This window comes from Salinarimonas rosea DSM 21201 (assembly GCF_000429045.1).
GTDB classification, from domain to species: domain Bacteria; phylum Pseudomonadota; class Alphaproteobacteria; order Rhizobiales; family Beijerinckiaceae; genus Salinarimonas; species Salinarimonas rosea.
Genome location: NZ_AUBC01000012.1, coordinates 1 through 113,882, shown reverse-complemented (window position 1 = coordinate 113,882; position 113,882 = coordinate 1). Strand labels below are relative to the sequence as shown.

Below are 113,882 nucleotides of genomic sequence, written 5' to 3'. Positions count from 1 at the left end.
GCGACAGCGGCTCGGCCGCCTCCAACGCGGCGGCGGACGCCGTGGCCTCGAACGAGGCGTTCACCCAGACCATCACGATGGGCGCGAACGTCCAGTTCAACTCCGCCTCCTTCAGCGTGGCGGGCGACGACATCGACGACGTGATGATGTGATCGCGTCTCCCACGGGTCCGCGCGCTCCGCGCGCGGACCTCCGGCGAGCCCGGGGATGCGCGCGGCGACCGGCCGCGCGCATCGCCCCCTCCGGAACGCGGCGTGCGCTCCCGCGCGCGCCCGGACGAGGACGATCGCCATGTCGACCGGTGTCACCGAGACCATCTGGCATTTCGCGGGCTACCTGCACCTGATCGACGAGGTCGCCAGGAGCTGGACGCTCTACGACGACGAGCCGCCGATGCTGCCGGCGGAGGAGCTGGCGCACCCGCCGCAGGCGCTTCCCGGCGTCGCTGAACTGGAGGAGATCGCCAGCCGCCCGTCGCCCTTCTGGGCGGCGCCGGGCGAGGCGATCGTTCCCGAGCCGATGCTGCTCCTGCGCGGCAGCCCGTACGTGGCCGTGGACCGCACCGCCTTCGGCCCCTTCGACGTCCCCGAGCCGATGCTCTGGGCTATCGGCGGCGGTGGCGGCGGAGCTTCGATCACGATCCGCTACACCTTCGGCTATCGCGCCCCCACCGAGCGTGAGGATGCGTTCGGCGAGACGGTCGCCGAGATCCGCCAGATCAATATTCTCGACGATTCCGATGTCTTCGTTTGGGGCGAGGACCTCGCGAGCGGCCTGCTTCCCGTCGATCCCGCGGAAGCGCTGGTCTCCCTGCTGGAGGCGGTGCGCGAGGCGACGCCCGACGCGCTCGCCGCGCCGGTGGGCCAGGCCGAGATCGGCGCGGTGCTCGTGGCCCGCCACGAGGCGCTCGTCGCGGGCGAGGAAGACGCGGCGCTGGCCGGCTTCGAGACGCGGCCCGGTCGCTATGTCAACGGCGAGCAGGTCTCTGCGGATTGGCAGCTCGCGCCCTTCGAGGGCGCGCCGGAGATGCCCGAAGGCGCGAACGGCCACGAGGCTTACGGCGCGCACGCGCATCTCGGCGGCAACGAGGCGATCAACATCGCCGTGGTCCAGGATCTCAACGAGCTCTCGCTCCAGACGATCGTCTTCGGCGACTGGTATTCGCTCGACGCCATCGTGCAGATCAACGCGATCATGGACATCGACTCCGTCGCCACGTTCGGCGCGAAGATGGCCAGCATGGGGGCGGCGCTCGCCACGGGCGGGGACCTCGGCGCGGGCTGGGGTGGCGGCAACCGGCTGACCAATATCGCGGAATTTCTCACCGAGGACGTCGATCTCGGCGCGCTCGAGCTGCCCGGGCGGGGCGGCCTGCACTGGACGGTCGACGTGCTCGACGGCGACTTCTGGGACGTGAAGGCGTTCTACCAGACCAACTGGATCGTCGACGACGACCTCTACTCGCAGACGACATACGACTTCTTCAGCCAGGTCCGCTTGGGCGAGAACCTGGTCGTCAATCTGGCGGAGTTCCTCCAGGCGGCCGGCGACTACGACCTGATCGTGATCGGCGGCAACTACTACGCCGCCAACTGGATCGTGCAGGCCAACGTGCTCGTCGACTCCGACGGCGGGCTCGTCGGTCATCTCGGCGGCGCCGGGGTTCAGGACGGGGCGACGGGGCAGAACCAGCTGACCAACGATGCGCTGATCGCGCATTACGGCGGTGGCGGCTTCCAGGCGCTCGACGGCGAGCTCGCCGCCTTCGTGCAGCGGCTGATGAGCGACGACACGCTCGATCCCACCGAATGGTGGTCGCTCAACGGCATCGGGTCGGGCGCGATGCGCGTCCTCTACGTCACCGGCGACTACTACGACGTCAACCTGGTCAGCCAGCTCAACGTCGTCTCCGATGCCGACGCGTTCGCCCAGATCCTGCCGGCGGACGCGACCTTCCACGAGGACGGCGCCGAGCAATGGGTGGCGAGCGGCGGCAACGAGCTGACCAACCAGGCGATCATCGTCGACACCGGCGCCGTGGCCGCGACGCATGTCGGCGGCGAGGTCTACGAGGAGGACTTCCTCGTCCAGGCCGAGATCGTGATCGACGACGACGACTACGACGACGACGCGCTGGCGACCGAGATCGTCGCCTTCACCGGCGACGACACGGGACAGGACGACGACGGCGTCGCCGGCGGCGCCCCACTCGCCGGCGAGGGCGACGCGATGGGCTCGGTGATGACGTGACGCGGACGAACCGCTGAGGGACCGATCGATGGATCGCATCGACGACGACTTTCGCTTTCGAGACGACGCCTGGAGCACGGGCGAGACCTCCGACGAGGATCTCGGCGACGCGCTCGCCGCCGCCGCGCCGGCTCCGGCCTTGCGCCAGGCCCGCCCGTCCGGGCGGGACGTCGCGTCCGAGCCCGGAGCCGGGCCGTCGCTCGCCGGGGGCCTGCGCGCGCTCGAGGCGCGCTATGCGGCCGAGGCCGGCGCGCGCTACATCGGTCCGGGCGCCGCGCTCGGCACGCCGGCCGCGCCGACGCCAGCCGCGGCGCCGCCGGTCTCGCTCGCCGAGGCGCCGACCGCGCGCGTGCTGCGTCCCGAGCCGCTGCCGCCTGCGCCCGAGGCGCGTGCCGCGCCCGAGCCGGAGAACCCTCCCGCGCCCGATCCCTCGCCCGATCCCTCACGCGCGCCCGACCTCTCGCCGGCACCCGCGCCCAATCCCGCCCCGCAGGTGAAGCGCGAGGCGCGCGGCGAACTGCCCCAGCCGGCGCCGGTGGTCGCGCCGGATGCCCGGGAGGAGGCGGCGCGCCCGCCCACGCCCGCCGAGCGCCGCCCGGCCGCCGGCGGCGGCAAGCCCCCCGCTCCGCCCTCCGATCGCGGCGGCGGCGGATCGGGCGGCGGCCCGCCGATCCAGAATCGCTCGCGGGACATGGACTTCCGCAGCGTCCTTTCCGCGGGCCTCGCGACCGCCCGGCGCAACCTCGTCGTCGTCGCCCTGTTCTCGCTCGCGGTCAACATCCTCGTGCTCGCGATCCCGCTCTACCTGTTCCAGGTCTCCGATCGTGTGCTGACGAGCCGCAGCCTCGACACGCTGTTCATGCTCACGCTCATCGTCATCGGTGCGGTGGCGGCGCACGTCCTCCTCGACATGATGCGCCGCGTGATCCTGGTGCGCATCGCCACCGAGACGGAGAGCAAGCTCGGCGCGCCGGTGCTCTCGGCGGCGGCGAAGGCGGCGCAGAACGGCTCCTCGCGCGAGTTCCAGGTGCTCGGCGACCTGCAGCAGCTGCGCAGCTTCATCACCGGGCCGGTGCTGCTCACCATGCTCGACAGCCCCACCGTGCCTCTCTACATGCTCGTCGTCTTCATGATCCACCCGCAGCTCGGCTTCCTCGTGCTCACGGCCGGCGGCGTGCTGTTCGTGCTGGCGGGGCTCAACCAGCGCGTCACGGCGCTCTCCTTCGCGAAGGCGAACGCCTATGCGAGCCGCGCGAACCTGCAGGCGGACGCCATGGCGCGCAACGCGCAGGTGATCAACGCCATGGGCATGACGCCCGAAGGCGTCGCCATGTGGGGGCGCGAGACGGCGGAGAGCCTCACCTCGCAGGTGCTGGCGCAGGACCGCAACATCCTGCTCGGCAGCATCTCCAAATTCGTACGCCTCTCGACCCAGGTCGCTATCCTCGGGTTCGGCGCCTACCTCGCGCTCGGCGGCGAGCTGACCGGCGGCATGATCATCGCCGCCTCGATCGTCGCGAGCCGCGCGCTGCAGCCGCTCGAGGGCACGATCGAGGGCTGGAAGAACTTCGTCGCCGCCCGCGCCGCCTACGCCCGCATCCGCGCGCTGCTGCAATCCTCGCCGCTCAACCTCGAGCGCCTGCGGCTGCCGCGGCCGACCGGCCGGCTCGAGGTGGAGCGCATCCTCTACGTGCCGCCGCCGAACAAGAAGGTCATCCTCAACGGCGTCTCCTTCGCGCTCGAGCCGGGCGAGAGCCTCGCCATCGTCGGCAACTCGGGCACCGGCAAGTCGACGCTGGCGCGGATGCTGGTCGGGTCGGTCGTGCCGACGGCGGGCAACGTGCGCCTCGACCACATGGAGCTGCGCAACTGGGACCCGCGCCAGTTCGGCGAGAGCGTCGGCTACCTGCCGCAGGACGTGCAGCTGTTTCCCGGCACCATCAAGCAGAACATCTCCCGCATGCGCGAGGACGCCAGCGACGCGCAGGTGTTCGAGGCGGCCGAGCTCGCGGACGTGCACGAGATGATCTCGCACTTCGCGCAGGGCTACGAGACGCCTATCGCCATGGACGGCAGTCCGCTCTCCGGCGGCCAGAAGCAGCGGGTCGGTCTCGCGCGCGCCTTCTTCGGCGATCCGCGCTTCGTCGTGCTCGACGAGCCGAACTCGAACCTCGACACCAACGGCGAGCGGGCGCTGGCCAAGGCGCTGGTGCGGGCGAAGCAGCGCGGCATCACCGTCGTCGCCATCACCCAGCGGCCCTCGCTCCTGAAGAGCGTCGACAAGATCATGATCCTGCACGAGGGCAACGTGAAGGCGCTGGGGCCGCGCGAGCAGATGCTGCCCGTGCTGTTCGGCAAGAAGGCGGACGGGCCGCGCGCCATCGGCGGCGACGGCACCCCGCTCATCGAGGAATGAGGTCGGCCATGAGCGCCAGAGCGATGCAAGCACTCCAGGCCCGGGACTGGTACGCCAACGTGCCGCGCAGCGCACGCACGCCGACGCTCGCCGGGCTCGTCGTCCTGATCGGGACGTTCCTCGCCTTCGGCGTGTGGGCGAACGCCGCGCCGATCGCCGGCGCCGTGGTGGCGACGGGCGTGTTCGTCACCACCGGCTCGAACAAGACGGTGCAGCATCTCGAAGGCGGCGTGATCAGCGAGATCCTGGTGCGCGAGGGCGACCACGTGCGCACGGGCGATACGCTCGTGCTGCTCGACGAGACCGGCCCCCGCGCCGAGCTTCGGCGCCTGCAGCTGCGCTTCGCGCGCACGCTCGCCATGGAGGCCCGCCTCGTGGCCGAGATCGAGGGCCGGGCCGCCATCGCGTTTCCAGACGTGCTCCTGGAGAAGGCCGAAGATCCCGACGTCGCCGAGATGATCGAGCGGCAACGCCTCACCTTCTCGGCACGCAAGCGCCACCTCGACAGCGAGATCGTCACGCTCGAGCGCGGCATCGACGCCCTGCGCGAGCACGTCACCGGCAGCGAGGTGCAGATCCGCGCCGTGGAGGAGCAGATCGCCTTCTTCGAGGAGGAGCTCGTCGACAAGGAGACGCTGCTGCGCCAGGGGCTGGTGCGCCGCCCCGAGGTCCTCGCGCTGCATCGCGCGCGCGCCAACATGCGCGGCGAGATCGGCCGGCTGATCGGCGACATGGGCGATGCCAAGGAGCGCATCGCCCGCGGCGAGGAGCAGATCAACGGCCTGCGGCACGCCGCGGTGAAGGCCGCCGTCGAGGAGCTGCAGCAGGTCCACGCCGAGATGAGCGACCTGCGCGAGCGCATCCGCTCCGCGGAGAACATCCTCGAGCGCATCCGCATCACGGCCCCGGTCGAGGGCATCGTCGTCAAGCTGCGCTACCACACGGCCGGCGGCGTGGTGGAGGCGGGCAAGAACGTCATGGAGATCGTGCCGATCGACGAGCCGCTCGTGATCGAGGCGACGGTCCGTCCGCGCGACGTCGACAGCGTGCGGCGCGGCCAGCGCGCCTCGGTGCGCCTCACCGCGCTCAACCAGCGCACGACGCCGATGGTCACCGGCGAGGTCATCTATCTCTCCGCGGACGCGCTCCCGGAGGAGCGCCCGCGCCCGGACTCGGAGGGGGACGTCTACGTCGTGCGCATCGCCCTCGACGAGGCGTCCGTCGCTCGCATACCGGAATTCGAGCCGACCGCGGGCATGCCGGCGGAAGTCTACATCGAGACCGCCGAGAGGACGTTCTTCCAGTACTTGATCAGGCCGTTGCAGGACAGCATGGCACGGGCGTTCCGAGAGTCGTGACGCCGCCCGCTGCTCACACGAACCGTTGGGATCGATGGCGACGAAACGTAATACAAGTAAATCGATATAATCATACGGCAAGACTTCCCAATGACGCGTGGATCCTTTCGGTAAAAGCGATTTCGTGCTATGTTTCCGAGGTCCTGCCAATCGTGAAGAAAGTAAGTCAAGTCAAGGACGGCAAGCAGAGCGCGAAGCGCCGGGGGAAGCGACATCGAGCATGGGAGTATGGCATGGATCAATGGAGCGAAGCCGCATTCACGACCGAGGAGGCCGCGTACCGGTTCGTCGAGGCACGCGTCTGGCCGGAGGGCCCCGTCTGCCCGCATTGCGGCAGAGGCGATCGCATCGGGCGCCTGGCGGGAAAGGACTCGAAGCCGGGATCCTACAAGTGCTACGCCTGCCGCAAGCCCTTCAACGTCAAGCTCGGAACCATGCTGGAGTCGATGCACGTACCGCTGCATCTCTGGCTCCAGGCGCTGTTCCTGCTGCACGCCTGCGATCCGCCGGTCTCCGTCAACCGTCTCCATCGCATTCTCGGCGTGTCGAGCCGCACGAGCTGGCTCATGTCCCAGCGCTTCCGCGAGCGACTGCTGGCCGAGGGCACCGACGACGGGGAGCCGGAGCGCGCCGACGGAGCCGAGCGTAACGCCGCGGCCGACCGCTCGCGCGAGGCCGGCCGAAGTCGCCGCGACGCGGCATGCGGCTGGGGCTCCGCTGCGGACTTCGGCTTCGCTGTCGGAGGAGGTTCGGCATGAACGCGCGTCCCGGACGAAAATGGGCCGAGATCCAGGTCGATCTGTTTCGCGACGCCGTGCGCCGTCACGCGACCTCCGGCGCGTGCGCACGTTTCGAGGCTCTGTTCGCGTGCCTCGTGCCCCCGGTCAGGCCGGCGACCGGTCCACGGGACGCCGATCGACGAGATGAGCCTCGAGCCGCGGCAGGAAAGACCAGAGATCCCGATTGAGCGCGCCGTGCTCGCGGATAGCCTCGGCAAGCTCGGCACGACGTGCCGCATCCATCCCCCGGACGCGCCCGAAGGAGAGACGTCCCCCGCGCTCCTCGAGCTTCATCAGCTGGGTGTGCGTGATCACCCCCTCGGCATCCACAGTGTACATGCAGTGGTTGAGATCGTTGCGCAGCTTCGTCTGTCGCGAGAAGCGCGCGACGAGGTCGTCGAGCTCCCCTGCGACGGCGCGATCCGCCACCTTCGCCTTGGCGAGGCGCTGCACGAGGTCGAGCCGTGCGCGCGTGGTGTTGAGGGTCGCGAAGACGATGGCCGCCGAGACCTCGTCGGTGTCGAGGAGCAGCATCAGCACGTAGATAAACAGGCTCTCGTTGTTCGACCAGGAGAAGACCAGATGCCCGATGAGCGCCAGCACCTCGGTCCGGCGATCGGCGGAAGCCGGGGCAGCGGCTGCCAGCGCTTCGAAGTCCGGCGGCCGCGGCAGGCGGGAGGGGGGCCGCGCGCTCACGGCCGCCCGCGCGCGCACCCGCCGCGCACGATCCCCTGACAGGAGGCCCGCGCCATGCCGTTCGGTCTCCTCGATCTGTGGAGGGCGCGCGCGGGGCGGCGGGCCGCGGTGGCCGCGCTCGCTCCCTTCGTCGATCGCTCGCGGGAGCGGCTCGCGGAACGCCGGGCGGATGCCGGCATCGCACCCGACGACGGGCTCGTGCCGGAGGGGCTCGCGGCGCTCGGCCGGTTGGGCGGCCTCGATCGCCTGGCTGGGCTCGGAGACGTCGAGGACACCTCGGACTCCGTCTGGCTCGATCCCTATCTCGTAGGGTTCCTGGCGACGCTAATCACGCTCCTCGCCAAGCGCAAGGTGGGGCCGCTGAAGGAAGAAGCGCTCGCGCTGGTTCAGGAGAGCGCGTTCTCGGCGCTCACGGGGCTCGACGGAACGCTGCTGGGCGTCGAGCTCGTGCTCGCGGGCCGCGCGCCCTCGCGCGCCTTCGCGCAGGGCTGCGGCGACGCCGGTCGCTTCTACACGCTCCTCACGGGCGAGCCCATGCCTCCCGGCGACGCGCAGACGCCGGACTGGGCGGCGGGATTCTTCCACCAGCCGGCCCCCGAGCCCGCGATCGCGCCCGCTCCGCCCCCGCTCTACCCGTTCGCCGCGTGGGACGCCTACGTCGAGCCTCGGCTCGGCGGCTGACGGCTCAGACCGTCTCGAGCAGCCGCGCCATCAGCATCGCCCGGGGGCCGAGCGAGGAGGCGAGGCCGTACTCCTCGAGCGTGTGCGCGCCGTCGCCGTCGATGCCGAGCCCGTCCAGGGTGGGGACGCCGAGCCCGGCGGTGAAGTTGCCGTCCGAGCCGCCGCCGGTGCGCACGGTCTCCTCGAGCGCGAAGCCGATCTCGGCGGCGAGCCCGACCGCCGTCTCGTAGAGGGCGGCGACCTGGGGGGTGCGCTCGAAGGTCGGGCGGTTCATGCCGCCGGTGACGGTGACCGTGAAGTCCGGCCGCTGCGGGGACAGGCCGAGGATCGCGCGCGCGAGCGCCTCGCCGTCGGCGGCGGTCTCGACGCGCAGGTCCACCGCGAAGCGGCAATGCTGCGGGATCGTGTTCATCGCGGTCCCGCCCTTGATGAGGCCCACCGTCGTGGTGATGCCGCGGTCGTAGTCCGTCATCGCCTCGATCGCGGCGATCTGGCGGGCCGCCTCGTGGATGGCGTTGCGGCCCTCCGCGTGGCGCGAGCCGGAATGGGCGGGGCGGCCCTCGACGTGGACCTCGAAGCGGCCGACGCCCTTGCGGCAGGTGACGATCTTGCCGCCGTCGCGCGCGGGCTCGGTGACGAGGACGGCGGCCGCGTCGCGCCCGAGATGCTCGATCAGCGCCCGGGTCGTCGGCGAGCCGATCTCCTCGTCGGGCGTGAACAGGAAGACCATCGGGCGCTTGGCGGTGCCCTTGCGGGCGACCTCGAGGAAGCCCTGGAGCGCGAGATAGGCGCCGCCCTTCATGTCGTAGACACCCGGCCCGTAGATCCGGTCGCCCTCGACGCGCACGGGCAGCCCGTCCTCGAGCGTGCCGATCGGGTGCACGGTGTCGAGGTGGGAGAGGACGAGGGCGTGCTCGACCTTCGTCGTCGGGCCGGCGCGCACGATCACCGAGCCGCCGAGGCCGTCGCGGCCGGGCAGCCGCTCGATGCTCACGGGCTCGCCCTCGAGCCCCGCGACCAGGCGGTCCATCATGCCGTCGACGGCGGCGGCATCGCCCGTCGGGCTCTCGTGACGCGCCCAGGCGCAGACGTCCTCGACCATGCGGGCGATCCGGGCATCGGCGGAGAAGGCGGCGGCGGCGGAGGTGGACGGCACGGGCATCGGCGGGGATCGCTCTTCTGTCGTCGGTGTGGGGGCGCGCAGATAAGCACGGGCGGCGGCGCACGCGAAGAGGTGACGAGCATATCTGCGAGTGCGGCCGTGCGCACGAGCGGCCGACGCGTGCGACCGACGGGGCGCCCCTTGCCAGTGCGTCCGGGACCGTGCCTCAATCCGGCGATGCGGCGCCGCGCGGAGGGAATCGACACGAGGGGGAGGGCCGCGCACCGCATGCCGAGGCGCGGCCCTTCGGCGCTGCGGCGCGCGGGCTCTCCGCGCGCCGGCGTCCTCCTCGCCGGGCTGCTTCTGCTCGCCCTCGCCGGCTGCATGCCCGCGGTCGATCCGGGCCAGGCGCTCGTGTGCCGCACGGTCCTCGTCGCCCTCCATCCGGAGGGCACGCACATCGAGGTCCTGCGCGAGATCGGGGACGCGGACGCCCGCGGCGTCGCTATCGTCTACCGCGTCGCCGAGCCGGGTGCGCCGCCGCGGCGCGCGAGCACCGCCTGCCGCTTCGGGGCCGAGCGGACCCTCCCCGGCGGGCGCGATCTCGTCTCGGTGACGCACGACGGCGTGGCGCTCTCGCCGGTGCGGCTGTTCCTGCTCGAGCGCTACTGGACCGGCAAGGGCGCGGACGCCGCCGCCACGGCGCCGCCGCGGCCCTCTGCGCTCGCCGGCGAGGGGCTCCCGCTCGGGCGGGGTGGTGTCCAGGCGCTGCAGGTCGGGCTCGCCGCGCTGACGACCGGCTCGCTCTACGGTCTCCTCGCGGTGGCCTACAGCCTCGTCTACGGGCTCGTCGGCCGGATCTTCCTCGCCTTCGGCGAGATCGCCATCGTCGGGGGCTACGCGGTGGCGATCGCGGTGGGCGTCGCGCTGGCTACGTCCGGCCTCGCCGGAGAGGCGGCGGTGTACGCGGGGCTCGCGCTCGGCCTCGTCCTCGCGCCGCTGGCGACGGCCTCGCTGGCGCGGCTCCTCGCCGAGGGCGTGGTGGCGCCGCTCGCGCACCGTCCGGGATACGCCATGCTCGTCGCCTCCTTCGGGCTCGTGATCGCGCTCTCCGAGGGCCTGCGCCTCGTCCAAGGCGGCTCGGAGATCTGGATCGCGCCCGGGCGCGTGCGCGGCGTCGTGCTCGCGACGACCCCGGACGGTGCGCTCGCGACCATCACGCTCACCCAGGGCGCGGCGATCGCGCTCGCGCTCGCCGGCGCGCTCGCGGCGATCGTCCTCGTGGCGCGCAGCCGCTTCGGCCGCGCCTGGCGGGCGGTGTCGGACGATCCCGACGCCGCCGCGCTGATGGGAGTCGACGCCCGCGCGACCCTCGTCGGCGCCGTGACGCTCGCCGGCGTCCTCGCGGCGCTCGCCGGCTGGTTCGTCGTGGCGCACTACGGCAACATCTCCTTCGCCGGGGGGCTGATGCTCGGGCTCAAGGCTCTCGTCGCCGCGATCCTCGGAGGTATCGGCTCGCTGCCGGGCGCGCTCCTGGGCGGGCTGCTGCTCGGCCTCGGCGAGAGCCTGTGGTCGGCCTTCCTGCCCGGCGCCTATCGCGACGTCGCGGTCTTCGGTGCGCTGGCGCTGCTCCTGGCGCTGCGCCCCGGCGGGCTCCTGGGCGACGCGCATCCGGGAGTCCAGCGCGTCTGACGCGCCGCGACGACGGGTCCGGGGCACTCGCGTCGCACCCGCCTTGCCGCACGAAATATTTTAAGCTTAAATCATTTCGCCGACACCAGCGGAGGGCGCGCCATGAAGATCGCCGTCATCGGGGGAGGGCCCGCGGGCCTCTATTTCGCGATCCTGATGAAGAAGCAGGACCCCGCGCACGAGATCACCGTCTACGAGCGGAACCGCCCCGACGACACGTTCGGCTTCGGCGTCGTGTTCTCGGACGCCACGCTCGACGGGTTCGAGCGCTACGACGAGCCGAGCTACCGGCGCATCACCCAGGAATTCGCCTACTGGGACGACATCGCCATCCATTTCATGGACGAGGTCCACCGCATCGGCGGCAACGGCTTCTGCGGCTGCTCGCGGCGCACCCTGCTCTTGATCCTGCAGGAGCGCGCCCGCGAGCTCGGCGTGGCGCTCGAGTTCGAGGTCGAGATCGGCGACGAGAGCCGCTTCGCCGACGCCGACCTGATCGTCGCCTGCGACGGCATCAACTCGCGCATCCGCGAGAAGCACGCGGACCACTTCGCGCCTCAGGTGGATCTGCGGCCCAACAAGTTCGCCTGGATGGGCTCGACCAAGCCGCTCGACGCCTTCACCTTCGTCTTCCGCGACACCGAGTGGGGCCCCTTCATCGCCCACGCCTACCAGTACGAGAAGGGCCGCTCGACCTGGGTGTTCGAGACCGACCCGCAGACCTTCGAGCGCGCCGGCATCGGCTCGATGACGGAGGAGGAGAGCGCCGACCTGATGGTGCGGATCTTCCCCGACTTCCTCGCCGAGCACGGCGTCATCACCAACCGCTCGCTGTGGCGCAACTTTCCCATGATCCGCAACACGCGCTGGGTGAAGGACAACATCGTGCTGCTCGGCGACGCCAAGTCGACGGCGCACTTCTCCATCGGCTCCGGCACCAAGCTCGCCATGGAGGACGCGATCGCGCTCTACGAGAGCTTCCGCCGCGAGCCGCGGGACGTATCCGCCGCGCTCTCGGCCTTCGAGACCGGGCGGCGCGAGGAGACGGAGAAGACCCAGCACGCCGCCGACGTCTCCCTCGTCTGGTTCGAGCACGTGGCGCGGTTCTGGGACTTCGACCCGGTGAAGTTCTCCTTCGGCCTGATGACGCGGGCGAAGGCGATCACCTACGACAACCTGCGGCTTCGCGCGCCGGACTTCGTGGCCGAGGTCGACCGGCTGTTCGCCCGCGAGGTGCGGCAGGCCGGCTTCGACGTCGACGTCGAGCATCCCGTCGCGCCGATGTTCCAGCCCTTCCGCCTGCGCGACATGGTCGTGTCGAACCGCGCCGTGATGTCGCCGATGTGCCTGTACTCGGCCGTGGACGGCATGCCGACGGACTTCCACCTCGTGCACTACGGGGCGCGCGCCATCGGCGGGCCGGGCCTGATGTTCACCGAGATGGTCGTCGTCTCGCCGGAGGCCCGGATCACGCCCGGCTGCGCCGGGATCTGGACGGACGAGCAGGAAGCCGCCTGGACGCGAATCGTCGACTTCGTCCACGCCAACGCGCAGACGAGAATCGCGCTCCAGCTCGGTCACGCGGGCCGCAAGGGCGCGACCCGGCTCATGTGGGAGGGCATGGACCGGCCGCTCGCGGAGGGCGGCTGGGAGGTCTGCTCGGCCTCTCCCCTGCCCTACTTCCCCGACAGCGCCATGCCGCGCGAGATCGACCGGGCGGGCATGGACGAGGTGAAGCGGGACTTCGTCGCCGCGGTGGAGCGGGCGGAGCGCGCCGGCTTCGACATGATCGAGCTGCACTGCGCCCACGGCTACCTGCTGGCGAGCTTCCTCTCGCCTCTGACCAACCGGCGCACGGACGGCTACGGCGGCTCGCTCGAGAACCGCCTGCGCTTCCCGCTCGAGGTGTTCGAGGCGATGCGCGCCGCTTGGCCGGCGCACAAGCCGATGTCGGTGCGCATCTCGGCGACCGACTGGGCCGAAGGCGGGCTGACGCCGGCGGATTCGGTCGCCATCTCCCGCGCCTTCGCGGACGCGGGCGTCGACCTGATCGACGTCTCCACAGGCCAGACCGTGCAGGAATCGCGGCCGATCTACGGGCGCATGTTCCAGACGCCCTTCGCCGACCGCATCCGCAACGAGGCGCGGGTCGCCACCATGTGCGTCGGCAACATCACCACCGCCGACCAGGTCAACACCATCCTCGCCGCCGGCCGCGCCGACCTCGTCGCGCTCGGCCGCCCGCACCTCGTCGACCCCGCCTTCACGATGAAGGCCGCGGCCTGGTACGGCGTGAAGCAGCACTGCCCGCCGCAATACCTGCCGGGCCAGGACCAGATCCTGCGCAACGCCGTGCGCGACCGGGCGGACCTCGAGGACCTCAAGATCCGCGGCAAGCCGAAGACCCGCGCGGAGCTGAAGGCGGAAGCGGCGGCGGGGGTGCGGCAGGCGGCAGAGTGACGAACGGGAGCGGCTGGGCAGGTTCCTCGTCGGGAACACCCTGCAGCGCCCGGCGGGCCCCCTCGCCTTTCGGGCGCGAATGGGGGAGGGTTGCTTTTCGAGCCGCTCGCGCGTTGTCGGGCGCCGCGCCACGCGGGCCTCGGAGACGCCGTTCGTGACCACCCCTCAGATCCTCGTTCTCGCCATCCTCGCCGCCGCCATCGTGCTGTTCGTCTCCGGGCGCTGGCGCCACGACATGGTGGCGGTGGGCGCCCTCGTCGCCTGCGTCGCCGCGGGGCTCGTGCCGGCGGACGCCGCCTTCGCCGGCTTCGGGCATCCGGCGGTGGTGACGGTGGCGTCCGTGCTGATCCTCTCGCGCACGCTCCAGACATCCGGCGCGGTCGAGCTCCTCACCCAGCGCGCGCTGCCCGCGGACGTCGGCGGCGCGCGGGCGGTGGCGACGCTCACCGCCCTCGGTGCCTTCCTCTCCGCCTTCATGAACAACGTGGGCGCGCTCGCGCTGCTGATGCCGGTGGCTCTCCAGGTCGCGACCAAGCGCGACCTGCCGCCGTCGCGGGTGCTGATGCCACTCTCCTTCGGCTCGATCCTCGGCGGGATGACGACGTTGATCGGCACGCCGCCGAACCTCATCGTCGCAGGCTTCCGGGCGCAGGCGACCGGCGACGGGTTCGGCATGTTCGCCTTCACGCCGGTGGGGCTCGCGGTGGCGGTGGCGGGCGTCGCCTTCGTCGTCGCGCTCGCGCCGCGGCTCGTCCCGGCCCGTAAGCGCGCCGGCGCCGACAGCTTCCAGACCGAGGCCTACATGACCGAGGCGCGCATCCCCGAGGATGCGGAGGCCGTCGGAAAGACGCTGCGCGAGATCGAGACCGCGCTCGAGGCGGACGCCCAGGTGATCGGCCTGGTGCGGCGCGAGGTGCGTCTCGCCGCGCCCAACCCCTGGCGGCGGGTGCGCGCGGGCGACATCCTCGTGATCGAGGCGGAGCCGTCGGCGCTGGCGGGCGCGCTCTCGCGGCTCGGGCTCGTGCTGGAGGCGGACGCACGCGCCCGCGAGGCGAAGGAGCAGGAGAAGGAGGAGAAGGAAGAGAAGGAGGAGGTGGCCGCGCAGACGGCGAAGGCGGCGGCCGGCGAGACGTCCGATGCCGAAGGCGCCGGGGACGAGGCGCACCACGCCGACGCCGACGCCGACGCCCCCACCCCCGCCGCGCCCGCGGAGGACGAGGGCGTCGCCCTCGCCGAGCTCGTCGTCCTGCCCGGCTCGAGCCTCTCCGGCCGCTCGGCGCGCGACCTCAAGCTGCGCACGCGCCACGGGCTGAACCTGCTCGCCGTCTCGCGCCAGGGCGAGCGCTCGCGCGCGCGCCTGCGCACGATGATGCTGCGCGCCGGCGACGTCCTCCTGATGCAGGGGGCGCCCGAGCGCCTCGCGGAGTTCGCCGCCGCCGTGGGCGCCGCACCCCTCGCCGAGCGCCCGCTGACGATCCCCAATCGGCGCGAGATCCTCCTCTCGATCGCCATCATGGCGGCGGCGATCGCGGCCGCGGCCTTCGGCATCGTGCCCGCGGCGATCGCCTTCGCGGCGGGCGTGCTGGCCGCCATGGCGACACGCGTCGTCGCCCCGCGCACGGTCTACACCGCCGTCGACTGGCCGGTGATCGTGCTGCTCGGCGCGCTGATCCCCGTCGCCGGCGCGATGGAGAGCACCGGCGCCGCCGACCTCCTCGCCCGCGGCTTGCTCGACGTGGTCGCGCAGGGCAACGCGGTGATCGCGCTCGTCCTCGTGCTGGTCGTGACGATGACGCTCTCGGACTTCATGAACAACGCCGCCACCGCCGCCGTCATGGCCCCCGTCGCCATCGGCGCCGCCCACGGCCTCGACGCGAGCCCCGACCCGTTCCTGATGGCGGTGGCGGTGGGCGCGTCCTGCGCCTTCCTCACCCCGATCGGGCACCAGAACAACACGCTGATCCTCGGCCCGGCGGGGCTGCGGTTCGGCGACTACTGGCGTCTGGGCCTGCCGCTGGAAGCGCTGGTGATGGCGGTGTCGGTGCCGGTGATCCTGGTCGTGTGGCCGTTGTGAGCGAGGATACGCGAGAACCGTCCCCGGCGGCGCGGCGTTCGGATGGGATCATGGCGCACGCGCATCGTCACCCTCACGACGGCGGCCCATCGCACCGGGACGAACCCGCGGCCGCGAAGCGCCGCGGCCGTCGGCTGCTGATCGCGCTGTCGCTCAACCTCGGCATCGTCGTCGCGGAGGTGGCGGGCGGGGTCGTCTCCGGCTCCCTCGCGCTCCTCGCCGACGCCGCGCACAATCTCGCCGACGCCGGCGCGATCCTCGTCGCCTATCTCGCCTGGCGGATCTCGCGGCGTGCGGCCGACACGCGGCGCACCTTCGGCTATGCCCGCGCGGAGACCGTGGGGGCCGTGATCAACCTCACCGTCCTCCTCGTGATCGGCGTCTTCCTGGGCTACGAGGCGATCACCCGGCTGTTCGACCCGCCCGCCATCCAGGGCGAGATCATGCTGATCGTCGGCGTCGTCGCCATGCTGGAGGACATCGCCGCCGCGTGGGTGCTGCGCAAGGAGACTGGCGCCAACGTCCGCTCCGCCTTCCTGCACATGATCGCGGACGCGCTGGCCACGCTCGGGGTGATCCTCGGCGCGCTCGCGGTGATGATCTGGGGCGTGCGCTGGGTCGATCCGGCGATCACGGCGGCGATCGCGCTCTACATCTTCGTCCATGCCGGCTCGGAGATGCGCGAGACCGTCGCGGTGCTGATGGATTCGGCGCCGGAGGGCTTCGACTACGATGGCCTGCGGCGCCTGCTCGAGGACCAGGACGGCGTCGCGGGCGTGCACCACCTCCACCTCTGGCGGATGGACGAGACGCGCGTCGCCCTCGAGGTCCACCTGGCGCTCGACCACGCCGACCTCGCCGCCGCCACGCGGATGAAGGAGGCGCTGAAGGCGCGCCTCGCCGAGCGGTTCGGCGTGGCGCACGCCACGATCGAGGTTGAGTGCGCGCGAGGCGTCGACCACGACCCGGCGCTGTTCCGGACCGAGTGAGTCCGGCGCGCCCCCGCGCGCGGCGTCACGCCGGCGGGAGCGGGACCATGCCGGGCGGCCATGCCGCGCGCTCGCCCCGCCGCGACCGCCGCGCGCACCGGCGCGACGGTCGCGAGGATCACCGCGGCGTGGTCGGTCGCCGCGCCGTCGGCCTCACTCCTCTTCGACAGCCTCGCACAGGAGGGCCCAGCCGCTCGAGGCCGCGGGGTCGGCGGGCTCGTCGATGCCTTCGCAATGGTCGCGCACCATCGTGCGCTGCTCCTCGGTCATCGCGGCGAAGGCGGCCTCGCGCTGCTCGTCGGGGACGAGTTCGGTGCGGCTCTCGTCGGTGAAGAAGTCCTGCGTCATCGCGTCGAGCTCTTCCATCGACGCCACGTTGTCCGTGCTGCTCGACGTCTGCGCCAGGCCGGGCCCGGCGAGGAGGGCGGCGCCGGCGAGGGCGGCGGCGAAGGTTGCCTGTCGGATCATCGCGTTCTCTCCCGTTCGTTGCGGATCGCGCGGGGCATCGCCCACGGCGATGCCGATCATGCGCGGGAGCGCCGCGAGGTTCCGTAGGAGGCCGGGTCCGAGCCGGCGGCGCGGCGTTGACGGGGGCGCCGCGAACCCATATGTCTTGCGCCCGTGGAGCCGTGGCCGAGAGGCTGAAGGCGGCGGTTTGCTAAACCGTTATACGGGCTTAAACCCGTATCGAGGGTTCGAATCCCTCCGGCTCCGCCACGCACGCCCGATCCGATCCGCCGATGCCGGCGTCCGACCGGCGGGTGGCGCGAACCGCACGCCCCCGCGGCATCCCGGGACCCTCGGGAGGCCTATGCACCGCCGGGCGTGGTGCCGGATGCCGAGCGGCTGCCGGTCCGGCCTTCCGCTTCGGCCGCCGCGCGGCGCGCCGCGCGCTCCTCGAGCGCACGGGCGATGACGGCGCGCGAGTCCGGGACGTCGACGACCTTGTCCGTCAGGGCGTAGCGCTTGCCGTCGCGGGTGCGCGACAGGTAGCCGTAGTCGACGAGCCGGCGGCGGATGTTGACGTGATCGATCTCGACGTGGAGCCCGACGTCCTCGAGCCAGCGCAGGATCGCGGCGTTGACCCACCGCTCCGACAGGACCGGCTCGCGCGGGATCTCGGACGCGACGGATTGCAGGAACACGTCGAGGTCGTCGAGGCCCTGCGGAAAGCCGCGCATCCGCGCGCCGATGCACAGTTGCGGCAATCGCTCGACGAAGCGCTCGGGATCCATGGCCTGCCGTTCCATGATCTCGATCTAGGAGCCGGCGGGCGCCCGATCAAGAGGCAACCGCCGGGCGGCCCGGGATGCCGCCTCGAGCCGGTGCGAGAGCCCTTACGTCCAAGCGCAAGTAGTGCTAGGCTCCGGTCTGCCCGGCGAAACCCGGGACCGGTGCCCTCGGCCCGGCGGCGCGCGCGCCGCCGCAGCGACGGAGGAGATGATGGAGCCGACGATCGTCTCGCTCATCCGCCAGCAGATGCCGCATCTCGACGCGGTCTCGCCGAGGAACGCCCTGCCCGATCTCGGCTTCGATTCCTTCAGCTTCGTCCAGCTCGTCCTCGCGATCGAGAATGCCGTCGGGATCGAGTTCGCGGACGAATACCTCAGCTACATGCGCTTCGACGACGTCGGCGAGCTCGTCGCCTATGTCGAGCGCTGCGCCAGCGCGCGAAGCCGCGGCGCGGCGTGACGGCCATGCCGTACGCGCTCCAGCAGTCGAAGTCGTACAATGATCGCTTGAAGAAGGTGGTGCCCGGCGGCGTGCACTACAGCTTTCGCATTCCCTGGGAGTCGAAGCAGATCCACTTCGCGCGCGCCAGGGGCGCCCGCGCCTGGGACCTCGACGGGAACGAGTATCTCGACCTGTTCGGCAAGTTCGGCGCCAACATCCTCGGGCACGGTCATCCCGGCTACGTCGCCGCGCTGACCGATGCGCTCGGCGCCGTCACCGCGACGACTCTCGGGTCGTCGGAGGCGCAGGCGGCCGAGCGGATCTGCGCGCTCGTGCCGTGCGCCGAGATGGTCAGGTTCGGGCTGAGCGGCACCGACGCGGTCGAGAACGCGATCCGGCTCGCCCGCGCCCACACCGGCAAGCAGCGTTTCGTGCGCTTCGCCCGGCATTATCACGGCAACGCGGACAACCTGCTCGGCGGCGGTGTCGGCGAGCCGTCCTTTCCCGTGCCGATCGAGACGGCGGGCGATCTCTACGACACCGAGGGCAAGGCGCGGGACATCGCCCAGCAGCAATCCTTCCTCATGCCCTGGAACGACCTTCCGGCGCTCGACGCCGTGATCCGCGCCCACGGCCACGAGATCGCGGCGCTGATCATGGAGCCGTTCTGCGTCAACGGCGGCGGGACGACGCCGGTGCCCGGCTACCTCGAAGGCGCGCGGCGCCTGTGCGACGCTCACGGGATCGTCCTCGTCTTCGACGAGGTGATCACCGGGTTCCGCACGAGCCTCGCGGGGGCGCAAGGGGTCCTGCGCGTCACGCCGGACCTGTGCACCCTCGGCAAGGCGCTCGGCGGCGGGGCCTTGCCCGTCTCGGCGGTGGCCGGGCAGCGCGAGATCATGAGGCTCTACGCCGACCGCCGCGTCGTTCACGGCGGCACCTTCAACGGCTATCCGCTCGGCATGGCCGCCGTCCTCGCCACGCTCGAGATCCTGAGCGCGGAGGCCGGCGCGCCGCTCGAGCGGATGCATCGCACGATGCGCGTGCTCGAGCGGCGGTTCCTGGCCGCCGCCGAGCGGCATGGGCTCGACTTCCGGACCTCGGACATCGACGGCCTGACGATCGTCCATCCCCGCATCGCGGACGACGGCGGGGACGACCCGGGCGCGCGCCGGCGCGCCGACCTCGTCACGAAGCTCACCGGCGAGGCGCTCGCGGAGAACGGAATCCTCGTCTCCAACATGAACCGCATGTACGGGTCGATCGCGCTCGAGGACCGCGACGTGGCCTTCTTCGAGGAGCGGGTGGACGCCGCGCTCGGCGCGGTCGCGGCGTTCGTGTCGCGGCTGCGGCGATGACGACGCGGACCGGCGAGGACCCGGCCGACACGCCCGCACGGACGCGCGCGGTGTCGCCCGTGCAGGCGGGCCTGCTCTACGAGCACGCGCTCGGCGGAGACGCGCGCTACGTCGACCAGGCGATCCACACGATCAACGGCCCGCTCGACCACGGCGCCTTCCGGGAGGCGATGCGCCGGCTGATCGACGCCTGCGATGCGCTGCGGATGCGGTTTCCCGCGGGTCCCGGCGGCGTCCGGCGCCTCGCCTTCGGCCCGGTGCCCGAGGCGTTTCCCATCCTCGACGCGCGCGGGCGGGCCCGCGCGGCTCGGATCGCCGACCGGCTCGCCCGGCGGGAGACGCGCCGACCGTTCGATCTCGCACGGTCGGGGACGCGCGCCGTTCTCGTGCGCATCGCCGACGAGCGGCACGTGCTGATCTGGACCTACCACCATGCCATCGCGGATTCGTGGGCGATCCGCCTCCTGCAGCGCCGCCTGTGCCGGATCTACGCGTCGCTCGTCGAGGGGCGCTCCGACGAGGACGAGGCGCGCGTCCCCTACGAATGCTACCTCGACTGGATCGACCGCCAGGACGAGGAGCGGTCCCTCGCGTTCTGGAGAGACTACCTCGGCGCACCGACCGAGCCGGCTGTCCCGCTCGACGTCGACCTGCGCGCACCGCAGCGGGTGATCCGCGCCCGCCTCGGCGCCGAGGCGCTGGCGCGGGTCCACGCGCTGCGCAAGGCGCTCCGGACGACGGCCAATGCGGTCGTGCTCTCCGCGTGGGGGCTCTACATCCTCCACCGCGCGCAGCGGACCCGGTGCGTCCTCGGCTGCGTCGTCTCGGGGCGCGCGATCCGCCTCCGGGAGGTGCACGAGATCGTCGGCACCCTCTCCAACACCGTCCCGGTGCTGATCGACGCGCGCCTGAGCGTCCGCGACCTGGTCGGTGGGATCGGGCGCCATCTGCTCGGCGCCGATCCGCACGCCCATCTGTCGCTCGGCGCGATCATGGCCGCCGGCGGCCGGCGCTACGAGGATCTCGCCAGCGTCGTCAACTTCACCATCGACGAGACGCGCCTCTCCGATCCGCATCTCGCGCGGCACGCGCTCGACGTGCCGAGCATCCGCTACGACGATCGCGCGAACTTCGGAGCCTACCTGGACATCGCCGTCGGCGACGACGCCGTGGTGCTCGACATCGCCTACACGCCGCCGGCGTGGCGCTTCTCGCAGGGGGAGATCGAGGCGGCGTGCGGTCGCCTTCTCGATGCGATGGCGCACGCCCCCGACGCACCGGCCGTGCGGGCGGTGGACGCGCTGCTGTGGCGCGCAGACGAGGCTCTGCGGGCCGACCTCGCCTTCGATCGCTAGCAAGGGACGCCACCCGCGGTCGGGCGAAACGCGACTCTGCGTGGGCAGTCGTCTTTACCACTGATTGATTTCGTGTAGACTGCGCCATGACCCCCGATGGCCCGACGCGCAGGGGAGGCCGAGCCGTGTCGCCGAGCGAGCCGCAGATCGACTGCCTCCTCATCGGCCACAACCAGATGGCTTTCGAGGAGTATGCGGCCTACCTGCGGGCCACCGGCGAGCGGTCCGGCGCGCATCGCGACGTGCGCCTGAGCTATTGGGAGCGCGACGGCCGCGCCGTCACCTTCCGCGACTACTGCAACGACCTGATGGAGCGCCGCGGCGAGCCGGGGGACCTGAGCTACGACGACATGCTCGGGGCGACGTCGACCTATCTCGGCTCGTTCCTGCATCGGCGCGGCCACTCGTTCGACTTCATCAACTCGTTTCGCGAGGGCCGCGACCGGCTGCGCGCGCTGCTGGCGCAGGGGCGGGTGCGCTGCGTGGCGGTCACCACGACCTACTACGTCTCCGCACTCCAGCTCGTGGAGGTGATCGAGTTCGTGCGCGCCGTCGACCCACGGGTACCGATCGTCGTCGGCGGCCCCTTCGTCCACACGCAGCACAGGCTCCACGACACCGCGTCCTTCCACTTCCTGCTCAAGCAGATCGGTGCGGACGTCTACGTCGTCGGCAACGAGGGCGAGGCGACGCTCGCGCGGCTGCTCGGCGCGATGAAGGCGAACGGCGACCGGACGAACGGCAATCGGCCGAACGGGATCGACGACGTCCCCAACCTCGTCCGGCGCGTCGGCGCGACCATGGTCGCGACGCCGATCGTGCCGGAGGCGAACGCGCTCGAGGACAACATGATCGACTGGCGCCTCTTCGCCGGTCGGGGTCCGGGGCGCGCCCGTCGGATGCTGATGGTGCGCACGGCGAAGTCCTGCCCGTTCTCCTGCTCCTTCTGCAGCTTCCCGGAGCACGCCGGCGCCTACACCTACCTGAGCCCCGAGCGCGTGCTCGAGGATCTCGACGCGATCGACGCGCTCGGCTGGGTCGAGAGCGTGACCTTCGTGGACGACACGTTCAACATCCCCCACGGCCGCTTCCGCACGCTCCTGCGGGGCATGGCGCAGCGCCGCTACGCGTTCCGCTGGAACTGCAACTTCCGCTGCCAGTACGCGACCGAGGAGGTCGTCGCGCTGATGAAGGAGGCCGGCTGCGAAGGGGTGTTCCTCGGCATCGAATCGGGCAGCGACGCCATCCTCGCCACCATGAACAAGCGGGCCCGCGCCGCGGAGTACCGACGGGGGCTGGCCCTGCTCCGGAGCGCGGGGATCCCGACCTACGCGTCGTTCGTCGTCGGCTTTCCCGGGGAGACGTCGGAGACGGTGGAGGAGACCATCGACTTCATCGAGGACGCCGCGCCGGACTTCTACCGGGCGCAGCTCTGGTACTACGACCTCCTGACGCCGATCCACCGGGAGGCCGGGAAATACGGGCTCCGGAACTCCCAGTTCGAGTGGTCGCATGCGACGATGACCGCCGAGATCGCCGCCGATTGGGTCGACCGGATGCACGCGACCATCCGCGCGTCGGTCTGGCTGCCGCAGAACGACTTCGATTTTCCGGGCCTCTTCTGCCTGCTCGGCCGCGGCTGGTCGGTGGCTCAGATCAAGGACGCGGCCCGCGCCTTCAACGCACGGGTACGCGACGGAATCGCTCGGCGCGACGCCGAGGCGTACACCACACGAGCGTTGCTGCATGCGTGAGCCGTAGGCGCCCGGCGGGCGCGCGAGGAGGTGTCGGCGATGCTGGAGACGGTTCGCGAGGAGCACGACAGCCGGCTCGAGTATTGGCACGCCCGCGGCCTTCGCCCGGTCCGGGCGGCCGCGATCCTCTCCGAGCTCGCCCGTGCCGCCGACGATCCGGCGCCGTATCGCCCGGAGGTCGAGCGCCGGCGCATGCCCGAGGAGGCGACGCGCCTCCTGGACGAGCTGTGCGGGGGCGCCGAGCTCTCCACCTTCGTCGTGCTCGCGGCGTTCCTGAAGGGCTTGCTCCATCGCTATCGCCCCGACGATCGCTCGTCGCTGATCGCGCCGCTGCCGGTGCCGGCGGCCGACGGGCTCGTGCTCCTGCAGGACGAGGTCCGCGGGACGGACACGGTGCGGCAGCTGATCGAGGAGACGCGGCGCACGGTGCTCGGCGCCTTCGCGAACGGCGGCCTCACGCTCTCCGGCCTCCTCGGGGAGGCGCAGGCCCAGGAGACCCTCGCCAACGCGCCGGTGTGCCTGCTCGCCGGCCTCCACGGCGACGCGGCGCTCCCGCCGCGCGCACCGATTGTCTTCCGCTTCTCGCGGGAGGAGGAGGCGATCGTCTGCGAGACGATCTACGATGCGAACCGGCTGCGCCCGGATCTGGTCGTGGCGCTGGCGCGCAACGTCGAGACCTTCGTGCTCGAGGCGTGCCGAGACCTGGAGCGTCCCCTCGACGCCGTCCCGCTCGGCGGCCCCGCGCCGCACGCCGCCGCCGGGCCGAGCACGCCGATCCCGGCGTGCGGGCTCGAGGCGCTGGTTCGCGAGCAGGCGTCGCGGACGCCGTCCGCGACGGCGCTCGTCCTCGACGACGGTGCCCTGACCTACGACGCGCTCGACCGGCTGACGGCGCGCACCGCCGCCGGCCTGCGCGCGCGCGGGGTCCGCCCCGGCGACCGGGTCGCGGTCGTGCTGGAGCCCGGCCCGACGACGGCGGTCGTCCTGCTCGCCGTGGCGCGGGCCGGCGCGAGCTTCGTCCCGATCGGCGCCGGCGAGCCGCCGGCCCGGCTCGCGCGCCTGATCGAGCGCGTCGGGCCGGCCGTCGTGGTCGCAGAGGAGGGAACACCGCTCGAGCGCATCCCGGTCGCGCGCGTTTCGCCCGCCGAGCTGACGAAAGCCGAGACGGTCGACGCGCCGCCGACGGGCCGGGTCGTCGGCGACGATGCGGAGGCGTGCGTCCTGTTCACCTCGGGGTCCAGCGGCGAGCCGAAGGGCGTCGTCGTGAGGCATCGCGGGCTGGTCAACGCCGTGGACTGGAAGCGGCGTCGCTACGGCTTCGCGCCGGGGCACGTCGTGCTGTCGCTGTTCGACCACGTCTTCGACGGATACGTCCTCAACCTCCTCGCTCCGCTGGCGGGCGGCGCGGCGGTGGTGGCGCCGACACGCGAGATGCTCCATCGCCCGGAGGCGGCCGCGGCCGCGATCGCGCGCCATCGGGTGACGCACCTGACCGCCGCGCCGTTCCTCGTCGGCGCGCTCCTCGAGACGGCCGAGCGCGACGCGCTCGGCGCGCTCGCGCGCGTCACCGTCGCGGGAGAAGCCGCGAGCCGCGGCATGCTCGAGCGGCTGCGCGCAGCCCGCCCCGGTATCGAGGTCTGCAACGAGTACGGCACGACGGAGGCCTCGGTCGTCTCGACCTTCAACCCGGACCTGCGGGCAGAGGCACCCGACGTCGTCGGCCGCCCGATCGACAACACCGTCGTGGCGATCCACGACGCCGGAGGCCGACCGGCCCCGACCGGCGTCACGGGCGAGATCCTGATCGGCGGCGCGGGCTGTGCGCACGATCGCCTCGACTCTCCCGATGCGGACGAGGTGGCGACGATGCCGGACGGCGAGCGGATGTACCGCACACGCGATCTCGGCCGCCGGCTGCCGAGCGGCGAGATCGAGTTCCGCGGACGCGCCGCGCGGTACGTCAAGCTGCGCGGCCGCCGCATCGACCTGGAGGAGATCCGGCGCTGCCTGCTCGCCCGGCCCGGGATCGACGAGGCGATCGCCTTCGTCGCCGGGGGAGCCGACGACGGATTCGTCGCGGCCTGCGTCGCGACGCGCGCGCGGACGACGGCGCACGAGGTCGCGAGCGCGCTGCGAGACGCGCTGCCGGAGCCGCTCGTTCCGCAGCACGTCGAGGTGCTGGACGCATTTCCGCGCACGCCCGGCGGCAAGCTCGACGCGCAGCGACTGCGCGCGCGCGTCGAGGCGAACGCCGCGGGCGGCCTGGACGACCCGCCGGCGACCGAGACCGAGCGCCGGCTCGCCGCTCTCTGGAGCCGGATCCTCGCGGTTCCGGGCGTCGGCGCGAACCGGAACTTCTTCGCGCTGGGCGGCCACTCGCTCAAGGCCGTCAAGCTCCTGTCGGACGTCTACGAGACGTTCGGCGTCGATGTCCCCTTGAGGGCCTTCTTCAAGGCGAACACCGTGCGGGCGCTGGGCGCGCTCGTCGACCGCGAGGCGCACCCGGCCGGCCGGGCCGGCGAGGCGCCCCCTCCCCCGACGATCCACCCCGTGTCCGGCGCCCAGAACCGCATCCTCGCGCTCCTGCACGACCCGGGCGCCGCGGCCGCCTACACGATCCCGGTCGTCTACGAGCTGGAGGGGCGGCTCGACCCCGAGCGTCTGGAAGCGGCGCTCCGCGTGCTCGTCGCCCGGCACCCGGTTCTGCGGACGTGCTTTCGCCTCGTCGACGGGCGGTGGACGCAGCAGGTCGAGGCGGCGTGCCCCGTGCGGGTCGAGACGCGAACGGTCGCGACGGATGCCGATCTCGACGCGCAGCTGCACGCCGCCGTCGCACCCTTCGACCCCTCCACGGCACCCCTGCTGCGGGCGACGCTGCTCGAGACGGGCTCGGGAGGCGGGCTTCTCGTGCTGGCCTGCCACCACCTCCTCGTCGACGAGGCTTCGCTCGCCCTACTCCTCGGCGAGCTGGCGGACCTCTACGACGGCAGGGCGCTGCCCCCGCCGCCGTCGCGGGGCCCTGCGGACCTCGCCCGCGAGGAGGTAGAGGAGCGTGCGTCCGACGCGTATCGCGCCGCCATGGACGCATGGGCGCGCAAGCTCGCCTTCGTCCGCGAGGAGGAGCCGCTGGCGCTGCCCTACGATCGGCATCGGCCGCGACGCCGGAGCTGGGCCGGCGACGTCGTGCGCAGCCGCCTGGCGGTCGAGACCGGGCGTGCGATCGACGCGCTCTGCCGACGCGCGGGCACGAGCCGCTTCGCCTTCCATCTCGCGGCGTTCGGCCTCCTCCTGGGCCGCTACGCGCAGCGCTCGCGCGTCGTCGTCGGCGCGCCGGTCTCGATGCGCGACACCCATGCGCTGCGCGGCGTCCCCGGGCTGTTCCTGAACACGCTGCCGTTCGCCACCGAGATCGACGACGAGGCGTCCTTCCTCGACCATCTGCGGCGGGTCGGCGCGAGCGTGGCGGAGGACCTGGCGAACGGCCTCGTTCATCTCGACGACATCGTCTCGGCGGTCCGGCCCCCGCGTGTCCACGGCCAGTCGCCGCTGTTCGAGGTCGTGCTGTCCCTCGCCGACACCGGCGCCGCCGGGCTCGAACTCGACGGGGTCCGCGCCCGGCAGCGGCCGATCCACACCGGCACGGCCAAGTTCGAGCTCGTGCTCGAGGTCGACGTGGCAGCGCCGGAAACGGCGCTCACCCTCGAGTTCTCGACAGAGCGCTTCGAGCGGAGCACCGCACGCAGGCTGCTCGCGAACTACGAGACCCTGCTCGCGAGCATCCTGGCCGCTCCGGAGGCGCCGCTGCGGGCGCTGTCGTTCGTCTCTCCCGAGGAAACGCGGCTCCTGCTCGCCTTCGGGCGCGTCGACGAGGAGCGCGTGTTTCCGAGGGGCACGATCGCCGCTCGCTTCACGGAGGTCGCGCGCACCCACCCCGGCGCCACGGCCCTCGTCTGGGGCGAGCGGTCGATGACCTACGGCGCCCTCGAGGCGCGGGCACGCCGGCTCGCGCGCCGCCTTCGCGACCTCGACGACCTCGGCGAGGTCGTCTGCGTCCTGTGCGCGCGCGGGTTCGACGCGATCGTCGCGATCCTGGCGATCCAGATGGCCGGCGCGGCGCACCTGCCGCTCGATCCCGCCTACCCGCCCGGCCAGACGCAGCGCATGCTCGACGCCAGCGGCGCGCGGACGCTGCTCACCGACCAGGACGATCTCTCGAAGCTCGTCTTCGCCGGGCGCGTCGTCCGCGTCGCGGACGACGACCTCCCCGAGAGCCCGGCCGACGCGCCGCTCGCGAGCGGGCAGACCGACGAGAGCCTCGCCTACGTGCTCTTCACCTCGGGCACGACCGGCGATCCGAACGGCGCGCTCGTCGAGCAGCGCAACCTGCTCGGCATGGTCGACCGCGTCGCGGCCCGCTTCGGGATCGGGCCGGGCTCCGTGATCACGCAGTTCCACAGCATGTGCTTCGACGTCTCCGTCTGGGAGATGTTCGGCGCGCTCCTCAACGGCGCGACCCTGGTGATCGTGCCGCGCGACGCCGTCGCCGACCCGCCGCGCCTGCTGCGGCTGATCCGCGACAACGGCGTGACCATGCTCTGCCAGCCGCCGTCGGGCTTCTACCTGCTCGCCGAGGAGATGCTGCGCACGGGCGCCGAGACGTCCCTGCGCCACGTCGTCCTGGGCGGCGAGGCGATCAAGATCGAGAACCTGCGAGAGTGGAGCATGCGCTATGCCGACGCTCGTTAACGGGTACGGGATCAGCGAGGTCACGGTCTACTCCACCTTCAAGGAGATCGGCGCCGCGGAGCTGCGCGCGCCGACGGGGAGCATCGGCCGTCCGCTGGAGGGGACCTACGTCTACATCCTCGACCCCGGCGGCCGGCTGTGCCCCGTCGGCGTCGTCGGCGAGATCCATCTCGGGGGGCTCGGCGTCGGCCGCGGCTATCTCGGCCGGCCGGACCTCACCGCCCGCCGCTGGGTGCCCGATCCCTTCGATCCCGGCCGTACATTGTACCGCTCGGGCGATCTCGGCCGCTGGCTCGAGACCGGCGAGATCGAGTATCTCGGCCGCGCGGACACGCAGGTGAAGGTGCGCGGCCATCGCATCGAGATCGCGGGCCTCGAGTCGATCCTGGCGGGGCACCCGTCCGTGGGCGAGGCGGTGATCCTGCCGACCGAGCATGCGGGATCGGGCACGCGGCTCGTCGCGTTCTTCACCGCCCGCGGGACCGCCGACGTCGGGGCGCTGCGCCGCTACATGGAGGAGCAGGTCGCGGGCTACATGGTCCCCGCCCGGTTCGTCGGGGTCGACCGGATCCCGGTCACGCCCAACGGCAAGGTCGATCGTCGTGCGCTGATGGCACGCGAGCGTCCCGCCGCGCAGGACGATGCGGATCGGGCGCTCGCGCCGATCGAGGGCCTCGTCCGACGGACCTGGGCGGAGGTGCTGGGACTGAGCACCGGCGAGATCGGCGCCGAACGTTGCTTCTTCGAGCTCGGCGGCGACTCGATCGGCGCCAACATCGTCGTGCGCGCCCTCGCGGGGCACGGCCTTCCGGTGGACATCGCCGACGTGTTCGAGGCGAGCACGGTCCGGGACCTCTCCCGCGCCATCCTGGCCAAGGCGCCGGCCCTTCCCCCGGAGCTCGCGCCGGACGCGACCGGGCCCGGCGGCACGGGCATCGACGGCGGCGGACCCGACAGGAGCCGACGGGCGTCCTTCGATCTGCCGCCCGGGGCGCTGGCTTCCACGGCGGCGCGAGTCGAGGTTCTGGCGCGCCTCCTCGCCGCTCTCGGGACGGCGCTGCGGATGGCCACCGGTGCATCGGTGTTGCGCGTCGATCTCGTCGGCCATCCCGATCTCGAGGTGGGGACGCGACGGCACACCGCGGCCCCCGTCGCGCGGCTGGCGCTGGAGGTCGGGAGCCTCGGACGGCTCGCGGAGACCGTCGGCGCGGCGCATCGCGCGCTCCGCCAGGCGGCGACGAACGTCTTCGCGAGCGACATCGCGATCGCACGATCCGCCGGCCGTGCGGGGAAGACCGCGGCCGTCGCGCTGACCTTCGCCGATGCCGACAGCGGCGGCGCGGGCACGGTCGAGGCGGCGCGGCGGGAGCACCCGGCCGCGGCCACGCCCGGCGTCCGGGTCGTCGCCTCGACGACCGCGGGGGCGATCGAGATCGCCGTCGAGGGCGCCGACGAGGCCGCCGGCGATGTGGCGCCGGAGCTCCTGCTCGAGAACTTCGGCTTCGCGTGGGAGCAGGCCCTCGGCGTCGCGCCGCTCCCCGCTCCCGCGGCACAGCCCGCGACCGGCCGCCCGCCGTCCGTCGAGCCGTACAACGACGTCTACTACAAGGACTGCACGTCTCACGCGCTCCTCACCGCCTTCCGGCATTTCGGCGGGGACCCGAACGCCGTCCTGGCCGGCTGCACCTCCGCCTGCGAGGTGTCCGAGAGCGCCTCCGAAGCCCTGCGCGTGCGCGTGCGCTACCTCCGAGCCCGCCCGGACGAGGACGTCATGCGCGAGGCCGGGGTGGCGGTCGACCGGGTCGCGCCGCGCGGGCGGCTCGTCGAGGCGCTGATCGCTCTGCTCGACGCCGGCGACCTCGGGGTCGTGAAGCTCGACTGCTACCACGTCGAGCGCAAGGAGGAGCTCTTCGGCCTCAAGCACGGCGAGCACACGATGCTCGTCGACGGCTACGATCGCGCCGCGCGGCGGTTCCACGGGGTGGACAGCGACGCCTCGGACTCGGCGCACTACCGGCCCGTCACGATCGGCTTCGAGGAGATCGAGCGCGCCTGCGCGGGCTACGAGGCGTTCTTCGACCCGCGCGGCACGCAGGCGAGCCTGCTGCGCGTCTCCCGCGCGGCCGGCTCCGCCGTGGCGGCGGGCCGGAGCGGCGACCTCGCCCGCGTCGCCCACGAGACCTACGCGCGCTTCCTGCCCGAGCGCAGGGCCGCCCGCGCGGCCTGGCTGCGGCTCGGCCCCGCGCTCGCCTCCCTCGAGGACGGCGCCGACGCGGGTGCGCTCGTCGCCTGGAAGTACACGATCGGCAACCTCGTCGCGGCGAAGCGGCTCGAGGCCCACACGCTGGGCGAGATCCTCCGCGACGAGCCGGCGGCCGCCTCGGCTCGGCGGATGGTGGAGGCACTCGCCCTGGTGCACGCCGTCCTCACCAAGCTGCAGATGACGCGCAGCCGCGACCCGCACCGGACGCGGGCGCTCGCCGCACGCCTCGACGAGATCGCGCGCCTCGAGGCGGCGCACGTCGAGGCTCTCGAGACCCGGGTGGGCGGCCGATGATCGAGATCAAGCTCGTCGACATGCCCTTCGCGGGCATGCACATGCCGTCCCTGGGCCTGACGCAGCTGAGGTCGGTGCTCCTGCGCGAGCACGGCGCGCGCGTCCGCGTGACGATCCACTACCTGAACCAGGACTTCGCCCGCTACTTCGGTCGCGATCTCTACCGCTTCCTGAGCGACGACGGCATCACGACCGTCACCGGCCTCACCGACTGGCTGTTTCGCCACGTCGCCTTCCCCGACGCGCCGGACAACACCGACGAGTTCCTCAGGCGCTACCGCAGATCGCTCGCGCTCCCGGATGCGGCGATCGACGACCTGCTCGGCAAGCGGCGCGGGATCGCCCGCGTGCTCGACGACCTGATCGCGCGCGACCGGCTCGACGAGGCCTCGATCGTCGGCTTCACCTCCATGTTCGACCAGACGACCGCGTCGATCGCCATGGCGCGCCGCTTGAAGGACCGGTCGCCCGGCATCGTCACGGTGCTCGGCGGGGCGGCGTGCGAGCCGGCCGCGAGCGCCGTTCTCGCCCGGCGCGCGGAGCCCCTCGACTTCGTCTTCGCGGGCCCCGCGCTCGCGTCGTTCCCCGCCTTCGTCGCGCACCGGCTCTCGGGACGCGAAGCTCTCTGCCACGAGATCCCCGGCGTCTACTCGCGCGCGAACTGCGACGCGAAGCGCGGCGAGGTCGGCGTCGAGACCGGCATCGACGATGTCCTCCCCCTCGACTACGACGACTTCCTCGCCTCGCTCTCGGAGAAGCTCCCGAACGTCGAGCCGGAGCTGTTCGTCGAGACCTCGCGCGGCTGCTGGTGGGGGGAGCGGCTGCACTGCACGTTCTGCGGCCTCAACGGCACGTCGATGACGTATCGCTCGATGAGGCCCGAGAAGGCGCTGGCGCAGTTCCAGGACCTGTTCCGGCGCTATCCCGGCGTGAAGCGCTTCTTCGCCGTCGACAACATCCTCGACCCCGCCTATTTCGAGGGCGTCTTCGATCGCCTCGACGCGCCCGACCACGTCAGCATCTTCTACGAGACGCGGGTGATCGACGAGGACGCGCACCTGCGCTCGCTCGCGCGCGCCCGGGTCACGCGCATCCAGCCGGGGCTCGAGGCGCTGTCGAGCGCGCAGCTGAAGCTGATGGGCAAGGGCTCGACCTCCTTCCGCAACGTCCGCTTCCTCAAGGCCGTGCTCGCGCACGAGATCCACCCCGAATGGAACCTCCTGCTCGGCTTCCCGAACGAGGACCCGGACGTCTACGCGCACTACCTGGAATGCATCCCGTCGCTGGTGCATCTGCCGCCGCCGGCGGCGAGCTTCCCGGTGCGCTTCGATCGCTACAGCCCCTATCACAGCCGCCCGGCCACCTTCGGGCTCGACCTGCAGCCGATGGACTTCTACCGGCTCGTCTACCCGTTCCCGGACGACGAGCTCGCCGATCTCGCCTATTTCTTCAGCGACCGGAACCACGACAACGCATACTTGCGAAACCTCTCGCGGTGGCGCCGGCACGTCGACGCCGCCGTTCGGGCGTGGATCGGCCGCTGGTCGCGGGGCGGGCCGCGGGAGAGGCCCGTGCTCGCGCTGGCCGCGAGCGGCGAGGAGGTCGTCGACACGCGCTTCGACGTCGAGACGCGCCACCCGCTCGAGGCGCACGACCGGCTCGTCCTCGGGCTGCTCGAGCGGCCGCTGACCGAGCGCCACGTCGTGGAGAGGACGGGGCTGGCGCAGGGCGTCGCCCGGCGCGTGCTCGACCGCCTGAGCGCGGCGCGGCTCCTGTTCCGGGACGGCGATCGCATGCTGAGCCTGGTGACGCCATGAGCAAGGCGATCGCAGACCGCTCCGCCGACGCGGCGAGCATCCGCTACCACCCCCCGATCGCCCGCGGCGCCTGGGGCGACGAGGGGCGCCGCGTCGGGACGGGACCGCTCGCGCTCTACCTGCACATCCCGTTCTGCGAGAAGCGCTGCCACTTCTGCGAGTTCGCCATCGTCACCGGGCGGAGCGTGACGCGGGCGCTGATGGACGCCTATGTCGTGGCGATCAAGGCCGAGATGACGGCGTTCCGGGCCCGCATGCCCGATCCGCGCGCACCCATCGAGACGATCCAGCTCGGCGGCGGGACACCGACCTCCCTCGACGCGGACGCGCTCGAGGACCTGCTCGCTTTCGTGTTCGAGACGTTCGCGTGCGATGCGCTGCGCGACGTGATCGTGGAGGGCTTCCCGACATCGCTCACCGCGGATCGGCTCGCTGTCCTGCGCCGCGTCCCCGGGCTGAAGCTCAACATCGGCGTCCAGTCGTTCGACCCGAAGCGGCGCGGCGACGTGGGACGCGATCACGACGGCGATCCCGCCCGCGCGATCGCGCGCGCCCGCGACGCCGGCATCGAGTCCGTGGGCATCGACCTCATCTTCGGGCTGCCCGGCAGCACGTCGGACACGGTCCGCCGGGATCTGGAGACGGCACGCGATCTCGCCGTGGAGCACCTCGCCTGCTACCCGCTGTGGGTCTACGACCGCACGGCGCTCGGCGTGCGCGTCCGCACGGGCAGCGTCTCGCTCCCCGACGACCGCCGGAGCCAGTTCCTGCTCGCCGCCGACCTCGCCGCGCGGCTCGGCTTCGAGCGATACACCGCCTTCCATTACGCGACGACGCCGGCCGCCAGGCACGTCTACGGCCTCTGGCAGATGGAGGCCCGCGACTGGGTCGGCTTCGGCATGTCGTCGATGAGCCATCTCGACGGCGTGATCTCCTTCAACGACCGATCGATCAAGGAGTATGTCGGGCGCGTCATGGAGGGACGCACGGAGCCGGCCGCGCCGCAGCGCCTCGCCGTCGACGACCGGATGCGCTTCTCCCTGCTCTACGGCCTGCGCCTGCGCCGCTTCCCCCGTGCGGCCTTCGCGGAGCGCTTCGGCATCGAGGTGGAGGAGGCGTTCGGGCCGCAGCTCGACGTCCTGTCGCGCCGCGGGCTGATCGCGCGAGAGGCGGGATCGTTCGGCCTCACCCTCGACGGCGTCCTCGAGCTCGGAGCGATCGAGGAGATGCTCGGCGGCGCCGGCCTCGCCGCGTGCGCTCCCGAAAGCGACGCGCCATGACGCACGACGACCCGAGGACGACGCGCCGAGCCGCCGCCGATCTCGCGCTGGGGCTCTTCGTCGTCCCGCTGCACTTTCCCGAGCGGCCGCTGGCCGACTGCTGGGACGACGACCTCGAGATGCTCGTCGAGGCCGACCGGCTCGGGTTCTCGGAGGCCTGGATCGGCGAGCACTACTGCATCCGCTGGGAGAACATGCCGGCACCGGAGCTGCTGATCGCCAAGGCGCTGGCGCTGACCTCGCGGATCCGGCTCGGGTCGGGCGTGCACGTGGTCGGCTATCATCATCCGGCGATCCTCGCGCACAAGATCGCGGCGCTCGATCATCTCTCCCGCGGTCGCTTCATGTTCGGGATCGGGCCGGGCGGCACCCCGTCCGACTTCGAGATGATGGGGCTCGAGATGAAAGGCGCCGAGTCGCGCGAGCGCATGGTCGAGGCGATCGACATGATCACCGCGCTGTGGGACGCCACGGAGCCGTCGACCCGGGAGGGACGCTTCTGGACGCTCACGGTGCCGGCTCCCAACCCGAAGATGTCGTGGCAATACCACATCCGCCCCTACCAGGCGCCGCACCCGCCGATCGCCGTGGCGGGGACGTCCCCGCGCTCGCAGACGCTGCGCTGGGGCGCCGCCCGGGGCTACCTGCCGCTGAGCTTCTTCGATCTCAACGTCGAGATCCTCCGCTCGCATCGGGACGTGATCGCCGAAGGCGCGCGGGAGGGCGGCTCGGCCGTCGCATACCGGGACTGGCGCATCGCGCGCGTCGTCTACGTGGCGGAAACGGACGACGAGGCCCGGCGGCACGTGCTCGAGAGCTCCATGCCGCGTGCCTTCCGCGAATACTTCCGGCGCGTGTTCTTCCTCGTCGGGGGGCTGGGCGCCGTGAAGCACGACCCCGAGGTGCCCGATGCGGCCGTGGACGTCGGCTACATGCTCGACAACGCCTGGATCGTCGGCGGCCCGGAGACGGTCGCCCGCCGGCTCGAGGCGCTCTATCGCGAGGTCGGCGGCTTCGGTACGCTCCTCGTCGCGCATTTCGACACGCATCCGCACCCGGAGCGGTTTCTTCGCTCCCTGGCCCTGCTGAGGGAGGAGGTGCTGCCCCGGTTGCGGCTCGAGGGCGCCGCGCCGCCCCACGCGGAGGCGGCGGCGCCGACGCAGCCGGCTGGAGGCACGCGAGCATGACAGAGAGACACGCCGGATCGTGCCTGTGCGGCGCGGTGAGGATCGAGGTCGAGGGTCCCCTCCCCGGCCCGGACGCGTGCCATTGCACGATGTGCCGCAAGATCTCGGGGCACTTCCTGGCATCCACCGACGTGCAGAAGGAGGCCGTGCGCGTCCTCGGCGAGGAGCACGTCGGCTGGTTCCAGTCATCGGAGAAGGTCCGCCGCGGCTTCTGCACGCGCTGCGGCTCGACGCTGTTCTGGGACCCGATCCACAAGGACACGATCGCGGTCGCCATGGGAGTGTTCGATCCGCCCACCGGCACGCGGCTGCATCGGCACATCTTCGTCGCCGACAAGGGAGACTACTACGACATCACCGACGAGCTTCCGCAATCTCCGGACTGATTGGTGGCGCTCCGCGTGCCGGACCTCCGGTGCGTTGCGATCGGAGCCGATCGGTCGAGTTTCAACGGGACAACTCAGGAGAATTAGGTCATCCTCCGTTGTGGTGGTGCAATCGCGTCCGTGGCCCGGGTCGGGGTCGAAGGGTCCAGCCGTCGAAGGACCCGAGGGGTCGAAGGGTAGGAGGCAGAGATGGAAAAGAGGAGTGCGTTCGATACGAGCACGTCGCCTTTCGTCGAGACGCTCGCGGAGAGCCGTGTCGCCAAGGTGGAGCGCGTGGTCGCCCGCGGCCAGCGGTCCAAGGAGAACTTCTACTGCCCGCAGGAGGCCAGCGACTTCCTCGTGCTGCTCAAGGGCGAGCTCGAGCTCGAGTACGAGGGCGAGAAGGAGCCCGTGCTGCTCGGGCCGGGCGACTTCATCGTCACGCAGCCCGGCCAGAACAACCGCGTCTCGCGCACGAGCGAGGAGAGCGAGACCGTCTGGCTGAAGGTCTCCTTCATGGGCAAGATGCGCCCCGGCATCTTCCCGAGCCCGGACGCGCGCAAGGAGCAGCCCCGCGGCCGCAACATCTTCGCGGAGACCGCGGTCATCGAATCGCTGATCGAGACCGAGGAGGTGCGCCTCGAGCGCGTGATCTCCCATGGCCAGCGCTCCGCGGCCGCCGCGTGCACGCAGGGCGTCCACGAATGGCTCGTCGTGCTCAAGGGCGGGACCGTGCTCGAGCTCGACGGCGAGAAGCGCCGCCTGGGACCGGGCGACCACGTCTTCATCCCCGCCGAGATGAAGAACCGCGTGGCCGAGACCGCGACGTTCGACGAGACGATCTGGCTCGCCGCCTACTGGAAGTCCGACCCCGATCGCAAGACGGCCATGCAGGCCCGCTTCCCGGTCTCGACCGGCTATTGAGAGGTGCGCCGGCCCCGACGGTCGCGCGCGACCGTCGGGGCCGGTCCGCCCCTCGGCGCTACGTCTTCTCCGCCACGAGGAAGAAGCCGCGCCGGTCGGCGTACTCCGTGTCGAGCTCGACGACGCGGAACCCGCACAGCTCCAGCAGGAGCTCGATCTCGGATGCGGTCAGGTAGCGGAAGGGAACCTCCACCACGACCTCGCGCACGGTCTCGCCGCCCGCGAGCTCGGCGTAGGTCGCCGTCCAGTGCTGGACCTGCGTGTAGCGGTCGTTGCGCAGCCGCATCGTCATCAGGTAGGCGCGTCCGTCCGGCGTGCGGAACCGGGTGAACTCGGTGAGCTCGTCGCGGTGCACGAGGTCGAAGCGCGGCTGGAAGAAGTCGGTCATCAGGCGCCCGCCGGGCGCGAGGTTGCGGTGGCAGCTCTCCAGGAGCGCGCGCTGGAGCGCCCTGTCCGGCAGGGCGATGAGGATGCCCTCGGGCATCACGATCGTCTCGGCCGGCTCGGGCGCCCTGTACGTGAGCGCATCGGCCAGGACCTGCTCGACGCGCCCTGCGACCTGCGGCTCGACGTCCCGGAGCTTGGCGCCGAGCACGTCGTGCATGTCGGGCGAGTTGTCCACGCTCGTCACGCCGTAGCCCCGCGTCGCGAGCGGGATCGTCAGCATGCCCGTCCCGGAGCCGAACTCGAGCACGGACTTGGAGCGCCCCTCGAGGTGGCGGAAGTAGGGTGCGTTGAAGCGGTCGAGCTCGCGCGTGCGGCCCTGGCAGAAATAGGGCGAGTGATCGTAGATATCCGCGAGGAAGGCGTCGTAGGCGGTCATGGTGCACCCCCCTGCCGCGCCGCCGGGCCGGGCTCAGCGCCGGCCTCCATCAGGCCGGCCAGCTTCTCGACCGTGAGATCGTCGAAGACGTCCCAGAGCGACAGCTCGTATCCGTAGTCCTCGTCGAGCCGGGCGATCAGCAGCATGATGGCGAGCGAATCCCCGCCGGCATCGACGAAGCAATCCGCCGGGCCGACGCTCTCGTTGCGCAGGATCTCTCGCCAGAGGCCGAGCAGGCGCGACCTCGGGTCGGAACCGGCGGCATCCGGCTCGGCCGGGCCGGCGGGCGGCGGCTCCAGCGCGGAAGCGGGCGCAGGGGCGTCCACCGGCCGCGCGTCGCGCGCTCGGGCGAGGCGTGCGCGGTCGACCTTGCCGTTGAGGTTCACGGGAAGGGCTTCGTGGCGCACCCAGACGTCCGGCACCATCGCGCGCGGCAGCCGCGCGAGGAGCTCGCGACGCAGCGCGGCCTCGTCGACGGGCGCGTCGGCGACGTAGTGCAGGACGAGGATCTCGGGGCCCGCGCCCTCGTGCGCGACGTCGGCGGCGCAGTCGCGCAGGCCGGCGTGGCGGACGACGGCGGCGTCGACCTCCCGCAGGTCGACGCTCACGCCGCGCAGCTTCACCCGGTCGTCGCGGCGGCCCACGAACGTGATCGTGCCGTCCGCGGCACGCCGGACCAGATCGCCGGTCCTGTAGCCGACGGGTCTGCCGCCGGCCCGCGTCGGCGGGGGATCGAAGGCGGCATTCGCCGCCTCGTCGCCGAGGTAGCCGAGCGTCGCGAACGCGGTCTCGATCCACAGCTCGCCGACCTCGTCCGCCGCGCAGGCGCGCGACGCGTCCGCCATCACGCGCACCGAGGCGCCGTCCATCGGGTGCCCGATGGGAACGCTGTCGCGGTGAACGTCTGCCGGCGTGATCCGGTGGGCGAGCTTGGCCAGCGTCGTCTCCGTGGGTCCGTAGAGGTTCACGAGCGCGATGCGCTCGCCGAAGGCCTCGTACCAGGGCGCGAGATCGGCGCCGCGCAGGACCTCGCCCGCGATCAGGACGTGCTCCAGGGCCGCGAAGCGCCGCCCGGCGATCCCGCCGTGGCACAGGTGCCGGAAGAGCGTCGGCGTGCAGTGGATCGTCGTGATCCCCGCCTCCTCGATCCACGAGCCGAGCGCCGCCGGCGAGAGGATCGTCGCCGGATCCGGGGGGATGCAGATCGCACCGCCCGCGACGAGAGGCGTGAAGACGTCGCGCAGGAAGGGGTCGTGCCCGGGCGAGGTCAGCTGCGCGACCCGCGCCCCGGCGTCGAGGCGCAGCGCCTCGATCTCCCAGCGCACGAAGTGGAGGAGCGAATCCGCCCGCCCGAGGATCGCCTTCGGCCGCCCCGAGGTGCCGGAGGTGAAGTAGACATAGGCCGGCCTCGCCCCCGCGGCCTCGAGCAGCGCGGCGACGTCGAGCGGCGCATCGCCGCCGGCGACCTCCGGCGCGAAGAGACCGTCGGTGCAGGGCAGCGCGCGGACGCGCTCCCCCAGCACCTCCCCTAAGCCGCCGGCGAGCCCGTGCTCGACGAGGACGAAATCGAGCCGCGCCGTTTCGGCCAGCGTCGCCAGCCAGGGCAGCGGGTGCGCGGTCTCGAGCGGCACGAAGACGTCGCCCCGCTGCAGGACGGCGAGCGCGGCGGCGATCAGCACGGCGCGGTCGCGCGCGTAGACGCCGACGTGGGCCCCGCGCGCGGCACCGGACCCGACGCCGGCGGCGATCCTACGCGCGGCCGCGGCGAGCCCCGCCCGCCCGACGGTCCGGCCGCGCGCCAGGATCGCGGGCGCGTCCTCCGGCGCCGCGCCCACCGGCGCGATCCGGGTCTCAGGCCACGGCGTGGCGTGCCGGTCGTCCATGGCGAACCTCCTCGATGACGAGCCGCCGGGAGAGCGCCCGGAGGATGTCGTGGCCGTCCCAGACGAGCGAGAACACCATCGTGCGCCCGAGCGGCACGATGCGGTGCCCACCGCGGGTCCCGCTCTCGCGGATCATGGCGGCGATCGCGTCCGGCGCGACGCCGAGATGGGAGATCGTCTGGCAGCGCCGCCGCAGCAGGGGGGCGACGTCGCGCAGGTCCCGCACGGCGCCCTCCACGAAGACGCCGCCGCCGGGATGATCGTCGAGCAGATCGGGGGTGAGCGCGTCGCACCACACGCGCGTGACCGGCTCCCGCTCGCCGAGGACGGCGGCGGCGCGCCCGCTCGCGAGCAGCGCATAGGCGAACTCGAGCCTCCGGACCGCATGGAGCGCCGGGCCGTCGTAGCGTGCGGCCACGACCTCCGAGACGCAGCGCCAGAAGCTCGCGCGCGCCTCCTCCACCCCCTTCCCGAGCCAGATCACCGCCCGCGGCGCGGCGCAGGAGGCCTGGTCGCTGGCGTAGACGTCGGCGTAGAAGGCGTCGGCGAGCGCCGGCTTGCGGGCGCTCGCGTTCCAGGCGTCGGCGTCGACGAGCACGATCGACTGGCGGTCGGGGAAGGCCAGCTCCGACGCGTCCGGGCGCAGCGGCGCCCGGCGGATGTCGGCGATCGTCGCATCGCCGCCCCAGAGGACGCGCACGTCGCAGGCCGCGCTCAGCGCGCGCGTGACGTCGACGGCCTCGCGCGGGTAGCGCACGCAGGCGACGTAGCCGCGCATGGCGCGGTGAGCGGGAGCCTCCAGCAGCCGCGAGAGCCCGTCGCACAGATGGGCGACCTCGGGAAACGGCCGGGACGGCAGCCGCACGACATTGGCGTTGCCGGCGAGGAGGCCCGCCGCGAGGCTGTAGGCGAACATCGTCGGCACGTTCGCGGGGGCGATGTGGAAGGCGAGCCCGCGGCCGACCCGCATCGCGGCATCGGGGTAGTCGTCCCGCGCCCGGGTCGCGCGGCGGACCCACGACGCGAACGCGACCACGTCCGGGACGGCGCGCGTGGCCCGATCGTCGAGGATGAGCCGCGCGAGGTCGTCGAGGAACCCGGTGACGGCCTCGGCGAACACGGGGAGCGGGCGTGCCTCGTCGCCCATCGCCGTGCCGAGGTCCCCCACCTCCACCGTCGGGGCGTCAGGCGCGAGCGTCGTCATTGCCGCATCCCTTCGGCGCCGCGGCCGCGAGCCGCCCCAGCACGCTGAAGCGCTTTCCCCGGCGGCCGCAGCCGCAATCGTCCTCCCCGTGCACGACCCCCTCGTCCTCGGTCAGGAGGCTGTGGCCGGGATACGACTGCGGGAGCACGGACAGGACCTGGACGATGCCCGGCTCGCCCACGGGGGCCTCCGCGAGATCGCACGGACGCCGCACGACGACATCGGAGAAGCTGCTGCAATGGAGCATGCCGCGCTCGCACTGCACGAAGATCGACCCCGCCTGCTCGACCATGCCGTAGTAGTTGTGAACCCGCGTCAGGTTGGCCCGAGCCGCCGCGAGCGCACGGAACGCCTCGTCCGTCACCGGGTCGCCGTCGCCGCTCTTGCGGCCGCCGCCGTGGACGAGAATGCCGCCGCCCATGTCCCAGGTGCGGTCGTTGGCCTCCATCCACCCGAGGAGCCGGCGCCAGACGATGCCCGTGAAGCCGAAGACGAGGAAGCGCCGTCCGGCGACACGCCTCAGGAAGCTCTCGATCGCCTCCGGATCGGGGCGCATGTCGGGCCCGAGCGCGAACGCGACCTCGCTCGCGAACAGGCGAAAGCCCTGCAGGGCGACCGCGCGGCCCGCGACCTCGCCACCGGCGGGGACCTCGTCCGCAGCATCGACCACGAGGAGCGGCAGGCGGTCGCGGCCGACGAGATCCGAGACGATGGCGCCGAGCGCCCGCATCTGCAGGAGCGCCGTAGCGCGATCGAGGTGGATGCGCGCACGCGCTCCGCCGGACGTCCCGGACGAGTACAGCGTCCGGACGATCTCGCGCGGCTCCACGCTGACGAGATCGAGCCGCTTGAAGAGGCCGGCCGGGACGAACGGCACGTCGGCCAGGCCCGTCTGCGGCGACGTTCGGGCGGCGGTGCCGTCGAGCATGCGCGCATAGCCCGGGCACCGCGCGGCGTGGTGCCGCGTCAGGTCGAGGAGAAGGTCGCGAAAGACGGTGCGTCGCCACCCGCCGCCCCGGGAATAGGGAGGTTGCCGGAACAGTGCATCCCGTTCGTGAGGCTCCTGCATCGTCACCTGCCCGGACGATCGGCCTTCGGCTGATACAACGACGAGGCTACACGTGAACGCCGTCGGCAGCAACGCCCACGCGGTTTCGCTCCGAGACGGACGTCGCCGGATAGGACCGACGGGCAACCCTCGGCCCGGGCGGCGCGTTGTCGCGCAGCATGCCCGACACGATCCGCCCCTCCCGCCTCGCCTCCCGGCGCGTCCGCCCGCGCGGCCTCGCGCTCGCCGCCGCTGCGCTCGCGCTCTCCGCGTGCTCCGGCGAGCAGGCGGTCAACGCGCCCGCGAGCGCGGACGCCGAACGGGTGGCGAACCTGTGGACGGGCTTCCTCGCCTTCTCCTCCTTCGTCTTCGCGCTCGTGATCGGCCTCGTGGTCGCCGCGATGCGCACGACCTATACCGAGCCCGCGAGGCCCCTCTCGGTGCAACGCGGCTGGACGCTCGTGCTCGCCGGCGGCGTCGTGCTGCCGCTCGTCGCCGTGGTCGGCCTCGTCGGGTCGGGCCTGTGGATCGGCGGCGTCGTCGCCCGCAACGAGCCCCCACCCGACCTCACGGTCGAGATAGCGGGCAAGCGCTGGTGGTGGGAGGTGATCTACCGCGGCGAGGACGGCGCGGAGATCGCGCGCACCGCCAACGAGATCGTGCTGCCGGTGGGGCGCGCGGCGCGCGTCCTGCTCACCTCCGACAACGTCATCCATTCCTTCTGGGTGCCCACCCTGCAGGGCAAAACCGACATGATCCCCGGGCGGGTCAACGAGAGCCGGCTGACGCCCCGCGAGACGGGGCTCTATCGCGGGCAATGCGCCGAGTTCTGCGGCGTGCAGCACGCGTACATGGCCTTCGTCGTGGAGGTGATCGAGGCGGAGGCCTTCGACGCCTGGCTCGCCGACCAGGGCCGAGCGCGGGCGATCCCGGACGACCCGCTCCTCCGCCGCGGCCTCGCGGTCTTCCTGGAGGCCGATTGCGGTACCTGCCACGCCATCCGCGGCACGCCCGCGGACGGCGGGATGGGCCCGGACCTGACGCATCTCGCCGCCCGCGAGACGCTCGCGGCGGGCACGATCCCCAACACGAAGGGCCACCTCGCCGGCTGGATCGGCGACCCGCAGCAGGTCAAGCCCGGGGTGCTGATGCCCGCGACCGCGCTGCGGCCGGACGACCAGGAGGCGCTCCTCGCCTACCTGGGCTCGCTGGAGTGAGCGCGATGGAGGAGCGACGCGAGGCGCCGACCCGGGAACGGAGGTCGGAGGAGCATCAGGAGCCGCTGCACCCGGCGATCGAGGACGACGCCGAGGAGACGCGGCGCCTGACGGAGACCTGGGCGGCGCCGACGGGCTTCGTCGGCTGGTTCATGCCGGTGAACCAGCGCATCATCGGGCGCCGCTTCATCGTCACCGCCTTCGTCTACTTCGTGCTCGCGGGGCTGCTCGGCATCGCCATGCGGCTCCAGCTCGCCGCGCCCGAGAACGACCTGCTCGCGCCGGAGATCTACAACCAGTTCTTCACCGTGCACGGCACGGCGATGATGTTCCTCTTCGCCATCCCCGTGCTGGAGGGCTTCGCGCTGTTCGTCGTGCCGATGATGATCGGCACGCGCGACATGGCCTTCCCGCGGCTCAACGCCTTCGGCTACTACGTCTACCTGATCGGCTCGGGCGTCTTCTTCCTGATGCTGCTCGTCGGCATGGCCCCGAAGGCGGGCTGGTTCAACTACGTGCCGCTGTCGGGCAAGCTCTACGAGCCGGGGCTCGGCGTCGACATCTGGACGACGATGATCACCTTCATCGAGGTCTCGGCGCTCACCGCCGCCGTCGAGCTCATCGTCACGATCCTGAAGCTGCGCGCGCCGGGCATGACCTTGAACCGCATGCCGGTCTTCGTCTGGGCGTCGCTGGTGATGGCCTTCATGATCGTCTTCGCCATGCCGGCGATCATCGTGGCGTCGAGCCTGCTCATCCTCGATCGGCTGGTGGGAACGGGCTTCTTCGTGCCGGAGATGGGGGGCGACCCGCTCTTGTGGCAGCACCTGTTCTGGTTCTTCGGCCACCCGGAAGTGTACATCATCCTGGTGCCGGCGCTCGGCATGGTCTCGACGATCATCACCACGTTCTGCCAGCGCGCGCTGTTCGGCTACACGGCGATCGTCATGTCGATCGTGGCGACGGGCTTCGTCTCCTTCGGGCTGTGGGTGCACCACATGTTCGCGACGGGGCTGCCGCATCTGGGCATGTCGTTCTTCATGGCCGCGTCCGCGCTGATCGCGATCCCCAACGGCATCCAGGTGTTCTGCTGGATCGCGACGATGTGGGGCTCGCGCATGAGGCTCGCCACGCCGATGCTCTACGTGCTCGGCTTCTTCTGGGTGTTCGTCATGGGCGGGCTCACGGGCGTGATGGTCGCCTCGATCCCGTTCGACCTGCAGGTGCACGACACCTACTTCCTCGTGGCCCACTTCCACTACGTGCTCATCGGCGGCTCGGTGATGCCGGTGATCGGGGCGCTCTACTACTGGTATCCGCAGATGACCGGGCGGATGATGAGCGAGACCGCCGGGAAGATCTCCTTCGGCCTCGTCTTCGTGGGCTTCAACGTCACCTTCTTCCCGATGCATCAGCTCGGGCTCGAGGGCATGCCGCGGCGCGTCTACACCTATCTCGAGGAGACCGGCTGGGGCGAGCTCAACCTCGTCGCCACGATCGGCTCCGTCGTGCTGGCCGCCGGCTTCGCCACGACCATGGTCAACGCGCTCGCGAGCCTGCGCTGGGGCGAGACGGCGCGCCGCAATCCGTGGGGCGCGGAGACGCTCGAATGGGCGACGGAGAGCCCGCCGCCGCCCTACAACCAGCGTCACATTCCCGTGGTGAAGAGCCGCGAGCCGGTCTGGGACTGGCGCGAGGAGGACGAGCGGCCCGTCGTCGTCGGCCTGCGCTCGGACCGGCGCGAGGTCGTCGTCACCTCGATGCTCGACGCCGAGCCGCAGGCCGTGCAGGTGCTGCCGGGGCCGACGATCTGGCCGTTCCTGTCGGCGCTCGCGGCGACGGTGGGCTTCATCGGCATCCTCTTCCACCCGGTCTTCTTCGTGGTGAGCTTCTTCCTCGCCTTCTTCTCCTTCGTCGGCTGGTTCTGGCCGCGCCGGCCCTGGCAGGAGGATTGAGCCATGCGGCAGTTCGCCGGCACCGACGTTTCGGGCCTCACCCGCTTCGCCAAGCAGACGCACCCGCTCTACGCGGGCATCATCGGCCTCATCGCCATCGAGCTGACCGTCGTGGCGATGCTCGTCGTCAGCTACTCGTACCTGATGCTCACGGCGCCCGAATGGCCGCCCGCCGGGCTCGCGCCGGCGCCGCTGCTGTGGCCGTCGGTCAATCTCGGGCTCCTGCTGACGTCGATGGTGACGATGCGCTGGGCGGGCAACCGGATTACGGCGGGGGACCGGCGCGGGCTGATCCTCGGGCTGCTGGCGAGCGTGTCGCTGCACGCGCTCGTGCTCGTCTTCCGTGCGCTCGAGATGGCGGCCTACGAGTTCCGCTGGGACGACCACGCCTACGGCTCGCTGATGTGGACGATCTCGGGCTTCCACTTCACCCACGTCGCCTCGGCGATCGTCGGCACGCTCGTCGTCGCCATCCTCGCGGTGAAGGGCTACTTCACGCCCGAGCGCCAGCTCGGCGTCGTCGTCGACACGCTCTACTGGAACTTCGTCAGCGCGGCCTGGATCCCCTTCTACCTGGCCCTCTACTGGGGCCCGCGGCTGATCTGAGGAGGCTCGATGGACGACGACGATGACCGCACGCGCCGCTACCGCACGCCCACGGGGATCATGCAGCTCTGGGCCGGCTGGGCGCTCGGGCCAATCGCCTGGGCGATCCACCAGAACGCGGCGTTCTGGATCATCCCGGCGCTGTGCGAAAGCGGCAGCCGCTGGCCGCTGTGGCTGATCACCGCCGTCACCCTCGCCGTCGCCGTGGCCGGCGGCGCGATCTCCCATCGCGCCTTTCGCGCCTTGGGAAGCCGCTGGCCCGGCGACGAGGCCGGCACCGTTCCCGCCCGCTCGCGCTTCCTCGCGGCGGCGGGCGTCGGCATCGCGGGGCTCTCGTCGCTCGGGATCGTCGTGGAGAGCGTGGGGATCGCGGTGCTCGACCTGTGCGCGGGCGTGCCGTGAGAAGGGCGCTCCCGAGGCTCGCGCGCCGCCCTCAGGGGCGCCTGTCCACCTACCCGGCCACCCGCCCGATCACCGCCTTGCGCATTGCACCGTCGATGCGCGCATGCGCGCTCACGCGCTCGGCGCCGACCAGCCCGGCGAGGCGGTGGAGCGCCGCGCGCAGGGCCTCGCGTTCCGTCGAGGGCACGGCCTCGAGCCGCTCCACCATCAGCCGGCGGCCCTCGACGAGGCGCAGGTCGACGATGCCGGCGAAGCGCGCCCGGTGGATCAGCGGCATGGCGAAGTAGAAGCTGCGCTCGCGCCTGGGCTTGTACGCCTCGAACAGGAAGCGCCGGCCGAACAGGCGCTCGAAGCGCGGGCGATCGAAGAGGAGGTTGTCGAGCGGCGGCACGATCCGCATCGGCTCGTCCGCGGCCGGCGCGTCGCCCTCGGCGGCCGCGCGCAGGGCCTCGAGATCCTCCGCGAGCACGAGGTGCGGGACGGGCTCCCCGGCGATCACGACCTCCACCGGCACGGCGCCGATCCGGTCGAGCGAGGCGCGGGTGAGCGTGCGCAGGCGCTCCTTGCGCGCATCGCCTCGCCATGGTCCGGCGTGATGCTGCACCCGCTCGACGAGCGCGTCGGGCGTCGCGAGGCGCAGCACCTCGAGCGCGTAGCGGGCGAGGTCCGCGATCGCCGCCTCGTCGAGCGGCCCGGGCACCACGGGCTCGCAGGCGTCGGGATGCAGGCGCTCCGTGAGGTCGAACAGCCGCTCGAACGCCTGGGAGCGCCCGGCGATCTGGAGCCGGCCGGCGAGGTGGAGCCGCTCCAGCGCGATCGTCGTCGCCTTGAGCGTATCGAAGCCGCCGCGCACGCGCATGCTGTCGAAGTCGCGCGCCTTGGCCGGGCCGTTCTCGCGGATCCGGTCGAGGACGCGCTCCTCCACGGCCGCGACCTCGGCGTCGCTCATGCCGGCGATCCGGTAGCGCCCGGCGCGGTGGGCCATGCCCTCCATGAAGCGCCGACGCCAGGCGCTGCGCACGAGGTGGACCGGATAGTGCTGCTCGACGAAGCCGCCGGCTCCGTAGACCCGCGCGTCGAAGCCGCGGGTCGGCACGTCGGCGCGCGCGGCGAGGACGAGCTCGTGATTGCGCCCGCCGGCAATGCGGATCGTGTCGATCTGCACCATGCCGAGCCGCGACAGCGGCGTCGCATCCGCCCAATGCGCGCCCGCGAGCCCCAGCCGCTCGCACAGGAACCGCCGCGCCGCCTCGGCCTCGATCCGCATGCCCACTCCTCGCTCTCCCGATCCGCAACCCGGCCGCCGATTCGCGCGACGCTCGTCCCGGTTCGAGCCTAGCCCAGCGCCGCCGGAGCGGCAGCCCGGTTCCGCTGAAGTGCGGATGCCGGCGGGGCTTGCCAACGGCCGTCGTCCGGCAGACCATGGACGGGCGAAGTAAAGCGCCCGCGAGAAGGCGCGTCCCCACGAGGGGCGAAACGCGGGAGGTCATCCATGCCGGACACGGAGATCAGCGGCGGCGCGGCACGGTGCGTCGCCATCGTCGGCCCATTCCAGAGCGGTAAGACGACGCTCATGGAGAGCCTGCTCGAGCGCGCGGGCGCCGTCGCGCGCGCCGGCTCGGTGGCGGCGGGAACCAGCGTGGGAGACTCGAGCCGCGAGGCGCGCGCCCATGCCATGAGCACCGAGCCGAACCTCGCCAGCGCCGACTTCCTCGGCGAGACCTTCCATTTCGTCGACTGCCCCGGCTCCGTCGAGCTCGCCCAGGACATGCGCGCGGTCCTGCCCGCCTGCGACGCCGCGATCGTCGTGTGCGAGGCCGACGAGCGCAAGATCCCGGCGCTCGAGCCGATCCTGCGGGAGCTCGAGGAGGCGGACGTGCCGCGCTTCCTCTTCCTCAACAAGATCGACGTCGCCGCCCAGCGCGTGCGCGACACGCTCGCGCTGCTCCAGCGCGCGTCGCGCACGCCGCTGCTGCTGCGCCAGATCCCGATCTGGAAGGACGGCATCGCGGTGGGCTTCGTCGACCTCGCCCTCGAGCGGGCCTTCATCTACCGCGAGCACGCGCCGAGCCGGGTCGTCGAGGGCTCGGACACCGCGCCGCCGGACGCGCGCGATGCGCGCTTCCAGATGCTGGAGCGCCTGGCCGACTACGACGACGCGCTGATGGAGGAGCTCCTCTCCGACATCGAGCCGCCGCGCGACCGCGTCTTCGACGACCTCGCCCGCGAGCTGCGCGAGCGCCACGTGGTGCCCGTCCTGTTCGGCTCGGCCGAGCACGGGAACGGCGTGACGCGCCTGCTGAAGGCGCTGCGTCACGAGGCGCCGCGGCTGACCGAGACCCGCGCGCGCCTCGGCGTCTCGCCCGAGGGGCCGCCGCTCGCCCAGGTGATCGCCACGCGCCACACGAGCCACGGCGGCAAGCTCTCGATCGCCCGGGTGCTGCGCGGCCGCATCGCCGAGGGGGACGGTGTCGTCGGCTCGCGCGGCGCGTCCGGCCGCGTCGCCGGCGTCGCCGCCCTTTGCGGCGAGGCGAGCCGGCGCATCGGCGAGGCGGGCGAGGGCGCCCTCGTCGGCCTCGCCAAGCTCGACACGATCGTCACCGGCGAGAGCCTTCAGGTGGGCCGCGAGCGGCCGGATGCCGTCGCCACCGTGGTCGCGCCGGACCCCGTCCACACCCGCATCGTGCGCGCCCCCGACCGCAAGGACGAGGCGAAGCTCGCCGCCTGCCTCGCCAAGCTCTGCGAGGAGGATCCCGCCCTCGTCGTGCGCCAGGACGCCGACACCGGCGCCCTGCTGATGATGGGGCAGGGCGAGATCCACCTGCGCCTCGCGGTCGAGCGGCTCGCCGGCCGCTGGGGGCTCGCGGTCGAGACCGCTGCGCCGGCGGTCGCCTATCGTGAGACGATCCGCCGCCCCGCCAGCGCGCGGGCGCGCCACAAGAAGCAGACCGGCGGGCACGGCCAGTTCGCCGACGTCGCCGTCTCGGTCGCGCCGCTGCCCCGCGGCGAAGGCTTCGCCTTCGGCGACACGATCACCGGCGGGGTCGTGCCCAAGCAGTGGATCCCCTCCGTGAAGGCGGGTGCCGAGGCCGCGCTCGCGAGCGGGCCGCAGGGCCATCCCGTGGTCGACGTCGCGGTGACGCTCACCGACGGCGGCTGGCACGCGGTCGACAGCTCGGACGCCGCCTTCCAGGCCGCCGGGAGAGCGGCCGTGGCGCAGGCGCTCGCGGAGGCGGGGACGATCGTGCTCGAGCCCATCCTCGCGGTGGAGATCGTCGCGCCCTCCGACGCGATCTCGAAGGCGACGCAGCTCGTCTGCGCCCGGCGCGGCCAGATCCAGGCCTACGTGCCGCGCCCGGGCTGGGAGGGCTGGGACGTGCTGACCGCGCTCGTGCCGGAGCCGGAGATGGACGGCTTCATCGTCGACCTGCGCTCGCTCACGGCGGGTGTCGGCACCTTCCGCGCCCGGCCCGACCACATGGCGGAGGTGGTGGGCAAGCCGGCGGGGGCCGCGAGCGGACGAGCCGGGTAAGGCCCGCCGTCCCGCCCGGCCGGCCGGGCGGAGCACGAATGCGTGGCGGGCATGAGGCTTTGCGCCCCTCGCGCCCGGTGGACAGTGACCGCGCGGGAACTAACGTCGTCGGCCGCGCCGATCCGGCGCGTTCCTGCGGAAAGTCCTGCCGTGATCCCCACCTTCCTGCGCACCGCGCGCGCCCTCGGCGCCTGCGCGCTGCTCCTCGGCCTCGTCCCGAGCGCCGCCCTCGCCCAGAACCGGGTCGTCGAGATCGTCAACCGCACAGGCGTGACGATGATGGAGTTCTACGCATCCAACGTCGATCGCTCGACCTGGGAGGAGGACATCCTCGGCGCGGACGTCCTCGGCAGCGGCTCTTCCGTCGACGTCGACATCGACGACGGCTCCGGCCAGTGCCTGTTCGACTTCCGCGCCGTGTTCGCGGACGGCGACGAGGTCGTCGACGAGGCGGTGAACGTCTGCGAGATCTCCACCTTCACCTACGAGTGAGCCGCGCACCTGCGAGTGAGCCCCGGCCTCACGCCGCCCGCTGCGCCAGCCGCACGCGGGCGGCGTCCGCCGTGCCCGGGCGGCCGATCAGCCAGCCCTGCGCCTCCGCGCAGCCCTCCGCCCGGACGCAGGCGAGCTGTGCGTCGGTCTCGATGCCCTCCGCCGTGATGGCGATGCCGAGCCGCGCCCCGAGCTGGACGATGGCGCGCACGATCGCCGCCGTGTCCGGGTCCTCCATGTCGCGGATGAACGACCGGTCGATCTTGATGCGGTCGAAGGCGAACCGGCGCAGGTAGGACAGGGACGAGTAGCCCGTCCCGAAATCGTCGAGCGCGATGCGCACGCCGAGATCGCGCAGCGCCCGGAGCTGGCGCATGACCGCCGCGTCGTCGCCGATCAGGACCGTCTCCGTGATCTCGAGCTCGAGCCGCGACGCCGGCAGTCCCGAGCGGGCGAGCGCGTCCTCCACCGTGGCGACGAGGCCGTCGCTCTCGAACTGGGCCGGTGAGACGTTGACGGCGACCCGCGTCGGTGCCGGCCACGTCGCCGCGACCGCGCAGGCGCGCCGCAGCACGAACTCGCCCAGCTGCGCGATGAGCTTCGCCTGCTCGGCGAGCGGCACGAACCGGTCCGGCGGGATCGGCCCGCGGGAGGGGTGCGTCCAGCGCGCCAGGGCCTCGAAGCCGGCGACGCTGCCGGTCTCGAGATCGAGCGCCGGCTGGAAGTGGAGGTCGAGCTCCTGGCGGGCGATCGCCTCGCGCAGGTCGATCTCGAGCTCCTGGCGCTCGCGCTCGCTCGCGTCCATCTCCGGCTCGAAGAAGCGCACCGTGGAGCGCCCCTCGCCCTTGGCGCGGTAGAGCGCGAGGTCGGCGCTCTTGAAGAGCTGGTCCGCGTCGACGCCGTCGTGCGGCGCGATGGCGACGCCGATGCTCAACCCCACCGGGAGATCGCGGCCGGCGAGCGCGACCGGCGTCGCGAAGGCCTGCGAGATGCGCTGCGCCAGGGAGCGCGCGGCCTCGGGCTGCTGCGCGCCGATCTGGAGGACGGCGAACTCGTCGCCGCCGAGCCGGGCGACGACGTCGCTCGCGCGCACCTGCCCCACCAGCCGGCCCGCCACCGCCTTCAGCAGCGCGTCGCCGACCGGGTGGCCGAGCGTGTCGTTGACCGCCTTGAAGCGGTCGAGGTCGATGCACACGAGGGCCACGCTCTCGTCCGTCTTCGCCGCCGCCTCCAAGGCCTCGTCGAGGCGCTCGCGGAAGTGCGCGCGGTTGGGCAGGTCGGTCAGCACGTCGTGGCGGGCCATGCGCTCGGCGCGGTGCTCCGCCTCCTTGCGGTCGGTGATGTCGGTGTGGGTGCCGACCATGCGCATCGCCCGGCCCGCACCGTCGCGCGAGACGACCTTGCCGCGATCGAGGATCCAGCGCCAGGAGCCGTCCTCGTGGCGGACCCGGTGCTCGCTCGCGTAGAGTGCCGTGACGCCCTCGAGGTGCTCCGACAGGCGCGCCTCGACGGCGTCCCGATCCTCCGGATGGATCAGCGAACGCCAGCTCGAGACGTGGGTGCTCACCTCGTCGCGGCGATAGCCCAGCATCTGCGCCCAGCGCTCGCTGTGCCAGCCCTCGCCGGTGCGCACGTCCCAGTCCCAGATGCCCTCGTTCGTCGCCTCGAGCGCATAGGCGAGCCGCTCCTCGCTGGCGCGCAGCCGCGCCTCCGAGCGGCGCATGGCATCCTCGACGAGCTTGCGCTCGGTGATGTCGATGTTGAGCCCGAGCACGCGCTCGAGACCGGTTTCCGGATCGCGGCTGGGGCGTCCCACGGCCATGATCCAGCGCGTGCGGCCGCTCGGCAGGCGCACGCGGAACTCGGTGGCGTAGGAGCGCCCCGTGGCGAGGGCGGCGGTTCGGGCCCGCAGCACGCGTTCGTGGTCGTCGGGGTGCATCAGCGCCTGGAAGGCCTCGCCGGCCAGCATGTCCGGCGCATCGTCCGGCAGGCCGAGCAGGCGCTTGCTCTCGCGCGAGAGTCGGGACGCGCCCGAGGCGACGTCGCGCTCGAACCAGCCGGCGCCGCCGGCTTCGAGCGCGAGCTCGAGCAGCTCCGTCGTCCGCGCGAGGCGCTCGCGGTCGCGCAGGATGTCGTCGATGTCGAGCGAGGCGGCGAGCCACTCGACGACGCCGCCGTCCTCGTCGCGGCGTATCGGGCTCAGGGTCAGGTGCTGCCAGCGGTAGGCACCGTCGTGGCGGCGCAGGCGTCCCTCCGTCTCCACGCACGAGCCGGACTCGATCGCGGCAGCGCGCATCGCCGAGAGGCGCGCGTGGTCGTCGGGATGGCGCAGCGCGATCCGCGCGGCGAGCGAGTCGAGGTCTCCGCCGTGGTACTCGCGCAGCCGCGCGTTCTCGAAGACCGTCCGGCCGGCCGCGTCGGTGATCCAGACCTTGTGCGGCAGCGCCTCGGCGAGCGCCCGGTAGCGCGCCTCGGCCGCGGCGACGCGGGCGTCGCTCCCCGCCTCCTCCTCCCGCCGCCGGGCGCGCAGCGCCTCCACCACCATCGCGGCGCAGTCCTTCAGCGCCGCGACCGCCTCGGCGCCGATGCTCCGTGCGCGCGTGTCGATGACGCAGACGGTGCCGACGCGGATGCCCGGATCGAGGACGAGCGGCACGGCGGCGTAGAAGCGCACGCCCGGCTCCCCGGTGACGAGCGGGTTGTCGCGAAAACGCGGGTCGGCGGTCGTGTCCTCCACGACGAGCGGCTCGTCGGACAGGATCGTATGGGTGCAGAAGGAGATCTCCCGCGGGGTCTCGCGCAGGCCGATGCCGTGACGCGCCTTGAACCATTGCCGGTGCTCGTCCACGACGGTGACGAGCGCGATCGGCGTCCCGACGAGCCGCGCGGCCGTGCGACAGGCGGCGTCGAAGGAAACCTCGGCGTCGGTATCGAGGATACGCAGTGCCCTGACGGCCGCGAGCCTTTCGGCTTCGTTCGCCGGAAACGGAACCATGACCACCCCTGTTGGAGCGCTCCAAGCGTGGAAGACGCCCATCCGAGGTCGATCCTGCGGCCCAAAAGGTTTTACGTTGGTTATTGACGGGAGAAAAACCGCGCCTCAGCTCGCTTTCCCGTGTTGCCTCGTCGTTGTGTCCGCAGTTTTCCAACCAAAGCTGGCATCGGGATGACAATCGATACTGGGCAGATACGGTTTCAGGTCGATCAGAGGTGTGCCGTCGAGGCAATCGAGGCCGCGGACATGGAGGTGCGTGCCTTCGATCCGCTCCAGCCGCACGCACGAGAGCGCGATCGGGTTCGGGCGCGCGGGCGAGCGCAGGGCGAAGACTCCGCGCGGCGCGCCGTGGCTGCGCGGGCGCTGGACCACGAGATCGCGCGCGGCGCGGTCCATCCAGTAGAGCACGATCACGTGCGAGAAGGTCTCGAGATCGGCGAGCCCCTGGGCGAAGCGCGGATCGAGCTCGATCGTGCACGGCGCGTCCGAGGACGCGGGGTTCTTCGGGCACTCCTCACGACGCGTCCAGGGCGTGCGGATGCGCCCGATGAAGTGGACGCCCGCGTCGGTCCGCTCCGGGAGCGTCACCGCCACCTCGCCCGGGCGCCGGGCGCCCGCCTCGTCCTCCGCCGTGCTCATCCCGCTCTCCCTCGCACCGTGGGGTGCGTCTCGTCCCCGTCTTGCGCCCGTCGCCGGGCCTTGTCACAAGGAACGACGCGGGGCGCGGTGGCAAGAGGGCAGGCGCATCCTCCCGTCGCGCGGCGGGAGGCCGGCGCGCGCCGGCGCGAGACCAGGACGGAGGGGATCATGGCCGAGGCGAGGACCGCAGCGACGCACGCGCCGCAGATCGAGGCCTGCGCCAGCGCGGAGGAGGCCGTGGCACGGCTCGGCGCGCTCTACGACGGCGCGGCCGACGCGCTGCGCGAGGCGGTCGCGCGCTTCGTCCACGGCGGCGCGCCGCCGACGCCCGAGGAGCGCGCCCGCTTCCGCTATCCGCTCCTGCGCGTGATCCACGCCGGGGACGGCGCGCCCCCGCGCACGGAGCGCGCCTATGCCAAGCTGCAGGCGACGGGCCTCTACGAGACCACGCTGACCCACCCGGCCCAGTTCCGCACCTACCTGCTCGAGCAGCTGCGCCCGCTCGTCTCCGAATACGGCGTGAGGCTCGAGGTCGGGCTCTCCGAGCACGAGATCCCCTACCCCTACGTGCTCGAGCGCGGCGACGAGCTCTCGCACGGCGTCGTCACGGCGAGCGACCTCGCCCAGCATTTCCCGACGCCGGCGCTGGCCGAGGTGGGCGACGAGATCGCCGACGGGCTCTGGGACATCGACGAGGCGCCCGCGCGCCCGCTCGCGCTCTTCGACGCCGTGCGCGTCGACTATTCGCTGCGCCGCCTCGTGCACTACACGGGTTCGGACTGGCGGGCGGTGCAGCCCTGGATCCTGCTGACGAACTACCACCGCTACGTCGACCAGTTCGTGCAGTGGAGCCTCGGCGAGCTCGCCCGCGAGGGCAGCCCCTACACGCGGCTCTCGCTGCCCGGCGGCATCGTCGTGGAGCGCGCCGACGCCGCGTCGGAGAGCGCCGAGAGCCTGATGACGCGCTCGCCGTGGCACCGCTACCAGATGCCGGCCTACCACCTCGCCCGCGAGGACGGCCACGGGGTGACGCTCGTCAACATCGGCGTGGGCCCCTCCAACGCCAAGACGATCTGCGACCACCTCGCCGTGCTGCGCCCGCATTGCTGGCTGATGGTCGGCCATTGCGGCGGCCTGCGCCAGTCGCAGACGATCGGCGACTACGTGCTCGCCCACGCCTACCTGCGCCAGGACCACATACTCGACGCGCTGGTACCGCCGGAGGTGCCGATCCCGGCGCTGGCCGAGGTGCAGATCGCGCTCCAGGAGGCCGCCGCGCAAGTGACCGGCGAGGCCGGCGAGCTGCTCAAGCGCCGGCTGCGCACCGGCACCGTGGTCACCAACGACGACCGGAACTGGGAGCTGCGCTGGACGCAGGAGCGCCGCCGCTTCAACCTCTCGCGCGCCATCGCGATCGACATGGAGAGCGGCACCATCGCCGCCCAGGGCTACCGCCTGCGCGTGCCCTACGGCACGCTGCTCTGCGTCTCCGACAAGCCGCTGCACGGCGAGATCAAGCTGCCGGGCGCGGCCTCGGCCTTCTACCAGCGCGCGGTGGGCGAGCACCTGATGATCGGCCTCTCCGCCCTCGACATCCTGCGCGGGCAGAAGACCTCGTTGCATTCGCGCAAGCTGAGGTCCTTCGACGAGCCGCCGTTCCGCTGAGCCTCGGGCAGGCCGCACGCGCCCTGCGGCGCTCGGCGCCGCCTGCGCGAGTCGCACCGCGGCCGGCCGTCGACGCGACGTCGCCGGCGCCTTCAGCCCGGATCGTCGAGACGCACGACATCGTCCGGCTTGCGCGCGAGCCGGGCGAGCGCATCGGCGACGCGCACGCCGGCGATGGTGCGATCGGGCGCGATCTCGGCGAGCGGCACCAGCACGAAGGGCCGGGCGAACAGCTCGGGATGCGGCAGCGTCAGCTCCTCGCCGCGCATGGCGAGATCGCCGTAGTGCAGGACGTCGATGTCGATCACCCGCGGGCCCCAGCGGACCTCGGGGGTCCGCCCGAGCTGGACCTCGAGCGCCTTGCACAGGCGCAGCAAGGCCCGCGGCGGCAGGCTCGTCCAGCCGATGGCGCAGGCGTTGAGGAAGTCCTGCTGGTCCTCGCGGCCCCAGGGCGCCGTGCGGTAGGTGTGCGACACCGCCTCGATCGCGAGCCCCGGCGACGCCCCGAGCCGGGCGAGCGCGGCGCGCAGGGTCGCGCGGCTGTCGCCGACGTTGGAGCCGAGCGCGAGGGCGATCGGCGTGCGGCGCACCCGCAGGATCTCGACGCCGGCGTGGTCGATGGACGCCGCGATCGGGGCGGCCGGCTTGCGAACGCGCACCCGCACGTCGAACACGCTCGGGAAGGCGTCCAGCACGCGCGTGGCGATGCGCTCGGCAAGCGTCTCCACGAGCTTGAACGGCCCCGACGCCGAGATCTCGATGGCGAGTGCGCACAGCGCCCCGTAGTCGACCGCCGCCTGCGGATCGTCGCCGCGCGCGGCCTCCTCCACGTCGGTGCCGCAGTCGATGTCGACGTAGAAGCGCTGCCCGAGCCGCGTCTCCTCCGGGAAGACGCCGTGATGGGCGAAGAGGCACAGGTTCGAGACGAAGACACGGTCGGTCATGCCAGCGCTCCCGTCGCCCGCAGCATGGCGAGCGCGTCGACGTGCGGGGCGACGTCGTGCACGCGGATCACCGCCGCGCCCGCGAGCACGCCGGCGATGTTGGTGGCCAGCGTCGCCGGCAGCCGCTCGTCGACGGCGCGGCCGAGGAGGCGCCCGAACAGCGACTTGCGCGAGACGCCGAGCAGGATCGGCCGGCCGAGCGCCGCGAGCCGCGGCAGGGCGCGCAGGCAGGCGAGGTTCTGCTCCACCGTCTTGCCGAAGCCGATGCCGGGATCGACCAGGATGCGGTCCTCCGGGATGCCGGCGCGCGCGGCGCGGGCGAGCGCCGCGTCGAGCACGCGCTCGACCTCGGCGACGATGTCGAGGTCCGCGTCGATGCTCTCGCGGTTGTGCATGATCACGAGCGCGGCGCCGGTCTCCGCCACCGCGTCGGCCATCGCCGGATCACGCCCGAGCGCCCAGACGTCGTTGACGACGACCGCGCCGCGCCGCACCGCCTCGCGCGCCACCGCTGCCTTGTAGGTGTCGATCGAGACCGGCACGTCGAGGCCCGGGCAGAGCGCGTCGAGCACGGGCCCGACCCGGGCGAGCTCCTCGTCGGCATCCACCGGCACCGCTCCGGGCCGGGTCGATTCACCCCCGACGTCGATCACGTCAGCCCCCTCCCCCGCCATGGCGCGGCCCCGCGCGATCGCCGCGTCGTGGGCCGCATGCAGGCCGCCGTCCGAGAAGCTGTCGGGCGTGACGTTGAGGATGCCCATCACGAGCGGCCGCGCGGCGAGGGCGGCGAGGAAGGCGTCGCGGCGGGCGACGCCGGCGGGGTCGAGCATGGGCGGCTCCGGGGTGGCACGGTCGGCGCCTGATTGCGCCGAGCCGGGACCCGCGCGCAAGGGGGTGCGGCGCGCCGCAGGCATGCGCACGCGGCGCTCATCGTCGCATCGGCGCGCCCTGGGCCGCATACCACGCGGACACGGCGGCGATCTCCGCATCCGTCAGCCGTTCGGCCGCCATGCGCATCACCTGCGCGAAGACAGTGCCGCCGCGATCGCCGTCGCGCCAGGCCTCGAGCTGGAGGGCGAGGTAGCGCTCGTCCTGGCCCGAGATCAGCGGGTACCAGGGCGACGTCTCCGGCCCGTGGCAGCTCGCACAGGCCGGCACGCCGCGCTCCGGCACGCCGATTGTGGCAACACGCTCGCCCAGCGCACGCGCCCCCGCGTCGGAGACCGGTGCGCCGGCCGGCCCGGCGGGGAGGCCGGCGTAGTATTCCGCGAGCCCGCGCATCTGCGCGTCCGTCAGCCCCACGGCGACGGGGCGCATGAAGCCGCTCTGGCGCGCGTCCCGCGCGTATGCGCGCAGGGAGGCGTGGAGATAGGCCTCCTTCTGGCCGGCGAGCTTCGGGAACGCCCCCTCCCCGCGCCCCAGGCCGTCCGCGCCGTGGCAGCGCACGCAGCTCTCGGCCAGGATCTCGCCGATCGGCGGGTCGACGAGGCGGCGCAGCCGCGTCCCGCCGCCCGGCGCCTCGGGGCCGCCGGGCGCGAGCGCGGCCTCGCGCACCGGCGCCGGCGCGGCCTCTTCGAGGCCCGCGAGGCGGCTCCACTCGGCGGGCGTCATCCCCGGCAGCCGCCGCAGGAAGGCGACCATGGACCAGACCTCGTCCTCGCGATGCTCGGCGGGCCAGGCGGGCATCGCGGAGAACTTGATGCCGTTCTGGACGATCCAGAACAGCTCCTCGTCACTCCAGTCCGGGATGCGGCTCTCGAGCCGCGGCGGCTGCGGGGTCATGGCGCGGGCGATGGCGGAGCGCGCCTGCCCCGGTGCGCCGTGGCAGGGCGCGCAGCCGCCGGCGAAATGCGGTGCGCCGCGCAGCGCCAGGGCGGGATCGGCGACGTCGACGTCCTCCGGCTTCGCGACGGAGACCGCCGCACGGGTCTCGACGCCCTGGCGCATGGCGAAGTGCAGGAACCAGGCCGTCGCCGACCAGTGCCCGGACCGCGCCGAGATCGGCGCGAGCCCCGCCCAGGCGTAGACGAAGCCGCCGATCGCCGCGAGGGCGAGGAACGCGCCGATCGTGCCGAGGCGGCGGCGCCAGGAGAGACGCCGCAGGAGCGTGCGCGCCCGCCGCTTCATGGCCGCGCCTCCTCGCGCAGCAGGGTCGAGAGCAGCACGAGGCCGCCGACGAGATACACCGTGCCGCCGACCGCGAGCATCATCACCCCGCCGACCTGCTGGTCGAACAGGCCGAGGCAGGCCTCGTAGAGCGGGCGGGGGGCGAGCGCGAGGAGCACGCCCAAGAGCCCCATGTGCATCGAGGTGAGCAGCAGCGCCCCGACGCCCGCCGCCGCCCGCTCCCGCCGCACCCGCGCCGCGCCGCCGAGCGCGGAGATCCAGACGAGGAGGCCCACCGCGAGGAACGAGGCCTGCTCGGCGACGAAGACCTCCGGCCGCATCCGCGCCGCGTCGTGCGCCGCCGGCGCGTGCCAGCCCCAGACGACGACCAGCTCCAGGAACGCCGCCGGCAGCGGCGCGAACAGGAGGGGCACCCGCGCCGCCGGATCGTACCGGCTCCCGGCAAGCCCCGCGGCGATCAACGGGGCGGCGAGCGCGACGACCCCGAGATGCATCGTCATGTGCGCCCAGAAGCGCGTCATGGCGAGCGCCGGCAGCGGGCCGATCCAGGCGGCGGCGAGGAAGGCGAGCCCTGCGCCCAGCAGAAGAAGGCGCCGCGCGCTCATATGCGTGCGCGCGCTCATCGGCAGGTCTCCGTGAAGACGACCACCATCCCCACGAACAGCACCGCCACGAAGCTGAGCGCCGCGAGCAGCAGCGTCGAGAAGCCGAGGAAGCGGTGGCGGTCGGCGGGCGTGTCGAAGTCGTGCGGCACGGTGGCGTCGCCGTAGGAATGGTGGCGGAAGCCCCAGATCCCGACGATGGCGATCGCCAGGAGCGCCACGCCCGTGTAGCCGGCCACCAGCCAGCGCGCGCCGTCGAGCGCGCCCGTGCGCCCGGCGACCTTGGCGCACCAGATCGCGGCGGTGATGTAGGAGGCGAGGAAATGCGCCGCCCAGATCGCCGGCGCTGCGGGGATCATGAAGATCGTCTCCCGCCGGGCCTGCAGCTCGTCGGGAATCTCCTCGCGTCGGGCGGCGTCGCTGCGGTCTTCCATGCGGTCTTCCATGGCCTGCCTCACGAGACGAGCGGGAAGCCGCCGATCGTGGCGACGGTGACGAGGACGGTGGCGAACATGAAGTGCCAGTAGAGCGTCGTGTTGCGGATATCGATGTCGCGCCGCGCGGTCAGCCGCCCGGCGAGCGCGCGCGCCAGGCAATAGGCGTGGGCGACGAAGCCGATGGCGAGGTGGATGCCGGTCCACAGCACCAATACCCACACGGTCGCCGGATAGGCGTGCGCCGTCGGGTCCATGCCGGTCAGCCACGGCCCCGCCGCGAGCGCCGCGACGCCGACGGGGCCGAGCACGAGACAGGCGGCGAGGAGCGCGATCCCCAGCCGCTCCCGGCCGCCGCGGATCGCCTTCTGGGCGCCCATCGTCACCGCCCAGGCGAGCACCAGGATCGCGAGCGCGATCGTCGGCCATTCCCAGCCCGGCCCCCGCGACCCCGGCGGCGGGAACTCCGGGTGGACCGTCCAGAAGAAGTAGTAGCCGAAGACGATCCCGGCGAAGGCCGCCATGTCGCCGATCATGGTGATGAACATCGCCCACCAGCCCACCGAAGCCGGCCCCGAGGCGTAGAGCGGCACGGTGACCCCCAGCCCGATGTCCTTCTCCTCCTTCTCCGGCTCGACCGCCGTGCCGGTCCACAGCCAGGCCAGGATCGTCGCGGTGGCGAGCGCGCCGCAGGTGATGGCGAGCGCATAGAGCTCGAACGTGCCCAGGATGAAAAACCCGCCGGCGAAGCCCGCCGCGATCATGGTCAGCCAGGCCGGGCCGGGCACGCGCAGGCACTGGATGGGCCGCGCGTCGATGACGGTGGTGATGATCGTCTCGCGCTTCACCTCCTCGGCATCCGGCAGGTAGAAGCGGCCGGCGTCGTAGTCCGCGACGAAGTTCTCCTGCTGCCAGAGCGGGTAGCGGCTCGACACGGCCGGGATCGTACGTGCGCCCCAGGGCGGCGGCGGGATCTTCGTCGCCCATTCGAGCGAGCCGGCGTTCCACGGGTTGCGCGCCGAGACGGGCTGGCGGCCCTTCGGGCGGATCACGTCCCACAGGAACACGGCGAGGCCGGTGGCCAGGGTGAAGGCGCCGATCGTCGAGACGAGGTTGAGGAGCTCGAGCCCCATGCCCGGCTCGTAGGTGAACACCCGCCGCGGCATGCCGCGCAGCCCCGAGATGTGCATCGGCCAGAATGCGAGATTGAAGCCGACGAAGGCGAGCCAGAAGGCGATCTTGCCCAGCCGCGGCGAGAGCGATCTCCCGCCCACCAGCGGGTAGAAATAGTGGATCGCGCCGAGGATCGGGAACACCACGCCGCCGACGAGCACGTAGTGCAGGTGGGCGACGACGAAGTAGGTGTCGTGCGCCTGGAAATCGAAAGGCGCGAGCGCCACCATCACGCCGGTGAGCCCGCCGAGCACGAAGACCGCGAAGGCGCCCGAGACCCAGAGCATCGGCACGTTCCCCGTGGCGCGCCCCACCAGCATCGTCGCGATGAAGCAGAACAGCTGCACGCCCGTGGGGATCGCCACCGAGACCGACGCCGCCGAGAAGAAGCCGAGCGATACGTTCGGCAGGCCCGTCGTGTACATGTGGTGGACCCACAAGCCGAACGAGATGAACCCCGTCCCCACCGCCGCGAGCACGACCCAGGAATAGCCGACGAGCGGCCTCTGGGCGAAGGCGGGGATCATCGTCGCGACCAGCGCGATCGCCGGCAGGAAGATGATGTAGACCTCCGGGTGGCCGAAGATCCAGAACAGGTGCTGCCACAGGAGCGGGTCGCCGCCCCGGTCGGGGTCGAAGAAGGGCCAGTCGAAGGCCCGCTGCATCTCGAACAGCAGGTCCCCCGCGATCAGCGGCGGGAAGGCGAACAGGATCATCCCGGCGACGACCAGCACGTACCAGGCGTAGAGCGGCATCAGGTTGATGCGCATCCCCGGCGGCCGGGTCTTGAGCGCGCCGACGATGAGCTCCACCGCCGCCGCGATCGAGGCGATCTCGATGAAGGACAGGCCGAGCAGCCAGATGTCGTTGCCGTAGCCGTCCTGGTACTCGGTCGCGAGCGGCGGGTACATGAACCAGCCGCCCTTCGGCGCGGCGTCGAAATAGATCGAGCCGCAGACGAACACGCCGCCGATCAGGAAGCACCAGAAGCCGAAGGCGGAGAGCCGCGGGAACGGCAGGTCCCGCGCGCCGAGCATCTGCGGCAGGACCAGGATCGAGAAGGCCTCGAAGGACGGTACGCCGAACAGGAACATCATCGCCGAGCCGTGCAGCGTGAAGAGCTGGTTGTACTGGTCGGCGGTGACGAGGTCGTTGTCCGGCACGGCGAGCTGCGCGCGCATGATCAGCGCCAGCACGCCGGCGAAGAGGAAGAACAGGAAGGCGCAGACCGTGTACCAGAGGCCAACCTCGGTGTTGTTCACCGCCGACCAGTAGCGCCAGCCCGTCGGCGTCTCCCAGGCCTTGGCGAGGCGGCGCTCCTGCGCCTCCTGCACGCTTTCGCCGGGGCGCGTTCTCGCCCAGTCGAGGAGCTTGTCGCGCCCGCTCATGTCAGGCCGTCCAGGTAGAGGGCGAGCGCGGCGAGGTCGCCCTCGGGCAGCATGCCGAAGGGCGGCATGTTGGCGTCCGGCTTGACCTCGTGGACGTCGGAGATCCAGCGGACGTAGTCGTCGGGCGTGTTGGGGAGCGCGCCCGCGGCCAATGTGCGGCGCGAGCCGACGTGGGTGAGGTCGGGCCCGACATCGCCATCAGCCTCGGTGCCGCGGATCGCGTGGCAGGCGCCGCAGCCGTACTCGGTGAACACCGCCATCCCCCGCTGGGCCGCCGCGCTCGCCGGCGGCTCGGCCGGCGCCGCCTGGCGCGCCAGCCAGGCCTCCCAGGCGGCGGGCTCCATCACGAGCACCGCGAAGCTCATGAGCGCATGCGACGCGCCGCAATACTCCGCGCAGGCGCCGCGGAACACGCCCGTGCGCGTCGGCTCGAGCACGATCACGGTCTCGCGGCCGGGAATCATGTCCATCTTGCCGGCGAGCGCGGGGACCCAGAAGGAGTGGATGACGTCGGGGCTCGTCAGCCGCAGCACCGCGGGACGCCCGACGGGGAGCGCGAGCTCGTTGGCGACAGGAACGGCGGTCTCGCCCGTCTCGGCACGGTAGCGCGCGCGCCACCACCATTGCAGCCCCTCGACCTCGATCTCGACGGCGCCCTGCGGCAGCGGCGGCTTCACCTGCGGCATCAGCCACAGGCCCCAGGCGAGCACGCCGGCGAGGACGAGCGTCGGGATCACCGCCCCGCCGCCGACGACGAGGAGGCGCACCTTCGCCTCGTCGTGGGCCCGCGGGCCGAAATAGGCGGCGTAGATCGAGAGCCCGATCACGACGAGCCAGATCAGCGTCGCGCCCCCGAACAGCCACCAGGACAGCTCCGCGATCGCCGCCGCGCTGCGGCCCGCGGGGGCGAGGACCGAGCTTTCGCCGAGCAGCGCGGCGAGCGTGTCGTCTGGAGGCGCGGCCATGCGGTCTTCCGGGCCGGCGCGCGTGCACGGCACGCCGGCGAGGGTCGGGTTCGACCGTCAAGCCGCGGGAGGGGTGAACCGTTCCCCGGGCGCACGCCCGGGGCTCAAGGCGTCGTGCCGTCCTCCGCGCTCGGCGAGGCCCGCCCCGTCGGAGCCGGCGCAACCGAGGGCTTGCTGCTCGGAAGCGTGACGAACGCCGCATAGCCGACGACGGAGAGCAGGGCGAGCGCCGAGAGGGCGAGCCGGTAGGAGGCCTCGGTCCCGTACGGTCCCGACAGCGCCGTCACCATCAGCCCGAAGCTCCATTGCCAGAGGAAGACGCCGACGAAGAGGAGCAGATTGAAGAAGGCGAGCGCCCGGCCGGCTTCGCTCGGACCGAAACGCTGGCCGACCAGGGGATGCGTCACCGAGAGCGGCCAGGCCGCCACGCAGTAGGCGGCGAAATGATACCATTGGGCGGCGGGGCCGAGAGCGGCGATCCAGATCAGCATGCCGATGCCGAGCGGCGTGAAGCGCCGCAGCAGGACCTCGGCGTCGTCGGGCGAGCGGATGATGTAGGGGCTGAGATACCCCATCACGAGGAAGACCACGAGCATGATGCCGTTGATCGCCAGGAGCCCGGTGGACGCGCCTCGGACAGTCTCGCCGCCGACGTCGGTCAGCCACGGCCCGATCCACAGCGTCTGGATCGCCACCAGGATGGCGTAGTTGAAGAGGCCCACCGCGCCGATCTTCCAGGTGTAGGGGGCGCGAACGACGGAGCCGTAGCTCGCCAGGAGGCCGCCCGGGCCGGCGGCGCCCGATCTCTCGTGCCGCGGCGCGCGAAGGGCGATGACGACGGCGACGACGGCGAAGAGGACGCCGAGAGCCGCGAAGAGCGGCCTCCATCCGAACGCGGTGGCGATGCTCTCCGAGGGCAACGTGCCCATCACCAGGCCCAGGGCGCCCGCCATGAGCATCCAAGAATTGATCCGCTGCTGCATCGGCACGGGCGTCCAGAGCCGAGCCGCGGTGAGCGGTGCGATGAGGCAGGCGCTCACCCCGATGCCGATGAGGAGCCGCGCCCACAGCAGGCCCGGAAAGGAGAGAGCCGCCGCGAAGGCGAGGCACGAGAGCGCTGCGATCGAGAGCGACCCGACCATCACGGCACGCACGCCGTACCGGTCGAGGAACATCCCCATGGGGAGCTGCAGGAGGGCGAAGGAGGCGAAGTACGATCCCGCCAGCAGCCCGAGCTCCGCCGGCGAGACGCCGAATTCCCGCGTGAAGAACGGTGCGAGCGCGGCGGTGATGCCGCGCAGCAGGGACGACAGCAGGTATCCGGCTGCGAAGACGGCCATCAGGACTACGAGCGAGCTTCCGCCGGGCGCCGTGTGGGATTTCGGTTCCATTCGGTACGTAACCTGTCTGGATATGCTCCGCTTTACGTCTCGCTCGAAGACAGGAACCGATACAGCGCGCATGAAGACATTCTGTCGTGAGTTCGAGGCACGAATGCCGAGCGGCGGCCCGAGGCCGCTGCGCAACTCCGCCACCGCCCCGGCGTGATCCCGGATGGTCGCGGAGGGATGGTCGGGGCGGAGCCCGGCTGCCCTTCCGCACTGCAAGACTCGCAATTTTCGGTTATGAGATCATGCTGGTGACCGGCGTCGGCTGCACCGTTCCCGAGGCCGCCCTCGCCCGCGTTCCCCTGCACCAGCACGCCGGAAACGACCATCCATGAAGACGTCCCTCGTTCCGAACATCTCGTTGTTCGTTCGGCTCGTCGAGCTCGGCTCCTTCGCGGCCGTCGCGGACGAATTCGGGTACACCGCTTCCGCCGTCTCCAAGCTGGTCAGCCGCATGGAGGGCCGGCTCGGCGTGAAGCTGCTTCACCGCACGACGCGCAAGCTGTCGCTGACGCCCGAAGGCGAAATCTTCCTGGCTCACGCCCGGAGGATCATCTTGCTGGAAGAGACCATCGAGGCCGATCTGTCGCGGGCGGTCGGCGAGCCGCGGGGGCATCTGCGCGTGAATTGCGGCACCGCTTTCGCGCGCCACAAGCTGACGCGGCTCTTGCCACGGTTCCTCGAGAAATATCCGCGCATCACGCTCGACGTCTCGGTCTGCGACCGCCGCATCGATCCGATCAGGGAGCAGATGGACGTCACGATCAGGGTCGGGGACTCGGCCGACAGCGACCTCGTCGCCGTTCGCCTCGGGACCGTTCGGCGGATCATTGCCGTCAGCCCGCGCTATTGCTCGGTCCATGGTCGACCGGCTCGCCCGGAGGATCTTCGTCGCCACGCCTGCCTGTTGCTGTCCGGCTTCGCCGAGCAGGCGATCTGGCCCATGCGGGTGAACGGAAACCGAATGGACATCGAGGTGAGCGGCCCGGTCGCATCCGACAGCGCCGACATGTTGCTGCAGATGGCCATCGAAGGCGTCGGCATCATCCGCCTGGGCGACTTCCTGGGCGAGGACGCTCTGGCGAAAGGTGCCCTGATCGAGCTGTTCTCCGGGGAGCACGACGACGAGCCCAAGCCGCTCACGGCGCTGATGCTCCCGAACCGCCACGACATCCCTCGGGTCCGCGCCTTCGTGGACTTCCTGAAGGCGGAGCTTCGACAACCGGCGGCGAGGCAGGCCGCGCACCGCGACGCGCATTCCTGCTGAGCGGTTCTCCCTGTGCACAAGCGCCCTCGGAGCGTCGACTCTTGCTCGCGCGTTCGACCGTCGGCTACCTTGCCCCGCGGCCAGCCGGGGACAGGCTCGCGGCAGGACGAACCCGCAACCGGACAGGGATGGCGATATGCGCGCGTTTCTGGAGCGCTCGGCCCTGTTCACGGGGTTCTGGATCGTGCTGACCGGCGGCGCCGGAAAGCCCTGGCTCCCGCTCGTCGCGATCCTCGCCGCGGCGCTCGTGAGCCTGCGGCTGCTGCCGCCCCGGGAGCGGCGCCTGGCGCCGCTCGCGGCGGGTCGCTTCATCGTCGGTTTCCTCGCGCGCTCCGTCGCGGGCGGCGTCGACGTCGCCTGGCGGGCGTTCCATCCGCGCATGCCACTCGCGCCGGGCTGGCGCGTCCTGCCGACGCGCCTGCCCCACGGCGGCGTGCGCGTCGCCTTCGAGACCGAGCTCTCGCTTCTCCCAGGCACCCTGAGCGCCGGCAGCGTCGGAGAGGCGATCCTCGTCCATTGCCTCGACGTGCGCGGGGACGTTCACGGCGCGGTGCGGGCAGAAGAGGCGCGCCTCGCCGCCACCCTGCGCACCGACGCGGAGCGGCGCGGATGAGCGCGGCCTTCCTCGCCTTCGCCGCGATCCTGCTCCTCACCGTGGCGGGCGCGTTCGTGCGCGTCCTGCGCGGGCCGACCTCCGCCGACCGGATGCTGGGCGCCCAGCTCGTCGGCACCGGCGGCGTCGCCGTCACCCTCCTGCTCGCCGCGGCGACGGGCGAGACCGCAGCGATCGACGTCGCCCTCGTCCTCGCGCTGCTCGCGGCCTTCGCCACGGTAGCCTTCGTCAAGAGCGCCAGCCACGACGGCCTGGGCGATCCCGAGGAGGAGGAGGCCGAGATCGGTGCGGATCCTGAGGCGACGGGCCGATGAGCGCGCTCGACCTCTTCAGCCTCGCCGCCCTGACGGTCGGTGCCGGCTTCTTCGTCGCGGGCACCGTCGGGCTCCTGCGCTTCCCCGACCTGCACACGCGCCTGCACGCGCTGACCAAGGCCGACAATCTCGGGCTCGGCTTCGTCGTGCTCGGCGTGATGCCGCATCTCGGCGGGCTCCTGCCGGCGCTGAAGGTCGTCGGCGTCTGGGTGCTCGCGATGCTCGCGGCGGGCACCGCGGCGCAGCTCGTGGCGCGCGCGGCGCTGCCCCGGCGCCCACCCCCGGAGGAGGGATGACGAGCGGTGTCGGATCCGTCGCGGGGCTCGCCTTCGATCTCGCGCTCGGCGGTCTCCTGCTGGCGACGGCGCTCGCGGCCGTCGCCGGGCGCAACCTTTTCGGAGGCGTCGTGGCGTTCGTCGTCTACGGCCTCCTCGCCTCCCTCGCCTGGGTGCGGCTCGGGGCGATCGACGTCGCGCTCGCGGAGGCGGCGATCGGCGCGGGGCTGACGGGCGTCCTGCTCGTCGGCGCCGTCGCGCGGCTGGCGCGGATCGGCGCGGTCGAGCCGGCCCCGACGGCGCCCGTCGGCAAAGCGCTGGCGGCGCTCGGCGCGGTGGGCGTCGCCGGGGCGATCGCGCTCGCGGTCCTGGCGCTGCCGGAAGGCCGGCCGGGGCTCGGCCCGGAGGTCGCGCGCAACCTGGAGGCGAGCGGGGTCGAGAACCCGGTCACCGCCGTCCTCATCGTGTTTCGCGGCTACGACACGCTGATCGAGTCGATCGTCCTCCTCGCCGCCCTCGTCGGCGTCTGGGCCGCGAGCCTGGAGCGGGACTGGGGCGGGCTCCCGGGCCTGCGCCAGCATGCACGCCCCGGCGGCGTGATGGCGACCTTCGCGCGGCTCGTGCCCTCGATCGGGATCGTCGTCGGGATCTACGTCGTCCATGCCGGCGCCTATGCGCCCGGCGGCGCCTTCCAGGGCGGCACGATCCTCGCCGCGGTCTACCTCCTCGCCGCCATGGCGGGGCTGGTCGAGCCCCCGGCCGTGTCGCGCCTGCCCGTGCGCCTCGCGCTGGCGCTCGGGCCGGCCGTGTTCCTGGGGCTCGGCGTCGTCGGCGCGCTCGGCGGGACCTTCCTCGCCTTCCCGGAGGCCGTCGCGGGGACGCTCGTCCTCGTGGTCGAGACCGCGCTCACGGTCTCGATCGCCGCGACGCTGGCGCTCCTCGTGCTCGGCCCGCCGGCGCGCCCCTCGCCCGGAGGCGCGCCGTGAGCCCCGATCTCGCGCCGCACGCCACGATCTACGCGCTCGTCGGCGCCGCGCTCGTCGGGCTCGGCCTCTACGGCCTCGTCGCGCGGCGCCACCCGCTGCGCCGGCTCGTCGGCTTCAACATCATGGGGTCGGGCCTCTTCATCGTCTTCGGAGCGGCCGGCATGGGCCCGCTCGGCCCGGATCCGGTGCCGCAGGCGCTGATCATCACCGGCATCGTGGTCGCCTTCTCCGCCACCGCGCTGATCACGGCGCTCGCCGGACGCTACGCCGCGCTCACGGGCCGGGCGGGGCTGCCGGAGGAGACGCCGCCGCCGGAGGGCGGCGCGGCGGGGCGGCCCGAGGCATCATGACCGAACCGCTCGATCCGGCCGCTCTCGCTGCAGCGCTCGCCGTGGCGCTGCCGCTCGCCGGCGCCCTCGCCGCGCTCGTGATGGGACGGCGCGCGGGCGACCTGTTCTTCGTCACCGGGCCCGCGATGGCGCTCGTCGCGGCCGCACTGGTCGCCGGCGTCGCCGAGGGCGGGCCGGCTCGGATCGCCGTCGGCGGCTTCGCGCCACCGCTCGGGATTGCGCTCGTCACAGACGGCCTCGCCGCGACCTTCGTGGCGACCACGGTCGCCGTCATGGCGGCGGCGCTCGCCTTCGCCCGCGGCGGCCTCGTCGCGCGCCTGCGCGAGACGCGCCGGGGCTACGCCTTCGTGGCGCTGGCCCATCTCGCCTGGGGCGCGCTGAACGCCGTCTTCCTCTCGGGCGACCTGTTCAACCTCTATGTCGCGCTCGAGCTCCTGAGCCTCGCGGCGATCGGGCTCGTGGCGCTGGAGGGCAAGGCCGAGACGCTCGCGGCCGCGATCCGCTACGCGTTCTTCGCGCTGACCGGCTCGCTGCTCTACCTCTCCGGCGCGATCCTGCTCTATGCCGCGACCGGCACGCTCGACATCGCGCTCCTCGGCGCCCACGCCCCGGAGGGCGCGACGACGCTCGTCGCCGGCGCGCTGATGACCGCCGGCCTGTGCGCCAAGACGGCGCTCTTCCCGCTGCACGCCTGGCTGCCGCCCGCACATGCCGGCGCGCCGGCGCCCGCCTCCGCGATCCTGTCCGGCCTCGTGCCGAAGGCGTCCTTCGTCGTGATGGCGAGGCTGTGGCTCGAGGCGCTGCCCGATGCCGCGGGGCCGGCGCTCGGGCCCCTGCTCGGCGGCCTCGGCGCGGCGGCGATCCTCTACGGATCGGTGCTCGCGCTCCGGCAGGAGCGGCTCAAGCTGCTCGTCGCCTATTCGACCATCGCCCAGATCGGCTACCTGTTCCTGCTGTTCCCGCTCGCCGGCGGCGCGCTCTCGACGCAGCCCTGGGCCGCCGGCGCCTGGAGCGGAGCGATGTTGCACGGCGTCTCGCACGCGCTGGCGAAGGCGGCGCTGTTCCTCGCCGCCGGCCTCGTCCTGGCACGGCTCGGCCACGACCGGATCGCCGGCCTCTCGGGGCTCGCGAGGGCGATGCCGATGACGGCCTTCGCCATCGGCCTATCCGCGGTGACCCTGATGGGCCTGCCGCCGAGCGGCGGCTTCATCGCCAAGTACCTGCTGCTCGTCGCGGCCTTCGCCTCGGGCGAGTGGGCCTGGGGCGTGATCCTGCTCGCCGGCGGGGTCCTCTCGGCGCTCTACCTCTTCCCGGTCCTCGGCCGGCTGTTCGCCAAAGGGGATGCGGAGGGGGAGGACGCGCCCGAGGACGAGCCGACGGGCCCGCTGCCCTCCCGGGCGCGCGAGGCGATCCCGCTCGTCCTCGCCGGGCTCGCCATCGCACTCGGCTTCGCCTCGGCCTGGCCGACGGCGCTCCTCGCCATCGGACGCCCGGGCGCCGCAATGGAGGGGCTCGAATGAACGGGCTCCTTCCGGTCCTCATCATCGCGACCTCGCTCGCGCCGGCGCTCGCGACCTTCTTCTTGGCGGAGGACCAGGCGGGCTGGCGCAACGGGCTCAACCTCGGCGGGGCGGTCCTGAAGATCGCCCTCGTCGGCTTCATGCTGGTCGAGGTCGCGGACGGCGCGATCTACGATACCCGTTTCGACCTCGCGCCGGGCCTCGCCCTCGTCCTGCGCGTCGACGCGTTGTCGCTCCTCTTCGTCACGCTCTCGGCGGCGCTGTGGCTGCTGACGACGATCTACGCGATCGCCTATTTCGAGGGGACGCGCGACCTCTCGCGCTTCTTCGGCTTCTTCTCGCTGTGCGTCGCCGCGACGACCGGGATCGCCTTCTCCGGCACGCTGGTGACGTTCTTCGTCTTCTACGAGCTCCTCACCCTCTCGACCTGGCCGCTCGTCGTGCACAAGGGGGATGCGGCCTCGCTGTCGGCGGGCCGGCGCTACCTCGCCTACACGATGCCGGGCAGCGCGGCGCTGCTCGCCGCCATCGTCTGGCTCGAGAGCGCGGTCGGCCCGATCGCCTTCGCCCAGCCGGCGGCGCTCGAGACCGTCGACGAGACGACCCTGCGCCTCGTCTTCGTGCTGTTCGTCCTCGGCATCGGCGTCAAGGCCGCGCTCGTGCCGCTGCACGGCTGGCTGCCGGCGGCGATGGCAGCGCCGGCGCCGGTCTCGGCGCTGCTCCATGCGGTCGCCGTGGTGAAGGCGGGCGCCTTCGGGATCGTGCGCGTCGTCCACGACGTCTACGGCATCGCGCGGGTGGAGGCGCTGGGGCTCGGCACGCCGCTCGCGCTGCTGGCGGCCTTCACCATCGTCTACGGCTCGGCGCGGGCGCTGCAGCAGGTCGACATCAAGCGCCGCCTCGCCTTCTCGACGGTGAGCCAGGTCTCCTACATCATCCTCGGCGTGGCGCTGGCCGGGCCCGTCGCGACGATCGGCGGGCTCGTCCACCTCGTCCACCAGGGGCTGATGAAGATCACCCTGTTCTTCTGCGCCGGCATCTTCGCCGAGCGGGCGCACGTCCACCGGATCGACGAGCTCGCCGGCATCGGCCCGCGCATGCCCTGGACGGCGAGCGCCTTCTCCGTCGGCGCGCTCGGCATGATCGGCGTGCCGCCGATCGCGGGCTTCGTCTCCAAATGGTACCTCGGCATCGGCGGGCTGCAGGCGGGGCAGCCCTGGGTGATCGGCGTGCTCGTCGCCTCCTCGCTGCTCAACGCCTCCTACTTCCTGCCGCTCCTCTACCGCATGTGGTTCCTGCCCGCGCCGGAGACGCTGCCGGCGCGGGGGCCGGACGCGCGCGCGCTGGAGCGCCCGCTCGGCCTGATCGCGCCCCCCGTCGCCACGGCGCTCGCCGCGCTCGCGGTCGGCTTCCTGGCGGCCTCGCCGATCTCGCCGCTCGCCTGGACGACGCTCATCGTCGAGAGGGCCTATACGCCATGATCGAGGGCCCGCTTCTCCCCTTCGTCGCGCTCGCCTGGCCGCTCCTGCTCGGCGCGCTGGCGTCCCTGCCGGCGATGCGCCCGCGCGCGCTCGTCCTCCTGCCGCTGGCGCCGCTGCCCGCGCTTCTCGCGGCGTTCCTCGCCCCGCACGGGGTCGAGACGCGCGCGCCCGACCTCCTGCTCGGCGTCGTCCTCGCGCTCGACCCGTCCTCGGCGCTGCTGCTCGGCGTCGTCGCGGCGCTCTGGATGCTCGCGGGCGTCTTCGCGCTGGACTACATGCGCGGCACGCACAAGCCTACGACCTTCACCGGCTTCTGGTGCCTGACGCTCGCCGGCAATCTCGGCGTCTTCCTCGCCCGCGACGTCGCCACCTTCTACGTCTGCTTCGCCGCGGTCTCGCTCGCGGCCTATATCCTCGTCGTGCACGAAGGCGACGCGCGGGCGCTGCGCGCGGGGCGTCTCTACCTGGCGCTGGCGGTGCTCGGCGAGGCGGCGATCCTCGCCGGGCTGACCATCGGCGCCGCCGGTGCGGGGAGCCTCGACGTCGCCGCGGTGCGCGCGGCTCTCGGGACCATGCCCTACGGCGATGTCGCGAGCGCGGGCCTCCTCGTCGGCTTCGGGATCAAGGCCGGCCTCGTGCCGCTCCACGTCTGGCTCCCCCTCGCGCATCCGGCCGCGCCGACGCCGGCCTCCGCCGTGCTCTCGGGCGCCATCGTCAAGGCGGGCGTCTTCGGCGTGATGCTGCTCGTCCCGTTCGAGGCGCTCGCGCCCGCGCTCTGGAGCCTCCTCGTCGCGCTGGGGTTCGCGGGCGCCTTCCTCGCCGTCGTCGCCGGGCTCGCGCAGACGAACCCCAAGGCGATCCTCGCCTACTCGACGGTGAGCCAGATGAGCCTGCTGCTGGGCGCGCTTGCCGCCTCGGCCGCCGCCGGCGCGCCGGCACTGGGGAACGCGGCGCTCTACGCGGCGCATCAGGGGCTCGCCAAGGGCGCGCTGTTCCTCTCGGTCGGCGTGGTGGCCGCGACCACCGGCGCGCTCAGGCGCGCGACGCTCGGGCTCGTGGCGCTCGTGGCGCTCTCGATCGCGGGCCTGCCGCCGCTCGGCGGCGCGCTCGCCAAGGTCGCGCTCAAGGCGCCGCTGTCGGGGCTGGTCGCGTTCCTCGTCACGGTCTCGGCCGCCACGACGGCGCTCCTCCTGCTGCACGCCTGGCGCGCCGTCGCGGCGCAGCCGTCGGGCGAGACCACGGGAGCGGCGGCGCGCGCCCTGCGCTTCTGCCCCTTCGCCGCGCTGTCGCTCGCCGCGCTCGTCCTGCCCTGGATCGGTTTCGCGCCCTTCGCCGGGCACTCGCTCGGCTACGCCACGAAGCCCGAGAACCTGTGGGCCGGCGCCTGGCCCGTGCTGCTCGCGGGCGCGGTCGCGCTCCTGGCGACCCGTCCGCGGCTGCGCGCCCGCCTGCGCGGCCCGACGATCCCGGAGGGGGACCTCGCGCAGCCGCTCGAGCGCGCGGCGGCGGCGATCGTGGCGCAGGTCCGCCGGCGCTCGCAGGTGCGCAGCCACGGCCTGCGCCGCGACGGCCGGCGCCTCCTCGACCGGGCGCAGGCGCGGCTCGCCGGGCTGGAACGGCCGCTCGTCGCGTGGTCCGCGAGCGGGATCGTCCTCGCCGCCCTCGCTCTCGCCACGGGGCTCGTCCTCCTCCAGACGAGCGGCTGACGCCGGAGCGCTGCCGCCGGCCGGGTCCGGCCGCGATCAGCCGGCGGTGGCGCGCGTGCGCAGGAGATCCACGCCCGCCCGCAGCGCCTGCTGGTAGAGGAGGTGGTCGAGGCCGTAGGCGATGACCCGGAAACCGAGGTCCCAGTAGCGCGCCGCCCAGTCCGCGTCGGTCGCCATGAAGCCGGCCGGCTTGGCCGCTGCGCGCGCGGCCTCGAGGACGCGATCGATGGCCGCGCGGTAGTCCGGGTGCTCGAACTGCGCGGGAATGCCCATGAAGCTCGTCAGGTCGAAATGCCCGACCCAGACCACGTCGATGCCGGTCGTCGCGGCGATGGCCCGTGCGTTCTCGACGCCGAGCGGCGTCTCGATCTGGGCGATGACGAGCCGACGCTCGGCAGCCGCCGCCATCTTGTCCACGGGCGAGCCGGCGCGGTAGTCGTCGTGAGCGACCGAGAAGGCCGCCCCGCGCCGGCCGACGGGCGGATAGGACGCGCAGGCGGCGATATGCGCGGCCTGCTCCGCCGTCTCGATCATCGGCAGCATCACCCCGTGCGCGCCGACGTCGAAGGCACGGGCGACGAAGTGGTAGTCCGGCGCCGGGACGCGGACGATCGGCGCGAGACCGATGCCGCGGCAGGCGGCGCACTGCGCCTTCATCGTCTCGAACCCGGCGCCGGAATGCTCCATGTCGAGCAGCAGGAAGTCGGCGCCCGTCGCTGCGACGATCGCCGGCAGGCCGGGCACGAAGAACTCGAAGGCCATCGTGCCGATGGCGGAGCCGGTCTCCTCGATCTTGCGCTTGAGCGATGTCACGGGGCGTCCTCCGGGCTCGGGCGCGCATCGACGCGCCTCCAATAGGTCCGCGCGACGTCGTCCAGGTGCTCGGACATGGCCGCCTCGGCGGCGTCCGGGTCGCAGGCGACGAGCGCGGCGAAGATGCGCTGGTGGAAGCCGAACGCGCGCGCCTCGGCGTCCTCCTCCTCGAGGCACACCGCGCGCTGCGCGGCGAGCCAGCCGGAGAGCGCCTCGTGCGTCCCGAACAGGAGCGGGTTCGCGAGGGTGCGGACGATCTCGGCGTGGAAGGCGAGATCCGTCTCGCGAAACCGGACGCGGTCCCCGCGGGCCCGCCCGTTCTGCTCGAGGGCTGCTGCGATCCGGTCGAGATCCTCCGGCGTCGCCGCGCGCGCGACGTCGCGCACGATCGCCCGCTCCACCATGTGGCGCACGGCCTGGAAGTCGCGCATGCCCTGCGGCTGCGCCAGGTAGAGCCCGGCGGCCCCCGAGAGCGCCTCGATCAGGCGTCCCGCCTCGGGCCGCGCCACGCGCGCGCGCTCCCCGTTCGAAACGGTGACCACGCCGCGCTGCTCGAGCGCGAGCAGCGCCTCGCGGATCGTGGCGCGGCCGACCTGGAAGCGGCTCGTCAGCTCACGCTCGGAGGGCAGCGGGTCCCCCTCCCGGAGCCCGCCTTCCACGATCGTCCGCTGCAGGCGCGCCGCGACCTCCTCGAAGAGCCGCTGGCGCCGGATCGGTGCGAGTTCGACCATCTGCAGACTCCAACTGGTATGACGACGTTATCTCCCGATAGGTTGACAAGTCAACGCGACCGTCGTGTGATGAGGGTGCGGGCCTCGCCGCCCGCGACGGAACGAGCCACCCGACGGGGGCCGCGGAGGACGCGATGAGGAGGTCCCCTGGTGCTGCCGGGCCTGCCGGCGCTCGCATCGAGGTCGTCGCAGAGCGACGCCGCCCGAGGGCGCGGCGATGACTCCCGTCGCTGGAACGCCTTTCCGCGTGGCGCTCAGCGGCGATTTCCGCCGCGCCGACGGCGCTCCCGCCTTTCCGATGGTCGATCTCTCGCCGCTCGGCGGCGCCGCCGACGTCGACGTCCGCTTCGTGCCGGCGGTGGACGGCGTGATGCGCGGCGAGGACCTGGCCGAGACGGACGCCCTGATCCTCCTCGTCCCGCGCTTCGACGCCCGCAGCATCCCCGCCGACGGGCGGCTGCGCCTCGTCGCGCGCTTCGGCGTCGGCTACGACAACGTCGACCTCGAGGCCTGCACCCGCGCGGGCATCGCGGTGACGATCACGCCCGACGGCGTTCGCCGGCCGGTGGCGGTCTCGGTGCTGACGCTGATGCTCGCCCTCGCCGGCCGGCTCGTCCAGAAGGACCGCCTGACCCGCCAGGGCCCGTCCGGCTGGGCGGCCCGCAGCGGCTTCATGGGAACCGGCCTCACCGGCCGCACCTTCGGGCAGCTCGGGCTCGGCAACATCGGCGCCGAGACGATCCGGCTGATCGCGCCGCTGGAGATGCGCGTCATCGCGCACGATCCCTTCGCCGATCCAGCCGTCGCGGCCGCGCTCGGGGTGGAGCTCGTCGCGCTCGACACGCTGTTCGCGCAGGCCGATTTCCTCTCCATCGGCACGCCCCTCACCGAGGCGACGCGCGGGCTCGTCGACGGGCGCCTGATCGGCCTCATGAAGCCCACCGCTTTCCTGATCAACACGGCGCGGGGGCCGATCGTCGACCAGGCGGCGCTCACGGCGGCCCTGCGCGAGGGACGCATCGCCGGCGCGGGGCTCGACGTGTTCGAGACCGAGCCGCCGGCCCCGGACGACCCGCTGCTGTCGCTCGACACCGTGATCCTGACGCCGCACGCCCTGTGCTGGACCGACGAGTGCTTCGCCGGCATCGGCGCCGACGACGTGCGGGCGGTGCTCGCGGTGAAGGCGGGGCGCGTTCCGGCGGGCGTCGTCAATCGCGCGGTTCTCGACGCGCCGCGCTGGCGCGCGTCGGCGCCGGCCTGAGATCGGCGCCCGGTCGGCCGACGGCCCGCGCGCACCACACGATGCGATGCCCGGCGCGCAGAACGAGACCGGGCGAACGGGAGGAAGACATGAGGATCACGCGACGTCTTTTCCTGCAGACGACCGCCGCCGCGACGGCGGCGGGCCTCGCCCGGCCGGCCTTCGCCCGAACGGCGGCCGATCGCGCCGTCGAGGAGGCGAAGAAATACGCCGGCTCCACCATCAACATCGTCTGGGAAGCCGGGCTCCAGGCCCTCGACCCGCTCAATTTCTCCGGCCCGAAGTGGACCGAGCTCACCGGCATCGAGGTGCGCGTCGTCGAGGTCCAGACGGCGGAGATGTTCACCAAGATCATGCAGGAGTTCCGCGCCGGCACCGGCGCGTACGACTCGCTGAACGTCATCCCGGCCTGGATGCCCGACCTCGCCAACGCCGGCGCGCTGGAGCCGCTCGACGCGCTCGTCGAGAAGTACGGCTATCGCGACGAGCTCCAGGCGATCGCCCCGACCTATCGCGACAACCAGATGATGGTCGACGGCAAGATCTATGCGTTTCCCGACGACGGCGACGTGTTCATCCTGTACTATCGCAAGGACGTGTTCGAGGACCCGGCGAACCAGGCGGCCTTCAAGGACGCCCACGGCTACGACCTCGCCCCGCCGAAGACTTGGGCGCAATTCGCCGAGATCGGCCGCTTCCTCACCGACAAGTACGCGCCGCAGATGTACGGCGCCGCGTTCTTCCGCCAGCCGCCCTATACGATGTACATGTTCCAGGAGCGCTTCCGCAACGAAGGCGGCCGCTTCTTCGACGCGGACAGCATGCGCGCCACGATCAATTCCGACGTCGGCGTGCGCGTCTTCGACGAGATGCGGGCGGAGAACGCCTTCATGCCGCCGGGCGTGGAGCAATGGGGCTTCGTCGAGAACCTCGCCGCCTTCCTCTCCGGCCAGACGGCGATGACGATCTCCTGGCCGCCCTACGGGCGCTGGGCCGCCGGCTACGGCACGGACGAGAGCGCGCTCTCCTGGGTGCCGAAGTCGACCGTCGCCGGCAAGGTCGGCTACGCGCTGCCGCCGGGCGGGCATCCCCAGCTCGCCGCCGGCTTCTGCCTCGCGGTGGCCTCGACCAGCCGCCAGAAGGAGGCGGCCTATCTGTTCAACCAATGGCTGAACAGCGAGGACATCTCGATGCAGCGCGTGCAGCTGCCCTACGCGCTGCGCGACCCGTTCCGCACCTCGCATTTCGACGACCCGGTCTACAAGTCCCGCTGGCCGGAGGCGCCGGAATACCTCGCCACCCTCGAGGCCGGGTCGGAGACGGGCCTGCTCGACCTCTCGCTGCTCCAGACCGACCGCTACGAGGAGGTTCTCCGGCAGTCGATCTCGCGGCTCTGGGCCGGCGAGGATCCCAAGGCCATCCTCGACGACGCCGCCGCGCAGTGGGACCAGACCACCGACCGCATCGGCGCGGACAAGCAGGGCGCCGTCTACCGCGCCTGGGCCGCGAAGTCGGGCGCCTATCCCGCCCGGACCTGACCGTCGACGGAGCCGGCGCGCCGCCGCCGGCTCCCCACACCAGAGGAAGGCGACCGCATGCGCCCGGCAGCCCTCGACGCCCCCCGCATTCGCGCGAGCGACCGGAGGTTCGGCCTCCTGCTGCTCGCGCCGAGCGTGCTGCTGCTCCTGCTCGTCGGCCTGTTCCCGCTCGTCTACACGCTCGTGGTCAGCTTCCAGCAGATCACGCTGTTCGAGGTCGACACCTCCTTCGCGGGGCTGGCCAACTACCGGATGCTGCTCTCCGACGAGCGGCTCTGGGAATCGCTGCTGCACACGGCGATCCTGTTTTCGATCGCCCTGCCGCTCGAGCTCGCGCTCGGGCTCGCGATGGCGCAGCTCTTTCTCGAGCGGCTTCCCGGCCGGCAGATCTTCATCGCGCTCCTCGTCCTGCCCACCGTGATCGCCCCGCTGGTGGCGGGCGCCGTCTGGCGGCTCCTGCTCGATCACCGCTACGGGCCGGTGAACCAGATCGTCGGCTGGCTCTGGGGTGAGGAGGCGGTGCTGCTCTGGACGGTCAATCCGCTGCTCGTCTACCCCGCCATCCTGATGGCCGAGGTCTGGCAATGGACGCCGTTCATGTTCCTGATCCTGCTCGCGGCGCTCACCAACGTCGACCGGTCCCTGACCGAGGCGGCGGAGATCGACGGCGCCGGCTTCTGGCTCACCTTCCGCAAGGTCGTCCTGCCGGCGATCTGGCCGGTGATGGCGGTGGCCCTCCTGATCCGCGGCCTCGACCTCGCCCGCATCTTCGACGTGGTCTATGCGCTCACGGGCGGCGGGCCGGGCACCATGACCGAGACGATCTCGATCTACACCTACGTGCTCGGCTTCCGGCAGTTCGAGACGAGCTACACCGGCGCCATCGCCTTCCTCGTCATCGCCATCCTCACGGTGCTCGTGGTCGGGGCGGTCAAGCGCATGGGGCTCGCCCGATGACGGAGGCCGGCGTCCACGCGCGGACCGGCACCGAGGCCGCCGCGGTCCCCTCCCCCGCGGCGGCGGGGATCGAGCGCCCGGCCCGGCGGCTGCGGCCGCGGCGCCGGACCGTGGTGCTCGCGCTGCGGCTCCTCGCGGCGATCCTCGTCACCGTCGTATTCCTGTTCCCGATCTACTGGCTCGCGATCATGGCCTTCAAGACGGCCGACGAGATTTTCGCCTATCCGCCGGTGTGGTGGCCGGGGAGCCTGAACCTGTCGAACTTCGCCGTCTTGTTCCGCGACGGGGACTGGGAGACGGTGCGCAACAGCCTGGTGCTCGCGACCTCCTCGACCGCGATCGCGATGGTGCTCGGCACCTTCGCCGCCTACGCGCTGGAGCGCTTCCGGATCGGCGGTGAGAACCTGGCCGTGTGGATCATCTCGCAGCGCATGCTGCCGCCGGTGGTGATCGTCTTCCCGATCTTCCTGCTCTACGTGGCGCTCGGCTGGGTCGACACCTTCCACGGCATGATCGTGCTCTACGTCGCCTTCAGCCTTCCCTACGTGATCTGGATGATGCGCGGCTACATCCACGACATCCCGATCGAGCTCGAGGAGAGCGCCGAGCTCGACGGCTGCTCGCGCTGGCAGATCCTCTGGCGCGTGGTGTTCCCGATGGCGCGCACCGGCCTGTTCGCGACGGCGGTGTTCACCTTCGTCTTCGTCTGGAACGACTTCGTCTTCGCGCTGGTGCTCACGCGCACCGAGGTGGTCACCTACACGGTCCAGGTGACCCACTATTTCGGCGGGCAGTCGAACTTCTGGGCGAAGATCGCCGCCATGTCGATGCTGGGCACGCTGCCGGTGTTCTTCGCGGTGGCGACGTTGCAGCGCTACTTCGTGCGCGGCCTCTCGATGGGCGCGGTCAAGGGCTGAGGAGACGCAGGGCATGGCCGATCTCGCGATCAGGGCGCTGAAGAAGAGCTACGGCGCGACGCCCGCCGTGCGCGGCGTCGACCTGACGATCCCGGCCGGCGAGTTCGCGGTCCTGGTCGGCCCGTCGGGCTGCGGCAAGAGCACGCTCCTGCGGACCATCGCGGGGCTCGAGGAGGCCGACGGCGGCTCGATCGAGATCGGCGGGCGTGTCGCCACCGACCTGCGCCCGAAGGACCGCGACATCGCGATGGTGTTCCAGAACTACGCGCTCTACCCCTACCTCACCGTGTTCGAGAACGTCGCCTTCGGCCTGCGGGCGCGCAAGCTGCCCGACGCCGAGGTGAGGAAGCGCGTCGGCCGCGCCGCCGAGATGCTCGGGCTCGGGCCCCTGCTCGAGCGCTATCCCCGCCAGCTCTCCGGCGGCCAGCGCCAGCGCGTCGCCATCGGGCGGGCGATCGTGCGCGACGCGCGCCTGTTCCTGTTCGACGAGCCGCTGTCGAACCTCGACGCGCAGCTGCGCGACGAGATGCGCGGCGAGCTCAAGCGCCTGCACCAGGAGCTCGGCAAGACCTTCATGTACGTCACCCACGACCAGACGGAGGCGATGACGCTCGCCGACCGCATCGTGGTGCTCAAGGACGGGCTGATCGAGCAGCAGGGCTCCCCGCTCGATCTCTACGAGCGCCCGAGGACCCGGTTCGTCGCAGGGTTCATCGGCTCGCCGCAGATGAACTTCATCCCCGCCGAGGTCGCGCCGGGCCGGGGCCTGCGGCTCTCCGACGGGCGCGAGCTGCCGCTCAAGGCCGGACGGCTCGCCGGGATCGCGCCGGGGGCGGTGCTGATCGGCCTGCGGCCGACGCACATCGCGCGCGCCGGCGCGCAGCCGCCCGCGACGGGCGTGGCGCGCCTGTCGGTGCGGGCGGACCTGATCCAACCGACCGGCGCACGCGCTTACGTCTCCTTCCGCCTCGGCGGCGTCGAGACCACGACCGAGCTCGAGGCGCGCGAGGCGCCCCGCCTCGGCGAGGAGTTCGCCGTCGACCTCGATCTCGACCGGGCCGTGCTCATCGACCCGCAAACCGACCGGGTGATCTGACATGACCGCCGCACACGCTCCCGCTCCCTCCGCCGCCCTGCGCCTCTACGGCACCGAGGTGCCGGTCGAAGCGCCCCGGCTCCTCGTCGCCGGGCCGCTCTCCGCGGAGCTCGAGGACGGCAACCTGCGCTACATCCGCTTCCAAGGGCGGGAGATGATCCGCGCCGTGTCCTACATCGTGCGCGACCGGAACTGGGGCACCTACCGCCCCGGGATCTCCGGCCTGACGGTGGAGAGCGAGGCGGCGCGCTTCACCGTCGCCTACGAGGCCGAGGCCGGTGACGGCGCGCAGCGCTTCGCCTACCGCGCCCGGATCGAGGGCCGGGCCGACGGGACGCTCGTCTTCGAGGCCGAGGGCGAAGCCCTGAGCGACTTCACCACGAACCGCACCGGCTTCGTCGTGCTGCATCCGATCGAGGGTGTCGCCGGCGCGCCCTGCACGGTCGAGCACGTGGACGGGCGCATCGTCGAGGCGCGCTTCCCGGAGCTGATCGATCCCGTGCAGCCGATGATGGACCTGCGCGCGCTCACCCACGCCTTCGCGCCGGGCCACCGCGTCACCTGCCGCATGGAGGGAGACACGTTCGAGATGGAGGACCAGCGCAACTGGACCGACGCCTCCTACAAGACCTACGTGCGCCCGCTCGCCCTGCCCTGGCCCTACGTGCTGCGCCCCGCCGAGCGGCTGTCGCAGCGCGTCACCCTCACGGTCGAAGCGGCGGCCGGCGCGCCGCTCGCCGCGCCGGAGCGCGCGGTCCGGATCGCGCTCGGGCCCGCGAGCGGGCCCGCGCCGGCGATCGGCCTCGGGCTCGACCCCGCCGACGCCGCCGCCACGCGCGCCGCGGCGGACCGGCTGCGGCAGGCGGGCCCGCGCCACGTCGTGTGCGCCTACGACCCGGCGCTCGGTCACGACGACGCCGCCCTCGCCGCCGCCGAGGAGGCGGCGCGCGCCCTCGGCGCCGAGCCCTGGCTCGAGGCGGTGATCCGACGCGTCGAGGGCTTCGAGGACGAGGTCGCGGCGCTGGGCCGGAGCGTGCGCGCGCTCGGGTCGCCCTTCGCGACCGTCCTCGTTTCGCCGGGTGCGGACCTGAAATGCACGCTGCCGGGCAGCCCCTGGCCCCCCTGCCCGCCCCTCGATGCGCTCTATCGCGCCGCGCGGGAGGCGTTCCCGGGGGCGCGGATCGGCGGGGGCATGTTCTCCTACTTCACCGAGCTCAACCGCAAGCGCCCGCCGCTCGAGCACCTCGACCTCGTCGGCTTCACCACCTCGCCGCTCGTCCATGCGGGCGACGATCGCTCCGTGGCGGAGAGCCTGGAGGCGCTGCCCGCCGTCTTCGCCAGCGCCCGCGCCATCGCGGGAGACCGCCCGCTCCATGTGGGCCCGAGCGCCATCGGCATGCGCGGCAATCCCTACGGCGCCGCGCCGATGGAGAACCCCGACGGCATCCGCCAGGCGATGAGCCGCGTCGATCCGCGCCAGCGCGGGCTCTTCGGCGCGGCCTTCGCGCTCGGCTACTACGCGCGCTGCGCCGAAGGCGGCGTCGCGGAGGTGACGCTCGGCGGCGGGGTCGGCGCCTTCGGGATCGTGCACGCGCCGATGCCCTACGCCCAGCCCTGGTGGGACGCGCGCGGCGGCGGCCTCTTCCCGGCCTTCCACGCGATGCGCGCGCTCGGCGAGATCGCCGGGCGCCCGCTGCTGGCCGCGACCTCGTCGCTGCCCCGCGCCGTCCTCTCGGTCGGCGCCGAGACGGACGGGGGACGGACGCTGCTTCTGGCGAACCTGACCGACGAGACGCAGGAGGTCGCCCTGTGGGGGCCGGTGGAAGGCCGGCTCGCCGTCCTCGACGAGGACGCCGTCCCCGCCGCGGCGGACGATCCGGAGGCGTTCGCCACCCTCGCCCGCGCGTTCTCGGGCGGCGCGCTGAGGCTTCCCCGGTGGGCCGTGGCGCGGCTCCAGATCTGAGTGGATGGGCGGCGGCGGGCCGCGGGGGGCGGCTTGCCCCGGCCCTGGCCCGGTGCATATTGACATGATGACGAGCACCACCACCCGTATCACCAAGCGACGCCTGTCGGACGACGTGCGCGAGCAGCTCGCCCAGCTCATCGAGAGCGGCACGCTGCGCCCCGGCGACCTCCTGCCCTCCGAGCGCGAGCTGATGGATTCGCTCGGCGTCGGCCGTCCCGCGATCCGCGAGGCCATGCAGGCCCTCGCCCGCGCCGGCCTGATCGAGATCCGGCACGGGGAGCGGGCCCGCGTCGCGGTGCCCTCGCTCGGCCGGATGGTCGACCAGGTGAGCGAGACGATGAAGCACGTGCTCGTCAACTCGCCCGCGAGCCTGGAGAACCTGAAGGAGGCGCGGGTCACCTTCGAGGCGGAGATGGCGCGGGTGGCGGCGCTGCGTCACAGCCCCGCGGACGTCGAGCGGCTGGAGGAGATCGTCGCGGCGCAGGAGGCCGCCCTCTCCGACAGCCCGGCCTTTCGCCGGCTCGACGGGCGCTTCCACCGCGAGATCGCGGCGATCAGCGGCAACCCGATCTGGACCGCGCTGTCCGACGCGCTGTTCCGCTGGCTCAACGACTTCCACGTCGATCTCGTCTCGGTGCCGGGGCTCGAGCAGCTCACCCTGGCCGAGCACCGCCAGATCATCCTCGCCATCGCCTCGGGCCATCCGGACCGCGCCGCAGCGGCGATGATCGAGCATCTCAGCCGCGCCAACGACCTCTACCGCAGGGCCAATCTGCGCACGGGGTGAAAATTTTCTGCCTGGACGCGAGCCGAGGCACTAGCGCAACGCGCCCTCACTGGTATGATGACTATACCAGGAGGACGCGATGGCTGATCTCGCTTCGGAAAACCCGGCGCCCGCGGGGAGGCGCGCATGAGCCTGCGCGGCGTCCTCGTCGGCTGCGGCTTCTTCGCGCGCAACCACATGAACGGCTGGGCCGATGCGGCGGGCGCCGAGATCGTCGCGGTCTGCGATCTCGACCCGGCCAAGGCGGACGACTTCGCGGGGACCTTCGGCGCGCGCGCCTATACCGACGCCGCCGCCATGCTCGCGGCCGAGCGGCCCGACTTCGTCGACGTCGCCACCACCGTCGGCTCGCACCGCACGCTCGTGACGCTCGCGGCGCGGCACGCGCGGCTCGTGATCTGCCAGAAACCCTTCGCGGAGACGCTCGCGGACGCGCGCGCCATGGTCGCGGCCTGCGAGGAGGCCGGCGCGCTCCTGCTGGTGCACGAGAACTTCCGCTGGCAGCGGCCGTTCCGGGCGCTCCACGCCGCCCTGCCGCGAATCGGGACGCCGCATTTCCTGCGGCTCTCCTTCCGGCATCGCTTCGACGTCTACGCCAACCAGCCCTATCTCGCCGAGGTCGACGACCTGGCCCTGACGGATGTCGGCCTGCACCTGTTCGACGTCGCCCGCTTCCTCGTGGGGGACATCGCCTCCGTGCATTGCCGCGCGCAGCGCCTCAACCCGCGGGTGACGGGCGAGGACGCCTTCCTCGCGAGCTGCGGCCACGTGTCGGGGGCCGTCACGAGCATCGAGTGCAGCTTCTACACGACGCGCCATCCGGAGCCCTTCCCGGAGACGCTCGCCGTCGTCGAGGGCGAGACCGGCACGCTCGCGCTCGGCCGGGACTACCGCCTCACGCTGGAGACGGCGGACGGCGTCGAGACGATCGACGCCGAGCCGCCGCTTCCCGCCTGGGGCGAGCGACCCTGGCACGCGGTGCAGGACTCGGTGCGCGCGCTCGAGGCGCACGCGGTGGAGGTCCTCGAGGGCCGGGCCGATCCGCAGCCCTCGGGCGCGCACAACCTCGAGACGCTCGCCGTCACGCTCGCCGCGATCCGCTCCGCCCGCACCGGGCAGGCGGTCGACGTCGCCGACTTGCTGCGGGAGGGCTGAGATGGACGCGCCGGCGCCGGACCGCTTCGAGGCGGACTACCTGATCGAGACCGCCTACCCGCTCGCGCAGGCGGCGGAAGCGATGGCGGGGGAGCAATCCTCCGGCACCTTCCTGCCGGTTCCCGGCGAGACGCCGGAGCTGAAGGCGCGCGCGGCGGCGCGGGTCGAGCGGCTGGAGGATCTCGGCCCCGTCGAGGGCCCGTCGCTCCCCGCTGCGGGCCGGGCGGGGGACCCGCACCGGCGTGCGCACGTCACCCTCTCCTGGCCGCTCGCCAATATCGGCCCGTCGCTGCCGAACCTGCTCGCGACGGTGGCGGGCAACCTGTTCGAGCTCGCGCAGTTCTCGGGCCTGCGGCTCCTCGACCTGCGCCTGCCCGACGCCTTCGCCGCCGCTAATCGGGGCCCCGCCTTCGGCGTCGCGGGCACGCGCCGGCTCGCGGGGGTGGAGGGCCGGCCGCTGATCGGGACCATCGTCAAGCCCTCGGTCGGGCTCACGCCCGAGGCCACGGCCGATCTCGTCGACCAGCTCTGCGCGGCCGGGATCGACTTCGTCAAGGACGACGAGCTCCAAGCCGACGGCCCCGGCTGCCCCTTCGAGGCCCGCGCCCGCGCCGTCATGGCGGTGGTGAATCGCCACGCGGACCGGACCGGCAAGAAGGTGATGGTCGCCTTCAATCTCACCGGCGAGATCGACGAGATGCGCCGGCGGCACGATCTCGTGGCCGATCTCGGCGGCACCTGCGTGATGGCGAGCCTGAACGCGATCGGCCTCACCGGGATGCTGGCGCTGCGCCGGCACGCGCGGCTTCCGATCCACGCCCACCGCAACGGCTGGGGTGCGCTTTCGCGCCACCCGGCGCTCGGGTTCGACTACGTCGCCTGGGCGAAGCTGTGGCGGCTCGCCGGGGCCGACCACATGCACGTCAACGGCCTGCGCAACAAGTTCTGCGAGAGCGACGAGAGCGTGGTCGCCTCCGCGCGCTCCTGCCTCACGCCGATGTTCGTCGAGAAACCCTGCACGGTCGTGCCGGTCTTCTCCTCCGGGCAATCCGTGCGCCAGGCCCCCGACACCCTCGCCGCGCTGGGCTCTGCCGACCTGATCTTCGCCGCGGGCGGCGGGATCATGGCCCACCCGATGGGCCCCGCCGGCGGCGTCACGGCGCTCCGCGCCGCCTTCGACGCCGCCGCGGCCGGCGTCTCCCTCCAGGCCGCGGCGCGCGAAGACGCGGCGCTCGCCGCCGCGCTGGAGCACTTCCGATGAGCCCGCGCCTCCCCCCGGCGGACGGGCCGCTCGTCGCCTGGTACGGCGACGACTTCACCGGCTCGGCCGCGGTGATGGAGGTGCTGGACTTCGCGGGCTTCCCCTCGGTGCTGTTCCTCGCGCCCCCGGACGCGGATGCGCTCGCGCGCTTTCCCGGCCGGCGCGGGATCGGCGTCGCGGGCGACGCGCGCACCCGCGATCCGGCCTGGATGGACGCGATGCTGCCGGGGATCTTCGCGGCCCTGCGGTCCATCGGCGCGCCGATCGTGCACTACAAGGCCTGCTCGACCATGGACAGCGCGCCGCATGTCGGCTCGATCGGACGCGCCGCCGAGATCGGGCTCGCGGCGCTCGGCGGCATCGCGCCGCTCGTCCTCGCGGCGCCCGCCATCCGCCGCTGGCAGGCTTTCGGCAACCTCTTCGCCGCCAGCCCCGAGGGCGTCGCTCGGCTCGACCGGCACCCGACCATGCGCGTCCATCCGGTCACGCCGATGACGGAGGCGGACGTGCGCCTCCACCTCGCGCGGCAGACCGCGCTTCCCGTCGGCCTCGTCGACCTCACGGCGCTCGCGGCCGGTGACGGCCTCGCTGCGACGCGCCGCGCGGCCGAGGCGGGCGCGCGGATCGTGGCCTACGACGTCGTCGACGAGGCGACCCTCGCCGCCGTGGGCGAGACGATCTGGCGCCTCGCCCGCGAGAGCCGGATCTTCGCCATCGGCTCACAGGGGCTCGAATACGCGCTCGTCGCCGCCTGGCGCGCCGCCGGCCACGCAGCGCCGGCGCCGCGGCGGGCGGGACCCGTCGACCGCGTCGCCATCGCCTCGGGCTCGTGCTCGCCCGACACCGCCCGCCAGATCGCCGCCGCCGAGACGTCGGGCTTCGCTGCTATCGCGGTCGATGCCGCCGCGGCCGTCGACGAGCGAGCCTTCGCCGGGGAACTCGACCGCGCCGGCGCCGCCGCCCTCGCGGCTCTCGCAATGGGCAAGAGCCCCCTCCTCCACACCGCCCGTGGCCCCGACGATCCGGCGATCGCCCGCGCCCGGGAGGCGCGCGCCCGCGCCGGCCTGTCGGAGGCGCACGCGAACCGCGCCCTCGCCGACGGTCTCGGGCGCACGCTCGCGCACGTCGTCGAGACCGCGCGGCTCGGCCGGATCGCCATCGCGGGGGGCGACACGTCGAGCGCGGGCGTCCACGCGCTCGGCCTCCTGGCGCTGACCGCCGAGGCCGCGCTCGCGCCGGGCGCGCCGCTGCTGCGGGGCCACCGCGCCGACGCTCCCGCGATCGAGCTCGCGCTCAAGGGCGGGCAGATGGGCGGGGACGACTTCTTCGTGCGTATCCGGGATGGCTTTCCGCCGCTCCCGCAAGGAAAGGACAGGACATGACCAAGATCGCGCTCCTGGGCGCCGGCGGGAAGATGGGGGTGCGCCTGACGACGAACCTCCTGCGCTCGCCCTATTCCGTCGCCCCCGTCGAGATCACCCCGGAGGGCCGCGAGCGGCTCGAGGCGGCGACCGGCGCCGTCTGCGTCGATCTCGAGAGCGCGCTCGACGGCGCCGAGGTCGTCGTCCTCGCCGTGCCCGACCGGGCGATCGGGCACGTCGCGGCGGACATCGTCCCGCAGCTCGCCCCCGGGACGGCCGTGATCGTGCTCGACGCCGCCGCCCCCTATGCCGGCGAGATGCCCGAGCGGGCCGACGTCACCTATTTCGTCACCCATCCCTGCCACCCGCCGCTGTTCAACGACGAGGTCACGCCCGAGGCCAAGAACGACTTCTTCGGCGGCGTCCACGCCAAGCAGCACATCGTCTGCGCGCTGATGCAGGGCCCCGAGGAGCACTACGCGCTCTGCGAGGGCGTCGCCCGCGCGATCTACGCGCCCGTCATGCGCGCCCATCGCTGCACGGTCGAGCAGATCGCGATCCTCGAGCCGGCGCTCGCCGAGACCGTCGGCGCCACCCTCGCGCTCGCGATCCGCGAGGCGACCGACGAGGCCATCCGCCGCGGCGTGCCCGCACAGGCGGCGATGGACTTCATGCTCGGGCACCTGACGATCGAGCTCGCCATCGCGTTCGAGGCCTTCCCCGATGGGCGCTTCTCCGACGGCGCGCTGCACGCCATCGCGCAGGCGAAGCCGCAGATCTTCCGGGAGGGATGGCTCGAGCGGATCTTCGACCCGCAGGCCGTGCGCGCCTCGGTGAAGGACATCTGCAACCCGCAGCCGATCGGCTGAGGACCCGCCGCCGCACGCGGCGCGCATCAGCGGTCCCGTGCGGGGCCGCGCCCGCCTCGCGGCCGACGCCACGGCCGCGCGCGCGACAACCGAGAACCATCTCTTCGAAAGAGACACCAGGGGAGACACGCCATGACCAGGACCAAGCTTCTCGCCGCCGCGGCGACCGCGGCTCTCATCGGCGTCGGCAGCGCCGGCGGCGCCCAGGCCGCCACCATCTGCTTCGCCTTCCAGGATCTCGAGACCGAGTTCTGGATCGCCGGGCACAAGGCGATCACGACGACGCTCACGGAGGCCGGTCACACGGTCATCGAGCGCAACGCCAACGAGGACGCCAACCGCCAGTTCGAGCAGGTGCGCGACTGCATCGCCCAGGGCGTCGACGGCATCATCCTGATCCCGCAGGACGGCGAGAGCGCGGTGACGATCGTGGCCGAGGCGCAGGACAACGACGTCCCGATCGCCGTCTTCAACCGCCCGCCGTCGGACCTCTCGCGCGGCATCGTCGTCGTCGCCGACAACGCCGCGATCGCCGAGCAGGCCGTCGACTACCTCGTCGAGGAGGCCCTCGCGGCCGCGCCCGCGGGCGAGACGCTGACCCCGCTGATCGTCGTCGGCGACCTCGGCGATCCCAACGCGGTGGGCCGCAAGGAAGGCTTCTACGCGGCGATCGAGAAGCACGCCGACCGTTTCGCGACGCCCATCGAGGTGGCCTCGGAATGGGACGCGGCGACCGCGCTCGCCAATCTCGAGGCGGCGGTCACGGCCAATCCGGACATCGACCTCCTGTTCACCTCCTCCGACTTCCTGTTCCCGACCATCCGCTCGGTGCTCGAGCCGCGCGGGATGTGGAAGCGCCGCGGCGAGGAGGGCCACGTCCTGATGGGAGGGCTCGACGGCGACGCCACCGCCTGCCAGCTGATCAAGGAGGGCTATGTCGACGCGACCGGCGTGCAGGATCTGTACTTCGAGGCCGAATCGGCCATGGACGCGATCCTCGCCGCGATCGAGGCGGGCGAGGCCCAGCCGAACCAGGTGATCGAGGACCCCGGCTTCGCGCTCACCGCCGCCAACCTGGGCGAGCGCGAGATGGACATGTGGGGCTGCGTGCTCCTGTCCGAGGGCTTCCTGCGCAACTGATCCCGCGCCCGACGCCGCCGGCCGGGAGACCTCCCGGCCGGCCCCTCCGCGCCCGCCCGGGAAGGCCCGCGATGCACTCGACCGTCAAAGCCGCGAAGACGAAGCGCAGCCTCGGCGCGCGCGCCGCCGACGTCTTCCTGTCGGACTACTTCGTCCTCTACATGTCGCTCGCCTATGTAGCCGTGCTCGCGCCGTTCCTGCCGGTGCTGCTCGCTCCGGCGAACCTGTCGAACGTGCTCTCCAACATGTGGCCGCTCCTCGTGGTGGCGGTGGGCCAGACCTTCGTCCTCGCCATCGCCGGCATCGACCTCAGCCAGGGCGCGGTGGTCGGCCTCACGAGCGTGGTCGGCGCCATGCTGATCGCCACGATGGCGGACCCCGTCGTGCTCGCCAACGCGCCGGTCTGGGGCCTCGTCCTCACCGAGAGCGGCGGGCCCTTCGGGCAGATGGAATGGGGCTTCCTCCTGGGTATCGCGGTGATGGTCGCGGTCGCCGCCGCGATCGGCGCCGCGAACGGCGCCTCGGTCGCCGTCTTCGGCATGCCGCCCTTCATGGTCACCCTCGTCGGCTTGATCTCCGTCGGCGCGCTGGCGATCTACCTCACCCAGTCGGAGAACATCCGCCACCTGCCGGACGCCTACGTGATGCTCGGCAAGGGAGACATCGCCTCGGTCCATCTCGGCCCCAAGGACACGCCGCAGATCCCGCGCCGGCAGATCCATTCCTTCGTCACCTACCCGATGCTGATCGCCATCGCGGTGGCGCTCCTCGCCCACCTGCTGCTGGCGAAGACCGTGTTCGGCAAATGGGTGCTGGCCATCGGCGTCAACCGCAAGGCGGCGGAGCTCTCCGGGGTTCCGGTGCGACGCGTCGTCGTCCTCGTCTTCGTGATCTCCGCGGTCTGCGCCGCGCTCGCCGCGGTGCTCTACTCGGCGCGGCTCGAGGCCGGGCGACCGACGCTCGGCGAAGGCAACTTCCTGCTCGACGTGATCGGCGCCGTGGTGATCGGCGGCACGAGCCTGTTCGGCGGCAAGGCGAAGATCGTCTGGACCGTGTTCGGTGTCCTGTTCTTCGTGCTCCTGTCGAACACGCTCAACCTGATGAACCTGTCGAGCTTCCAGATCGACATGGTCAAGGGCGGCGTCATCCTCGCCGCGGCGCTGCTCGACGTTCTGCGTACGCGCCTGATGCGGGAGCGCATGCGATGAGCGCGCTGCTGCGCTTCGAGAGCCTGAGCAAGGCCTGGTTCGGCGTCCCCGCCGTGAGCGACCTGACGCTCGAGATCGCCGAGGGCGCGGCGCTCGGCCTGATCGGCCAGAACGGCGCCGGCAAGTCGACCTTGATGAACATGATCGGCGGCGTCGTCGAGCCGACCGCCGGGCGCATGCTCTGGAGGGGCGAGCCCTACGCCCCGGCGCGCCCGGCGGACGCGACGGCGGCCGGCATCGCCTTCATCCACCAGGAGCTCAACCTCTTCACCAACCTCTCGGTCGCCGAGAACCTCTACATCGACGGCTTCCCGACGCGCTTGGGGATGATCGACCGGCGCGCGATCCGCGCGCGCACGGAGGAGATCCTGGCGCGCCTCGATCTCGCCGTCTCGCCGGACACGATCGTCGGCGAGCTGTCGCCCGGCGAGCGGCAGCTCGTCGAGATCGCCAAGGCGCTGCACAACGAGGCGCGCCTCGTCATCTTCGACGAGCCGACGACCTCTCTCACGCCCCGCGAGACCCAGCGGCTGTTCGACGTCATCGGCCGCCTGAAGGCGCAGGGGCGCACGATCATCTACATCTCCCACATCCTTTCCGACGTGGCGCGACTGTGCGACGCGATCGCGGTGCTGCGCGACGGGCTGCTGGTCGATTCGGGGCCGGCGGAGGCGTTCGATGTGCCGCGGATGATCCGCTCGATGATCGGGCGCGATCTCGACGGGCTGTTCCCGCCACGCACCGCTGCGCCCGGGCCGACGCCGCTGCTCGAGGCGCGTGGCCTGACCCAGCCCGGCGTGCTCGAGGACGTCACGGTCACGGTCCATGCGGGCGAGGTGGTCGGCCTGTTCGGCTTGATGGGCGCGGGCCGGACCGAGCTCGCGCGCATCCTGTTCGGCCTCGACCCGGTCGAAGCCGGCGAGATCCGCCTCGACGGCGCGCCGCTCCCGGCGGGGCCGCGGGGGCGCATCGCGCGAGGGCTCGCCTTCGTCACCGAGAATCGCCGCGAGGAGGGGCTCATGATGGAAGCCTCGATCATGGACAATCTCGGCCTCGTCTCGATCCGCGACTTCGGCCGCGGCCCGGCGGGGCTGATCGATCGCGACGCGCTCGCCGCGCGCGCCGAGGAGGCGCGGCGCGACCTCTCGATCAAGGCCGGCGACATCGGGCGCCAGCCGGTCAAGGCGCTCTCGGGCGGCAACCAGCAGAAGGTCGTCATCGGCAAGTGGCTGATGAGCGCGCCGCGGGTCTTCATCCTCGACGAGCCCACCCGTGGCGTCGACGTCGGCGCCAAGTTCGAGATCTACGCCCTCATCGACCGTATCGCGGCGGCCGGCAGCGGCATCCTGCTGATCTCGTCGGAGATCGAGGAGCTGATGGGCATGGCCGACCGCATCGTCGTGATGAGCCGCGGCGAGACGACGGGCGCCCTCGCGCGCCGCGATTTCGACCGCGAGCGCATCCTGCGCATGGCATTCCGGGAGACCGCCGCATGAGCAGCCCCACGAGCCCTCCCACGAGCCCTCCCATGAGCCCGCTCGGCGCCCGCACGCTCGGCCGGAGCCCGTCCGAGGTCGCCCTCGACCTCGCGCTGCGGCACGCGACCTACCTGATCTTCCTCGCCGTGATCCTGTATTTCGGCATCCAGTCGCCGGCCTTCCTCGCCCCCGAGAGCCTCGGCAACGTCGTCAAGCAGGCCTCCTTCATCGGCATCGCCGCGATCGGCATGACCTTCGTCCTGCTCACCGGGGGAATCGATCTCTCGGTCGGCTCGGTCATGTATCTGGCGCCGCTGATCGCGGGCTTCGCGATGGAGGCCTTCGGTCTCGGCGTGCCCGCGGGGCTCGTCGTCGCCGTCTGCGCGGGCGCGGTATTGGGGGCGATCAACGCGCTCTTCATCGTGCGCTTCGACGTGATCCCGTTCATCGTCACGCTGGCGACGCTGTTCCTGTTCCGCGGCTTCGGCACCTGGCTGACGAGCTCGCGCCAGTTCGACTTCGCGCCCGAGATGCGCGCCTTCGGCCTGTCCTCGGTGCTCGGCATCCCGACCCCGATCCTGGTCTTCGCCGTCGTGGCGCTCGCCGCCCACGTCGTCCTGTCGCGCACGCCCTTCGGCCGGCAGATCTACGCGCTCGGCAACGACGCGGAGGGCGCACGCAAGGCGGGCGTGCGGGTCGGCGTGGTGAAGGGGAGCGTCTACGTCGTCTCCTCGGCGAGCGCCGCCCTCGCGGGCTTCGTGCTCATCGCCCAGATCGGCCGGCTCGACGCCGCCTTCGGCGAGGGCCGCGAGTTCGACGTGATCGCGGCCGCCGTGCTGGGCGGGGCGAGCCTGTTCGGCGGCGTCGGCTCCGCCTGGGGCGCGGTGATCGGCGCGACGCTGATCCAGACCGTCAAGCTGGGCCTCGTCTTCGCGGGCGTGAACCTCTATCTCCAGCCGATCATGCAGGGATTGATCATCTTCGTGGCCGTGCTCGCCGACAGCCTCCGCCAGCGCCGCATCGCGATCTCCCGGCGAAGGCACATCCGACCCTCGGCGTAGCGAAGCGGAGCACCGGATGCCCCCGAGGTCCGACGGGAGGCGGCAGCGAAATCCCGGCCGACCCCGAGAGCTCTGGAGGTGGGTCGTCCGTCCTGCCGTTCAGAGGCTCCGGTGGAGCGGCCGCGTGTAGCGGCTCGCGTCCAGAACCCCTGGAAAGCAAAGAACCCTGTCAATTTCGGATGGTTCTCGCCGCCGTGGCGCTCCCTAGGGGAGGCGACGCCACGGACGAAAACCTTTGATCTACAAAGCTTTTTTGACCGCCAGCTGTGTTAGGTTATGCACAAGGTTATGCAGGGTCAAGACCCTTCATGGCCGGAATCGGCCCAAAGCCGCCTTTTCGGTGATGGCCCGGCGCTGGCGTCGCCCACGCCGGGCCGATCTTCTCAAAGCTCGATCCGCTCGGCGATGCTAAGCGCGTCCTCGATCTCCACGCCGAGATAGCGGACCGTGCTCTCTAGCTTCGCGTGGCCAAGCAGGAGCTGCACCGCCCTGATGTTGCTGGTTGCTCTATAGATCGCGGACGCCTTGGTCCGGCGCATCGTGTGCGTCCCGTACGCGGTCGAGTCGAGGCCGATGCTCCGGATCCAGCGGTGGACGATGCGCGCGTACTGCCGCGTCGAGAGATGCCCGCCGGGAGCGACGCGGCTCGGGAAAAGGTATCGCGACGGCACGCTCGGGCGCCGGCGTAGCCAACCTTCCAGAGAGGTACGCGTCTGGGGCGAGATCTCGAAGTGCACCGGTCGCCGCGTCTTGCGCTGGACGACGGTCGCGCGGTCCTTGGCGCGGCCGCCGGCGAACACGTCCTCGACGGCGAGCGCGAGCAGGTCGCAGGCGCGCAGCTTGCTGTCGATGGCGAGGTTGAAGAGGGCGAGCTCGCGGGCGTCGCCCGCCATCTCCAGGCGAACACGTATCGCCCAGACCTCGCGTGCGATGAGGGGCCTCTTCTGGCCGACGAGCACACCCTTGTTCCAGGGACGCTTGGGCGCGGGCAGATCGGTGGCGGTCATGCGTCGTCTCCCGACCGCCCTCCCCGCCGCAAGCGCCCCACCTGGGGCACCCACTCCAACGCGGCTGACGTCGATCGAGGCCCGAACTAGCCTTCACACAATAGCACGGGCCGGTCTTCTCGAAGTTCGACCCGCTCGGCGATACCGAGCGCGTGGTCGATCTCGACACCGAGGTAGCAGACCGTGCTCTCGCGCTTCGCTCGGCCGAGGAGCGGCTGCCCGGAGAAGACGCCGCCGACGGGAAGGGTCGGCAAGTCACAGGCGCAAGCTCGCTTCGGCAGCGAGGTTGAGCAGGGCGAGTGCGCGGGCGTCGCCTGGCATGTCCAGGCAAGCATCGACAGCCCGGACCTCGTGCGCGACGAGCGATCTCGTCCGGCCGACGAGCACGCACTCACTCGAGGAGCGCCTCGGCGCCGGCAGGTCGGTAGCGGTCCTACGCCGTCTTTCGACCGCCCTCCCCGCCAGGGCGGCCCCGCGGCATCTGCGCGGCGCATCGACCGCCGGCCCGATGCACGCCCACCGCCCGATCGCGACGAGGCCGAACGAAAAAATGTGGCGAATGTGTGCGATAATGGGCGGTGGCGCGTTATCCAGGCGGTGGAACGCCGGAAACAAGAGGGTCGATGCGGGACGAAACGATGGAGATGCCGGACGCCCGGCGGTCGGGCGAGGGCGAGATGGCGCGGCGCATGCTGGCGCACCACCGGGCCTCGACGCCGCTCGCTCGGGAAGGCCGTGAATGACGTTGCCGGAAGACGACGCGCTTTCCAGCGCCATCCTGGAGACGGTGCGCTTGCCGCTTCTGGCCCTGGACGCGGACCTGCGTGTGGAGACCGCGAACGACGCCTTCCTGCGGCAGTTCCGCGTCAGCCGCGAGGAGACCATAGGCCGCCTCGTCTACGATCTCGGCAACGGGCAGTGGGACATCCCCGAGCTGCGTCGCCTTCTCGGCGAGATCCTGCCCGAGAAGAACACCGTCTCGGACTACCGCGTCGAGCACGCGTTCGAGCGGATCGGCCGGCGCATCATGCATGTCGGCGCGCGGCGGATCGCCCGCGCCGAGGCGCCCGACTTGATCCTCCTCGCCATCTCCGACGACACCGAGCGGGAATCGCTTCGCGCGGAGCTGATCGGGCGGATCGAGATGGCCGACAAGCTCGTCGACAGCGTCCGCGAAGGGCTGCTGATCCTCGACCCCGACCTGCGCGTCCGCTCCGCCAGCGCCGCGTTCTACGAGACCTTCGGCGTCGAGCCGGCGCAGACGGAGGGCCGCCTGCTCTACGAGCTCGGCAATGGCCAGTGGGACATCCCCGAGCTGCGCCGGCTCCTCGAGGACGTGCTGCCACGGCAGAGCAGCTTCGACGACTACGAGGTTACCCACAGCTTCGAGACGATCGGCGAGCGGGCAATGGTGCTGAACGGCCGGCGCCTCGATCACCTGGACCTGATCCTGCTGGCGATCCGGGACGTCACGGAGCTGCGGTCGAGCGAGACGCGCCTGAAGGAGGTGGCGAAGGCGGCGAAGGTCGGCGTTTTCGAGGAGGATCGGCGCGCCGGGACCCTCTACTGGTCGCCGGAGATGCGCGACATTCTCGGCTACCCGCACGACCGGCCGCCGACGCCCGCCGGTGTCGTGCCGGATTTCATCCACCCCGGCGATAGAGAGGCCGTCGCGGACATGTTTGCGACGGCGCTCGATCCGCACGATGGCGGCGTCATCTCTCACGAGCACCGGATCGTCCGGCCCGCCGGCGAGGTGCGCTGGGTTCAAGTGAACGGCAGGGTCGAGTTCACGGAAGCGAACGGCGAACGGCGACCGGTGCTGATCCGCGGCGTTGTCCTCGACGTCACGGGGCGGAAGGCTACCGAGGAGGCGCTGCGCGAGAAGGAGTTCCGGCTGCGCAACGTGCTCGATCGCATGGGCGAAGCCTTCGGCCTGATGGATCACGATCTTCGCATCATCACCCAGAACGAGGCGGCGCTCAGGCTCGACGGGCGCCCGCTGGAGGAGATCCGCGGGCGGACCCATTGGGAGGCCTACCCCGGTTCCGAGGAAACGGAACTCGGGCGCCTCTACAAGCGCGCCCTCGCCGAACAGAAGCCCGTTGCGCTCGAGCATCGCCATGAATTTCCGGGCGGCGGCGTGAAATGGCTCGAGATGCGCGCTTTTCCGGTACCCGAAGGTCTGGCCGCGTTCTGGCGCGACGTGACCGAACGGAAAGAGGCCGAAACCGCCCTGCGGCAAAGCGAGGAACGCTATCGGACCCTGTTCGAAGCCATGGACGAGGCCTACGCGGTCGTCGAGGTCATCCGCAACGACGCCGGAGAATGGTCGGATTTTTTCTTTCTGGAGGTCAACCCGGCTTTCATGAAGCACACGTCGATGCCGTTCCCGGTCGGGAAGCGCGCAACGGAGCTGTTGGGCTCGCCCAATCCCCGGTGGGCGCAGATCTATGGCCGCGTGGTCGAGACGGGTGAAGCGCTACGGCTCGAAGAGGAGGAGCCTGTCCTCGATCGCATTTTCGACCTCAACATCTTCCGCATCGGCGACCCGGAGAGCAGGCGCGTTGCGGTGCTCTTTGCCGACGTTACGGAGCGCAGGCGCGCCGAAGAGGCCCTCCGGCAAAGTGAGAACAAGTTTCGCACCCTCTTCGACAAGATCGACGAGGGCCTCGCCATCGTGGAAATGATCTACGACGACGATGGCGAGATCGTCGACATGATCTTCCGTCAGGTGAACGCGGCCTACGAACGCCAAGGCGGGATCACCGACGTCGTGGGCCGGTCGGTGACGGACATGCTGCCCGGCGTCGAGGACGTGTGGCTGGAGCGCTACAGGAGCGTGGCCAAGACCGGCGAGCCGATCCGGGTGGAAGACTACCAGCAGGACGTCGATCGCTGGTTCGACGTCTATTTCTCGCGCGTCGACGAGGAGGGGCGCTTCGTCGCCATCGTCTTCAACGACATCACCTCGAGGAAGCAGGCCGAGGAAACGCTGCGCGCGAGCGCGGAGCGGCAGGGCTTCCTGTTGAGGCTCAGCGATCTCCTGCAGCGGCTCGAGCGGCCGAACGACATCAAGGCCGCGGCCATGCAGCTTCTCGGCCCGCATCTCGGCGTCAGCCGCGCGCAGTACCACGAGGTCGACGCGAGCGGCGAATACTACACCGCGGACGGCATCGGCTATGCCGACGGCCTCCCGCTCCTCGACCTGAAGTACCGCATCGGCCAGTTCGGCAGCTTCGTCGCGGAGGACTTCGAGGCCGGTCGCCCGTTCAGAAGCGACGACCTCCTGACGGACCCGCGGCCCACGCCGCAAGAGCGCGAAGCCTACGCCTTCTACGGGATCAGGGCGGGCGCCGGCATCCCGCTCATACGCGGCGGCAGGCTCGTCGCCATCCTGGCCGTGCACGACCTGCACACGCACCCCTGGACCGATCTCGAGATGGAGCTGATCCGCGAGACGGCGGAGCGGGTCTGGGTCGCGGTGGAGAAGGTCCGGACCGAGATCGCCGTGCGGAAGAGCCAGGAGCGAGAGGCGTTCCTGCTGGCGCTTGGCGATGCCATGCGCGCCCACTCGGATGCCGACGCGGTGATCAAAGTCGTGGCCCGCCTCCTCGGAGAGCGCCTCGAAGCCTCGCGCGTCATGTTCGCGGAGTTCGACGAAACCAAGGGGATCGCCAACATCTTTCACGGCTGGTTCGCCAACGGCGCCCGGCCCTTTCCGTCCGTGCTGCGGCTGGAGGACTATGAAGGGAGCATACTTCAGGACCTGCGGGCGGGCCTATCCGTGCGCATCGATGATGCAAGCAATCCCGACCTCGAGCGCCCCGATCTCGCCGCCATCTCGGAAATCGGCGTGCAGGCGCTGCTTACCGTCCCGCTTCTCGTCGACGGAGAGCTGAAGGTGAATGTGAGCATTCACCAGGACGAGGCACGCCGCTGGACCGATGAGGACGTCTCGCTCGTGCACGAGGTGACGGAGCGGCTATGGGCGGAACTGGTACGGGCGCGTGCGGAGGCGGCGCTGCGCGAGAGCGAGGAGCGCCTGCGCCAGTTCGGGGAGGCGTCGCAGGACGTCCTTTGGATTCGCGACGCCCGCAGCCTGCAATGGGAGTACCTGACCTCCGCATTCGATCGCATCTACGGCGTCTCCCGCGAGGAGGCCCTAGCCGACGACAATTACCGTGACTGGCTCGATCTCATCGAGCCCGACGACCGCGAGAGGATCGAGCGGCTGATGGCGCGCGTTCGGGGCGGCGAGCACGTCACCTTCGAGTACCGGATCCGCCGGCCCGTCGACGGCGTCGTGCGCTGGATCCGCAACACCGATTTCCCGATCTTCGACGAGGCCGGCAACGTCCGTCTGATCGGCGGCATCGGGCACGATTTCACCGATGTTCGCGAGACCGAGCAGAAGCTCGAGACGTTGATGGAGGGCATCCCCCAGCTGGTCTGGCGCTCCGGCGACGAGGGCTGGTGGACCTGGTCGAGCCCGCAATGGCAGGACTTCACCGGACAAGGCGCGGATCAGAGCCTGGGTCGCGGCTGGCTCGACGCCGTTCACCCGGACGACCGCGCCGCCGCGACGGACGCCTGGAGCCGGGCCGCGCCCGCCGGCGGCCTCGACGTGGAGTACCGGGTGCGGCGGGGCAGCGACGGCGCGCATCTCTGGCATCACAGCCGCGCCGCGCCGGTCCTCGACGACGATGGCCGGGTGATCGAATGGCTCGGCACCACCACCGACGTGCAGGAGCTGAAGGAGCTTCAGGAGCGACAGAACGTCATGGTCGCCGAGCTCCAGCACAGGACCCGGAACCTGATCGCGGTGGTGCGCTCGATCGCCCAACAGACCATGGCCCGGACCGGGCCGACCGAGGCGTTCAGAGCCGAGTTCGACCATCGCCTGGAAGCGCTCGCGCGCGTGCAGGGCCTCTTGTCGCGCGCGGAGGAGGAGCCGGTCACCATCGAGAGCCTGATCCGCCTGGAACTGGACGCACTCGGCGCGGCGGACGGGGACGGTGGCCGGATCGTGCTCGACGGTCCGCCCGTTCGCCTGCGAAGCTCGATCGTGCAGACGCTGGCGCTCGGCCTCCACGAGCTCGCCACCAACGCGCGCAAGCACGGCGCCCTGGCGCGCGAGGGCGGACGCCTCACCGTGGCGTGGCGCGTCTGCGACGAGGAGGACGGCGGCCGGCGGCTCGCCCTGACCTGGACCGAGATCGGGGCCGAGGCGCCGGGGGAGGAAGCCCGGGTCGACCAGGAACCGGCCGACGAGGAGCCGGGGCGCCGGGGCTACGGGCGTGAGCTGATCGAGCGCGCCCTTCCCTACGCCCTCGGCGCGAAGACGCGCTACGAACTCGGGCCGGCGGGCGCGCGTTGCACGATCGACCTGCCGCTCGACAAGAAGAAACGGCGCACGAGGAGGCCGCGATGACCGAAACGGGATGCCTGAAGGGCCGGAGGGTCCTCGTCGTCGAGGACGAGTTCTTCCTGGCGGAAGATCTCGCCAGAGGCTTGGAGGAAAAGGGGGCGGAGGTCGTTGGACCCAGCGGCGACATCGACGACGCCCTCGACCTCATCGAGGACGCCGTGCGGCTGGATGGGGCGGTGCTCGACCTCAACCTGCGCGGCGAGATGGCCTTCCCCGTCGCCGACGCCCTGATGGAGCGCGGCATCCCCTTCGTCTTCACGACGGGATACGACGCCGCCAGCATCCCGTCCCGCTACCGTGACGTGGTCCGCTGCGGCAAGCCCGTCGACGCGCCGAAGATCGCGCGCGCCCTGTTCGGGTAGCGCCTATCCTGCAGATCGAAAGGGCGAGACCCGCTCGGAACGGCGAGGCTTAACCCTTGCGGGCTCGGCGACGACTGGAGTCGGCCCAAACGAGACATGACGCTCGTCGCCGCCCTGCTCGAGCAGTGTGTTGAAACCTATCCAGCCTACTGCCTCGCAAGGATCAAGCGTGCCGTCGCACTCGCATTGTTGAGCGCCACACCACTCAGCACCCGCCCGGCCCAACAGCCTCAACCCTGCCCTAGGACAAGATTCTGCGGCGTACTTCATGTGCCACTTAATCCTTCGATCCGGGGCGCCAGGGCGCGCGGTTCGGCATACGCGCCGCTCTGCGCCTCGCCGAAGGGCTCGGGGCAATGCCGCCCGAAACGCGTGTCGCGCGCACGGAGAGAAGCCGTCGCTTGATCAGGCGGTCACCGGAACACCGCTCGGCGTTGGCGCATGACCCAGGACCCGGGTGACGTATCGGAGACGGTGCCGTGACCTTGTTGATCCTCACCGTACAAGTCGCCCTGCCTCTCCTTCTGCTCGCGTGGCTCGCGCTCCTGCCCGCCGGCAGCGTGGTCGGCTTCGGGCTGCAGGCCGCGGGGGTGGGCGCCTTCCTTCTCGGCCTCGCCCTCGTTTCGCAATGTGGGGTGCCGGCGTGGTGATTGCCTCGGACCTACGGCGTCGCTTGGGACGTCATCGTCGCAATTCGCGCGGTTGCCATCTGGAACACGCGGCCGGCAGTTCTTCCCGCGAGCGCCACCAGCTGGATTTCGGCGGTCGTCGCCGTCGCCCTCCTCGGCGTCGGCGGCTGGTAAGCCGGCCGAGCGCTCGCCGGACGCACCCTTCCGCCGGTCGAGATCGCGGACATCGCCAACCCGTTCGGGCCCGGACTGTACATGGTCGGCCACGGGGGCTCGGCGCGCAGGCCCTGTTCGTGGCGCGCGGCGGGGCCGAGTTCGCGCTTCGCCACCGCGTAGGAGCGAAGCCTGTCCGTTACGAGCAGCCGAGGCGCGCAGCCCTGCTTCTTCAGCAGCTAAGCTTCACGGCGGCCGCATTGGCGCGCCTGGGCTGGACCAGCCAGGTCGAGCACCTCGCCCTCGCGGTCGACGGCACGCCACAGGTACATGCGTCGGCCCCCGATTGCGATCACCACCTCGTCGAGTGCCACGTGTCCGACGCCCGCGGCCGCGGCCGGCGCAGGTTGCGGGCGAAGGCCGGGCCGAACTTCACGACCCAGCGGCGGACGGTCTCGTAGGAGACGTCCAGCCCGCGCTCCGCCAGGAGCTCCTCGACGTCGCGGTAGCTAAGCCTGAAGCGCAGGTACAGCCAGACCCCGGGACTGATAACCTCGGTCGGGAAGCGGTGGCGGGCTTAGGAGATCGACTGCATTCCACGACAATACCGCCCCGCTCCTGACCCGTCAGCTCTTTGCGTGACAATGCCCGGCGTGACAGCGCCCGGCGAGCGGCTGCGGATGGCCGAAGCGCTCCTCGCCTGTCGCGGGCGCCACCTGGAGCGCCCCTACACGGATCTCGTCCTCGCACAAACGGGGCCTGTCGGGCGCGTGCGGTAGAGGCGCGCCCGGCAGGCCGCGCGGGAACGCCGGCGCGCGGGCCGCACCCGCTCGTGCTGACGGTCGATGACCGACGCACAAAGGGCGAAAAAGCTCCTTGACTTCGGTGTTCGTGCGGTTTCAACTCAGGTAAAGCGCTTCACCAAGGGCGTTTTCGACCTCGCAGTCTGAACGGGGGGCGGGATGTCGCGAGAGCGGACGGCCGGCTTGAAGGACGTGGCGTTCGCCGCCGGCGTCTCGGTGACGACGGTCTCCCGTTTCCTCAACGGGTCGCTCGAACTCCCGGCGACGACGCGGCGGCGCATAGAGGCCGCCATCGGCGAGCTCGGATACGAGCCTAACCCGCACGCGCGCCGGCTCAGCCGTGGCCGCTCGGATACGATCGGGCTGGTGGTCCCGGACATCGCGAACCCGTTCTTCGCCGCCCTGGTCGCCGCGGCCGAGGAGGAGGCGGATCGGCGGGGGCAAGCGCTGTCGCTGTTCGCCACGCTCAACCGACCGGGGCGCGAGATCGCCTATCTCCGCATGCTCGAGCGCAATCACGTCGACGGCCTGGTCTTCGTCACGAACCATCCCGACGACGGCGGCCTGGCTGCGCTCATCAACCGGACCGGCAAGGTGGTGGTCGTCGACGAGGACGTGCCCGGAGCGGAGGCGCCGAAGCTGTTCTGCGACAACTACGCCGGCGGCTACCTGGCCGGGCTCCACCTCGCCGAGCACGGCCATCGGCGCATCCTCTTCGTCGGCGGCCCGGGCGCCATGATCAGCACGATGCGCCGCTTCGAGGGACTTCGCAGGGCCATCGCCGATGCGTCCGCGGGCGAGGTCGTGCTCCTGCGCGAGGAGGGCGAGTACACGACCGCCTTCGGGCGGGCGGTCGCCCGCCGCTTCCTCGACGACGGACTGCCCGCGACCGCGGTCTTCGCGAGCTCGGACGAGATCGCCATCGGAATGATCGAGGTGTTCCGGGCCCAAGGCGTCTCGATTCCGCAGGACGTCTCGCTGATAGGGTTCGACGACGTCGGACCGCTTCACCTGTTTGCGCCGCCCCTGACCGCCATCCGGCAGCCGGTGCGCGCGCTCGGCCAGCGCGCCCTGGCCGTCCTGCTCGAAAGCCAGCACGTCGACGCCCGGCTGGGCGAAGAGCTGCTGCCTGTCGAAATCGTCGTGCGGAATTCCGTTGCGCCGCCTTCGAAACCATAAGGCAACGGGGAACGACAGACAGAGGACGAACACATGACTTGGGAAACCAATCGTCGCCTTCTAGCAGCTGCAGCCGCCGCGACGGCTCTGGCCGGCCTCTCGATGGGCCCTGCCCTCGCGCAGGACAAGACCTTTGCGCTGGTGCAGATCAACCAGCAGGCGCTGTTCTTCAACCAGATGAACGAGGGCGCGCAGCGCGCCGCCGACGAGGCCGGCGTCAACCTGGTGATCTTCAACGCCAACAACGATCCCGCCGCCCAGAACAGCGCGATCGAGACCTACATCCAGCAGGGCGTCGACGGCCTCGCCGTCGTGGCGATCGACGTCAACGGCATCATGCCCGCGGTCCAGCAGGCCGCCGATGCCGGCATCCCGGTCGTGGCGATCGACGCCATCCTGCCCGAAGGTCCCCATGCGGCGCAGATCGGCGTCGACAACGCCCAGGCCGGCGCCGACATGGGCGCGTTCTTCGTCGACTACGTGCAGTCCGACATGGGCGGCGAGGCGAAGATCGGCATCGTCGGGGCCCTGAACTCGTTCATCCAGAACGTGCGGCAGGAAGGCTTCGAGAGCGAGATCGCGGGCGCGGACGGGATCGAGACGGCGGGCGTCGTGGACGGCCAGAACGTGCAGGACATCGCACTGACCGCCGCCGAGAACCTGATGACCGCCAACCCCGACATGACCGCCGTCTACGCCACGGGCGAGCCGGCGCTGATGGGCGCCATCGCCGCCGTCGAGAGCCAGGGCCGGCAGGACGACGTCCGCCTGTTCGGATGGGACCTGACAGCCCAGGCGATCGCCGGCATCGACGCCGGCCACGTGGTGGCCGTGATCCAGCAGGATCCCGCGGCCATGGGCGCCGCCGCCGTGGATGCGCTGGTGACGCTCTCGGAGGGCGGCAGCGTCGAGGAGACCATCTCCGTTCCGGTGACCATCGTCACGCAGGAGAACGTCGACGACTTCCGGGCGATCTTCCAGTGATGGGCGACGGCGACCGTGGAGGCGCCGTCGCCGCGGCCGGGAGAGAGGATCTCTCCCGGCCGTCTGGCGCCGGCGCGGAGAGGACGCCGCGCGTCTCGCTGCGCGGCATCCGCAAGACGTTCGGCTCCCACCAGGCCCTGCGCGGCGTCGATCTCGACCTCTTCCCGGGAGAGTGCCTCGGGCTCGTGGGCGACAACGCGGCCGGCAAGTCCACCCTCACCAAGATCATCTCGGGTACCTACCAGCCCGACGGCGGCACGATCGCCATCGACGGGGCGCCAGTGCGCCTGTCGGGCCCGGCGGACGCGCGCGCGCGGCGCATCGAGATGGTGTTCCAGGACCTGAGCCTGTGCGACCACATCGACGTCGTGGGCAACCTGTTCCTCGGGCGGGAGCGGACGATGGGACCCTTCCTCGACCGCGCGCGCATGCTCGAGGAAGGCCGGGCCATGCTCCATAGCCTCGACATCCGGATTCCGCGGCTGTCGGCCAAGGTCGAGAAGCTCTCGGGCGGGCAACGCCAGGCCATCGCCATCGCGCGCGCCGCCTCGTTCGACCCGCGGGTCCTGATCATGGACGAGCCGACCTCCGCGCTCGCCGTCGCCGAGGTGGAGGCCGTTCTGTCGCTCATCAACCGCGTGAAGGCGACGGGGGTGTCGGTGATCCTCATCACGCACCGCCTGCAGGACCTGTTTCGCGTCTGCGACCGCATCGCCGTCATGTACGAGGGCGTCAAGGTCGCCGAGCGCGACATCGGCAAGACCGATCTCGAAGATCTCGTGAAGCTCATCGTCGGTGGAGAGCGCCATTGACCGCCTATTCGGAGCGCGCCGCGGGCGCACCTGTCCTCGACTTCCTGGGCGAGCATGCGCAGGTTTTGTCGATCGCGGCCTTCTTCGTCGCCTGCATGATCTTCTTCACGGTGACGACGGACACGTTCCTCACGGTGGGGAACATGCTGAACGTGATCCGGCAGGCCGCGCCGATCCTGATCGTCGCGATCGCCATGACCTTCGTCATCATCACGGGCGGCATCGACCTGTCGGTGGGCTCGCAGGTGGCTCTCGTCAACGCGCTCGCGGCGATCCTGCTCGCTGCGGGCGTGCCGTGGCCGGTCGTCGTCCTCGCGATGCTCGCCTTCGGAGGGGCGGTGGGCCTGTTCCAGGGCTGGTTCATTGCCTACCAGGGCATACCGGCCTTCATCGTGACCCTGGCGGGGCTCTCAATCGTGCGGGGCGTCGCGCTGTACCTGACGCAGGGCTACTCGATCCCGATCACGGGGGTGCCGGGCTTCCTGTCGCTCGGCCGCGGCATCGTCCTGGGCATTCCGGTTCCCGCCTTGATCGCCGCGGCGATCGCGGTGATCGGCTACGTCGTCATCGCCTCGACGAAGTACGGGCGCCAGGTCGTCGCCGTGGGGTCCAACCTGGAGGCCGCGCGCCGGGTGGGCATGCCGGCGAAATGGACGCTGTCCTCGGTCTATCTCGTCTCCGGGGTGGCCTGCGCCGTCGCCGGGCTCCTCATCGCCGCGCGCCTGGGCTCGGGCTCCTCGAACGCGGCCGTGGGGTTCGAGCTGCAGGTCATCGCCGCGGTGGTGCTCGGCGGCACGTCGCTGATGGGCGGGCGCGGCAGCATGCTGGGCACGATCCTCGGCACGCTGACCATCGCGATCATCGGCAACGGGCTGATCCTGATGCACATCTCGCCCTTCTTCACCCAGATCGTGACGGGCGCGATCATCCTGATCGCGATCTGGCTCAACACGCGCATCTTCACCACGAACTTCCGTCTGGGGCGGCGATGACGACGAACGCGAACGAGCTCTCGCAGGCCCATGTGCGGTCGGGCAAGGTGATGACGGTCGCCGGGCCCGTCGACGCCGCGGCGCTCGGCACGACGCTCATCCACGAGCACATCCTCAACGACTGCCGGTGCTGGTGGAACCCGCCGAGCACGCCCGAGCGCGAGCACCTCGCGACCGGCCCCGTCCGCATCGAGATTCTCGGCGAGCTGCGCCAGGATCCCTTCGTGAACGCGCACAACGTCGCGCTCGACGACGAGGCCCTGGCTGTCGCGGAGCTCGGCGCGGTCGTCGAGGCGGGCGGCCGCACCGTGGTCGACCCGACCTGCCGGGGCATCGGCCGAGACCCGCAGGCGCTCGCGCGCACCGCGCGCGCCACCGGCCTCAACATCGTGATGGGCGCGGGCTACTACCTCGAGAGCTCGCATCCGCCCGAGGTCGCCGGCATGAGCATCGACGACATCGCCGACGCCATCGTCCGGGAGGCCACCGTCGGGGTCGACGACACGGGCGTGCGCATCGGCGTCATCGGCGAGATCGGCGTCTCCTCCGACTTCACCGCCGCGGAGGAGAAGTGCCTGCGGGGCGCGGCGCGCGCCCAGGTCCGCACGGGCCTGCCGCTGATGGTGCACCTGCCCGGGTGGTTCCGCCTGGGGTCGCGGGTGCTGGACATCGTCGAGGAGGAGGGCGCCGAGGTCCGGCACACGGTTCTGTGCCACATGAACCCGTCGCACGCCGACGTCGCCTACCAGAGCGCGCTCGCGGCGCGCGGCGCGTTCCTCGGCTACGACATGATCGGCATGGACTTCTTCTACGCCGACCAGCAGGTCCAGTGCCCGAGCGACGACGAGGCGGCGCGGGCGATCGTCGGGCTGATCGAGCGCGGCCACGTCGATCGCATCCTCCTCTCGCAGGACGTCTTCCTGAAGATGATGCTCACCCGCTACGGCGGCAACGGCTACGCCTTCGTGCTGCGCCACTTCCTCCCGCGCTTGAGACGTCACGGCCTCGACGACGCGGCCCTCGACGTCCTCGTTCGCAAGAACCCCCGATCCGTCTTCGATGCGACGGCCTGACCGGCGATCCGCGAAGCACCGCAAGGAAAAGGAACCATGACGAAGAACGTGCTCCTCGTCGGTGAAAGCTGGGTGAGCTCGGCGACCCACTACAAGGGTTTCGACCAGTTCGGCAGCGTCACCTTTCATCTCGGGGCGGAGCCGCTCGTGAAGGCGCTCGAGGGCAGCGAGTTCGCGCTCACCTATATGCCGGCCCACGAGGCGGCGGAGGGCTTCCCCTTCGAGATGGCGGGCCTCGACGCCTACGACGTCGTCATCCTGTCGGACATCGGGGCGAACACGCTCCTCTTGCCGCCGGCGGTGTGGCTGCATTCCCAGACCGTCCCCAACCGCCTGAAGCTCCTCAGGTCCTTCGTGGCCAAGGGCGGAGGCCTGCTGATGGTCGGCGGCTACTTCTCCTTCCAGGGGATCGACGGCAAGGCCCGGTGGCGGCGCACGCCGGTGGAGGACGTCCTGCCCGTCACCTGTCTGCCCTACGACGACCGGATCGAGATCCCCGAAGGCGCGACCCCCGTCGTGACCAAGCCGGACCATCCCCTCGTCGCTGGCCTCTCCGGCGACTGGCCGCCGCTTCTGGGCGTCAACGAGGTCGAGCCGCGCACCCGCGACGACGTCGAGATCATCGCACGCCTCCCCGACGACGAAGGCGGCCACCCGCTCCTCGTCGCCGGCCGCTTCGGCGAAGGGCGGACCGCGGCGTGGACCTCCGACATCGGGCCGCACTGGCTGTCGCCGTCCTTCTGCGCGTGGCCGGGCTACGCCCGCCTGTGGAAGAACGTGCTCGGCTGGCTGTCCGACCGATGACGGCTCAGGCGGCGAGGATGCGGGCGAGCTCGGCCGTGGTGGGAAACGCGGAGCGCGTGCCGCGCCGGCCGACGGTCAGGGCGGCGGCCGCGGCCGCATGGCCGATCGCGCGGGCGTCGATAGTCCGGCCCCGCAGGGCGGCCGAGGCCAGCGCCACCGCCATGAAGGTGTCGCCCGCGCCCGTCGTGTCGACGACCGGCGTCGCGACGGCCGGAACGTGCACGGTCCCGCCCGCGCCGATGGACCAGGCGCCCTCGCCGCCGAGCGTCAGGACGACGTGGCCGGCTCCGGCCTCTATCAGCCGCGACGCGGCTCGGCGATCCGAGGCGCCGGCGAGCGCCTGCGCCTCGCCGCGGTTGAGGAAGGCGACGTCGACCAGGTGCCAGAGCGCGTCGAAATGCGCCCGCAGCGGCGACGGGTTGACGGCGGTGACCAGTCCCCTCCTTCGCGCCTCGGTCAGCACGCCCCCCGTGACCTCCTCGCCGAGATTGCCCTGCAGCACGGCGAGATCGCCCTGCTCGGCGCTCGCGAGCGCGGCGAGCGCATCGGCCAGCGAGAGCGCGTCCGCCGCCTCCGTCGTCGTGACAATGGCGTTCTCGCCGTCGGGCGCGGTGAAGATCAGGGAGACGTCGCTCGAGCGCCCGGGCAGCGTCACGATGCGCGCGTCCACCGGCTCCTCGGCGATACGCCCGCGAATGTCCGCCGCCCGCGCGTCGTCGCCGACCGCGGCGACCAGGGTCGTGGGCAGGCCGCAGCGCCCCATCACGATCGCCTGGTTCGCACCCTTGCCGCCGAGATCGCGGGTCGCCTGCCGGCCGAGGATGGACGCCCCGATCTCGGGCATCGACGGCACGGAAAAGATTTCGTCGACGGCGATGTTGCCGATCACGTAAGCGCGCATCGAGAACCTTCAGGAGAGAAACGCCCATGCAGATCGTATCGGCTATGGGACAGGGGGCCATCAAGGAGATTTTCGGGCAGGAGAAGGCGTTGATCGGCATGATCCACTGCCCGCCCTTCCCCGGCGCCCCCCGGTATCGCGGGGCGCCGGTGGACGCGCTCTACGACGCCTGCATGCGCGACGCGGACGCCCTGGTCGGCGGCGGCCTCGACGGGCTGATCGTCGAGAACCACGGCGACATCCCGTTCTCGAAGCCGGACGAGATCGGCCCGGAGACCGCGGCCTTCATGGGCGTCGTCACGGACCGGATCGCCCGCGCCTGCGGCGTGCCGCTCGGCGTCAACGTCCTGGCCAACGCGCCGATCCACGCCTTCGCCGTCGCGATGGCCGGGGGCGCGCGGTTCATCCGCGTCAACCAGTGGGCCAACGCGTACGTCGCCAACGAAGGCTTCATGGAGGGCCGTGCGGCCGCCGCGATGCGCTACCGGTCGCTGCTGCGCGCGGAGCACGTCAAGGTCTTCGCCGACAGCCACGTGAAGCACGGCGCGCATGCGATCACCGCCGACCGCACCATCCAGGAACTGACGCGCGATCTCGCCTTCTTCGACGCCGACGCGGTGATCGCCACCGGTCAGCGGACGGGGAACGCGGCCTCGCTGTCGGAGATCGAGGAGATCGGCGCGGCCACCCACCTGCCGCTGCTTGTCGGCTCGGGCGTGAGCGCAACCAACGTCGCCGAGATCCTGGCGCGCACGAGCGGGGTGATCGTCGCGTCGTCGCTCAAGCAGGACGGCGTCTGGTGGAACCCGGTCGATCCGGCGCGGGTCGCCGCCTTCGTGGAGGCCGCGCGACCGGCCCTGGGACGCTGAGATGGACGAGCCTCTGTCGGAACGCATCCTGCGCGAGAACCGGGCCGTGCTCGAGGCGATGCTCAACCATCGCTTCGTGTGCGACGTCGCGCACGATCGGCTGCCCCCCGCGGTGTTCGACCGCTATCTCGTGTTCGAGGGCGCCTTCGTCGACACCGCCGTCGCGATCTTCGCCTATGCGACCGCCAAGGCGCGGACGGTCGCGCAGAGGCGCGTGCTCGTCGGGGTGCTCGACGCCCTCGTCAACCGGCAGATCGGCTATTTCGAGCGGACCTTCGCCGCCCGAGGCATCGACCCGGCGCGCTTCGACACGAGCCTCGCGCCGGTCGTGGCGTTCCGCGAGGGCATGCTTGCGATCGCCATGGACGGGAGCTACGCCGACATCGTCACGGCGATGTTCGCCGCCGAATGGATGTACTGGTCCTGGTGCCGCCGGGCGAGCGCCTGCGCCATCGCCGATCCCCTGCTCGCCGAGTGGGTCGCCTTGCACGTCGCCGACGACTTCGCGGCGCAGGCCGCGTGGTTGAAAAGCGAGCTCGACGCGGCCGCCGCGGATCTCGACGAACCCGAGAAGGTCCGCCTGAGCGCGGTGTTCGGCCAGGTGCAGGAGCTCGAGATCGCGTTCCACGACGCGCCCTATCCGGACACGAACGATCGAGGCCCACGATGATCGAGATCGACGCGCAGAGGCTCGAGCGACGCATCGAGGAGTTCGCCGTCATCGGCGCCACGCCCAGGGGTGGCGTCAATCGCTAAGCCCTCTCGGAGGGCGACAGAGCCGCGCGACGGCTCCTGGCCGAGCTCGCCGCGGCGCACGGCTTCCAGGTCTTCCAGGACGCGATGGCGAACCTCTTCGTGCGGCGCGAGGGCCGCCGCGCCGAGCTGCCGCCCCTCCTGATCGGCAGCCATCTCGACAGCCAGCCCTCGGGCGGGCGCTTCGACGGAGCTCTCGGCACGACCGGCGCGCTCGCCGAGTTCCTCGCCGCCGTCGACGCATCGAATCTCGGCGGCGGCGATACGTGCAATTCGGCTTACGGCGGGACCCCTCTCGGGCGTGACGGACGCCAGCTCGTGCAAGGTTTTCAGGTCCGGGACCCCGCGCCGATCGGCGCGGGAGCCCGACGCCGATCCACAGACGGCGGAGAACGGGGCGGCATTGTCGTGAAATGCAGCCGATCTCCTACGCCCGCGACCGCTTCCCGTCCGAGGTCATCCGGCACGCGGTCTGGCTGTACCTGCGCTTCACGCTGAGCTACTGCGACGTCGAGGAGCTCCTGCCCGAGCGCGGGTTGGACGTCTCCTGCGAGACCGTGCGCTGCTGGGTCGCGAAGTTGGCCTGGCCTTCGCGCGCAACCGCTTCCTCTCATCCCATGCCATCGTCCACAACACCTTCGCTCTTCAACGGCTCTTTACATCCCGCCGTCCTCGGCCACCTCAGGGCCGCGGCGGCGGATGCACGGACGATGGCGACAGCGGCGTGATCTGGACGCGATCCGAGCTGACGTGCGCCCTCGGTTCAGTTGCTGTGACAGTGCCGCTCGAGGCCATGGCCGAGTGGAGCGAGGATCTGCCGGGCTACGCCGTCCTCTACCCGCAGGACGAGATCGCGATGCACCGGGCCGAGTGACTCGCACCCCGACCCGCCTCCCCAAGTGCCACAGGGAGCAGCCCATGCGAATCCTCTCGGCGATCGGCGCCGCGGCCGCTATTGCGGCGACGGTCAGCGCCGGCCCCGTCGCCTCCCAGGAGGCGCTGTCGATCTACCGAACTGTCCAGTCGGGCCCTCAGGCGCAGGCGCTCGCCACCGCGATTTCTCGAGGCGGCCCTCACCAGCACGCTCGACGGCGATGAGCCCTTTACGATGTTCGTGCCCCCGAACACCGCTTTGGCGCTCATCATCCACGCCGGCGCCGACGGCTACGAGAGCCAGCCTGCCGGCGATGCCGGCGACAGGATCGCCTGCGGAGTGATAGAGTGACGTTCCCCTGAGCAAGGACCCGTCGCGCGGCGAGGTGCGACGGGTTCGCGGCTTGGGGTTTCAGGAGTGGGCGGGCGGTCGGGCGGTTTCAATGGGTGGTGAGCCGGACGAAACACGCGGTGTAACGCAGAGCCGATAGCAGCGGCCACTCACGGCGGCGCGCTTCGCACCGATATCTCTCCACGAGGTCGGCCGCCAGAACAGGAGGAAGCAATGACCTATCGTTCCGGGAACTCGGAGCCGCCAGTGCTCGCAGGCCGCACCTGGGACTACATGGCCGATGATCCGGAGACGCCGGGCGACGAGGCGCGCGGCTTCATGCCGCATTGGGATCATCACATCTGGTTCGTGGAGAACCCGGCCGGCGCGCTGATGCCGTTCAACCGGGCGGTGACCTGCGAGCACCATACCGGTCACGGGCACTGACGAGGACTCGGCTCCGGGCGGGCGCCCGCCCGAAGCTTCCCGGCGCGTCATCGCGCGGCCGTGGCATCGGCCTTTCGATCCGGCCGCCAAGACAGAGAACAACCGATGCGAAAGCTTCAATCTCAGGGCGTCCACCACATCACGCTGGTCGGGGCGGATCGCCGAACGTCGATCGACTTCTGGGAAGGCGTGCTGGGCATGCCGTTCGTGTTTGAGCAGCCGAACCTCGACCGTGCGGAGGAGAGCCACCTCTACTTCGATCCCGGCGATGGAAGGTTGATCACCGTTTTCGGCGACGAACGCCGCACTCCCGCCTCCGAGCGGACGCCGACCGAGGTCGGATGCGTGCATCACATCGCCTTCGCGGTCTCCCGGGTCACCTTCCGCCAGGCCGTCGAGCGGCTCGGCGAGCGAGGAATCGCACACAGCGGCGTCAAGGATCCTGCTTCATGGACTCGATCTATTTCCAAGATCCGTTGGGCATGCTGATCGAGCTGGCATCCTACCGCTTCGACCCGCCGCACGGGCACACGCACGCCGACGTGCTGATGGAAGCGCACGGGATCCGGGTGGCGCGCGGCGACTATGCCATCGCCGAGGCGCATCTGGCCGATGCGATTGAGGCTCTCGTCGACCGCTCGCGGGCGACGCTCACGCGAGGGCGGGACTGAAAGCAGGGCCGCTCCAAGGTCTCGCCTAGATCACGTCACCCTCTACCTGCGTCGTCTTCGACCGATCGGGCACACCTCGGCGCTAGAGTGTGACGACCTGATCCGGCGGGTTGCCCGACAGAGCCTCGTAGAGCTGTGGAAAACAGCCTGCAACGACGCCATCGACCAGGCCCTTGGCCTTCACCGCGCCCGTACCGCAGGCATGCTCGGGACCTTCGGCGTAGCCACGGCGCAACGCGCACTGATCGCAGACCATCAGCAGGATGTTGCGCTCGCGCGCGACCTTCGCGAGCCTCTCGCCGACAGGATCGCCCGCGCGCAGGCACAGGATGTTGTCATCGAAAAACATCATGCCGACCACCTCGGCGCCGTGGTTGCCCGCCTCGAGCTGAGGCAGCACCATCCCGGCGAGCTTGAACGTCGAGGCGTTGGCGACGGCGAAGACGTAGGCGACCTTCATCGAAGCAGTTCCCGTTAGGCTGATGCAGGGCTCAGCGCCAGCGCAGCAGCCGGCGCTCGATGCGGCCGGCGGCCGCGAAGATCGCGAGCACGAAACCCATGATGAGGAAGACGAGGGCGAGCATCAGAGCCGCGTTGAACGTGCTCTGCGCGAAGGAGAGCAGGTAGCCGAGCCCGCGGCTGGCGCCGACGAACTCGCCGACCACGGCGCCGGTGAACGCGAAGCCGACGGCGACCTTAAGGTTGCCCATGATCCAGGCGGCGACGAAGGGAATGTAGACCTCGCGAAGCACCGTCCAGCTGCTCCCGCCGAGCGTGCGCACGCGCTCCACCAGCCGCCGGTCGACCTGCTTGATGCCCGTGTAGACCGTGAAGAAGATCAGCACGGCCACGAGCACGAAGGAGAGCGCGACCTTCGACCCGAGGCCGATCCCGAACCAGATCACGCACAAGGGCGCGAGCACGACCCGGGGGACCGCGTTGAGCATCATCATCACGGGCTCGAGCAGCTGAGCGACGAGCGGCACCAGGGCCGCGGCCGCGCCCAGCATGACACCCACCAGGACGCCGAGCACCAGCCCGCCGATCGCGGCGGCGAAGGTGGCTTCCACGTGGGGCCAGATCGATCCGTCCGAGAACAGCTGCACGAGCGCCGCCCCGATCTGGCTCGGGCTCGGCGCGTAGAGCGGGTTGAGCATGCCGGCGGCGCCCGCGGCTTCCCAGAGCCCGAGCAGGATCGCGAGCGCCGTGACCTGGCGCACCCAAATCCGGTCGAAGACGGTGGTCATGCGGCCTCCCGCGCGGGCTGCGGCCCCTCGACGGCCTCCGACAGGTCGTTCCACAAGCGCCCGTAGAGCGGCGCGAATTTCGGATGCGTGCGCGCCGCGATCAGGGCGCGCGGCCGCGGCAAGGGCACGGGGTACTCGTGCGAGACCCGCGCGCGCGGCCCGTTCGAGAGGAGATAGATCTTGTCCGACAGGGCGATCGCCTCCTCGAGATCGTGGGTGACGAGAAGCACGCCGATCCCCTCGCTCTCGACGAGATTGACGACGTCCTGCGTCACCCGCGCGCGCACGATCGCGTCGAGGGAGGCGAAGGGCTCGTCCATGAGGAGGAGGCGCGGGCGCAGGGCCAGCACCTGGGCGAGCGCCACGCGCTTGCGCTGGCCGCCGGAGAGCTCGCGCGGATAGCGTCCGCCCAGGCCGGCGAGCTTGAGCCGCTCCAGCCAGCCCTCGGCTTCCTCGCGCGCCTGCGCCCGGGACGCACCGCGCTGGCGCAGGCCGAGCGCGACGTTGTCGACGGCCGAGCGCCAGGGCAGCAGCGCGTCGTCCTGGAACAGGATGCCGATCTCGTCACGCGCGAGGCCCGGCGTCTCGATCGTTCCGGCGGAGATGTCCTGCAGGCCCATGACGGCGCGCAGCAGGCTGCTCTTGCCGGAGCCGGACGGGCCGACCAGGCTGACGAACTGCCCGGCGTCGAGCTCGACGCCGGCGCCTTCTAGAACCGGCTCGCCCCCGTAGGAGAGCGTGACGTCGCGGGCGCGAAGCATCAGCCGCCCTCGACGATCGAGGTGTCGAACAGCTCGGCGTAGACGAGATCCGCCGGCACCAGGCCGGCGACCGCGAGCGTCGCCGCGACCCGCTGCGCGGCCTCGAGATCGATCGCGACGTCCTGCGGATAGAGCGACTCGCGATAGCGCTCGATGATCCGTGCGAGCTCCTCGAGGTTGCCGCCGGTGGTCAGCTCGGAAGGCAGCGTCGCGACGAGCTCGTCCGGAGACATCTGCTGGAGATCGCCGAGACCGTCGCGCAGGCCGAGCGCGAGCTTGCGCATCTCCTCGCGCCGCTCCTCGAGCTCGTCCGCGCGCACCGCGACGCCCATGAACTCGTAGGGCCCGCCGAGGAAGCGCTGCGCATCCTCCACGTCCATCGCGTTGACCAGGGTCCGCCCGCCGGCTTCGATCACGAGCGTCAACGCGGGCTCCTGGACGAGACCGGCGTCGATCTGGCCCTGGCGAAGCGCTTCGAGGATGTTCGGCCCGAGCGTCGCGAACTGGACGCTCGTCGGCTCGACCCCCGCGCGCTCGAGCAGGTAGAGCATCAGCGCGTGGTCGGCGTTGCCGAGCGCCGAGACGCCCACCGTCCTCCCGGCGAGGTCCTCGATCGCACCGATCTCGTCCGCACGCGCCGGAGCGGTGGCGAGGGCGAACAGCGGGAGCTGGCCGGTCGTGGCGAAACGGCGGATCGGCGCGCCGCGGGCGAAGGCCTGCATGGCGACGTCGAGCGAGGTCGCCGCGTAGTCCACGGCGCCGCCGACGAGCGCCTGCATGGCCGCGTTGCCGCCGCGGGTGTAGACGAGCTCGACCTCGAGACCCTGCTCGGCGAAACGACCCTTCGCACGCGCCACCTCGTAAGGAATGATGCACAGGAGCTGGCTGCAGAAAGCGAGCCGGACCGCACGGGCCTGCGCGCGGGCCGGCTTGGCGCCGGCAAGAGCCGCGATTGAGCCCGCCGCCGCCGCGAAACCCTTCAGCACGCCGCGGCGGTTCACGTTGGGAGAGCCGGCCGGCAAGGGCTCGGACGGAGCAAGGGTGAACGGATCATCGCAGCAGCCCATGGCAAGTCTCCTGTCGGCTTCGCGAAACGGCGACACCCTCCTACCTGGCGCTGCGAAAGATAATTGTCAACCTAAGCCGTGATTTAAGAATTTGTACATAATCCCTTTGTGAAATAACCAAGTCCAGCAGTGTGGGTGGCGTACATCTGCCCGACCCCGCTGGCTCCCCCACGCAAGCGCCCAGCCGCGGCTCTGGAAAAGACCGCAGTCGGCCCGGAGGAGACGCACGACCGCAAGATCGTCACCGACGCGCCGAACGTGATGTGGGCGATCGACGCCACCCAGGTCACGACCGTGGAGCACGGCAAGGTCTGGCTCTTCGGCGTCGCCGAGCACTGGAACGCCGAGTTCGTCGGCTGGCACGTGACCAAGCACGGCACCCGGCACGAGGCACTCCAGGCCATGAGCATGGCCGTATCCGAGCAGTTCGGCCACATCGAGCGTGACGCCGCGCGGGGGCTCGCGCTGCGGCACGACCACGGCAGCGCGTTCATGTCCGACGACTTCCAGAACCAGGTGAAGGCCTGGGGCATCACGCCGAGCTACGCCTTCGTCGCCCAGCCCGAGACGAACGGCGTCATCGAGCGCCTCTTCCGCACCTTCAAGGAGCAGGTCGTGTACGGTCG

Annotated in this window: 92 protein-coding genes, 1 tRNA gene and 5 pseudogenes (1 of these 98 running past the window's edge); 70 read left to right on the top strand and 28 right to left on the bottom strand. The window is 71.8% G+C overall.

The annotated features are described in order from the left end of the window. The 5 genes from G407_RS27030 to G407_RS27015 all read left to right on the top strand — a co-directional run. Positions 1-152, top strand: the end of a protein-coding gene (locus G407_RS27030; RefSeq protein ID WP_052341216.1) for a hypothetical protein. It extends 685 nt beyond the left edge of the window; the window shows 152 of its 837 coding nt (coding positions 686-837); its start codon lies beyond the left edge, outside the window; its stop codon occupies positions 150-152. A 139-nt stretch (positions 153-291) separates the two neighbouring features. Beyond that, positions 292-2,250, top strand: a complete 1,959-nt coding sequence (locus tag G407_RS0110535; RefSeq protein ID WP_156917544.1) for a hypothetical protein — start codon at positions 292-294, stop codon at positions 2,248-2,250. Positions 2,251-2,617: 367 nt separating this feature from the next. Continuing rightward, on the top strand, positions 2,618-4,666 hold the full coding sequence (locus G407_RS27020) for a type I secretion system permease/ATPase (RefSeq protein WP_425337494.1): 2,049 nt from the start codon (positions 2,618-2,620) through the stop codon (positions 4,664-4,666). Positions 4,667-4,674: 8 nt separating this feature from the next. Then, positions 4,675-6,024: an HlyD family type I secretion periplasmic adaptor subunit gene (locus G407_RS0110525; protein ID WP_084327449.1), complete on the top strand. Its 1,350-nt coding sequence runs from the start codon at positions 4,675-4,677 to the stop codon at positions 6,022-6,024. A gap of 233 nt (positions 6,025-6,257) precedes the next feature. Beyond that, positions 6,258-6,782: a transposase gene (locus G407_RS27015; protein ID WP_052341215.1), complete on the top strand. Its 525-nt coding sequence runs from the start codon at positions 6,258-6,260 to the stop codon at positions 6,780-6,782. Positions 6,783-6,908: 126 nt separating this feature from the next. On the opposite strand, the gene G407_RS27010 is transcribed toward G407_RS27015, so the two are convergent. After that, the gene (locus tag G407_RS27010; RefSeq protein WP_043539527.1) at positions 6,909-7,499 is read right to left on the bottom strand and encodes a hypothetical protein; all 591 of its coding nucleotides are present in this window, start codon (positions 7,497-7,499) and stop codon (positions 6,909-6,911) included. A 54-nt stretch (positions 7,500-7,553) separates the two neighbouring features. On the opposite strand from G407_RS27010, the gene G407_RS0110510 reads away from it, so the two are divergent. Then, the gene (locus G407_RS0110510; protein ID WP_029030767.1) at positions 7,554-8,180 is read left to right on the top strand and encodes a hypothetical protein; all 627 of its coding nucleotides are present in this window, start codon (positions 7,554-7,556) and stop codon (positions 8,178-8,180) included. A 4-nt stretch (positions 8,181-8,184) separates the two neighbouring features. Here G407_RS0110510 and G407_RS0110505 read toward each other — a convergent pair whose 3' ends face one another. Continuing rightward, a complete protein-coding gene (locus G407_RS0110505; RefSeq protein ID WP_084327448.1) occupies positions 8,185-9,342 on the bottom strand; it encodes a M20 family metallopeptidase in 1,158 nt (385 codons plus the stop codon). Between the two features lie 228 nt (positions 9,343-9,570). Between G407_RS0110505 and G407_RS27005 the strand changes: the two genes are divergently transcribed. From G407_RS27005 to G407_RS27000, 4 genes are all read left to right on the top strand, one after another. Next, on the top strand, positions 9,571-10,974 hold the full coding sequence (locus tag G407_RS27005) for a branched-chain amino acid ABC transporter permease (RefSeq protein ID WP_052341214.1): 1,404 nt from the start codon (positions 9,571-9,573) through the stop codon (positions 10,972-10,974). A 102-nt stretch (positions 10,975-11,076) separates the two neighbouring features. After that, the gene (locus G407_RS0110495) at positions 11,077-13,434 is read left to right on the top strand and encodes a bifunctional salicylyl-CoA 5-hydroxylase/oxidoreductase (protein WP_029030765.1); all 2,358 of its coding nucleotides are present in this window, start codon (positions 11,077-11,079) and stop codon (positions 13,432-13,434) included. Positions 13,435-13,588: 154 nt separating this feature from the next. Next, the gene (locus G407_RS0110490; RefSeq protein WP_029030764.1) at positions 13,589-15,508 is read left to right on the top strand and encodes an SLC13 family permease; all 1,920 of its coding nucleotides are present in this window, start codon (positions 13,589-13,591) and stop codon (positions 15,506-15,508) included. Positions 15,509-15,558: 50 nt separating this feature from the next. After that, complete coding sequence (locus G407_RS27000; protein ID WP_052341213.1) at positions 15,559-16,497, top strand: cation diffusion facilitator family transporter; 939 nt, start codon at positions 15,559-15,561, stop codon at positions 16,495-16,497. 153 nt (positions 16,498-16,650) lie between these two features. On the opposite strand, the gene G407_RS0110480 is transcribed toward G407_RS27000, so the two are convergent. Continuing rightward, entirely contained in the window at positions 16,651-16,965 is a 315-nt protein-coding gene (locus G407_RS0110480; protein ID WP_156917543.1) for a hypothetical protein, read from the bottom strand. 155 nt (positions 16,966-17,120) lie between these two features. Here G407_RS0110480 and G407_RS0110475 point away from each other — a divergent pair. Further along, a tRNA-Ser gene (locus tag G407_RS0110475) sits at positions 17,121-17,214 on the top strand. A 92-nt stretch (positions 17,215-17,306) separates the two neighbouring features. On the opposite strand, the gene G407_RS0110470 is transcribed toward G407_RS0110475, so the two are convergent. Further along, entirely contained in the window at positions 17,307-17,747 is a 441-nt protein-coding gene (locus tag G407_RS0110470) for a DUF2087 domain-containing protein (RefSeq protein WP_084327446.1), read from the bottom strand. A gap of 190 nt (positions 17,748-17,937) precedes the next feature. Here G407_RS0110470 and G407_RS26995 point away from each other — a divergent pair, with 190 nt between their 5' ends. The 11 genes and pseudogenes from G407_RS26995 to G407_RS30390 all read left to right on the top strand — a co-directional run bounded on the left by G407_RS26995 (position 17,938) and on the right by G407_RS30390 (position 35,514). Next, positions 17,938-18,189: an acyl carrier protein gene (locus G407_RS26995; protein WP_084327445.1), complete on the top strand. Its 252-nt coding sequence runs from the start codon at positions 17,938-17,940 to the stop codon at positions 18,187-18,189. Between the two features lie 5 nt (positions 18,190-18,194). Beyond that, on the top strand, positions 18,195-19,529 hold the full coding sequence (locus G407_RS26990) for an aspartate aminotransferase family protein (protein WP_084327462.1): 1,335 nt from the start codon (positions 18,195-18,197) through the stop codon (positions 19,527-19,529). Then, the gene (locus G407_RS0110455; protein ID WP_029030761.1) at positions 19,526-20,884 is read left to right on the top strand and encodes a condensation domain-containing protein; all 1,359 of its coding nucleotides are present in this window, start codon (positions 19,526-19,528) and stop codon (positions 20,882-20,884) included. The genes G407_RS26990 and G407_RS0110455 overlap by 4 nt, the downstream gene beginning before the upstream one ends. Before the next feature lie 125 nt (positions 20,885-21,009). After that, complete coding sequence (locus tag G407_RS26985; protein ID WP_052341211.1) at positions 21,010-22,638, top strand: B12-binding domain-containing radical SAM protein; 1,629 nt, start codon at positions 21,010-21,012, stop codon at positions 22,636-22,638. A gap of 39 nt (positions 22,639-22,677) precedes the next feature. Continuing rightward, positions 22,678-27,964: pseudogene (locus tag G407_RS0110445) on the top strand (amino acid adenylation domain-containing protein); the annotation flags it as partial. Between the two features lie 30 nt (positions 27,965-27,994). Next, the gene (locus tag G407_RS0110440; RefSeq protein ID WP_245259074.1) at positions 27,995-29,941 is read left to right on the top strand and encodes an acyl carrier protein; all 1,947 of its coding nucleotides are present in this window, start codon (positions 27,995-27,997) and stop codon (positions 29,939-29,941) included. Further along, positions 29,938-31,758: a RiPP maturation radical SAM C-methyltransferase gene (locus G407_RS26980; RefSeq protein WP_043539518.1), complete on the top strand. Its 1,821-nt coding sequence runs from the start codon at positions 29,938-29,940 to the stop codon at positions 31,756-31,758. The genes G407_RS0110440 and G407_RS26980 overlap by 4 nt, the downstream gene beginning before the upstream one ends. After that, positions 31,755-33,038, top strand: a complete 1,284-nt coding sequence (locus tag G407_RS0110430; protein WP_029030758.1) for a coproporphyrinogen-III oxidase family protein — start codon at positions 31,755-31,757, stop codon at positions 33,036-33,038. The genes G407_RS26980 and G407_RS0110430 overlap by 4 nt, the downstream gene beginning before the upstream one ends. Further along, positions 33,035-34,225, top strand: a complete 1,191-nt coding sequence (locus G407_RS26975) for an LLM class flavin-dependent oxidoreductase (protein WP_052341210.1) — start codon at positions 33,035-33,037, stop codon at positions 34,223-34,225. The genes G407_RS0110430 and G407_RS26975 overlap by 4 nt, the downstream gene beginning before the upstream one ends. After that, complete coding sequence (locus tag G407_RS0110420; protein WP_029030757.1) at positions 34,222-34,611, top strand: GFA family protein; 390 nt, start codon at positions 34,222-34,224, stop codon at positions 34,609-34,611. The genes G407_RS26975 and G407_RS0110420 overlap by 4 nt, the downstream gene beginning before the upstream one ends. 189 nt (positions 34,612-34,800) lie before the next feature. Beyond that, a complete protein-coding gene (locus G407_RS30390; RefSeq protein WP_052341209.1) occupies positions 34,801-35,514 on the top strand; it encodes a cupin domain-containing protein in 714 nt (237 codons plus the stop codon). A 58-nt stretch (positions 35,515-35,572) separates the two neighbouring features. Here G407_RS30390 and G407_RS0110405 read toward each other — a convergent pair whose 3' ends face one another. Genes G407_RS0110405 through G407_RS0110390 form a run of 4 tightly spaced genes read right to left on the bottom strand, consistent with a single transcriptional unit; the run spans position 35,573 to position 40,493 of the window. Further along, complete coding sequence (locus tag G407_RS0110405) at positions 35,573-36,337, bottom strand: class I SAM-dependent methyltransferase (RefSeq protein ID WP_029030756.1); 765 nt, start codon at positions 36,335-36,337, stop codon at positions 35,573-35,575. Then, complete coding sequence (locus G407_RS0110400) at positions 36,334-38,220, bottom strand: non-ribosomal peptide synthetase (RefSeq protein WP_029030755.1); 1,887 nt, start codon at positions 38,218-38,220, stop codon at positions 36,334-36,336. The genes G407_RS0110405 and G407_RS0110400 overlap by 4 nt, the downstream gene beginning before the upstream one ends. Then, positions 38,189-39,424: an acyl-CoA reductase gene (locus G407_RS26960; protein WP_052341208.1), complete on the bottom strand. Its 1,236-nt coding sequence runs from the start codon at positions 39,422-39,424 to the stop codon at positions 38,189-38,191. Before G407_RS26960 ends, G407_RS0110400 begins: the two co-directional genes overlap by 32 nt. Then, positions 39,405-40,493: a LuxE/PaaK family acyltransferase gene (locus G407_RS0110390; RefSeq protein WP_029030754.1), complete on the bottom strand. Its 1,089-nt coding sequence runs from the start codon at positions 40,491-40,493 to the stop codon at positions 39,405-39,407. Before G407_RS0110390 ends, G407_RS26960 begins: the two co-directional genes overlap by 20 nt. A 158-nt stretch (positions 40,494-40,651) precedes the next feature. Between G407_RS0110390 and coxB (G407_RS0110385) the strand changes: the two genes are divergently transcribed. The 4 genes from coxB (G407_RS0110385) to G407_RS26955 are packed head-to-tail and all read left to right on the top strand — an operon-like array spanning position 40,652 to position 44,652. Next, a complete protein-coding gene (gene coxB, locus G407_RS0110385) occupies positions 40,652-41,689 on the top strand; it encodes a cytochrome c oxidase subunit II (RefSeq protein WP_043539513.1) in 1,038 nt (345 codons plus the stop codon). Positions 41,690-41,694: 5 nt separating this feature from the next. Beyond that, entirely contained in the window at positions 41,695-43,644 is a 1,950-nt protein-coding gene (gene ctaD, locus G407_RS0110380) for a cytochrome c oxidase subunit I (protein WP_084327461.1), read from the top strand. A 3-nt stretch (positions 43,645-43,647) separates the two neighbouring features. After that, the gene (locus G407_RS0110375; protein WP_029030751.1) at positions 43,648-44,250 is read left to right on the top strand and encodes a cytochrome c oxidase subunit 3; all 603 of its coding nucleotides are present in this window, start codon (positions 43,648-43,650) and stop codon (positions 44,248-44,250) included. A gap of 9 nt (positions 44,251-44,259) precedes the next feature. Then, positions 44,260-44,652 (top strand): hypothetical protein, encoded by a 393-nt coding sequence (locus G407_RS26955; protein WP_043539481.1) that lies wholly within the window; start codon positions 44,260-44,262, stop codon positions 44,650-44,652. A gap of 49 nt (positions 44,653-44,701) precedes the next feature. On the opposite strand, the gene G407_RS0110365 is transcribed toward G407_RS26955, so the two are convergent. Beyond that, positions 44,702-45,919 carry a DNA glycosylase AlkZ-like family protein gene (locus tag G407_RS0110365; RefSeq protein WP_029030750.1) on the bottom strand — a complete coding sequence of 406 codons (1,218 nt, stop codon included), beginning with the start codon at positions 45,917-45,919 and terminating at the stop codon, positions 44,702-44,704. 225 nt (positions 45,920-46,144) lie between these two features. Here G407_RS0110365 and G407_RS0110360 point away from each other — a divergent pair, with 225 nt between their 5' ends. Together G407_RS0110360 and G407_RS0110355 are read left to right on the top strand one after the other, a co-directional pair. Beyond that, complete coding sequence (locus G407_RS0110360) at positions 46,145-48,184, top strand: elongation factor G (RefSeq protein ID WP_029030749.1); 2,040 nt, start codon at positions 46,145-46,147, stop codon at positions 48,182-48,184. Between the two features lie 150 nt (positions 48,185-48,334). Continuing rightward, on the top strand, positions 48,335-48,676 hold the full coding sequence (locus G407_RS0110355; protein ID WP_245259071.1) for a hypothetical protein: 342 nt from the start codon (positions 48,335-48,337) through the stop codon (positions 48,674-48,676). Positions 48,677-48,704: 28 nt separating this feature from the next. Here the strand turns inward: G407_RS0110355 and G407_RS26950 are convergent, their stop codons facing one another. Together G407_RS26950 and tsaA are read right to left on the bottom strand one after the other, a co-directional pair. Further along, on the bottom strand, positions 48,705-51,671 hold the full coding sequence (locus G407_RS26950) for a bifunctional diguanylate cyclase/phosphodiesterase (protein ID WP_052341205.1): 2,967 nt from the start codon (positions 51,669-51,671) through the stop codon (positions 48,705-48,707). 105 nt (positions 51,672-51,776) lie between these two features. After that, positions 51,777-52,310 (bottom strand): tRNA (N6-threonylcarbamoyladenosine(37)-N6)-methyltransferase TrmO, encoded by a 534-nt coding sequence (gene tsaA / locus G407_RS26945; RefSeq protein ID WP_052341204.1) that lies wholly within the window; start codon positions 52,308-52,310, stop codon positions 51,777-51,779. Positions 52,311-52,478: 168 nt separating this feature from the next. On the opposite strand from tsaA, the gene G407_RS0110340 reads away from it, so the two are divergent. Continuing rightward, positions 52,479-53,975, top strand: a complete 1,497-nt coding sequence (locus tag G407_RS0110340) for an AMP nucleosidase (RefSeq protein ID WP_052341203.1) — start codon at positions 52,479-52,481, stop codon at positions 53,973-53,975. 92 nt (positions 53,976-54,067) lie between these two features. On the opposite strand, the gene folK is transcribed toward G407_RS0110340, so the two are convergent. From folK to G407_RS26940, 8 genes are all read right to left on the bottom strand, one after another. Then, a complete protein-coding gene (folK, locus tag G407_RS0110335; RefSeq protein WP_029030746.1) occupies positions 54,068-54,919 on the bottom strand; it encodes a 2-amino-4-hydroxy-6-hydroxymethyldihydropteridine diphosphokinase in 852 nt (283 codons plus the stop codon). Further along, positions 54,916-55,749: a dihydropteroate synthase gene (folP, locus tag G407_RS0110330; protein WP_029030745.1), complete on the bottom strand. Its 834-nt coding sequence runs from the start codon at positions 55,747-55,749 to the stop codon at positions 54,916-54,918. Before folP ends, folK begins: the two co-directional genes overlap by 4 nt. Positions 55,750-55,846: 97 nt before the next feature. Next, positions 55,847-57,046: a c-type cytochrome gene (locus G407_RS0110325; protein WP_043539479.1), complete on the bottom strand. Its 1,200-nt coding sequence runs from the start codon at positions 57,044-57,046 to the stop codon at positions 55,847-55,849. Continuing rightward, a complete protein-coding gene (locus G407_RS0110320) occupies positions 57,043-57,669 on the bottom strand; it encodes a cytochrome c oxidase assembly protein (RefSeq protein ID WP_029030743.1) in 627 nt (208 codons plus the stop codon). The genes G407_RS0110325 and G407_RS0110320 overlap by 4 nt, the downstream gene beginning before the upstream one ends. Further along, positions 57,666-58,082, bottom strand: coding sequence for a hypothetical protein (locus tag G407_RS0110315; RefSeq protein ID WP_210163103.1), 417 nt, complete (start codon positions 58,080-58,082; stop codon positions 57,666-57,668). Before G407_RS0110315 ends, G407_RS0110320 begins: the two co-directional genes overlap by 4 nt. A gap of 20 nt (positions 58,083-58,102) precedes the next feature. Then, the gene (ctaD, locus tag G407_RS0110310) at positions 58,103-60,643 is read right to left on the bottom strand and encodes a cytochrome c oxidase subunit I (RefSeq protein ID WP_029030741.1); all 2,541 of its coding nucleotides are present in this window, start codon (positions 60,641-60,643) and stop codon (positions 58,103-58,105) included. Further along, entirely contained in the window at positions 60,640-61,608 is a 969-nt protein-coding gene (gene coxB / locus G407_RS0110305) for a cytochrome c oxidase subunit II (protein ID WP_052341202.1), read from the bottom strand. The genes ctaD (G407_RS0110310) and coxB (G407_RS0110305) overlap by 4 nt, the downstream gene beginning before the upstream one ends. A 104-nt stretch (positions 61,609-61,712) precedes the next feature. Then, complete coding sequence (locus G407_RS26940) at positions 61,713-62,948, bottom strand: MFS transporter (protein WP_052341201.1); 1,236 nt, start codon at positions 62,946-62,948, stop codon at positions 61,713-61,715. A gap of 379 nt (positions 62,949-63,327) precedes the next feature. Between G407_RS26940 and G407_RS0110295 the strand changes: the two genes are divergently transcribed. The 9 genes from G407_RS0110295 (at position 63,328) to G407_RS0110255 (ending at position 71,508) form a co-directional block, all read left to right on the top strand. Next, positions 63,328-64,263, top strand: a complete 936-nt coding sequence (locus tag G407_RS0110295; protein WP_043539478.1) for a LysR family transcriptional regulator — start codon at positions 63,328-63,330, stop codon at positions 64,261-64,263. Between the two features lie 136 nt (positions 64,264-64,399). Then, on the top strand, positions 64,400-64,876 hold the full coding sequence (locus G407_RS26935; protein ID WP_052341200.1) for a Na+/H+ antiporter subunit E: 477 nt from the start codon (positions 64,400-64,402) through the stop codon (positions 64,874-64,876). Beyond that, entirely contained in the window at positions 64,873-65,190 is a 318-nt protein-coding gene (locus G407_RS0110285; protein ID WP_029030738.1) for an MrpF/PhaF family protein, read from the top strand. Before G407_RS26935 ends, G407_RS0110285 begins: the two co-directional genes overlap by 4 nt. Next, positions 65,187-65,486 (top strand): cation:proton antiporter, encoded by a 300-nt coding sequence (locus G407_RS0110280; protein WP_029030737.1) that lies wholly within the window; start codon positions 65,187-65,189, stop codon positions 65,484-65,486. The genes G407_RS0110285 and G407_RS0110280 overlap by 4 nt, the downstream gene beginning before the upstream one ends. Continuing rightward, positions 65,483-66,451 carry a hydrogenase subunit MbhD domain-containing protein gene (locus tag G407_RS0110275; protein WP_029030736.1) on the top strand — a complete coding sequence of 323 codons (969 nt, stop codon included), beginning with the start codon at positions 65,483-65,485 and terminating at the stop codon, positions 66,449-66,451. The genes G407_RS0110280 and G407_RS0110275 overlap by 4 nt, the downstream gene beginning before the upstream one ends. Beyond that, positions 66,448-66,801, top strand: a complete 354-nt coding sequence (locus G407_RS0110270) for an NADH-quinone oxidoreductase subunit K (protein ID WP_029030735.1) — start codon at positions 66,448-66,450, stop codon at positions 66,799-66,801. Before G407_RS0110275 ends, G407_RS0110270 begins: the two co-directional genes overlap by 4 nt. After that, the gene (locus G407_RS0110265) at positions 66,798-68,321 is read left to right on the top strand and encodes a complex I subunit 5 family protein (RefSeq protein ID WP_029030734.1); all 1,524 of its coding nucleotides are present in this window, start codon (positions 66,798-66,800) and stop codon (positions 68,319-68,321) included. Before G407_RS0110270 ends, G407_RS0110265 begins: the two co-directional genes overlap by 4 nt. Further along, on the top strand, positions 68,318-69,802 hold the full coding sequence (locus G407_RS0110260) for a complex I subunit 5 family protein (protein ID WP_029030733.1): 1,485 nt from the start codon (positions 68,318-68,320) through the stop codon (positions 69,800-69,802). Before G407_RS0110265 ends, G407_RS0110260 begins: the two co-directional genes overlap by 4 nt. Continuing rightward, positions 69,799-71,508 carry a complex I subunit 5 family protein gene (locus tag G407_RS0110255; protein ID WP_043539477.1) on the top strand — a complete coding sequence of 570 codons (1,710 nt, stop codon included), beginning with the start codon at positions 69,799-69,801 and terminating at the stop codon, positions 71,506-71,508. The genes G407_RS0110260 and G407_RS0110255 overlap by 4 nt, the downstream gene beginning before the upstream one ends. 36 nt (positions 71,509-71,544) lie before the next feature. Here G407_RS0110255 and G407_RS0110250 read toward each other — a convergent pair whose 3' ends face one another. After that, on the bottom strand, positions 71,545-72,321 hold the full coding sequence (locus tag G407_RS0110250; protein ID WP_029030731.1) for an HpcH/HpaI aldolase family protein: 777 nt from the start codon (positions 72,319-72,321) through the stop codon (positions 71,545-71,547). Then, entirely contained in the window at positions 72,318-73,052 is a 735-nt protein-coding gene (locus G407_RS0110245) for an FCD domain-containing protein (RefSeq protein WP_029030730.1), read from the bottom strand. Before G407_RS0110245 ends, G407_RS0110250 begins: the two co-directional genes overlap by 4 nt. Before the next feature lie 217 nt (positions 73,053-73,269). Here G407_RS0110245 and G407_RS0110240 point away from each other — a divergent pair, with 217 nt between their 5' ends. From G407_RS0110240 to G407_RS26925, 15 genes are all read left to right on the top strand, one after another. After that, complete coding sequence (locus tag G407_RS0110240) at positions 73,270-74,313, top strand: NAD(P)-dependent oxidoreductase (protein ID WP_029030729.1); 1,044 nt, start codon at positions 73,270-73,272, stop codon at positions 74,311-74,313. A gap of 89 nt (positions 74,314-74,402) precedes the next feature. After that, positions 74,403-75,851, top strand: a complete 1,449-nt coding sequence (locus tag G407_RS0110235) for an extracellular solute-binding protein (protein WP_029030728.1) — start codon at positions 74,403-74,405, stop codon at positions 75,849-75,851. A gap of 57 nt (positions 75,852-75,908) precedes the next feature. Further along, positions 75,909-76,808: a carbohydrate ABC transporter permease gene (locus G407_RS0110230; protein ID WP_029030727.1), complete on the top strand. Its 900-nt coding sequence runs from the start codon at positions 75,909-75,911 to the stop codon at positions 76,806-76,808. Then, positions 76,805-77,725: a carbohydrate ABC transporter permease gene (locus G407_RS0110225; RefSeq protein WP_052341199.1), complete on the top strand. Its 921-nt coding sequence runs from the start codon at positions 76,805-76,807 to the stop codon at positions 77,723-77,725. Before G407_RS0110230 ends, G407_RS0110225 begins: the two co-directional genes overlap by 4 nt. 13 nt (positions 77,726-77,738) lie before the next feature. Continuing rightward, the gene (locus G407_RS0110220; protein ID WP_029030725.1) at positions 77,739-78,821 is read left to right on the top strand and encodes an ABC transporter ATP-binding protein; all 1,083 of its coding nucleotides are present in this window, start codon (positions 77,739-77,741) and stop codon (positions 78,819-78,821) included. A 1-nt stretch (position 78,822) separates the two neighbouring features. Next, positions 78,823-80,784: a D-apionate lactonase family protein gene (locus G407_RS0110215; RefSeq protein WP_029030724.1), complete on the top strand. Its 1,962-nt coding sequence runs from the start codon at positions 78,823-78,825 to the stop codon at positions 80,782-80,784. Between the two features lie 67 nt (positions 80,785-80,851). Next, on the top strand, positions 80,852-81,574 hold the full coding sequence (nanR, locus tag G407_RS0110210) for a transcriptional regulator NanR (protein WP_029030723.1): 723 nt from the start codon (positions 80,852-80,854) through the stop codon (positions 81,572-81,574). Between the two features lie 126 nt (positions 81,575-81,700). Then, positions 81,701-82,729 (top strand): Gfo/Idh/MocA family protein, encoded by a 1,029-nt coding sequence (locus tag G407_RS0110205; RefSeq protein ID WP_029030722.1) that lies wholly within the window; start codon positions 81,701-81,703, stop codon positions 82,727-82,729. A gap of 1 nt (position 82,730) precedes the next feature. After that, entirely contained in the window at positions 82,731-83,990 is a 1,260-nt protein-coding gene (locus G407_RS0110200; RefSeq protein WP_029030721.1) for a ribulose-bisphosphate carboxylase large subunit family protein, read from the top strand. Further along, on the top strand, positions 83,987-85,372 hold the full coding sequence (locus G407_RS26930; protein ID WP_052341198.1) for a four-carbon acid sugar kinase family protein: 1,386 nt from the start codon (positions 83,987-83,989) through the stop codon (positions 85,370-85,372). Before G407_RS0110200 ends, G407_RS26930 begins: the two co-directional genes overlap by 4 nt. Next, positions 85,369-86,220 (top strand): phosphogluconate dehydrogenase C-terminal domain-containing protein, encoded by an 852-nt coding sequence (locus tag G407_RS0110190; RefSeq protein WP_029030720.1) that lies wholly within the window; start codon positions 85,369-85,371, stop codon positions 86,218-86,220. The genes G407_RS26930 and G407_RS0110190 overlap by 4 nt, the downstream gene beginning before the upstream one ends. Positions 86,221-86,352: 132 nt before the next feature. Next, the gene (locus G407_RS0110185) at positions 86,353-87,360 is read left to right on the top strand and encodes a sugar ABC transporter substrate-binding protein (protein ID WP_084327439.1); all 1,008 of its coding nucleotides are present in this window, start codon (positions 86,353-86,355) and stop codon (positions 87,358-87,360) included. Between the two features lie 71 nt (positions 87,361-87,431). Further along, entirely contained in the window at positions 87,432-88,568 is a 1,137-nt protein-coding gene (locus G407_RS0110180; RefSeq protein ID WP_029030718.1) for an ABC transporter permease, read from the top strand. Further along, positions 88,565-90,064: a sugar ABC transporter ATP-binding protein gene (locus tag G407_RS0110175; protein WP_029030717.1), complete on the top strand. Its 1,500-nt coding sequence runs from the start codon at positions 88,565-88,567 to the stop codon at positions 90,062-90,064. The genes G407_RS0110180 and G407_RS0110175 overlap by 4 nt, the downstream gene beginning before the upstream one ends. Positions 90,065-90,096: 32 nt before the next feature. Beyond that, positions 90,097-91,107 carry an ABC transporter permease gene (locus G407_RS26925; RefSeq protein WP_052341197.1) on the top strand — a complete coding sequence of 337 codons (1,011 nt, stop codon included), beginning with the start codon at positions 90,097-90,099 and terminating at the stop codon, positions 91,105-91,107. Positions 91,108-91,490: 383 nt separating this feature from the next. Here G407_RS26925 and G407_RS0110165 read toward each other — a convergent pair whose 3' ends face one another. Beyond that, the gene (locus G407_RS0110165) at positions 91,491-92,114 is read right to left on the bottom strand and encodes a tyrosine-type recombinase/integrase (RefSeq protein WP_029030716.1); all 624 of its coding nucleotides are present in this window, start codon (positions 92,112-92,114) and stop codon (positions 91,491-91,493) included. A gap of 739 nt (positions 92,115-92,853) precedes the next feature. Between G407_RS0110165 and G407_RS30385 the strand changes: the two genes are divergently transcribed. The 3 genes from G407_RS30385 (at position 92,854) to G407_RS31715 (ending at position 98,557) form a co-directional block, all read left to right on the top strand. Then, positions 92,854-97,548 carry a PAS domain S-box protein gene (locus G407_RS30385; RefSeq protein WP_052341196.1) on the top strand — a complete coding sequence of 1,565 codons (4,695 nt, stop codon included), beginning with the start codon at positions 92,854-92,856 and terminating at the stop codon, positions 97,546-97,548. Further along, positions 97,545-97,907, top strand: a complete 363-nt coding sequence (locus tag G407_RS0110145; RefSeq protein WP_029030715.1) for a response regulator — start codon at positions 97,545-97,547, stop codon at positions 97,905-97,907. The genes G407_RS30385 and G407_RS0110145 overlap by 4 nt, the downstream gene beginning before the upstream one ends. A gap of 479 nt (positions 97,908-98,386) precedes the next feature. Further along, positions 98,387-98,557 carry a hypothetical protein gene (locus G407_RS31715; RefSeq protein ID WP_156917542.1) on the top strand — a complete coding sequence of 57 codons (171 nt, stop codon included), beginning with the start codon at positions 98,387-98,389 and terminating at the stop codon, positions 98,555-98,557. A gap of 11 nt (positions 98,558-98,568) precedes the next feature. Here the strand turns inward: G407_RS31715 and G407_RS32845 are convergent. After that, positions 98,569-99,239, bottom strand: a pseudogene (locus tag G407_RS32845) (IS6 family transposase). Between the two features lie 412 nt (positions 99,240-99,651). Between G407_RS32845 and G407_RS0110125 the strand changes: the two are divergent. Genes G407_RS0110125 through G407_RS0110100 form a run of 6 tightly spaced genes read left to right on the top strand, consistent with a single transcriptional unit; the run spans position 99,652 to position 105,336 of the window. After that, a complete protein-coding gene (locus G407_RS0110125) occupies positions 99,652-100,671 on the top strand; it encodes a LacI family DNA-binding transcriptional regulator (protein ID WP_029030712.1) in 1,020 nt (339 codons plus the stop codon). A gap of 33 nt (positions 100,672-100,704) precedes the next feature. Then, positions 100,705-101,655 carry a substrate-binding domain-containing protein gene (locus G407_RS0110120; protein ID WP_029030711.1) on the top strand — a complete coding sequence of 317 codons (951 nt, stop codon included), beginning with the start codon at positions 100,705-100,707 and terminating at the stop codon, positions 101,653-101,655. Further along, positions 101,655-102,467, top strand: coding sequence for an ATP-binding cassette domain-containing protein (locus G407_RS0110115; RefSeq protein ID WP_043539476.1), 813 nt, complete (start codon positions 101,655-101,657; stop codon positions 102,465-102,467). The genes G407_RS0110120 and G407_RS0110115 overlap by 1 nt, the downstream gene beginning before the upstream one ends. Then, positions 102,464-103,459 (top strand): ABC transporter permease, encoded by a 996-nt coding sequence (locus tag G407_RS0110110; protein WP_029030709.1) that lies wholly within the window; start codon positions 102,464-102,466, stop codon positions 103,457-103,459. Before G407_RS0110115 ends, G407_RS0110110 begins: the two co-directional genes overlap by 4 nt. Further along, positions 103,456-104,532, top strand: coding sequence for a phosphotriesterase family protein (locus G407_RS0110105; RefSeq protein ID WP_029030708.1), 1,077 nt, complete (start codon positions 103,456-103,458; stop codon positions 104,530-104,532). The genes G407_RS0110110 and G407_RS0110105 overlap by 4 nt, the downstream gene beginning before the upstream one ends. 36 nt (positions 104,533-104,568) lie before the next feature. Further along, positions 104,569-105,336: a glutamine amidotransferase gene (locus G407_RS0110100; protein WP_029030707.1), complete on the top strand. Its 768-nt coding sequence runs from the start codon at positions 104,569-104,571 to the stop codon at positions 105,334-105,336. A 4-nt stretch (positions 105,337-105,340) separates the two neighbouring features. Here G407_RS0110100 and G407_RS0110095 read toward each other — a convergent pair whose 3' ends face one another. Beyond that, on the bottom strand, positions 105,341-106,237 hold the full coding sequence (locus tag G407_RS0110095; RefSeq protein WP_029030706.1) for a PfkB family carbohydrate kinase: 897 nt from the start codon (positions 106,235-106,237) through the stop codon (positions 105,341-105,343). A gap of 26 nt (positions 106,238-106,263) precedes the next feature. On the opposite strand from G407_RS0110095, the gene G407_RS0110090 reads away from it, so the two are divergent. The 7 genes and pseudogenes from G407_RS0110090 (at position 106,264) to G407_RS26910 (ending at position 110,181) form a co-directional block, all read left to right on the top strand. Then, the gene (locus G407_RS0110090) at positions 106,264-107,106 is read left to right on the top strand and encodes a BtpA/SgcQ family protein (protein ID WP_029030705.1); all 843 of its coding nucleotides are present in this window, start codon (positions 106,264-106,266) and stop codon (positions 107,104-107,106) included. A gap of 1 nt (position 107,107) precedes the next feature. Continuing rightward, positions 107,108-107,776, top strand: a complete 669-nt coding sequence (locus G407_RS0110085) for a TenA family protein (protein WP_029030704.1) — start codon at positions 107,108-107,110, stop codon at positions 107,774-107,776. After that, positions 107,773-108,102, top strand: a pseudogene (locus tag G407_RS32535) (Zn-dependent hydrolase); the annotation flags it as partial. The gene G407_RS0110085 and the pseudogene G407_RS32535, both read left to right, overlap by 4 nt. Positions 108,103-108,272: 170 nt before the next feature. Beyond that, a pseudogene (locus G407_RS32530) lies at positions 108,273-108,437 on the top strand (IS6 family transposase); the annotation flags it as partial. Positions 108,438-108,967: 530 nt separating this feature from the next. Beyond that, positions 108,968-109,084, top strand: a complete 117-nt coding sequence (locus tag G407_RS31030) for a superoxide dismutase family protein (RefSeq protein ID WP_084327436.1) — start codon at positions 108,968-108,970, stop codon at positions 109,082-109,084. Between the two features lie 213 nt (positions 109,085-109,297). Further along, positions 109,298-109,510, top strand: a complete 213-nt coding sequence (locus G407_RS0110055) for a hypothetical protein (protein ID WP_029030702.1) — start codon at positions 109,298-109,300, stop codon at positions 109,508-109,510. Positions 109,511-109,615: 105 nt separating this feature from the next. Next, positions 109,616-110,181 (top strand): annotated as a pseudogene (locus G407_RS26910) (VOC family protein). An 82-nt stretch (positions 110,182-110,263) separates the two neighbouring features. On the opposite strand, the gene G407_RS0110045 reads toward G407_RS26910, so the two are convergent. Genes G407_RS0110045 through G407_RS0110030 form a run of 4 tightly spaced genes read right to left on the bottom strand, consistent with a single transcriptional unit; the run spans position 110,264 to position 113,256 of the window. Further along, the gene (locus G407_RS0110045; protein WP_029030701.1) at positions 110,264-110,641 is read right to left on the bottom strand and encodes a SaoD/DsrE family protein; all 378 of its coding nucleotides are present in this window, start codon (positions 110,639-110,641) and stop codon (positions 110,264-110,266) included. Between the two features lie 31 nt (positions 110,642-110,672). After that, the gene (locus G407_RS0110040; protein WP_156917541.1) at positions 110,673-111,428 is read right to left on the bottom strand and encodes an ABC transporter permease; all 756 of its coding nucleotides are present in this window, start codon (positions 111,426-111,428) and stop codon (positions 110,673-110,675) included. Then, entirely contained in the window at positions 111,425-112,189 is a 765-nt protein-coding gene (locus tag G407_RS26905; protein WP_043539475.1) for an ABC transporter ATP-binding protein, read from the bottom strand. Before G407_RS26905 ends, G407_RS0110040 begins: the two co-directional genes overlap by 4 nt. Further along, entirely contained in the window at positions 112,189-113,256 is a 1,068-nt protein-coding gene (locus G407_RS0110030) for an ABC transporter substrate-binding protein (protein WP_029030699.1), read from the bottom strand. Before G407_RS0110030 ends, G407_RS26905 begins: the two co-directional genes overlap by 1 nt. Positions 113,257-113,391: 135 nt before the next feature. Between G407_RS0110030 and G407_RS26900 the strand changes: the two genes are divergently transcribed. Next, positions 113,392-113,882: DDE-type integrase/transposase/recombinase (locus G407_RS26900; protein WP_210163101.1), on the top strand; the 491-nt coding region annotated here is incomplete at its 3' end.

What these genes read in the sequence shown, in the direction of transcription:
- G407_RS0110535 (WP_156917544.1), top strand. Translation starts at nt 292, where the DNA reads ATGTCGACCGGTGTCACCGAGACCATCTGGCATTTCGCGGGCTACCTG.
- G407_RS0110525 (WP_084327449.1), top strand. Translation starts at nt 4,675, where the DNA reads ATGAGCGCCAGAGCGATGCAAGCACTCCAGGCCCGGGACTGGTACGCC.
- G407_RS27015 (WP_052341215.1), top strand. Translation starts at nt 6,258, where the DNA reads ATGGATCAATGGAGCGAAGCCGCATTCACGACCGAGGAGGCCGCGTAC.
- G407_RS0110510 (WP_029030767.1), top strand. Translation starts at nt 7,554, where the DNA reads ATGCCGTTCGGTCTCCTCGATCTGTGGAGGGCGCGCGCGGGGCGGCGG.
- G407_RS0110505 (WP_084327448.1), bottom strand. Translation starts at nt 9,342, where the DNA reads ATGCCCGTGCCGTCCACCTCCGCCGCCGCCGCCTTCTCCGCCGATGCC.
- G407_RS27005 (WP_052341214.1), top strand. Translation starts at nt 9,571, where the DNA reads ATGCCGAGGCGCGGCCCTTCGGCGCTGCGGCGCGCGGGCTCTCCGCGC.
- G407_RS0110495 (WP_029030765.1), top strand. Translation starts at nt 11,077, where the DNA reads ATGAAGATCGCCGTCATCGGGGGAGGGCCCGCGGGCCTCTATTTCGCG.
- G407_RS27000 (WP_052341213.1), top strand. Translation starts at nt 15,559, where the DNA reads ATGGCGCACGCGCATCGTCACCCTCACGACGGCGGCCCATCGCACCGG.
- G407_RS0110480 (WP_156917543.1), bottom strand. Translation starts at nt 16,965, where the DNA reads ATGATCCGACAGGCAACCTTCGCCGCCGCCCTCGCCGGCGCCGCCCTC.
- G407_RS0110470 (WP_084327446.1), bottom strand. Translation starts at nt 17,747, where the DNA reads ATGGAACGGCAGGCCATGGATCCCGAGCGCTTCGTCGAGCGATTGCCG.
- G407_RS26995 (WP_084327445.1), top strand. Translation starts at nt 17,938, where the DNA reads ATGATGGAGCCGACGATCGTCTCGCTCATCCGCCAGCAGATGCCGCAT.
- G407_RS26990 (WP_084327462.1), top strand. Translation starts at nt 18,195, where the DNA reads ATGCCGTACGCGCTCCAGCAGTCGAAGTCGTACAATGATCGCTTGAAG.
- G407_RS0110455 (WP_029030761.1), top strand. Translation starts at nt 19,526, where the DNA reads ATGACGACGCGGACCGGCGAGGACCCGGCCGACACGCCCGCACGGACG.
- G407_RS0110440 (WP_245259074.1), top strand. Translation starts at nt 27,995, where the DNA reads ATGGCACGCGAGCGTCCCGCCGCGCAGGACGATGCGGATCGGGCGCTC.
- G407_RS26980 (WP_043539518.1), top strand. Translation starts at nt 29,938, where the DNA reads ATGATCGAGATCAAGCTCGTCGACATGCCCTTCGCGGGCATGCACATG.
- G407_RS0110430 (WP_029030758.1), top strand. Translation starts at nt 31,755, where the DNA reads ATGAGCAAGGCGATCGCAGACCGCTCCGCCGACGCGGCGAGCATCCGC.
- G407_RS26975 (WP_052341210.1), top strand. Translation starts at nt 33,035, where the DNA reads ATGACGCACGACGACCCGAGGACGACGCGCCGAGCCGCCGCCGATCTC.
- G407_RS0110420 (WP_029030757.1), top strand. Translation starts at nt 34,222, where the DNA reads ATGACAGAGAGACACGCCGGATCGTGCCTGTGCGGCGCGGTGAGGATC.
- G407_RS30390 (WP_052341209.1), top strand. Translation starts at nt 34,801, where the DNA reads ATGGAAAAGAGGAGTGCGTTCGATACGAGCACGTCGCCTTTCGTCGAG.
- G407_RS0110405 (WP_029030756.1), bottom strand. Translation starts at nt 36,337, where the DNA reads ATGACCGCCTACGACGCCTTCCTCGCGGATATCTACGATCACTCGCCC.
- G407_RS0110400 (WP_029030755.1), bottom strand. Translation starts at nt 38,220, where the DNA reads ATGGACGACCGGCACGCCACGCCGTGGCCTGAGACCCGGATCGCGCCG.
- G407_RS26960 (WP_052341208.1), bottom strand. Translation starts at nt 39,424, where the DNA reads ATGACGACGCTCGCGCCTGACGCCCCGACGGTGGAGGTGGGGGACCTC.
- G407_RS0110390 (WP_029030754.1), bottom strand. Translation starts at nt 40,493, where the DNA reads ATGCAGGAGCCTCACGAACGGGATGCACTGTTCCGGCAACCTCCCTAT.
- coxB (WP_043539513.1), top strand. Translation starts at nt 40,652, where the DNA reads ATGCCCGACACGATCCGCCCCTCCCGCCTCGCCTCCCGGCGCGTCCGC.
- ctaD (WP_084327461.1), top strand. Translation starts at nt 41,695, where the DNA reads ATGGAGGAGCGACGCGAGGCGCCGACCCGGGAACGGAGGTCGGAGGAG.
- G407_RS0110375 (WP_029030751.1), top strand. Translation starts at nt 43,648, where the DNA reads ATGCGGCAGTTCGCCGGCACCGACGTTTCGGGCCTCACCCGCTTCGCC.
- G407_RS26955 (WP_043539481.1), top strand. Translation starts at nt 44,260, where the DNA reads ATGGACGACGACGATGACCGCACGCGCCGCTACCGCACGCCCACGGGG.
- G407_RS0110365 (WP_029030750.1), bottom strand. Translation starts at nt 45,919, where the DNA reads ATGCGGATCGAGGCCGAGGCGGCGCGGCGGTTCCTGTGCGAGCGGCTG.
- G407_RS0110360 (WP_029030749.1), top strand. Translation starts at nt 46,145, where the DNA reads ATGCCGGACACGGAGATCAGCGGCGGCGCGGCACGGTGCGTCGCCATC.
- G407_RS26950 (WP_052341205.1), bottom strand. Translation starts at nt 51,671, where the DNA reads ATGGTTCCGTTTCCGGCGAACGAAGCCGAAAGGCTCGCGGCCGTCAGG.
- tsaA (WP_052341204.1), bottom strand. Translation starts at nt 52,310, where the DNA reads ATGAGCACGGCGGAGGACGAGGCGGGCGCCCGGCGCCCGGGCGAGGTG.
- G407_RS0110340 (WP_052341203.1), top strand. Translation starts at nt 52,479, where the DNA reads ATGGCCGAGGCGAGGACCGCAGCGACGCACGCGCCGCAGATCGAGGCC.
- folK (WP_029030746.1), bottom strand. Translation starts at nt 54,919, where the DNA reads ATGACCGACCGTGTCTTCGTCTCGAACCTGTGCCTCTTCGCCCATCAC.
- folP (WP_029030745.1), bottom strand. Translation starts at nt 55,749, where the DNA reads ATGCTCGACCCCGCCGGCGTCGCCCGCCGCGACGCCTTCCTCGCCGCC.
- G407_RS0110325 (WP_043539479.1), bottom strand. Translation starts at nt 57,046, where the DNA reads ATGAAGCGGCGGGCGCGCACGCTCCTGCGGCGTCTCTCCTGGCGCCGC.
- G407_RS0110320 (WP_029030743.1), bottom strand. Translation starts at nt 57,669, where the DNA reads ATGAGCGCGCGCACGCATATGAGCGCGCGGCGCCTTCTTCTGCTGGGC.
- G407_RS0110315 (WP_210163103.1), bottom strand. Translation starts at nt 58,082, where the DNA reads ATGGAAGACCGCAGCGACGCCGCCCGACGCGAGGAGATTCCCGACGAG.
- ctaD (WP_029030741.1), bottom strand. Translation starts at nt 60,643, where the DNA reads ATGAGCGGGCGCGACAAGCTCCTCGACTGGGCGAGAACGCGCCCCGGC.
- coxB (WP_052341202.1), bottom strand. Translation starts at nt 61,608, where the DNA reads ATGGCCGCGCCTCCAGACGACACGCTCGCCGCGCTGCTCGGCGAAAGC.
- G407_RS26940 (WP_052341201.1), bottom strand. Translation starts at nt 62,948, where the DNA reads ATGGCCGTCTTCGCAGCCGGATACCTGCTGTCGTCCCTGCTGCGCGGC.
- G407_RS0110295 (WP_043539478.1), top strand. Translation starts at nt 63,328, where the DNA reads ATGAAGACGTCCCTCGTTCCGAACATCTCGTTGTTCGTTCGGCTCGTC.
- G407_RS26935 (WP_052341200.1), top strand. Translation starts at nt 64,400, where the DNA reads ATGCGCGCGTTTCTGGAGCGCTCGGCCCTGTTCACGGGGTTCTGGATC.
- G407_RS0110285 (WP_029030738.1), top strand. Translation starts at nt 64,873, where the DNA reads ATGAGCGCGGCCTTCCTCGCCTTCGCCGCGATCCTGCTCCTCACCGTG.
- G407_RS0110280 (WP_029030737.1), top strand. Translation starts at nt 65,187, where the DNA reads ATGAGCGCGCTCGACCTCTTCAGCCTCGCCGCCCTGACGGTCGGTGCC.
- G407_RS0110275 (WP_029030736.1), top strand. Translation starts at nt 65,483, where the DNA reads ATGACGAGCGGTGTCGGATCCGTCGCGGGGCTCGCCTTCGATCTCGCG.
- G407_RS0110265 (WP_029030734.1), top strand. Translation starts at nt 66,798, where the DNA reads ATGACCGAACCGCTCGATCCGGCCGCTCTCGCTGCAGCGCTCGCCGTG.
- G407_RS0110260 (WP_029030733.1), top strand. Translation starts at nt 68,318, where the DNA reads ATGAACGGGCTCCTTCCGGTCCTCATCATCGCGACCTCGCTCGCGCCG.
- G407_RS0110255 (WP_043539477.1), top strand. Translation starts at nt 69,799, where the DNA reads ATGATCGAGGGCCCGCTTCTCCCCTTCGTCGCGCTCGCCTGGCCGCTC.
- G407_RS0110245 (WP_029030730.1), bottom strand. Translation starts at nt 73,052, where the DNA reads ATGGTCGAACTCGCACCGATCCGGCGCCAGCGGCTCTTCGAGGAGGTC.
- G407_RS0110240 (WP_029030729.1), top strand. Translation starts at nt 73,270, where the DNA reads ATGACTCCCGTCGCTGGAACGCCTTTCCGCGTGGCGCTCAGCGGCGAT.
- G407_RS0110235 (WP_029030728.1), top strand. Translation starts at nt 74,403, where the DNA reads ATGAGGATCACGCGACGTCTTTTCCTGCAGACGACCGCCGCCGCGACG.
- G407_RS0110230 (WP_029030727.1), top strand. Translation starts at nt 75,909, where the DNA reads ATGCGCCCGGCAGCCCTCGACGCCCCCCGCATTCGCGCGAGCGACCGG.
- G407_RS0110225 (WP_052341199.1), top strand. Translation starts at nt 76,805, where the DNA reads ATGACGGAGGCCGGCGTCCACGCGCGGACCGGCACCGAGGCCGCCGCG.
- G407_RS0110220 (WP_029030725.1), top strand. Translation starts at nt 77,739, where the DNA reads ATGGCCGATCTCGCGATCAGGGCGCTGAAGAAGAGCTACGGCGCGACG.
- G407_RS0110215 (WP_029030724.1), top strand. Translation starts at nt 78,823, where the DNA reads ATGACCGCCGCACACGCTCCCGCTCCCTCCGCCGCCCTGCGCCTCTAC.
- nanR (WP_029030723.1), top strand. Translation starts at nt 80,852, where the DNA reads ATGACGAGCACCACCACCCGTATCACCAAGCGACGCCTGTCGGACGAC.
- G407_RS0110205 (WP_029030722.1), top strand. Translation starts at nt 81,701, where the DNA reads ATGAGCCTGCGCGGCGTCCTCGTCGGCTGCGGCTTCTTCGCGCGCAAC.
- G407_RS0110200 (WP_029030721.1), top strand. Translation starts at nt 82,731, where the DNA reads ATGGACGCGCCGGCGCCGGACCGCTTCGAGGCGGACTACCTGATCGAG.
- G407_RS26930 (WP_052341198.1), top strand. Translation starts at nt 83,987, where the DNA reads ATGAGCCCGCGCCTCCCCCCGGCGGACGGGCCGCTCGTCGCCTGGTAC.
- G407_RS0110190 (WP_029030720.1), top strand. Translation starts at nt 85,369, where the DNA reads ATGACCAAGATCGCGCTCCTGGGCGCCGGCGGGAAGATGGGGGTGCGC.
- G407_RS0110185 (WP_084327439.1), top strand. Translation starts at nt 86,353, where the DNA reads ATGACCAGGACCAAGCTTCTCGCCGCCGCGGCGACCGCGGCTCTCATC.
- G407_RS0110180 (WP_029030718.1), top strand. Translation starts at nt 87,432, where the DNA reads ATGCACTCGACCGTCAAAGCCGCGAAGACGAAGCGCAGCCTCGGCGCG.
- G407_RS0110175 (WP_029030717.1), top strand. Translation starts at nt 88,565, where the DNA reads ATGAGCGCGCTGCTGCGCTTCGAGAGCCTGAGCAAGGCCTGGTTCGGC.
- G407_RS26925 (WP_052341197.1), top strand. Translation starts at nt 90,097, where the DNA reads ATGAGCCCGCTCGGCGCCCGCACGCTCGGCCGGAGCCCGTCCGAGGTC.
- G407_RS0110165 (WP_029030716.1), bottom strand. Translation starts at nt 92,114, where the DNA reads ATGACCGCCACCGATCTGCCCGCGCCCAAGCGTCCCTGGAACAAGGGT.
- G407_RS30385 (WP_052341196.1), top strand. Translation starts at nt 92,854, where the DNA reads ATGACGTTGCCGGAAGACGACGCGCTTTCCAGCGCCATCCTGGAGACG.
- G407_RS0110145 (WP_029030715.1), top strand. Translation starts at nt 97,545, where the DNA reads ATGACCGAAACGGGATGCCTGAAGGGCCGGAGGGTCCTCGTCGTCGAG.
- G407_RS0110125 (WP_029030712.1), top strand. Translation starts at nt 99,652, where the DNA reads ATGTCGCGAGAGCGGACGGCCGGCTTGAAGGACGTGGCGTTCGCCGCC.
- G407_RS0110120 (WP_029030711.1), top strand. Translation starts at nt 100,705, where the DNA reads ATGACTTGGGAAACCAATCGTCGCCTTCTAGCAGCTGCAGCCGCCGCG.
- G407_RS0110115 (WP_043539476.1), top strand. Translation starts at nt 101,655, where the DNA reads ATGGGCGACGGCGACCGTGGAGGCGCCGTCGCCGCGGCCGGGAGAGAG.
- G407_RS0110105 (WP_029030708.1), top strand. Translation starts at nt 103,456, where the DNA reads ATGACGACGAACGCGAACGAGCTCTCGCAGGCCCATGTGCGGTCGGGC.
- G407_RS0110100 (WP_029030707.1), top strand. Translation starts at nt 104,569, where the DNA reads ATGACGAAGAACGTGCTCCTCGTCGGTGAAAGCTGGGTGAGCTCGGCG.
- G407_RS0110095 (WP_029030706.1), bottom strand. Translation starts at nt 106,237, where the DNA reads ATGCGCGCTTACGTGATCGGCAACATCGCCGTCGACGAAATCTTTTCC.
- G407_RS0110090 (WP_029030705.1), top strand. Translation starts at nt 106,264, where the DNA reads ATGCAGATCGTATCGGCTATGGGACAGGGGGCCATCAAGGAGATTTTC.
- G407_RS0110085 (WP_029030704.1), top strand. Translation starts at nt 107,108, where the DNA reads ATGGACGAGCCTCTGTCGGAACGCATCCTGCGCGAGAACCGGGCCGTG.
- G407_RS31030 (WP_084327436.1), top strand. Translation starts at nt 108,968, where the DNA reads ATGTTCGTGCCCCCGAACACCGCTTTGGCGCTCATCATCCACGCCGGC.
- G407_RS0110055 (WP_029030702.1), top strand. Translation starts at nt 109,298, where the DNA reads ATGACCTATCGTTCCGGGAACTCGGAGCCGCCAGTGCTCGCAGGCCGC.
- G407_RS0110045 (WP_029030701.1), bottom strand. Translation starts at nt 110,641, where the DNA reads ATGAAGGTCGCCTACGTCTTCGCCGTCGCCAACGCCTCGACGTTCAAG.
- G407_RS0110040 (WP_156917541.1), bottom strand. Translation starts at nt 111,428, where the DNA reads ATGACCACCGTCTTCGACCGGATTTGGGTGCGCCAGGTCACGGCGCTC.
- G407_RS26905 (WP_043539475.1), bottom strand. Translation starts at nt 112,189, where the DNA reads ATGCTTCGCGCCCGCGACGTCACGCTCTCCTACGGGGGCGAGCCGGTT.
- G407_RS0110030 (WP_029030699.1), bottom strand. Translation starts at nt 113,256, where the DNA reads ATGGGCTGCTGCGATGATCCGTTCACCCTTGCTCCGTCCGAGCCCTTG.